83 protein-coding genes (1 of these 83 running past the window's edge) are annotated in these 91,276 nt (G+C 45.3%); 37 read left to right on the top strand and 46 right to left on the bottom strand.

Annotated features, from left to right (window positions below):
- Positions 1–295 (top strand): integrase core domain-containing protein (locus H595_RS0105710; protein ID WP_027670348.1); only part of this gene is annotated, 295 nt, incomplete at its 5' end.
- A 391-nt stretch (positions 296–686) separates the two neighbouring features.
- Here the strand turns inward: H595_RS0105710 and nqrM are convergent.
- The 11 genes from nqrM to H595_RS0105655 form a co-directional block, all read right to left on the bottom strand.
- Positions 687–899 (bottom strand): (Na+)-NQR maturation NqrM, encoded by a 213-nt coding sequence (nqrM, locus tag H595_RS0105705; protein ID WP_027670347.1) that lies wholly within the window; start codon positions 897–899, stop codon positions 687–689.
- 10 nt (positions 900–909) lie between these two features.
- Positions 910–1,935, bottom strand: coding sequence for an FAD:protein FMN transferase (locus H595_RS0105700; protein ID WP_027670346.1), 1,026 nt, complete (start codon positions 1,933–1,935; stop codon positions 910–912).
- Positions 1,936–1,997: 62 nt separating this feature from the next.
- A complete protein-coding gene (gene nqrF, locus H595_RS0105695; RefSeq protein WP_027670345.1) occupies positions 1,998–3,230 on the bottom strand; it encodes an NADH:ubiquinone reductase (Na(+)-transporting) subunit F in 1,233 nt (410 codons plus the stop codon).
- Positions 3,231–3,248: 18 nt separating this feature from the next.
- Positions 3,249–3,857 (bottom strand): NADH:ubiquinone reductase (Na(+)-transporting) subunit E, encoded by a 609-nt coding sequence (gene nqrE, locus H595_RS0105690; protein ID WP_027670344.1) that lies wholly within the window; start codon positions 3,855–3,857, stop codon positions 3,249–3,251.
- Between the two features lie 10 nt (positions 3,858–3,867).
- A complete protein-coding gene (locus H595_RS0105685) occupies positions 3,868–4,497 on the bottom strand; it encodes an NADH:ubiquinone reductase (Na(+)-transporting) subunit D (protein WP_027670343.1) in 630 nt (209 codons plus the stop codon).
- The gene (locus tag H595_RS0105680; protein WP_027670342.1) at positions 4,490–5,275 is read right to left on the bottom strand and encodes a Na(+)-translocating NADH-quinone reductase subunit C; all 786 of its coding nucleotides are present in this window, start codon (positions 5,273–5,275) and stop codon (positions 4,490–4,492) included. Before H595_RS0105680 ends, H595_RS0105685 begins: the two co-directional genes overlap by 8 nt.
- The gene (locus tag H595_RS0105675; protein ID WP_027670341.1) at positions 5,268–6,473 is read right to left on the bottom strand and encodes an NADH:ubiquinone reductase (Na(+)-transporting) subunit B; all 1,206 of its coding nucleotides are present in this window, start codon (positions 6,471–6,473) and stop codon (positions 5,268–5,270) included. Before H595_RS0105675 ends, H595_RS0105680 begins: the two co-directional genes overlap by 8 nt.
- A gap of 2 nt (positions 6,474–6,475) precedes the next feature.
- A complete protein-coding gene (locus tag H595_RS0105670) occupies positions 6,476–7,813 on the bottom strand; it encodes a Na(+)-translocating NADH-quinone reductase subunit A (RefSeq protein WP_027670340.1) in 1,338 nt (445 codons plus the stop codon).
- Positions 7,814–8,133: 320 nt separating this feature from the next.
- Entirely contained in the window at positions 8,134–9,327 is a 1,194-nt protein-coding gene (gene fabV / locus H595_RS0105665) for an enoyl-ACP reductase FabV (RefSeq protein WP_027670339.1), read from the bottom strand.
- Positions 9,328–9,445: 118 nt separating this feature from the next.
- Entirely contained in the window at positions 9,446–9,787 is a 342-nt protein-coding gene (locus H595_RS0105660) for a BolA family protein (protein ID WP_027670338.1), read from the bottom strand.
- 127 nt (positions 9,788–9,914) lie between these two features.
- Entirely contained in the window at positions 9,915–10,547 is a 633-nt protein-coding gene (locus H595_RS0105655; RefSeq protein ID WP_205623172.1) for an alpha-ketoglutarate-dependent dioxygenase AlkB family protein, read from the bottom strand.
- A gap of 23 nt (positions 10,548–10,570) precedes the next feature.
- Between H595_RS0105655 and H595_RS0105650 the strand changes: the two genes are divergently transcribed.
- The 4 genes from H595_RS0105650 (at position 10,571) to H595_RS0105630 (ending at position 14,654) form a co-directional block, all read left to right on the top strand.
- Positions 10,571–11,734 carry a methyltransferase gene (locus H595_RS0105650; RefSeq protein ID WP_027670336.1) on the top strand — a complete coding sequence of 388 codons (1,164 nt, stop codon included), beginning with the start codon at positions 10,571–10,573 and terminating at the stop codon, positions 11,732–11,734.
- Positions 11,735–11,736: 2 nt separating this feature from the next.
- A complete protein-coding gene (locus H595_RS0105645) occupies positions 11,737–12,288 on the top strand; it encodes a YajG family lipoprotein (protein WP_027670335.1) in 552 nt (183 codons plus the stop codon).
- 1 nt (position 12,289) lies between these two features.
- Entirely contained in the window at positions 12,290–12,880 is a 591-nt protein-coding gene (locus tag H595_RS0105640; RefSeq protein WP_027670334.1) for a peptidylprolyl isomerase, read from the top strand.
- Positions 12,881–13,319: 439 nt separating this feature from the next.
- Positions 13,320–14,654: an AmpG family muropeptide MFS transporter gene (locus tag H595_RS0105630; RefSeq protein ID WP_027670332.1), complete on the top strand. Its 1,335-nt coding sequence runs from the start codon at positions 13,320–13,322 to the stop codon at positions 14,652–14,654.
- 15 nt (positions 14,655–14,669) lie between these two features.
- Here the strand turns inward: H595_RS0105630 and H595_RS0105625 are convergent, their stop codons facing one another.
- Both H595_RS0105625 and erpA read right to left on the bottom strand, forming a co-directional pair.
- Complete coding sequence (locus H595_RS0105625) at positions 14,670–14,912, bottom strand: helix-turn-helix domain-containing protein (RefSeq protein ID WP_027670331.1); 243 nt, start codon at positions 14,910–14,912, stop codon at positions 14,670–14,672.
- 460 nt (positions 14,913–15,372) lie between these two features.
- Entirely contained in the window at positions 15,373–15,714 is a 342-nt protein-coding gene (erpA, locus tag H595_RS0105610) for an iron-sulfur cluster insertion protein ErpA (protein WP_027670329.1), read from the bottom strand.
- A gap of 165 nt (positions 15,715–15,879) precedes the next feature.
- On the opposite strand from erpA, the gene H595_RS0105605 reads away from it, so the two are divergent.
- The 4 genes from H595_RS0105605 to hemL all read left to right on the top strand — a co-directional run bounded on the left by H595_RS0105605 (position 15,880) and on the right by hemL (position 20,452).
- A complete protein-coding gene (locus tag H595_RS0105605) occupies positions 15,880–17,586 on the top strand; it encodes a chloride channel protein (RefSeq protein WP_084153480.1) in 1,707 nt (568 codons plus the stop codon).
- Positions 17,583–18,014, top strand: coding sequence for a CopD family protein (locus H595_RS0105600; protein ID WP_027670327.1), 432 nt, complete (start codon positions 17,583–17,585; stop codon positions 18,012–18,014). The genes H595_RS0105605 and H595_RS0105600 overlap by 4 nt, the downstream gene beginning before the upstream one ends.
- A 96-nt stretch (positions 18,015–18,110) precedes the next feature.
- On the top strand, positions 18,111–19,124 hold the full coding sequence (locus H595_RS0105595; protein WP_027670326.1) for an aspartate carbamoyltransferase: 1,014 nt from the start codon (positions 18,111–18,113) through the stop codon (positions 19,122–19,124).
- A 47-nt stretch (positions 19,125–19,171) separates the two neighbouring features.
- The gene (hemL, locus tag H595_RS0105590; protein ID WP_027670325.1) at positions 19,172–20,452 is read left to right on the top strand and encodes a glutamate-1-semialdehyde 2,1-aminomutase; all 1,281 of its coding nucleotides are present in this window, start codon (positions 19,172–19,174) and stop codon (positions 20,450–20,452) included.
- On the opposite strand, the gene H595_RS0105585 is transcribed toward hemL, so the two are convergent.
- From H595_RS0105585 to pepB, 6 genes are all read right to left on the bottom strand, one after another.
- Positions 20,449–22,536 (bottom strand): winged helix-turn-helix domain-containing protein, encoded by a 2,088-nt coding sequence (locus H595_RS0105585; protein ID WP_027670324.1) that lies wholly within the window; start codon positions 22,534–22,536, stop codon positions 20,449–20,451. The genes hemL and H595_RS0105585 overlap by 4 nt on opposite strands.
- A gap of 86 nt (positions 22,537–22,622) precedes the next feature.
- Positions 22,623–22,847 carry a hypothetical protein gene (locus tag H595_RS0105580; RefSeq protein ID WP_027670323.1) on the bottom strand — a complete coding sequence of 75 codons (225 nt, stop codon included), beginning with the start codon at positions 22,845–22,847 and terminating at the stop codon, positions 22,623–22,625.
- 92 nt (positions 22,848–22,939) lie between these two features.
- The gene (locus tag H595_RS0105575; RefSeq protein WP_084153478.1) at positions 22,940–25,096 is read right to left on the bottom strand and encodes a winged helix-turn-helix domain-containing protein; all 2,157 of its coding nucleotides are present in this window, start codon (positions 25,094–25,096) and stop codon (positions 22,940–22,942) included.
- Positions 25,097–25,114: 18 nt separating this feature from the next.
- Positions 25,115–27,394 carry a penicillin-binding protein 1B gene (gene mrcB, locus H595_RS0105570; protein ID WP_027670321.1) on the bottom strand — a complete coding sequence of 760 codons (2,280 nt, stop codon included), beginning with the start codon at positions 27,392–27,394 and terminating at the stop codon, positions 25,115–25,117.
- Complete coding sequence (gene hrpB, locus H595_RS0105565; RefSeq protein ID WP_027670320.1) at positions 27,391–29,835, bottom strand: ATP-dependent helicase HrpB; 2,445 nt, start codon at positions 29,833–29,835, stop codon at positions 27,391–27,393. The genes mrcB and hrpB overlap by 4 nt, the downstream gene beginning before the upstream one ends.
- A gap of 106 nt (positions 29,836–29,941) precedes the next feature.
- Entirely contained in the window at positions 29,942–31,234 is a 1,293-nt protein-coding gene (gene pepB, locus H595_RS0105560) for an aminopeptidase PepB (RefSeq protein ID WP_027670319.1), read from the bottom strand.
- 256 nt (positions 31,235–31,490) lie between these two features.
- Between pepB and dksA the strand changes: the two genes are divergently transcribed.
- The 6 genes from dksA to panC all read left to right on the top strand — a co-directional run bounded on the left by dksA (position 31,491) and on the right by panC (position 36,612).
- The gene (dksA, locus tag H595_RS0105555; RefSeq protein WP_027670318.1) at positions 31,491–31,940 is read left to right on the top strand and encodes an RNA polymerase-binding protein DksA; all 450 of its coding nucleotides are present in this window, start codon (positions 31,491–31,493) and stop codon (positions 31,938–31,940) included.
- A gap of 1 nt (position 31,941) precedes the next feature.
- Complete coding sequence (gluQRS, locus tag H595_RS0105550) at positions 31,942–32,835, top strand: tRNA glutamyl-Q(34) synthetase GluQRS (protein WP_027670317.1); 894 nt, start codon at positions 31,942–31,944, stop codon at positions 32,833–32,835.
- 108 nt (positions 32,836–32,943) lie between these two features.
- The gene (gene pcnB, locus H595_RS0105545; RefSeq protein ID WP_084153483.1) at positions 32,944–34,419 is read left to right on the top strand and encodes a polynucleotide adenylyltransferase PcnB; all 1,476 of its coding nucleotides are present in this window, start codon (positions 32,944–32,946) and stop codon (positions 34,417–34,419) included.
- Positions 34,419–34,919, top strand: a complete 501-nt coding sequence (gene folK / locus H595_RS0105540) for a 2-amino-4-hydroxy-6-hydroxymethyldihydropteridine diphosphokinase (protein ID WP_037053748.1) — start codon at positions 34,419–34,421, stop codon at positions 34,917–34,919. The genes pcnB and folK overlap by 1 nt, the downstream gene beginning before the upstream one ends.
- A 53-nt stretch (positions 34,920–34,972) precedes the next feature.
- Positions 34,973–35,764, top strand: a complete 792-nt coding sequence (gene panB, locus H595_RS0105535) for a 3-methyl-2-oxobutanoate hydroxymethyltransferase (protein WP_027670314.1) — start codon at positions 34,973–34,975, stop codon at positions 35,762–35,764.
- A 5-nt stretch (positions 35,765–35,769) separates the two neighbouring features.
- A complete protein-coding gene (panC, locus tag H595_RS0105530; protein ID WP_027670313.1) occupies positions 35,770–36,612 on the top strand; it encodes a pantoate--beta-alanine ligase in 843 nt (280 codons plus the stop codon).
- A 27-nt stretch (positions 36,613–36,639) separates the two neighbouring features.
- Here panC and H595_RS0105525 read toward each other — a convergent pair whose 3' ends face one another.
- From H595_RS0105525 to mpl, 9 genes are all read right to left on the bottom strand, one after another.
- Positions 36,640–38,997 carry an SLC13 family permease gene (locus H595_RS0105525; RefSeq protein WP_027670312.1) on the bottom strand — a complete coding sequence of 786 codons (2,358 nt, stop codon included), beginning with the start codon at positions 38,995–38,997 and terminating at the stop codon, positions 36,640–36,642.
- Positions 38,994–40,874, bottom strand: a complete 1,881-nt coding sequence (locus H595_RS0105520; protein WP_027670311.1) for an SLC13 family permease — start codon at positions 40,872–40,874, stop codon at positions 38,994–38,996. The genes H595_RS0105525 and H595_RS0105520 overlap by 4 nt, the downstream gene beginning before the upstream one ends.
- Positions 40,875–41,314: 440 nt before the next feature.
- Positions 41,315–41,533, bottom strand: a complete 219-nt coding sequence (locus H595_RS0105515) for a hypothetical protein (RefSeq protein ID WP_027670310.1) — start codon at positions 41,531–41,533, stop codon at positions 41,315–41,317.
- 52 nt (positions 41,534–41,585) lie between these two features.
- Positions 41,586–42,224, bottom strand: a complete 639-nt coding sequence (locus tag H595_RS0105510) for a DUF2959 domain-containing protein (protein ID WP_027670309.1) — start codon at positions 42,222–42,224, stop codon at positions 41,586–41,588.
- A 72-nt stretch (positions 42,225–42,296) separates the two neighbouring features.
- A complete protein-coding gene (panP, locus tag H595_RS0105505; protein ID WP_027670308.1) occupies positions 42,297–43,943 on the bottom strand; it encodes a pyridoxal-dependent aspartate 1-decarboxylase PanP in 1,647 nt (548 codons plus the stop codon).
- 139 nt (positions 43,944–44,082) lie between these two features.
- A complete protein-coding gene (locus tag H595_RS0105500) occupies positions 44,083–44,856 on the bottom strand; it encodes an ABC transporter permease (RefSeq protein WP_027670307.1) in 774 nt (257 codons plus the stop codon).
- On the bottom strand, positions 44,853–45,779 hold the full coding sequence (locus H595_RS0105495; protein WP_027670306.1) for an ABC transporter ATP-binding protein: 927 nt from the start codon (positions 45,777–45,779) through the stop codon (positions 44,853–44,855). The genes H595_RS0105500 and H595_RS0105495 overlap by 4 nt, the downstream gene beginning before the upstream one ends.
- Entirely contained in the window at positions 45,776–46,417 is a 642-nt protein-coding gene (locus H595_RS0105490) for a flavin prenyltransferase UbiX (protein ID WP_027670305.1), read from the bottom strand. Before H595_RS0105490 ends, H595_RS0105495 begins: the two co-directional genes overlap by 4 nt.
- Complete coding sequence (mpl, locus tag H595_RS0105485; protein ID WP_027670304.1) at positions 46,417–47,775, bottom strand: UDP-N-acetylmuramate:L-alanyl-gamma-D-glutamyl-meso-diaminopimelate ligase; 1,359 nt, start codon at positions 47,773–47,775, stop codon at positions 46,417–46,419. Before mpl ends, H595_RS0105490 begins: the two co-directional genes overlap by 1 nt.
- A 142-nt stretch (positions 47,776–47,917) precedes the next feature.
- Between mpl and H595_RS0105480 the strand changes: the two genes are divergently transcribed.
- From H595_RS0105480 to H595_RS0105470, 3 genes are all read left to right on the top strand, one after another.
- A complete protein-coding gene (locus H595_RS0105480; RefSeq protein ID WP_027670303.1) occupies positions 47,918–48,886 on the top strand; it encodes a class 1 fructose-bisphosphatase in 969 nt (322 codons plus the stop codon).
- Positions 48,887–48,973: 87 nt separating this feature from the next.
- Entirely contained in the window at positions 48,974–49,501 is a 528-nt protein-coding gene (ppa, locus tag H595_RS0105475) for an inorganic diphosphatase (protein ID WP_027670302.1), read from the top strand.
- A 153-nt stretch (positions 49,502–49,654) separates the two neighbouring features.
- Positions 49,655–51,274: a methyl-accepting chemotaxis protein gene (locus H595_RS0105470; protein WP_027670301.1), complete on the top strand. Its 1,620-nt coding sequence runs from the start codon at positions 49,655–49,657 to the stop codon at positions 51,272–51,274.
- Positions 51,275–51,335: 61 nt separating this feature from the next.
- Here the strand turns inward: H595_RS0105470 and H595_RS0105465 are convergent, their stop codons facing one another.
- Together H595_RS0105465 and rpmE are read right to left on the bottom strand one after the other, a co-directional pair.
- Positions 51,336–52,574, bottom strand: coding sequence for a malic enzyme-like NAD(P)-binding protein (locus tag H595_RS0105465; protein ID WP_027670300.1), 1,239 nt, complete (start codon positions 52,572–52,574; stop codon positions 51,336–51,338).
- 533 nt (positions 52,575–53,107) lie between these two features.
- Positions 53,108–53,320 carry a 50S ribosomal protein L31 gene (rpmE, locus tag H595_RS0105460; protein WP_027670299.1) on the bottom strand — a complete coding sequence of 71 codons (213 nt, stop codon included), beginning with the start codon at positions 53,318–53,320 and terminating at the stop codon, positions 53,108–53,110.
- 205 nt (positions 53,321–53,525) lie between these two features.
- On the opposite strand from rpmE, the gene priA reads away from it, so the two are divergent.
- From priA to H595_RS0105435, 5 genes are all read left to right on the top strand, one after another.
- Positions 53,526–55,700, top strand: a complete 2,175-nt coding sequence (gene priA, locus H595_RS0105455; protein ID WP_027670298.1) for a primosomal protein N' — start codon at positions 53,526–53,528, stop codon at positions 55,698–55,700.
- A gap of 88 nt (positions 55,701–55,788) precedes the next feature.
- Positions 55,789–56,355 (top strand): SPOR domain-containing protein, encoded by a 567-nt coding sequence (locus H595_RS0105450; RefSeq protein ID WP_027670297.1) that lies wholly within the window; start codon positions 55,789–55,791, stop codon positions 56,353–56,355.
- A 60-nt stretch (positions 56,356–56,415) separates the two neighbouring features.
- Complete coding sequence (hslV, locus tag H595_RS0105445) at positions 56,416–56,934, top strand: ATP-dependent protease subunit HslV (protein WP_027670296.1); 519 nt, start codon at positions 56,416–56,418, stop codon at positions 56,932–56,934.
- Between the two features lie 11 nt (positions 56,935–56,945).
- Positions 56,946–58,280 (top strand): HslU--HslV peptidase ATPase subunit, encoded by a 1,335-nt coding sequence (gene hslU / locus H595_RS0105440; RefSeq protein ID WP_027670295.1) that lies wholly within the window; start codon positions 56,946–56,948, stop codon positions 58,278–58,280.
- Positions 58,281–58,315: 35 nt separating this feature from the next.
- Positions 58,316–58,684: a gamma-butyrobetaine hydroxylase family protein gene (locus tag H595_RS0105435; protein WP_027670294.1), complete on the top strand. Its 369-nt coding sequence runs from the start codon at positions 58,316–58,318 to the stop codon at positions 58,682–58,684.
- A gap of 18 nt (positions 58,685–58,702) precedes the next feature.
- Here H595_RS0105435 and H595_RS0105430 read toward each other — a convergent pair whose 3' ends face one another.
- The 3 genes from H595_RS0105430 to H595_RS0105420 all read right to left on the bottom strand — a co-directional run bounded on the left by H595_RS0105430 (position 58,703) and on the right by H595_RS0105420 (position 63,224).
- On the bottom strand, positions 58,703–60,562 hold the full coding sequence (locus tag H595_RS0105430) for a methyl-accepting chemotaxis protein (RefSeq protein ID WP_027670293.1): 1,860 nt from the start codon (positions 60,560–60,562) through the stop codon (positions 58,703–58,705).
- An 81-nt stretch (positions 60,563–60,643) separates the two neighbouring features.
- On the bottom strand, positions 60,644–61,168 hold the full coding sequence (locus H595_RS0105425) for a phosphatase PAP2 family protein (protein WP_027670292.1): 525 nt from the start codon (positions 61,166–61,168) through the stop codon (positions 60,644–60,646).
- A gap of 55 nt (positions 61,169–61,223) precedes the next feature.
- Entirely contained in the window at positions 61,224–63,224 is a 2,001-nt protein-coding gene (locus H595_RS0105420; protein ID WP_027670291.1) for a putative bifunctional diguanylate cyclase/phosphodiesterase, read from the bottom strand.
- Between the two features lie 172 nt (positions 63,225–63,396).
- Here H595_RS0105420 and rraA point away from each other — a divergent pair, with 172 nt between their 5' ends.
- Together rraA and H595_RS0105410 are read left to right on the top strand one after the other, a co-directional pair.
- Entirely contained in the window at positions 63,397–63,882 is a 486-nt protein-coding gene (gene rraA, locus H595_RS0105415; protein WP_027670290.1) for a ribonuclease E activity regulator RraA, read from the top strand.
- Between the two features lie 14 nt (positions 63,883–63,896).
- Positions 63,897–64,955 (top strand): formimidoylglutamase, encoded by a 1,059-nt coding sequence (locus tag H595_RS0105410; protein ID WP_027670289.1) that lies wholly within the window; start codon positions 63,897–63,899, stop codon positions 64,953–64,955.
- Here the strand turns inward: H595_RS0105410 and H595_RS0105405 are convergent.
- Together H595_RS0105405 and hutI are read right to left on the bottom strand one after the other, a co-directional pair.
- Positions 64,942–66,471, bottom strand: coding sequence for a putative bifunctional diguanylate cyclase/phosphodiesterase (locus tag H595_RS0105405; protein ID WP_027670288.1), 1,530 nt, complete (start codon positions 66,469–66,471; stop codon positions 64,942–64,944). The genes H595_RS0105410 and H595_RS0105405 overlap by 14 nt on opposite strands.
- A 62-nt stretch (positions 66,472–66,533) precedes the next feature.
- Positions 66,534–67,760 (bottom strand): imidazolonepropionase, encoded by a 1,227-nt coding sequence (gene hutI / locus H595_RS0105400; RefSeq protein ID WP_027670287.1) that lies wholly within the window; start codon positions 67,758–67,760, stop codon positions 66,534–66,536.
- Positions 67,761–67,858: 98 nt separating this feature from the next.
- Between hutI and hutC the strand changes: the two genes are divergently transcribed.
- Both hutC and H595_RS0105390 read left to right on the top strand, forming a co-directional pair.
- The gene (gene hutC / locus H595_RS0105395) at positions 67,859–68,575 is read left to right on the top strand and encodes a histidine utilization repressor (protein ID WP_027670286.1); all 717 of its coding nucleotides are present in this window, start codon (positions 67,859–67,861) and stop codon (positions 68,573–68,575) included.
- Between the two features lie 206 nt (positions 68,576–68,781).
- Complete coding sequence (locus tag H595_RS0105390; protein ID WP_037053744.1) at positions 68,782–70,812, top strand: methyl-accepting chemotaxis protein; 2,031 nt, start codon at positions 68,782–68,784, stop codon at positions 70,810–70,812.
- 172 nt (positions 70,813–70,984) lie between these two features.
- Here H595_RS0105390 and H595_RS0105385 read toward each other — a convergent pair whose 3' ends face one another.
- From H595_RS0105385 to typA, 6 genes are all read right to left on the bottom strand, one after another.
- Entirely contained in the window at positions 70,985–71,602 is a 618-nt protein-coding gene (locus tag H595_RS0105385) for a restriction endonuclease (RefSeq protein ID WP_027670284.1), read from the bottom strand.
- Between the two features lie 116 nt (positions 71,603–71,718).
- Entirely contained in the window at positions 71,719–72,525 is an 807-nt protein-coding gene (locus H595_RS21655) for an NAD-dependent epimerase/dehydratase family protein (protein ID WP_051219742.1), read from the bottom strand.
- On the bottom strand, positions 72,522–73,436 hold the full coding sequence (locus H595_RS0105375; protein WP_027670283.1) for a bifunctional GNAT family N-acetyltransferase/hotdog fold thioesterase: 915 nt from the start codon (positions 73,434–73,436) through the stop codon (positions 72,522–72,524). Before H595_RS0105375 ends, H595_RS21655 begins: the two co-directional genes overlap by 4 nt.
- A gap of 15 nt (positions 73,437–73,451) precedes the next feature.
- Positions 73,452–73,889 carry a D-aminoacyl-tRNA deacylase gene (gene dtd / locus H595_RS0105370; RefSeq protein WP_027670282.1) on the bottom strand — a complete coding sequence of 146 codons (438 nt, stop codon included), beginning with the start codon at positions 73,887–73,889 and terminating at the stop codon, positions 73,452–73,454.
- A 39-nt stretch (positions 73,890–73,928) separates the two neighbouring features.
- Positions 73,929–74,801, bottom strand: coding sequence for a virulence factor BrkB family protein (locus H595_RS21650; protein WP_051219746.1), 873 nt, complete (start codon positions 74,799–74,801; stop codon positions 73,929–73,931).
- Between the two features lie 133 nt (positions 74,802–74,934).
- Positions 74,935–76,767, bottom strand: a complete 1,833-nt coding sequence (typA, locus tag H595_RS0105360) for a translational GTPase TypA (RefSeq protein WP_027670281.1) — start codon at positions 76,765–76,767, stop codon at positions 74,935–74,937.
- Between the two features lie 346 nt (positions 76,768–77,113).
- Here typA and glnA point away from each other — a divergent pair, with 346 nt between their 5' ends.
- The 4 genes from glnA to glnG all read left to right on the top strand — a co-directional run bounded on the left by glnA (position 77,114) and on the right by glnG (position 81,733).
- Positions 77,114–78,523 carry a glutamate--ammonia ligase gene (gene glnA / locus H595_RS0105355; RefSeq protein WP_027670280.1) on the top strand — a complete coding sequence of 470 codons (1,410 nt, stop codon included), beginning with the start codon at positions 77,114–77,116 and terminating at the stop codon, positions 78,521–78,523.
- Between the two features lie 122 nt (positions 78,524–78,645).
- Complete coding sequence (locus tag H595_RS0105350) at positions 78,646–79,164, top strand: DUF4124 domain-containing protein (RefSeq protein WP_027670279.1); 519 nt, start codon at positions 78,646–78,648, stop codon at positions 79,162–79,164.
- A gap of 78 nt (positions 79,165–79,242) precedes the next feature.
- Positions 79,243–80,319 carry a nitrogen regulation protein NR(II) gene (gene glnL / locus H595_RS0105345; RefSeq protein ID WP_156885923.1) on the top strand — a complete coding sequence of 359 codons (1,077 nt, stop codon included), beginning with the start codon at positions 79,243–79,245 and terminating at the stop codon, positions 80,317–80,319.
- A 4-nt stretch (positions 80,320–80,323) separates the two neighbouring features.
- A complete protein-coding gene (gene glnG / locus H595_RS0105340; protein ID WP_027670277.1) occupies positions 80,324–81,733 on the top strand; it encodes a nitrogen regulation protein NR(I) in 1,410 nt (469 codons plus the stop codon).
- 24 nt (positions 81,734–81,757) lie between these two features.
- Here glnG and H595_RS21645 read toward each other — a convergent pair whose 3' ends face one another.
- Entirely contained in the window at positions 81,758–82,210 is a 453-nt protein-coding gene (locus H595_RS21645) for a Spy/CpxP family protein refolding chaperone (protein ID WP_051219741.1), read from the bottom strand.
- Between the two features lie 136 nt (positions 82,211–82,346).
- Here H595_RS21645 and H595_RS0105330 point away from each other — a divergent pair, with 136 nt between their 5' ends.
- The 5 genes from H595_RS0105330 to H595_RS0105310 all read left to right on the top strand — a co-directional run bounded on the left by H595_RS0105330 (position 82,347) and on the right by H595_RS0105310 (position 87,890).
- Complete coding sequence (locus H595_RS0105330; RefSeq protein WP_027670276.1) at positions 82,347–83,042, top strand: response regulator transcription factor; 696 nt, start codon at positions 82,347–82,349, stop codon at positions 83,040–83,042.
- Positions 83,039–84,403, top strand: coding sequence for an ATP-binding protein (locus H595_RS0105325; RefSeq protein ID WP_027670275.1), 1,365 nt, complete (start codon positions 83,039–83,041; stop codon positions 84,401–84,403). Before H595_RS0105330 ends, H595_RS0105325 begins: the two co-directional genes overlap by 4 nt.
- Before the next feature lie 34 nt (positions 84,404–84,437).
- Positions 84,438–85,442 (top strand): alpha/beta fold hydrolase, encoded by a 1,005-nt coding sequence (locus H595_RS0105320; protein ID WP_051219740.1) that lies wholly within the window; start codon positions 84,438–84,440, stop codon positions 85,440–85,442.
- 45 nt (positions 85,443–85,487) lie between these two features.
- Positions 85,488–85,955 carry a tRNA (uridine(34)/cytosine(34)/5-carboxymethylaminomethyluridine(34)-2'-O)-methyltransferase TrmL gene (trmL, locus tag H595_RS0105315; RefSeq protein ID WP_027670273.1) on the top strand — a complete coding sequence of 156 codons (468 nt, stop codon included), beginning with the start codon at positions 85,488–85,490 and terminating at the stop codon, positions 85,953–85,955.
- Between the two features lie 84 nt (positions 85,956–86,039).
- Positions 86,040–87,890 carry a putative bifunctional diguanylate cyclase/phosphodiesterase gene (locus H595_RS0105310; protein WP_051219739.1) on the top strand — a complete coding sequence of 617 codons (1,851 nt, stop codon included), beginning with the start codon at positions 86,040–86,042 and terminating at the stop codon, positions 87,888–87,890.
- Between the two features lies 1 nt (position 87,891).
- Here H595_RS0105310 and gpsA read toward each other — a convergent pair whose 3' ends face one another.
- From gpsA to H595_RS0105290, 4 genes are read right to left on the bottom strand one after another with little or no spacing between them, the layout of a single operon-like run.
- A complete protein-coding gene (gpsA, locus tag H595_RS0105305; protein ID WP_027670271.1) occupies positions 87,892–88,899 on the bottom strand; it encodes an NAD(P)H-dependent glycerol-3-phosphate dehydrogenase in 1,008 nt (335 codons plus the stop codon).
- Positions 88,900–88,902: 3 nt separating this feature from the next.
- Positions 88,903–89,391: a protein-export chaperone SecB gene (gene secB / locus H595_RS0105300; protein ID WP_027670270.1), complete on the bottom strand. Its 489-nt coding sequence runs from the start codon at positions 89,389–89,391 to the stop codon at positions 88,903–88,905.
- A 17-nt stretch (positions 89,392–89,408) separates the two neighbouring features.
- A complete protein-coding gene (gene grxC / locus H595_RS0105295) occupies positions 89,409–89,666 on the bottom strand; it encodes a glutaredoxin 3 (RefSeq protein WP_027670269.1) in 258 nt (85 codons plus the stop codon).
- 2 nt (positions 89,667–89,668) lie between these two features.
- Positions 89,669–90,103, bottom strand: a complete 435-nt coding sequence (locus tag H595_RS0105290; RefSeq protein WP_027670268.1) for a rhodanese-like domain-containing protein — start codon at positions 90,101–90,103, stop codon at positions 89,669–89,671.
- A gap of 166 nt (positions 90,104–90,269) precedes the next feature.
- Here H595_RS0105290 and gpmM point away from each other — a divergent pair, with 166 nt between their 5' ends.
- Positions 90,270–91,276: the 5' portion of a 2,3-bisphosphoglycerate-independent phosphoglycerate mutase gene (gene gpmM / locus H595_RS0105285; protein ID WP_027670267.1), read on the top strand. It continues 538 nt past the right edge of the window; only the first 1,007 of its 1,545 coding nucleotides appear in the window; it begins with the start codon at positions 90,270–90,272; the stop codon falls past the right edge of the window.

Raw genomic sequence — 91,276 nt, 5'->3', positions numbered from 1 at the left:
CCCGGAATATATCAGTGCGTTATTGGCTGAGTGGGCTGAAAAACATGATGTTGAACTGAAGTTTATCCAGCCGGGCAACCCACAGCAGAATGCTTATGTGGAGCGGTACAACCGAACTGTTCGCTACGAATGGCTGAACCAATATTTATTCAGCAGTATTGCCGAAGTGCAAGATCATGCGACAGAATGGCTATGGTTTTACAATAATGAACGACCAAACACGGCAATTGGTGGCATACCACCGAAATACAAACAGGCTTTAATAACGCAACCTTCTACTTTTAGCGTCAATTAAAAATGGGTGTATTACCGCTATAATCGAATAGTTCATGGTTATTTATCCCAAAATAATGTTGCTTCGCATTATCAATGCCAATACCGAAATGTTAAGTGCAGTAAATATCACACCGCATGCAATTAGGTATATAACAGCATTGCTAACACAGCCAATGTCATTACATCAAAAATCGGAATGTCCAATGATAGTAACATGCTAACAACGCTAGCTAGCGTAATCTGGATCACTTCCGCCTATATCAGTTGCCGTTAGATTGGAGAGTGAACATCATAATATTCTAATAGTTAGTGTTGATGAGTCAGCCACAGCGTGTTGTAAAAACGACTATCGCTTAAATAGAAAAAGCTGGCAAAATGCCAGCTTTATGCACAACCAAGCAATACATCTATTAAATAATCTTATTTTGCTGCCAGAATTTTTCTTTTTCTAAGCGCTTTTGCCGCTTTTCGCAGGGTTTATCACAGTCACAGGCCTTTTCTATACCAATTTCACCCAAACCACCACAGCTACCGGCGATGGTTTTTCGCTGCACCAGATAGCCTAATGCCATTGCCACGACAACCAGAAGAAACAAAGCAAAAGTGAGTAAAAATATCGTCATAGCTACTCCGCTATTCGGTTAAAAAAGGTTTAAAAGCGTCGGACACCAGCTCTTTAAAACCGTCATCCGTTTTAACTACCAGCAACGCTGCAATATTATACTGGTTTGCAAAGGCAATAGCTTCCTCAGATGACATAACATTTAGTGCAGTAGCATAACCATCCGCCGTCATACAGGATGGATGAAGTACCGTCGCAGACACGGTCCGATGCTGTATCGGCTTACCACTGCGGGGATCTATTAAATGCGAGTAGCGAATACCATCTTCTTCAAAATAGTTGCGATAATCGCCTGAGGTGGCAACGCCCATATCTCCGGTTTGTAAAATACGCTGTACATTACGCTCTGCACTAACCGGCTTTTCGATGGCTATTTTCCAAGGCTGCGCCTCAGGCTTGCTGCCCTTGATGCGCATTTCACCGCCAATTTCGACAAGGTAATTATTGATACCATTTTGCTGAAGAATTTCGGCGACACGGTCAACGCCATAGCCTTTTGCTATGGTAGACAAATCGACAGCCAAACCGACAACAGACTTAATCAAACCGTTATTGGTTAAAGTCAACTTATCAAACCCGACAACGGTCCTAGCCTGCTCAATGTCACTTGGTACTGGGGCATGTTCTATTCTACCGTGGGCACCAAAGCCCCATAACTCAACCAAGGGCCCTACCGTAACGTCTAGTACACCGCCTGTTTGCTTGGCCAATCTTATCGCCTCAGACATAACAGTATACGTTTGAGTTGATAGCGTAAATTCTGTATTGGCTTCGTGACGGTTAAACCTCATTAATTCGGATTCAGGTCGATATGTCGACATTAAATCATTCACTAACTCCAATTCGATATCTATCTGTTGCTGCAAATCAACGGCATCAACTTTTGTCTCGGGGTAAAACTTAACAACATAATAAGTCCCCATAGTACTGCCGTTAAGCTGAACTTGCTCGTTGGTAGATGTAGTAGGACTGCAAGCGGCAGTAATGGCCAAAACCATTAATACCATACTCAATTTTATCAAAGAAAACGCGCGCATATAGTTTCCAGAAAGCAGAAGGGGCAGCCTTGCGGACGCCCCTTTCGGTGTTACATTAACTGTTAGCCACCAAAATCATCTAACAATATGTTTTCATCTTCAACGCCTAGATCTTTAAGCATGTTGATCACAGCTTTGTTCATCATCGGCGGACCACACATATAAAACTCGCAGTCTTCCGGTGCTTTGTGATTTTTCAGGTAATTTTCATAAATAACATTATGAATAAAACCGGTATAACCACTCCAGTTATCTTCTGGTTGAGGGTCTGATAGCGCAACGTGCCATTCAAAATTCTCATTCTCAGCTGCTAGCATATCAAAATCTTCGACGTAGAACATTTCACGTTTAGAACGTGCACCGTACCAGAATGAAATTTTACGCGTAGACTTCAACCGGCGTAACTGATCAAAAATATGTGAACGCATCGGGGCCATACCCGCACCGCCACCGATAAATACCATTTCCGCTTCAGTTTCTTTAGCGAAGAACTCACCAAATGGACCTGAAATCGTTACTTTATCACCCTGCTTTAAGCTCCAGATAAATGACGACATCTTACCGCATGGCAGTGTCAGATTATTAGGTGGCGGCGTAGCAATACGCACGTTCAACATAATAATGCCTTCTTCTTCCGGATAGTTCGCCATTGAATAAGCACGAATTGTCTCTTCGTCTACTTTTGACTCCAGAGTGAAAAACTTAAAGCGTTCCCAATCACCACGGAATTGCTCTGGGACGTCAAAGTCCTTGTATTTCACATGGTGCGCTGGTGCTTCAATTTGAATATATCCACCGGCACGGAACGGCACAGACTCGCCGTCAGGAATTTGTAACTTAAGCTCCTTGATAAAAGTCGCTTTGTTATCGTTAGAAATAACGTCACATTCCCATTTCTTGATGCCGAAGATTTCATCTTCAACTTCAATGTCCATGTCAGTTTTTACATTTACCTGACAAGACAAACGACAACCTTCGCGAGCCTCACCTTTGGTGATGTGTCCTAGCTCTGTTGGCAGAATTTCACCGCCACCCGCTTTGACATGCACACGGCACTGGCCACAAGAACCACCACCACCACAGGCTGACGACAAGAAAATACCTTTGTCTGCCAATGCACCCAAAAGCTTGCCACCCGCTTTGGTTTTAATTGCTTTAGTTGGATCACCATTGATACTGATCGTGATGTCACCTGAGGCTACTAACTTAGATTTAGCTGCCAAAATTATAACAACTAACGCCAGAACCATTAAGGTAAACATGCCAACGCCAAGAAATATGTCTACATTTTCCATCTTCTGTGCCTTTACCCCTTACAGTGAAACACCAGAGAAAGACATAAAGCCTAACCCCATTAAGCCAACCATTAAGAACGTTATACCCAGACCACGTAAACCGTGTGGAATATCTGCATATTTTAACTTCTCACGAATACCTGCCAGCAATGTGATGGCCAACATCCAGCCAATGCCACTGCCTATGCCAAACACAACACTCTCACCAAAGTTGTAATCACGCTCAACCATAAAGGCTACCGCACCAAAAATGGCACAGTTAACGGTAATTAACGGCAAGAATATACCCAAGGCGTTGTATAACGCAGGGAAAAACTTGTCTAAAATCATTTCCAGGATCTGAACCAGTGCAGCAATAACACCGATATACGTCAAGAACCCCAGGAAACTCAAATCTGCCTCTGGAAAGCCTGCCCAACCCAAAGCGCCTGGCGCTAATAAGTTTTGATAGACAAGATTATTTACCGGTACAGAAATACCCAATACAACAGTAACGGCAATACCTAAACCGAACGCTGTGGTGATTTTTTTCGATACGGCAATAAAAGTACACATACCAAGAAAAAAAGCCAATGCCAGGTTTTCAATAAAGACGGCTCTTACGAATAAACTAATATAATGTTCCATCTCTATCTCCTTAGGCCTTCTCAACCTGCTCGGTACGGAAGGTGCGCAGTACCCAGATAAAACCGGCAATGATGATAAACGCACTAGGCGGCATCAACAATAAACCCATCGGTTGGTACCAACCGCCATCTTTAACCAGCGGCATAATTTCGACACCAAATAAGGTACCAGACCCACCAAGCTCACGAATAAACGCTACGGTCATTAGTACAAAGCTATAACCTAAGCCATTACCAATACCGTCGAGGAAGCTAATACCTGGCGCACTTTTCATTGCAAAGGCTTCAGCACGTCCCATTACAATACAGTTGGTAATAATCAGACCAACGAATACCGACAACTCTTTAGCAACATCGTAAGCAAAAGCTTTTAGCAGCTGATCAACGACAATTACCAGAGAGGCGATAATAGTCATTTGCACAATAATCCGCACACTAGATGGGATATGGTTACGTATTAAAGAGATAAAGAAGTTAGAGAAAGCCGTTACTAAGGTTAGTGCAATACACATAACCAAGGCTTTATCCATTTTTGTGGTTACCGCTAAAGCAGAACAAATACCTAATACTTGAAGTGCTATAGGGTTGTTAGCCAGCAATGGCCCAAATAAGACCGATTTAATTTCTTTTGCATTAGCCATTGTTTAATGCTCCCTCACGAACTTTAGTCAGGAAAGGGGCAAAACCCTTAGCACCTGCCCAGAAATCAAAAGTGTGCTGTACGCCGTTACTGGTTAATGTCGCGCCAGATAAACCATCCACTTCGAATGCAGAATCAGCGCTTGCATTACCAGGTTTAACCACTTTAATTGCTGGCTCACCAGATTTATCCAGTAACTTTTTACCTTCAAACTGCGCCACCCATTTCGGATTTTGCACTTCGCCACCTAATCCTGCTGTCTCGCCCTGCTCATAATAATTCAGACCTTTTATCGTCGAACCATCAGCACCCAAAGCTAAGAAAGCATGCATAGTAGACCATAAGCCATAACCATGAATGGGTAGAACGATGGCAGACAGCTCACCTGACTCCACACCGTTTTCATAAGCAAAGTACACCGGAGCAATATTTGCACGGCTTTTAATCGAAGCAATGTCTTCTTCGCCAGCAAGTCGCGTGCTGGTTGCAGGATCTTTCATTGCTTTGCGGTAGTCGTAATCTTTTGGTTTATCAACTAAATCACCCGTCTCTAAATCAACAAAGCGTTCTGCAATGTGCTTGCTGTACAACTCGTTGATATTTGAGCCCGATAATAAGCCGGTAACAGCCAACACGTTTTTCTGAGAATCCAGCAATTTGTTTGCTGTTTGCTGCGGGCGCAATTGTACCGCCGCAGTCGATACAATGACTGCACACACCAGACATAAAGAGATGACTACTATCAGCGTTTTGCTAATGCTATCGTTATTACTAGACATTACGTGCCAGCCTCCGCTTGATATTGGCCTGAGCCACGAAGAAATCGAACAATGGCGAGAACAAGTTTGCGAACAGTATTGCCAACATCATACCTTCAGGGTACGCCGGGTTAACCACACGAATCATCACCACCATAAAACCAATCAAAATACCGTAAGCCCATTTACCTTTGTCGGTAAAGGAAGCTGATACTGGGTCAGTTGCCATAAAGAACATACCAATAGCAAAACCACCCAACACCAGATGCCAATGCCATGGCATGGCAAACATAGCGTTTGATTCAGAGCCAACTGCGTTAAACAAGTACGCCGATAAAATCATGCCTACCATAACGCCAACAACAATACGCCATGACGCAATACGGAAATAAATCAGCGCTAAACCACCTATTAATAGGGCTAATACTGACGTTTCACCGACTGAACCAGGAATAAAGCCGTAGAAAGCATCCCACCAAAGTTGCGTGTTAGACGCGTAATCTAAATCACCCGAAGCAGCTTTGCTTAACCAGGTCGCACCGGAGTAACCATCAGCGACAGTCCAAACTGAGTCACCTGAGATGTTGCTAGGATAGGCAAAGAATAAAAACGCGCGGCCAGCCAGTGCCGGGTTTAAGAAATTACGGCCTGTCCCACCGAATACTTCCTTCGCAATAACCACACCGAAGGTAATACCCAATGCTACCTGCCACAACGGTATAGTTGCAGGCAAAATTAGCGCGAATAATATCGAGCTTACAAAGAAGCCTTCGTTTACTTCGTGCTTACGCACCGACGCAAACAGCACTTCCCAGAAACCACCAACAATAAATGTTACTGCGTAGATGGGTAGAAACCATACGGCGCCATAGAGCATTTTACTGCCCCAGCCTGACGCAGCAGAGAGATCGCCCCCTAGAGCAGAGAATATTGCAACCTGCCAGGTCTCTGGCATACCAAAACCGGCTTGCAGCGCAATAACTGCCTGGTGGCCAATGTTGTACATACCGAAGAATAATGCTGGAAACAACGCCAACCAAACAAAAATCATGATCCGTTTTAAATCAATGCTATCACGTACGTGAGTACCATTTTTAGTTACTAGACCAGGTGTGTATAACACAGTGGCAACGGCTTCATACAACGCATACCACTTTTCGTATTTGCCACCTTTTTCAAATGATGGCTCAATGCGCTCTAAAAAATGCTTTAAACTCATGATTAGCCTTCCTTCTGAATGGTCGTCAGGCAATTACGCAAAATGGTGCCGTAGTCGTATTTACCCGGACACACAAAGGTGCACAGTGCCAGATCTTCTTCATCTAACTCCAGACAACCCAACGTCTGAGCGCCATCAGTATCACCGGAGATCATGTCACGCAGTAACAAAGTAGGCAGAATATCCAACGGTACAACACGCTCGTAATTACCAATTGGCACCATGGCACGGGCAGAGCCGTTTGTCGTGGTGGTCATGTTAAATAACCGCTTTGGACTCAGGTGTGACAGGTAAGCACGGGTTACTGAGAACTTACTTGCTCCCGGCGCAATCCAGCCTAAAAATTCTTTATCAAAACCTTCAGCCAGTACTGATACCTGAGTGTGGAAACGACCAACATAGCCGTGAACACCATGTGCAGTAGCGCCAGATAACACTGAGCCAGAAATGATACGGTTTTGACCTTCAGCCAGTTCACCTTCAGTTAACTCAGCAACAGAAGCGCCAAGTACTGCTTTAATTAAACGTGGTTGCTTAACCGCTGGCCCAGCCAGCGCATAAACACGCTCGCTATGTAACTCTCCAGTAGTAAATAGTTTACCAATGGCAATAACATCCTGATAGCCAATGTGCCAAACCACTTTTTTTGCACTTACCGGATCTAACTGATGAATGTGTGTACCGACCAAACCAGCTGGATGAGGACCATCAAACTCAGCCACTTCAGTTTTACTGGTTGACGGTATTACGGCGCCAGCTTTTTTTGTCAAGTACAGCTTGCCATCAGTCAGCGCGGACAATACCGTTAAGCCATAAGTAAAAGCTTCAGTTTCCGTAGCAATAATGACAGCCGGATCAGCTGCCAATGGATTGGTATCCATAGCGTTGACAAAAATCGCCTTTGGCGTGCTGTCAATAGCAGGTGTTTTACTAAACGGCCGGGTGCGCAGTGCTACCCAAAGCCCTGAATCAACCAAATTCTGTGTCACCTGTTCGCGGCTTAAGCCAGCAAGCTGGTCCGCTGAATAGGTAGCGAATTTAATCGCGTCATTGCCTGCAGCTTCAATAACTACAGATTGCAAAACACGTTTCGCACCACGGTTAACAGCAGTAACCTTACCCGCCAACGGTGCAGTAAATTTCACGCCAGGTGTTTTCTTATCTTCGAAAAGCACCTGACCTTTTTTTACTGTATCACCAACTTCAACCGACATGGTTGGACGCATACCAATATACTCTTCGCCTAATACAGCGACAGTTTTAATGGAATTGCCCGTACTGATCTCTTGTTTAGGACTGCCCGCGAGGGGAATGTCCAAGCCTTTTTTGAGTTTTATCATACGTACTTGCACTACTATTTTGGGAAGAAACAGGGCCTAGTTTTTCAGCTGCTCAGAGCGCAGCGCATCCGGAGTTAATTAGTCAGGGTGTCCCACTGCTTATTTTTACACCAGATACACGTATTAAAGTCGCGAATTCTATCATTATTAACACTGCCTATCTATGCTATTAAGCAAATTTTCCAGCGAACTCACGGAACTTTATCACCATTAGGCTAGCGGCATGGCGTCGCGACATTAGTGTTTAATCACAACAAATTCTAGTCAACTTTAGTCCAATTTTTAGCAAACAAAAGCCGCCAATAGGCGGCTTTTGTTATTTACTTAATAATATTCTGCAACGGCACAAAGGACGCCACGTCAGCATCATAGTCAACATGGCTATACCCAAAGCCAAATAACCTAAGAAATTCATTATGATAGCCTTTATAATCAGTTAAGGTGTCAATAGTATCGGTCGTGACCTGGCCCCATAAATCTTTAACGGCTTGCTGAATATGATCACTCAGCTCTTTACCATCCTGACGCAGACGTCCTGCCTCATCCATAACTGGGTCGCTGTGGTATAACCCTTGACGGAACAGGCCGTTAATCTGCTCAATACACCCCTCATGCGTTCCCTCTTCTTTCATTACACGGTACAGCAGTGAAATATACAGCGGCATAATGGGAATGGCTGAACTTGCCTGTGTTACCAATGCTTTTAAAGAAGCAACGTAGGCTTTTCCTTTCTTATCGGTAAGCTTTGCAGTAATAGCAGCAGCGGCACGGTCTAAATCTTCTTTTGCTTTACCTATCGTTGCTTTACCATAAATGGGCCAGGTAAGCTCTTTACCTATGTAGGTATAGGCTACAGTTTGGCAATTATCGGCCAAGACACCGGCTGCATTTAACTGATCAAGCCAGCGCTCCCAGTCTTCACCACCCATTACTTTTACTGTTTGATAAATTTCATCATCATTGGCGGGATCAACGGAAACGTCTTCTATTTCACGCTTAGTCGTATTTAACGTTCTGGCAGTATACGATTGGCCTATAGGTTTAAGTACAGAACTAAATACCTCACCCGTTACAGGATCTTTGCGCCGTGGTGCAGCCAGACTGTATACAACCAAATCAATTTTACCCATTTCGCTGCGGATAATATCTATTGCTTGCGCTTTTAACTCGTCAGTAAATGCATCACCGTTAATGTGTTTATTCCACACACCTGCTGCATTTGCAGCCTGCTCAAACGCAGCAGTGTTATACCAGCCAGCCGATCCAGTTTTACTTTCTGTTGGTTCTTTCTCGAAAAATACCCCTAGGGTTTTCGCATTAGAACCAAAGGTTGCTGTAATGCGTGATGCAAGACCGTAACCCGTTGATGCGCCAACAACCAACACATTCTTAGGACCATTGGCAACTGGACCGAGTGTTTTTACATATTCAATTTGTTCTTTAACATGTTCGGCACAGCCGACAGGATGGGCGTTAGTACAGATAAAACCACGAATTTTCGGTTGAATAACCATGACAGCTCCTGCTGTTGTCTCGACAAAATTGACGCTAGTGTAAAACTTTACCGCAGAAAACAGGTCTGATCAGCCATTTTATTAACGAGTAGGTGAAAAAACGAGTAGAAAAAAAGCGTCACACGGACGCTTTTTCGTTTTTGTTGGTTTGACTGCCGCCATAGCACCGCGGTGATACTGGCGGTTTCTCTGCATAATACTCATACCACTCGGAAGGGGTGTAAGTATGCAGCGCCAAAGCATGAATTTTTTCTGCCAGCTCTTCAGCAACAACGGCATTGACAGCACGATGACGCTGCAATAAACGCATGCCATCGAAAGCGGGCGTTACAATAACAACTTTGAAATGAGACTCTGATCCTCTTGGTACATTATGTAGGTGACTTTCATTCACCACTTCAAGGAACACAGGATCAAATGCACTAAATAGTTTCTGTTCAATTGCGGTATGAATCAACATAGCCCTAATCCTTTTTAAGTCCTTTTCACTAACTCTAGATGCCTGCGGTAAACTTGCCAGCAACTTTTGCTGTCAAGCTAATTTATAACGAGTAACGGGCTGGTGGCGTTACTAAAAATAAATTTGTCTAAGGCTTCGCTTCAATATAACGAAAGGTCAAATTAAGCCGACCTTGGTTTATTTTACTTTGCTTAGGTAAGCGATGAAGCCAATGCTGTTGGCACCCTGCCGACATGGTTAACAAACTGCCAGACATTAGTTCCATTGCTAGCTGCCATGGTGCAGACCTATGCTTGAATTCAAAGCGACGTGCTGCGCCAACACTTATGGATGCTATAAATGGATCATGCCCCAGTTCAGGCTCATTGTCAGCATGCCAACCCATGTGCTGCTGTCCATTTGCATATAAGTTCAGCAATACACAGTTAAATGGCCGCTGCAAAAAGTCGCTAACGTCTATGGCAAGCTGCTGAACTATTGGATGCCAAGGCTGCGGCAAAAAGGTAACGCCGGAGTAGCGATATTGACAATGAGGCTCTCCCATCCAAACTTGCTGGCGAGGTATTTTCACCGACCTACCAAACATCATTATACTGTCTTGAGCCCACTGGAGTTCATGCTCAAGTTGCAATTGTAAAGCCAAAGCGCGTTGCGGTTCCAACCACTGAGGCCAAAGGTGCAAACTGGCGTCTGGCAAGTTAAATTGCTGCACCACAGATTGCCGGTTGTCGGTATGCACTTGCCGTGTCAAAATGCTCATCTTATTTCACCACTAGTGCCACTATGAATAACACCTTTACTTATGCTGGCGGCAGCCTGCAATTATGTCGCTGGCCTCTTAATCAACCTAATTCAAGTTTACAGGCTTGGGACGCAGCTGACGAGTTACTCATCCAACATACGCTAGAAGCGGCAGCGCAGTTTACAACGAGTCACAACCGTCAGCCGAAAATATTAATTATTAATGACAGTTTTGGTGCCTTATCATGCGCACTGGCAAACCTCGAACAAGTTCAGGTAAATGACTCATTGTTAGCTGAACAAGGCACTCGCTACAACCGCGAACAGAACAAACTTCCGCTGGGCCAATTGCATCAACAAAGTAGTTTACAAGCTTACCCTAACCACCCTGACATCGTGCTGCTAAAGCTGCCCAATAATCACAGTTACCTGCAATTTATTTTGCAGCAACTTGCTACAGTGGCACATAGCGACGGCATAATACTCGCCAGTGCTAAAGCTAAAGATATCACTCGCAATGTACTGACCATGTTTGACAATACACTGGGCCCAACCACGGCTTCACTTACAGTTAAAAAATGTCGTTTAATTCAGTGTCAATTTAATGCAAAGCTAAAGCCTTCGGCAGCAGTAGACTTTCCCTTGCGCTGGCCTTTAGATGACAGTAGTAATATCGTTGTAAATCATGCCAATGTTTTTTCACGTGAAAAACTGGACCAGGGCGCGCGTTTTTTTCTGCAGCATTTACCACTGATAACTGCAGGACAAACGGTTATTGATCTTGGCTGTGGTAATGGTGTATTAGGCTTAAAATTGCTGCAGCAATGCGACGACATTGCACTGATTTGTTGTGATGAGTCTTATATGGCAGTGGAGTCTGCAAAAATGACTATTGCCGAAAACTTGCCGGATAAATTGTCTCAATGCGATTTTATTACAGACGATTGTTTAAGCAAACAAGGTGATAAAACGGCGGACTACATATTATGTAATCCACCATTTCATCAACAACATGCGGTAACCAGCCATATTGCCAGTCAAATGTTTAATGACGCGAAACGTGTTTTAAAACAAGGGGGGCATCTGCGTATCGTGGCCAACCGCCATCTGGGCTATGCCGACATACTAAAACGATTATTTGGTAACTGCCGACAAATGGCTGCTGACGCCAAATTTGTTATATTAGATGCGACAAAAAGGAGTTAAACATGCCCTTTATAATCTTAGTAAGCTTATTGTTAGTCGGTTGTGCCAGTTCTGTACCAAATTTTATTCTGGCTCCTCAGGTATTTGCTGTAACCAGCAACTCGCTGCAACAAAGCCGCTTTGCTTTTTCTGTTAGCGATGTACGCGCAATTGCTTATAGTTTGCAATTACGTAAAGGCAACGATGTAGAAAAAATAGAAACAAGTAACGATGTAAGACTACAACTTGAACAAACCCTGCAACAGGCGTTCACAGCACAAGGTGCCAACTTAGATGTGAACAGCAGCACACAGATGACGTTAAAAATAGTACAACTTCAGGCCTTGGTAGATCAGCGTACACTTGAGCACGCCGTAAACAATCAGGTTGCTTTTACCTTATTTGTGCAAAACTCAACTGGCACCTTTAGTAAAAACTATTCGGGCAGCAGCAGTTTTACCGCACCATTTCAGATGGATATTGCTGCAGTTGAACGCGAACTACGCTTGCTCACTGAGCAGGTGTTAGGGCAAATACTTCAGGACACCAGTTGGCATCAGGCGGTAAGGAGTTAACATGCGTTATTGGTATTTAGTCATACTGTTTGCATTCACATCAGTAAATGCACTTGCCGAGAAAGGCCAATTTGTTCAGCCCAATAACCTGTATCCTAAAGTTAAGCTGATGACCACTCATGGCGATATTGTAGTCGAGTTAGACCGCAGCAAAGCACCGTTAACGGTGAATAATTTTCTAAGCTATGTAAAAGAAAACCGCTATAACAATACGATATTTCACCGACTAGAACCTGAATTTGTATTACAAGGCGGCGGCTACGATGCACAATACAAGGCTATAGAGGAATATAAGCCCATTTTTAATGAGTCAGGTAACGGTAGTAAAAACCAGCTTGGCACTATAGCCATGGCCAGACTTAACGACCCTCATAGCGCAACAAGCCAATTTTTCTTTAACCTTGCCGATAATGCCCATTTAGATCCAGGCCGCAGCTGGGGATATGCCGTGTTTGGTTATATTACCGAAGGCATGGACGTTATTGAGAAAATCAGGGCAATTCAGACAGATACTTCTGTAGAGCTCGGTTGGCCCAATGTACCCGTTGAAAAGGTTATACTAAAAACAGCAGTTGTACTGCCAGAGCAGTAAAACCGGCTATACTTGGCCTAACAGTAGTAACTATCGGGTGCTGTTAAGCTAAGTATGTCAAACCATTTCATTGAACAGAAATCGCAACAGCTGATTTTTTACATATCACGATACTTGCGTGGGCGCTTAGCGCACAGCGAGCTACATTTGTTTGTCTGGGATACCCTAGAAGAATGGGCGCAATTAAGTAAAGCATCACATCTACCCTATACGCACCACGAACGTGTGTTCTGGCATTTAATTCATCAGCTCGAGTTCTGGCCTGATGCCACTTTGCGAGAAAATAAAAAGTTGCGCAGAAATATTCAGGACTGCATATGCTATTTAAAAGGACGAGGCATGGCTCCTATTGACTGTATTGGTGTCAGACCATAAACACTTGACCGCTGAACACTGACAGGTAAGCTACAACAACTTAGTTTTATTAACGGGTGTCGTCTTGCCGTATTACCTTGCCTGGCTAAAAAGCCTCAGCATTTATTGCCAACGCCGGGTTCTTGCCATTTTTATTCTGGGATTCTCCAGTGGCTTACCCTTAATGCTGGTATTTGGCGTGTTATCTTTTTGGTTGCGCGAAGCCGGTGTTTCTCGCGCCGATATTGGTTACTTTAGCTTGGTAGCCCTGGCATATGCTATTAAGTGGCTTTGGTCACCACTGGCAGACCATTTACAGATCCCTTATTTACATAACATGTTAGGCAGACGTCGAAGTTGGCTGCTCATATCACAACTGGCTGTCATGATTGCTGTACTATTTATGTCCGGCATGGATCCAAAGCAAGAACTGGCGTTAATGGCGGCTTTTGCTGTACTGTTGGCTTTTGCCTCGGCTACTCAGGATATTAATGTTGATGCCTTTCGTATTGAGAGTGCTCCCGAGCAAATGCAAGCGGCTCTTGCTGCTGCTTATTTAACCGGTTACAGGCTGGCAATGATACTGGCTTCTGCCGGCACACTCTGGTTAGCTGCCTTGTTTTCAGACAATCAGGGCTATGATTTGGTGGGCTGGCAGCGCGCTTATCTGATAATGGCACTGTGTATGCTGCCTGGTATACTGACAACCCTTCTTAGCAAAGAACCCCTTAGCAACTTACAACAGCACAGCGCAATACAAGGTAACGTACTGCAACGCTTTGCGACCTGGTTACAGCAAGCGGTGGTGGCACCCTTTACCGATTTCTTTAGCCGATACAAGTGGCATGCACTGCTTATTCTGGCACTGATCGCCTGCTATCGTCTTTCCGACGTTGTAATGGGCGTGATGGCAAACGTTTTTTATGTAGACATGGGCTACAGCAAAGAAGAAGTGGCCAGTGTATCGAAAATCTATGGTGTTATCATGACGTTAGTAGGCGCGGCACTGGGCGGCGTTTTAATCAATCGCTTTGGAACATTACGGATCCTGTTTGTCGGTGCCTTGCTCAGCGCAGTGACAAATCTACTTTTTGCCGCGTTAAGCCAAATTGGTTATGACTTAGCATGGTTAACCCTCATTATCTCTGCTGACAACCTCAGTGCAGGTATCGCCACAAGTGCTTTTATTGCTTATTTATCGTCGTTGGTTAATCTGGCCTTTACAGCAACACAATATGCAATGTTCAGTTCACTGATGCTGCTATTACCCAAATTTGCCGGTGGCTTTTCCGGGCACTGGGTAGAGCAAATGGGGTATGGGCCGTTTTTTGTTATGACCGCGGTTATGGGGATCCCAGCATTGCTGTTGATTATCGCCTTGGCAAGGTATAACACCATAAAACAAAACGCCGCTGGTTAGCGGCGTTTTTTTAAATCAGGCGGTTAAAACCTGTTTTAATCCTTCCGTGGGATCAACATCGAGCGCTTGGCAGTAGCGGACATACTCAATCACATCCAGCCGACGCTCCTGATTTTCTACTTTACCAATAAAAGAATGCGGCGTTCCTAATATTTCAGACAAACTACGCATCGTATGGCCTTTTTCTTGACGTTGTCGTTTAAGCCAGACACACAGACGTTTATTTTCATCTGAAATAACGCTTTTAGTACCTTTCATGTTTTTTCTTCTCCCAGCGTGTTACGCTTTTATTATATAAAAATACTTCCTGCAAAAAATGCAAACCTTATTGCTAGCGCAATAAGCAATAAAAATCGGTTAATTAAACCACAGGATGCGATAAGCGTACAGCTACAAGCGTTAAAAACTGTAAAGATGCTTTACAGTTTGGTATGCGAAGGTGTTTCGCGGATAATGCTGTAAACAGCGTTAATAAAACTGAAGAGATAAGAAATGCTTAAGCTATTGTATTTATTGCCAATAATAATGTGTGCTATTTGGTATTGGTATCTAAAGCAGCATGGTTGGGGCATAAAGCAGGGATGGAAAGGATTTGGCTATATTCTTGGTTTTAACTTTGCAATTGCAATTAGTTTATGGACGATTATGCTGCTAACTCAGCGCTAAGCTCAATTAGCAGCAATAATGTATCTTTTTATTTACAAAATTATTCTTGCCATTAAACTGAAAATGATGAACCACAACCACAAGTAGTTGTTGCATTGGGATTCTGAACTATAAAACGACTACCTTGTAAGCCATCAGTATAGTCAACAACTCCCCCCATCAGATATTGCAAACTCATGGGGTCCACCACCATAGACACGCCCTGTTTCTCAACGACGAAATCACCATCATTCACTTTTTCATCGAAGGTAAAACCGTACTGAAAACCCGAACAACCGCCGCCCGTAATATAAACCCGGAGCTTCAACTCTGGATTTTCCTCTTCACTTACCAATAGCGCGACTTTACGCGCCGCAGCATCGGTAAACTCAATTGGTACAGCTGGTTCAGACATAACAACTCCACAGGTTTCGCTAGGAAGTAAATTATCTAATACCTGACTAATTTATTCAAGTATTAGCCACTGTTGTCGGTTAATCAGTATAAATCGTTACAATTAAGCTGATTAGTCAGCAGCTTATGTTAAACTCTTTGTTATCTAATACGGGTGTTTTGACATATGCAGCGCTGGCAAATCTGGCTTCCGGCCTTACAACGTCGTTTGGCACTACCACAAACATCACTACAGTTGTCCATCTTGGGTATGCTAGGTGGCCTGGCTGCAGCTATTTTAATCATCCTGTTCCGGTTAGCTATAATCGGCATACAGAGTTTTTTCTTAGCACGCAGTGACGACTTTTCCACCGTCTCTGCGGATATTCGCTGGATACTGCCTCTCGCAGGAGCAGTGTTAATCGGCGCAATAGCTGGGATAACAGGTTATAAGCATTACCGTCTGGGCATTCCATTTGTTATCCACCGTATCAAGTTAAAATACGGCATGATGCCTACCCGCAATACCCTGAATCAATTTTTTGGCGGGATACTAGCGCTCGCCAGTGGTTTTTCTGTTGGCCGTGAGGGCCCATCAGTTCACTTGGGAGCATACAGTGCAAGTACCTTGGGCAAATACCTAAAACTCCCTTACAACAGTATACGAATTTTAGCTGGATGCGGTATTGCCGCTGGTATTTCAGCCTCGTTTAACACACCTCTCGCAGCCGTTATATTTGTCATGGAAGTGGTACTACGGGAATATCGGGTACATGTATTTATTCCTATTATGCTGTCATCTGTTGTCGGCGCCTTGGTGACACAAAGTGTGTTTGGTAGTGGTAATGAACTGGCGCTGCTTAATATTGTTGCAATCAGTGGTTGGCACCTGCCTTATCTGGTGCTTTGCGGCATTGTGTTTGGAGCCATCGCTTTTGTATTTAACAAAAATATGATGCGGTTAATTAAGTTATTTAAAAAGTGGCCATTGATATTACGCTTGGCATTGGCCGGCGCGCTAACGGCTGCCATAGGATATTTAATTCCGCATGCCATGGGGGCTGAAACAGGGGCTATTTTTTACGCGGTTAATGCACCTAATGATGTGACTTTATTACTCACCATCTTTATTGGTAAAATGTTACTCACCCTTTTTGCCTTGGGCCTTGGCGTGCCCGGAGGGGTTATAGGCCCTATTTTTGGCATTGGCATTGTATTAGGAACACTACTGGCTATCATTCCCTCTGCCGTTATTGGCGACAATAGTATCGCTGGTACTTATGCCGTGCTAGGTATGGCAGGGTTAATGGCGGCGACAATGCATGCCCCTCTGGCGGCGCTGGTTGCTGTGATGGAGCTGGCGCACAGTCCGGGGATCATTATCCCAGCGATGTTAGTCATTACTACCGCTTATATTACCGGCGTGCAGTTTTTTAATAACAAATCTATTTTCTTGTTACAGCTGGATTTTCTGCAAATGCCTTACAAACTCTCACCGGCAGATGACGTATTACAAAAGGTTGGCGTACTAGCATTGTTGGATAATCAGTATCAAGTTCTCGACAACCCTGATGATCAGCAAGTACAGCATGCGCTGGACAAACTGGAGCCACCGCAACAATTACTGGTACAGCGACATCAGGACAGCGAGACTGAATATTTTCTTGCCAGTTACGACGTGCACCTGTCAATGACAGGTGCAAGTGCAATACAGTACATACCGCTGCATGGCTTAAACCATCAGGCTACAATGGCAGAAGTGTTTGCTATTTTAGAAGACCGGCGTGAAGGTGCTGTGTATATTTATCGTGAAGAGCAACCCCAGCAAGTAATTGGCATTATTCGTTGGGATCAGGTGCGTAGTTTGTTGGTTAAACAGAACAATTTATTATGACAACTATTTTAGTGTTCAAAGCACTGCATGTTTTTTTTATGGTAGCGTGGTTTGCTGGCATTTTCTATCTGCCCCGAATTTTCGTGTATCACGCTGCAACCCAAAGCCCTGACTGTGATGCCGAATTTAAAATTATGGCGCGGCGTTTATTGTATTTTGTTACGCCATTCGCATTGTTAACATTAGTGTTTGGCTTACTGCTTATTTACAGCTATGGTGCAGCGTGGTTTAAAGTAAGTCACTGGCTACATTACAAGTTAGCACTGGTCACTCTGCTTTATGGCTACCACATTTATTGTTTTAAACTTCTGGCAGACTTTAAACATAATCGCAACACGCGCAGTGCAAAATTTTACCGCATTTTTAATGAGGTTCCTGTGCTTATATTATTAGCGATTATCCTGTTAGCTTATTTAAAGCCAATGTAGGCGGATATTCGCTTTTGGTTGAATTTTTCGCGTATAATGACGCGGTCCAATGCCGGTTCCGGCCTCCGTTAATTCTCAGCGAAAAGAGCACTGACTATGAGCTTTAAAGGCGAACACATCCTCTCAGTAAGCCAGTTTGATCGCGACACCATTCAACATGTTTTTAATATTGCGCATCAAATGCAGCCTTATGCCAGCCGGCAAAAACGCACTAAAGTGCTTGAAGGCGCCATTTTAGGTAATCTGTTTTTTGAACCCAGTACGCGCACTCGGGTTAGTTTTGGCTGTGCCTTTAACCTATTGGGTGGTGAAGTCCGTGAAACTACCGGCATGGAGTCGTCTGCTTTATCAAAAGGTGAATCGTTATTTGACACCGCACGAGTGATTAGTAGTTACAGCGATGTAATTGCCATGCGTCATCCACAAGCAGGCTCTGTCGCAGAATTCGCCTTAGGCAGCAGAGTACCCGTACTCAATGGTGGCGACGGAGCCAATGAGCATCCAACACAAGCACTGTTGGATCTGTTCACGATTGAACGCGAACTGGCATCTAGCGGCCAAACTATTGATGGCATGCACATCGCCATGGTCGGTGATTTAAAATTTGGCCGAACCGTACATTCGCTGTCTAAGCTTTTAAAATTATACAAAAATTTACGCTTTACGCTGATATCGCCACAAGAGCTTGCAATGCCTTCAGACATTGTTGATGCCATACAAAGTGCTGGGCACCAGGTAACCGTTACTGATGCGTTGGAAGGTAATCTCAATGCAGATATTGTGTACCAAACACGCATTCAGGAAGAGCGCTTCCCATCGAAAGAAGAAGCTAATTTATATCGCGGCAAATTTCGCTTAAATCAAGAAATTTATACCCGCTACTGCAAGTCTAATACTGTGATAATGCATCCGTTACCGCGCGACTCCCGTATGGAAGCTAACGAGCTGGACAACGATTTAAACCTGAACCCCAATTTAGCTATTTTCCGCCAAGCCGACAACGGCATTCTGGTGCGTATGGCACTGTTCGCTCTGACGCTGGGTGTTGAACACCTTCTTACCAAATATGAATGCGCTGTACCATGGTACAGCAATAAGCACAGCGGTTAGCCTCGCTATACCTGTCCTTATTTATCTTAACTACTGGAACCTGTTTTATGTCTTTATCTGCAGAATTATTTCAACGTGCACAGCATACTATTCCCGGCGGCGTAAACTCGCCAGTTCGTGCCTTTAAAAGCGTAGGTGGCACACCAATATTTATTGACCGTGCCGATGGTGCATATTTATATGATGTTGATGGTAAACGTTATATAGACTATATCGGCTCATGGGGCCCCATGTTACTAGGCCACAACCATCCCGCAATTCGACAGGCCGTAATAGATGCCGCGGCCAAAGGGTTAAGTTTCGGCGCTCCCTGCCCGGCGGAAGTCACTATGGCGGAGCTAGTCAGCACCTTGGTGCCCAGTATGGAAATGGTACGCATGGTAAGCTCCGGTACGGAAGCTACCATGAGTGCAATACGTTTAGCTCGCGGCTATACCGGGCGCAACACCATTGTAAAATTCGAAGGCTGTTATCACGGTCACGCCGATTCATTATTGGTTAAAGCCGGTTCCGGCGCCTTAACACTGGGTGTGCCTAATTCTCCTGGCGTACCGGCAGATTTTGCTAAGTACACTTTAACAAGTGAATTTAACAACCTACCGCAGTTAGCACAATTGTTTGCTGAGCAGGGTAACGATATTGCATGTATTATCGTTGAACCTGTCGCCGGCAATATGAATTGTATTCCTCCCGCGCCTGGCTTTTTACAAGGTTTACGCCAGTTATGCGATCAGTACGGTGCGGTCTTAATATTTGATGAAGTAATGACAGGTTTTCGTGTAGCGCTGGGTGGTGCACAGGCGGTGTATAACGTAAAACCTGACTTAACGACACTGGGTAAAATTATCGGTGGCGGTATGCCTGTTGGCGCCTTTGGCGGCAGACGAGATATAATGCAGCATATTGCCCCGCTTGGTCCGGTATATCAGGCAGGTACACTCTCGGGCAATCCTATTGCCATGGCTGCTGGCCTGGCTGCGTTAACTGAAATCAGTAAACCTGGAGTTTATGATGCGCTCACGGCTAAAACTACCCAACTGATTAACGGTATTTCTGCCGCTGCAGCTCGAAATGGCGTTCCTATGACCACGAATCAGGTCGGTGGGATGTTTGGACTGTTTTTTAGCGCAGAAACCTCTGTTACCAATTTCAAGCAAGCCACAGAGTGTAACATTGAAGCATTTAAGCGCTTTTTCCATTTAATGCTGCAACAAGGTATTTACCTGGCCCCGTCTGCATATGAAGCCGGTTTCTTGTCTTTGGCCCATTCAGATGACGATCTGTCAGCCACTATTGCTGCAGCAGATTTGGCTTTTAAACAACTTTAACGGCGGTTTTGTAACCAAACAATATCTGTGTCGTATGGTCTAGACTGTACGACATAGCCAATTCCACGTCCGTTACTATAAATAGCCTCAGGCCATTGTTGGCTTAACCAAGGGCTGACATTAACTTCCTGCTTATTCCAAAGGTATGCCCCCAAGCCCGCACGGTTTGGTTCAAGCCAATAGATACCGGAGGTATCTACAAACCATTGCTCAGGTGACAGCTGGCGCCAATTAAGCTCAACAGGCAAATCTACGCGGCGCTCTTCTTGTAACAGCGCTAACTGATTTTGCCCGGGAAGCTGAATAACGACCCCTGTGCCAGGTGCACAGCGCACATCTACAACATCTTGTTGTACTAAATGATGTCCCTTATCCGTTTCAGTAAACAACTGCCAACCCGCGTTTGTCAGTGCAGTCCAGTACAAGCGGTTGTCACAACTACTAAAACGCCCCTGGCTGCTAATATCTCCCGGATACAGCGTTAACTCACTACTTTGCAGTTTTAATTGAAACAACTGGTTGTTGATCACCAATAGCAGCTCCCCCTTATGCCAAAGCAGTTGCTGCACTTGCTGTTGCTCGGTCAACCAGGTTAATTGTGTGCTATTTTTGCCCTGTGCTAACCAAACCTGACCATGGCCGGTTCGATCAGAAACAAAAGCAGTGCCGTATTCCGAAACGGCTAACAAACGTTCACTTCGATTGCTCACATGCCAGGGAGTAAGGTGCAATGAGACTTGTTGCTGTTGTTCCTCAGCAGCAAAATGATAAATATCTGTGGTGTAATCCAGATATTGTGTTGCCAGCACCTTGCCAGGTGCCCTGCTTGCTTGAGCCAAACTAACCGTTAGCGGACCTAAACGTTGCATTGCCATACTGTTAAGATCAAGTATTTCCAGCTCTGAACCCACAGCCGACAGCAACAACTGATCTTTGCTCCACCAAGAAAATTCCTTAACCAAATAGGGAAAAGCAATTATACGTTCAGGCTGGCCATCGGGCAGCGATAAACGATACACGGCACTGCTGTTACCACCCAACTGCACCAATAAATACAAGGTATTATCAGATAACAACAAACCATTTAACTGTCGCCAATTATGGCTGATACGGTTTACTTGTTTTGCAGTCGCTTGCAACGGTGAAGCGAATAACAAGATATCTGCTGTTTCAGGTTCAATGTCTGCCCATAGCCACTGCTCGTGCCAACGCACCAGAGCTTGTGTTAGCACTTGATAGCATGGCCATTGTTGCAATAGCTGCGCAGGCCCTGCAGTTGGCAATAATTGCTGGCGATAAAATGCACAAGAATCTGATTGACTGCGTGCTCTGAAGAGCAATTCCTGTTCATCAAACCAAACAGGTTGCGACAAGGCAAGGTATTGCTGTGGCAGATGCTCAACTTTTAAATCTGCCAGTGACTGTATGCTCCAATTCAACCACGGCTGCTGTGGGCCTTTATACTGATAGACTACATGGCTAGCTGAGCTATTGACTAAAGGCCAGTATTCCTCGCCACTAAGGGCGCTTATAGGCGTAATAATATCCGGTAACCGCACCAGCGGCTCTGCAGTATATTTTGCTAACACATAGGCCAAACTGGCACAGCATAGCAAAACAGCACCGGCTGTAAGATTGATAGCTCGCCATGACCATGCCAATTTTTTATCGCCCAACAATGCCGGGGAACTGGTCGTTGAGACACTGGCAGTATCATCTGCCTCTAAGCAAGGCGCTAGCTGTTCAACCGGTTTAATTTCTGCAAGCCAGCAATAGCCTTTCTTAGACACGGTTGCAATATAGATTGGGGAACGAACATCATCACCGAGTACTTTGCGTAGCGCACCTACTGCACGCATTACAGCAGCGTCGGTGCCTTCTTCAGTAGGCCATACTTTATCAATTAGCGTGTCTTTGGCCAGTAACGTATTGGGATGACGTAAAAAGAAATTTAGCAGGCTATGCAAACGAGGTTCAAGTCGCAGTGGCGACTCTGGTTTAGCAATTGTAATGGGCCACAACTCACCATAAACGACCTGATAATACCAGTCGCCAATCTGTACCAGTGGGTCCAAATTTGACATTAAGGTCCGCCCAACATGTAAATGTTAGGGCGGATTATACCTTAAGCATAAGAAATGTTTAGCGTTTCTAATTGTAAGACAATGTATCAGGCAAGTTTGATGTCTTTAGTATCTTTGGTGTCTGTTTTCTTGTCTTCTGGCTGTGCTACAGGACTGTAGATATCTGGTTCACCACAATAAGGATGCCACATACAAGCAATTAAAGACTCATCAACTGAATCATTGATATTAACCTGACTACTATTATTCGACGTTAGTAAAGTCATGCAAGCGATGGCAGAAATTGTTGCTATTAAAAATTTAATTTTCATATAGAGCATCCTTTGATTGTTGGCCTAATAAACGTTAGACAACATCTCACCACGATGCTTAATGAAAAAAGTATAAAATTCTAATAAAAAACCTATGGTAACTGTAGTCTAGCTATATCAAGGTCTCCTCGCATAGACTCCAATATATAAATCCGCTTACCGTCAGCAGAAACACTAAAACGTGGGTGATAAAGTGTTGTTTCACCTAGCACATCCAGAATCTCTCTGGTTTCAAAGTCATAGTATTGCAGCTTAAAATAGATATCTTCTATTAACTTTACGAAATAAATTCCTTCAGTTCTCTGCTGGAATTTATACCAGAGCTGATTTTCCGGCAAAGTAATAGGCGTTTCCTCAACAATACCGCTGTCTAAATGTTTGAGATAAAATTTCTTATTGATAGCATCACGCCAAAAACTGTATTTTCCGTCATAACTTTCCAAATAAAGCTCTGCATCAAGTATAAAAGGCTTGTCATCAATTCTCTGCTCTAAAATATCATAGCGGGCAATTTGCCATCGACCATTTATTGACTCGGCATAATAGATATATTCACCTGAGCTGCCCCAAGAGGGTAAAGAGGTTATGACATTATTCTCGAGTGGCAATTTAGATAACGCTCCAGTTTCTGACAACAACCAGATGTCATTATCTAGTTGAGCAATTAAACTATTGCCATCTGGAGAGTACACTAAACTTCGAATTCTTTCGTTTTTCTCAAAGAAGGTAAGTTGTCGTTGATCACCATTTGAATCAAATAGCCAGACTTGTGGTAACCCTGACCGCCTTGAAACGACGGCTACCTGATCATCTCTTGTAGGGTGCGCTTCTGCATGGCTTTCATTTCTATTAGAACTAAACACCACCTTATTTAGAGATGATTTCTCTGAAAGATCATTCGCAACTTCTTTGATGTTGATATGAGAGTAATCCCCCACGGTTGCATAAAGCTTTCCGTTTTTTAACGTCTGAACTTCCCGAGTACTATTATCCATGTATGCGACAATAGATGACGTCCCAGTATTAAGGTTAAAGCTACTTAAAGCTGTCAACGTGGAAGAGTAAATAATATTTTCATCATCACTAGACCAGCCAACATTGCCTGGCATAGTGCCACTAACGTCGACTAAAAGCTTTATTTCCCTATTTACTAGGTTAAGTAACCATAGTTGAGCCGAGCTGCCAGAGCCCCTGAGGAAAGCCAGTTTGTCACCCTTAAATGAAAATCTTGCAGCATAATCACCGAAGCTACTTGGTGGTGGTTTTGTTAATTGCTCTGCCTCTCCGCCAAGTACAGGCTTCATCATTAAAGCCATTTGTCTGTTGTCACTCATTGAAGGGTAAATTACATACTTTGCATCCGGAGACCAAGTTAGTCGGGAGGATAATGAGTTTTCACCACAAGTAGATAGTTCTGTATCACTGATAATTTCTAAAGAAGCTTGGTTATAGTTAACTATTCGGATACTACAACGGCCATCCGGGTAACCTCTATGGTAAGCAATCTGCTTTCCATCTGGACTAAAAGCTGCACCAAAACTACTGTAAGAGTCTTCTGTAATTTGTATTCGCCGGTGTTCTTGTAAATCTTCCAGCATTAACACCGTAACATTTTCATTTTCTGGACTGGCATAACTATAAACTAAATAGCGCTCGTCTTCGGACACGTTATGATAAAACTCAAGCCCATCTAAAGAGGTTATAGGTGTGTAGCGCAGCAATGGTATTGCCTGTTCGGCTGAGTCTGGCATGGTATCTGGCCAGAACAACCAACTTACACCCGCCAAAGTTACGAGGAATGCCATAGCAAGCCATAGTAGCCGTTTTGAAGTAGAACTAGGTACGTTTTGCTGCGGCTGATCGCTATCGGTATCGGTTTCTTCCGGAGGAATTTCTTGCACTACAACCGCTGATACCGGCGCAATAAAGCGATAGCCTCTCTTTGGAATGGTTTCGATGTAACGCGGTTCTCGGGTATCGTCCCCTAACGCTACGCGAAGTACACGGATAACCCGTGTAACTCTGCCATCTGATACATCACGAATCCCCCAAACATCAGCAAGTAGCTCATCTTTGGTAATTAAACGTCCCGCGTTAGCGATAAAATAATTCGCTACCTTTTGTGACAAATTATCCAAATCAGCGGTAACAGCAATTTTGCCGTTCGCATCAAACTGAACCAGTTTGTCTTGCTCGGGTAGATATTGCCATTGCCCTACTTGTAATGGGTTATCAGGTTTCATCGCCATAATCTCATTCAAGTGCAGCTATTCTTCTAAACATTCAGTCATAGCAGGCATTTCAACTGAAATCGCAGGTAATAACAATATGTTAAAACAATTTTTCCCCTGTAAGTACCCCGTTTTAATTGAAAAAGACTGTAAAGATACCTGTTCAGGCATCACTCGTACCAATGAATTGGCGCCATGCAGGCGATAATAGTGTTTAAACACATTTAACGCGCCAGTCGACCCGGTTAAGGCAATCGCATTGTTATCATCACGCCCTAACCACACTGCTGTTAAGGTATCTTGATCGAACCCCGCGAACCAACTGTCCCGATAATCACTTGAAGTACCAGTTTTACCCGCAAAGACGGTGCTTGGAAACGCCGCTTTTAGCGATTTCGCTGTACCTCTGCTGGCGGCTTGCATTAGTGCATATTGCAATAGATACACTTCTTGTTGTTCATATCGGCGCGTAAGTGGATGTTCACGGACATATAATGGATGTCCATTACTGTCTGTCACCGCCTGTAATGTCGTTAGCTGCTGATGCAAACCATTATTGGCTATCGTCTGGTATAACTGGGTAACTTCAAGCGGGCTAAGCTCTATAGCTCCGAGCAGGGCAGCAGGATGTAGCTTTACCTTGCGTCTTAAGCCCAGTTTGCGTAAACCATCACTAAGTGCAGGCAAGCCCAATTGCAAGCCAAGCCTTACCGTTGGTACATTTAATGAGTTCGCCAGCGCATCGACTAACATGACCGGCCCACGGTACTGTTTATCAAAGTTCTGTGGCTGCCAGTCCTGGTCATTACTGCGCAGTCGTATCGGCTCGTCTTGTAATATCGACGCCAAAGAGTATCGGCCACGCTGCGCCAACGCCTCAAGATAAATCACCGGTTTAATGATACTGCCAATTTGCCTTTTAGCATCAATAGCCCGGTTAAAACCACCTTGCACGGCATCTTTACTGCCAACCATAGCAATGATCTTAGCGTATTGATAATTCGCAACCACAACAGCAGCTTGTAGCTCTGATGGCAGCTCAGCCAGTTGCGTCTTTGTGGCTCGCTCCGCCGAAAATTGAGCTTGAGTATCAAGGTAGGTGAATACTTTAATACCCTGATCTTTATCTACCGCATTAATACTAAGTTGGCGCAGCTCTTTTTTCACGGCATCTAAATATGCCGCAAAACCGGTATTAAGATACTGATTTCGAGGGATCACCACGACAGCTTGCTGCACGGCATGCTCATACTCTGTCCGGTCTAACAAGTGTTGTTCAAACATTAAACGAAGTATGAGATCACGCCGCTGCTGGGCTCGCTCGGGGTATCGGCGCGGATCAAAATAGGAAGGCCCCTTCAACAACCCGATGAGCAATGCATATTGTGCCGGCTGAAGTTCACCAAGTGGTTTGCCAAAATAGAACCGGCTGCCTAAGCCAACTCCGTGCACCGCATTTGCGTAGTTTTGTCCAACAAATACTTCATTTAAGTAAGCTTCAAGGATTTGATCTTTGTTAAAGCGATAATCTAATACAATAGCAATCAGCGCCTCATTCGCTTTGCGCCATAGTGTGCGGTCACTGCTCAAATACATATTTTTCGCTAGCTGCTGAGTCAACGTAGAACCGCCCTGAACCGTGCGTCCAGCTACCGCGTTTACCCACAATGCCCGCATAACCGACAGTGGTGAAACACCATGGTGATGATAAAAGTCGCGGTCTTCTACCAACAATAAGGTATCTTTAAAGCGTTCAGGCACCTGCTCTAATCGCACTAGCTCCCGGTCTTCTTGCTGCGCAGCCACTAAATGGTCAATCAGTTCCGGTTCAAGCCTGGCAAAATTTAAAGGGTCTTGTTGTTGGCGTTGCGTAATACGATTGATGCCACTGCGGTTAAATTCAACACTAAATAGCTGCTCAGCTTCATAGCCGTCGACGTAAGTAAATGCCCGGCGATACACCGTGACATGATTGCGAGAAACACTATATTGCCCGGGAGCGGTTAAGCTGGAATTGCGCTGATATTTTAAGTTGTCTAGCTTAGCAATAAGCTGTTCTTGTGTCATTAGTTTACCAGGTAACAGCTCTGTACTTTGGGCATAAATTTGCGCCGGCACTTGCCATTTTTGACCACTAAACTTTTTGCTTATTTTACTATCGAGGTACACCAGATAAAACAACAGTACCAGTAGCAACACAAACATCAGCTTTAATAGTGCTATGGCAGTACGTTTTAACCCGCTCCTCAAGGCTGAGGGTTTTATCGCTGATTTGTTGGCCGATTTTGGTTTGCGGCTTACATTAACTTTACTCATCGAAGCATCGCTTTTTTAGTTTTTGTTGTTGGCATTGCCTGTGCAGGATCTTCCGGCCAAAAATGTTTTGGATAGCGCCCTCGCATCTCTTTTCTCACTTCCTGCCACGCATTTTGCCAGAAACTGGCTAAATTTTGCGTAACCTGCAACGGCTGTCGTGAAGGTGATAATAACTCCACTGTAATATTAACTGCACCTTGCAACACGGTTGGCGATTGCATCTGGCCATACATCTCCTGAACCCGCACTGAAAGTCGTGGTCCGCCCTCGGCCAGATAATTAATACTCACCTTAGAGCCCGTTGGCGCCTGCCATTGCGTTGGCAACAATTGGCTTAATTGTTGCTGCTGCGGATAGGTTAAACGCTGTAACAAGGCGTCATACAATGGCAATTGTGCCAACGCTGCACTTTTACTGATTGTTGTCAGATAAGGGCCTAGCCAATTAGGCAGTTCATCCAGCAAGGCAGTATCTGAAAAATCAGGCCAGCCCGCATCTGGCTGCATCTGCTGCAGTAACCTAACACGTGCTTTCAGTTGCAGCGATGTTTCGTTCCATGGCAAACAAGCAATACCTTTGGCAAGGACATATTCCTGCCAGGCATGCTGCTTTTGTTCTGCTGTTAACTGTAATGCTGCAGGTTTAGCGCTGAGTAAACACTGACCAAAATTACGCTGCTGTTCGGTAAAAAAGCTGCCGGCTTTTTCATCCCAAAATGTATGCGTTTCCCACTGCAATTGACCGTGCCAGTCAGCCAATATTGTCTCTGGGGCAATACTTACCCCATGGTAAATGCGGTTTTCCCGACCAAATTGTTGCACATGTAATGCCACAAGCCACGGTTGCCCCGTTAAGCTATGATTGTCTTGTAACACAGCGCCAATACCATTTGATAGCTGATACCCCTTGCCACGGCGCTTGGCCAGCCTATCTGGATAGGCACGTAGCAACAGCAAAGGTGCCAATTCTATCGGCATTGTTGAATGTAACTGACAACCGATTAGGCGAGCAAAACTCTGCGCTTGCTGCCATTGTTGCGGCAAGGCTTGTTTGACTCGCCCCAGCAAACTATAGATATCATCTTGCAGCACCCGGCTATCTTCCAACAAGGCTGCCAATACACAGGCTAGCGCTTTTGCCCCCAGGTTACCTTGCTGCTCCAGTACATTCGCATGCAATAACATAGCAGCTAGCCTGGGTTCAGTACCTAATTTATGCGCTCGCCGCCCTTCTGGGGTAATAATACCTCTGTCATCGATAAAGCCCAGCTGCTGTAACAAGCCTTCCGCTACTTTTATATGAGCTTGTGGCGGTAGCGTTATCCAGAGTAAATCATTGATCTGACAGCCCCAGGCTGCCACATCTAAACGCAACGCGGTTAAGTCACTGCGCTCAATTTCTGCGGATTCAAACCGGGCGCGACGTTGCCATTTTTCCGCCGTATCTAATCTGTAGCAGTGCCCCTCTGACAACCGGCCTGCCCGGCCTGCTCTTTGCACAGCGGCTGCCTGACTAATAGCCACAGTATCCAACACACTAAGCCCCTGACGTGGATTAAATTGGCTTTGACGACATACTCCACTATCAATCACCACGGTAATGCCATCAATGGTTAGACTGGTTTCAGCCAGGTTTGTCGACAATACCACTTTGCGCTTCCCACTTGGCGGGGCAGCAATAGCCGCTTGTTGCTGTGCCAAGGTCAAACTACCCAACAAACGGTGAAGCTGTGTATTGTCTGGCAACCCGTGTTGTTCAAGACGTTGTGCGCATTGATTTATTTCGCTTTGCCCTGGTAAAAACACCAGAATATTTCCGGAATGCATTACTAATGCCTGCTGCACAATACGGCAAATTTGTTGGGCTAACGGCTGATTGTCAGGTAACACATAATCGACACTTACCGGGTAACTACGGCCTTCACTTTGCAAAACCGGCGCCTGTATAAGCTCGGCTAAGTTCGCCGTATCCAGCGTAGCAGACATAATAAGCAACTGCAGTTGTGGCCTAAGCTGCTGTACTTCCAAGCACAACGCTAAGGCTAAATCAGCATGCACTGACCGCTCATGAAACTCATCAAACAGCACCAGATCGACATCGGCCAGTTCAGGGTCTTGTTGCAGTTTGCGGGTAAGTACGCCTTCAGTAACGACTAACAGCCGCGTACTGCTACAGCATTTTTTTTCTTGCCGAATTTGATATCCCACCGTACTACCAACGGCTTCACCAAGTTGCGATGCAATATAGGCAGCGATATTTTTTGCCGCTAAACGACGAGGCTCCAACATCAGTATCGTTTTACCAGCAAACTGTTTATGTTGAAGCAGGTATAATGGCAGATAGGTAGACTTGCCAGCCCCCGGAGGGGCTGACAAAAGCACCTTATTGTGTTGCTGCAGCAATAACAGCAGTTGCGGTAAAATATCAGCAACAGGCAGCACTATTTACTCCGACTCAATACTAAAATTAGCGCGCCTATTCTGAGCAACTAAGTATGCTCAACTCAGTATGCTCAACCAAGCTTGCTAAGCTAAAAGGGAGGTGATATTACACTTCCGCCAATAGTGTTGTGCTTATTGTTCTTATGCCTTGGCCTGTGGCGCCTGCCGCCCAATAACCATTATTACTATTATTAAATGCGGCAGCTAAATCAAAGTGCAACCAGCCCTTCCCGTCATGCGGCACAAAGCGACTGAGAAAACCTGCAGCATTACTTGCGCCACCTGCGCCGCCACCTTTTACGGGTCGACTATTGGCCGTATCGGCATAGGCCGAAGGGCATTGTTGCTTATGCCAATGCTCTAGAGGCAGCTGCCAGGTAGGTTCGTCAGATTGCTCGGCATACGCTAAGGCTTTTAGCGCTAATTGTTTATCCAGAGCAAACAAGGCATTAAACTCAGCGCCAACTGCAGTAACTGCCGCTCCTGTTAAGGTTGCAGCATCGATGATAAGGTTTGCGCCACTTTCTGCTGCACACATCAGGCCATCGGCCAATACCAAACGCCCTTCTGCATCAGTATTAACAACTTCAACCGTAGTGCCGTTTTTATAGGTGATGATATCGCCAAGCTTGTACGCTGTGCTGCTAATGAGATTTTCCGCACAGCATAATATTAATTGAACCCGTTTATTAAGGCCTTGCAAAATGGCTAATGCCAAAGCAGCCGTCACCGTTGCAGCTCCACCCATATCGCATTTCATTGTGAGCATGCTTTCGGTCGCTTTGATAGAGTAACCGCCACTATCAAAGGTTATACCTTTACCTACCAACGCCGCACTTACAGGCGTATCAGCGTTTGCCGTTGGGTTGTAATCCAAAATTAGCATTGCAGGTTTGCGTGCGCTGCCGCGTCCAACCGCATGTAAACCATGCCAGCCAGCGGCAAGTAACTGCTCATCCAATAAAATCTGGCTTTGCACTGTGCCTTTGGCAGCCACTTGCTCAATAAAACGCGCCGCTAATATTGCCAGTTGCTCTGGATACAACTCGTCTGGGGTCTGGTTCGTTAGCTGCTTTGCCCAACTAAAACATTGCACCATGTGTTGCAACTGCCGCTGAGTGTCAGCGTCACCACAAAACAGCACACCATTGTGTTTTTTCGCCGTGCAAAACCCCTGATAAAACGCCCACTGCAATGCTATTGTCCAACCGTCACCAGCAAGCTGCACCTGCAGCAAGCCAAGACTCTCTAGACTACGTGCCGCTTTTTGCACACTGCGCGTGGCGTCATGGATATTAAAATGCAGCTGAAATCCATCTGCTATTGGCGAAAATAATGCCTTGCCCCATTTAGTGTCCGCAGAATGTTGTTGCAGCGTAATTTGCACTACGTCAGTCATTTGTCCCCCTTTACGCGTAACGCATCTTAGTTATTTGTCAGAGTGTATCACAAGGCTCTAACCGCAAAACACCACGACGCTATTCGGCTGTTACAATGGGCAAAATCCCCTTCGAATGGATAACCGCTGAAAAAAGATGACGGCCATGCTGGCAGTCTGTATACTTCCGCGTCTTTTAAATCTGATTGCGATGCTAGCAATATTCTGCTATCTATAGCCGCCATATTTTTTGCTTGGCATTATACAGGAGATGATCATGCCAGAGGGCAATACTACCAAAACGCTGGGCTTACTAGCTCTTGCAGGCGTAGCGCCATATCAGGAAGCTGTCGGGGAAGAGTATATGAACCCGAAGCAACTGGAACATTTCCGTCGCATACTTGACGCCTGGCGTCAGCAGTTGCGCGAAGAAGTTGACCGTACTAAGAATCATATGGCCGACGAAGCAGCAAACTTTCCGGACCCTGTGGACCGTGCTGCGCAGGAAGAAGAGTTTAGTTTAGAGCTTAGAGCACGTGACCGTGAACGTAAGCTACTGAAAAAAATTGAGAAAACCCTGCAAAAAATTGAAGATGAAGACTTTGGTTTTTGTGATACCTGCGGTATTGAAATTGGTATACGTCGCTTAGAAGCCCGTCCTACGGCTGATATGTGTATCGATTGCAAAACCTTAGCAGAAATCAAGGAAAAGCAAATGGGCGGCTAAGATGCCCATTGCTTCCTCTGCTTATATAGGCCGGTTTGCGCCATCGCCTTCCGGCCCGCTTCATTTTGGTTCTCTAATTGCTGCTGTTGGTAGCTATCTGCAAGCAAAAAGTCAGTTTGGGCAATGGCTAGTGCGGATGGAAGACATTGACACTCCTCGCATGGTGTCAGGTATGGACAGCGATATCCTGCGTACCTTAGAACAATATGGTTTGCACTGGGATGGCGTTGTACTTTATCAAAGCCAGCGGTTAGACCGTTATCAGCATGTTTTTGCCCAACTACAACAACAGCAATTGCTATATGGTTGTCAATGTACCCGCAAACACATTAGTGCCATGGGTGGCTTTTATACTAACCATTGTGCTGCACTAAACTTATGTCACGAGCCACTTGCCTGGCGCTTACGTAGTAGCAATGTACCAAGTTGTTATGCTGATTTGTTATTTGGCCAGCAACAAATCCCGGCAGAACTGGCGGCAGAAGATTACATCATTAAACGCCGTGATGGCCTGTTTGCTTATCAACTTGTGGTTGTTATTGATGATATTGATCAAGGCATTACCGAAGTTATACGCGGTGCAGATTTAATCCAGATGACACCACGCCAACAAGCCCTATGCCAATTGCTCGGCGCCAAAGCCCCACGCTACGGTCACCTGCCGTTAGCGGTATTGCAACCAGGACTTAAACTTAGCAAACAAAATCATGCCCCGGCAGTAAGCCAATGGTCACAACCTCAGGTTTTAACTGCAGTACTTGATTTTCTTGGTCATTTACCGCCCCGGGAATTGCAACAAGCACCAGTGGCTGAACAGTTAAACTGGGCATGTAATAACTGGCAATTGGCCAAGGTACCGGCAAAAATGGAAATAAACGCCATAGAATATCGTTAAGCAGCGCCTGTTTCGTTCTTTTTTTTGCGTAGCTGCGGTATTATTAGCCGTTTTTTTAACGTGCAGCAAAAGGTTGCACTGCTCAGGAGAATAATCATTATTTCACGCGTGTTAGATTTTTGCCGCCGCACCCTTAGTGGCAAGCCAAAGGCAGACAGTGGCAAGGCCAAGGCAAACAACGCCACGGAAGCTCGTAAAGAAAAAGCGATAGCTAAGCCTTCTCATGCCCCGCGTATTGCTGCGGGTGCCAGTTTATTGCCCCAAGTTCAGCGTTTAAGCCGCGACCAACATGCTATTTCGCGCAAGGATATCAGCCCTAATGCACTTAAAGTGCTGTACCGGTTAAAGGATGCCGGTTTTGATGCCTATCTGGTTGGTGGCTGTATTCGCGATTTATTGCTCGGTATTAAGCCAAAAGATTTCGATGTGGTTACCAATGCTAAACCGGAGCAGGTAAAACAGGTGTTTCGTAACTGCCGTCTAATCGGCCGCCGTTTTCGTTTAGCCCATGTCGTATTTGGTAGAGAGATCATCGAAGTAGCAACGTTCCGTGGCCATCACAGTGGTACTGAAGATGACGCCGAAACCGCACCTAAGTTAAAAACATCCAGCTTAAGCGACCATGGCCAAATACTGCGTGACAATGTGTACGGCTCAATTGAAGAAGACGCCGAACGGCGTGACTTTACTATTAATGCGCTGTACTACTCCGTAAATGACTTCTCGGTGTACGACTTTGCTAACGGTATGCAAGCTATCGCTGAGCGTAAAATTGAGCTCATTGGCGACCCGGAAACGCGCTATCGCGAAGATCCGGTACGCATTTTACGTGCCATTCGATTTGCTACCAAGCTGAATATGCAAATAGCGCCAGCCGCTGCAGAACCAATCCCACAGCTGGCTGTAATGTTAAAAAATATTCCGCCACCGCGGTTATTTGATGAGCTGGTTAAATTACTGCTGGCTGGAAAAGCCTTTGATAACTTTATGCTGATGCGTGACACCCGCGTACTCAAGCAGCTGTTACCCCAGTTAGACAAGCTATTAAAACAAGAACCTGAAGGCAAAGCGTTTCAATTAGCGACCAAAGCACTGCAAGACACCGATGCGCGCGTAGCCGTGGAAAAACCCGTAACACCGGCGTTTATTTTCGCCGCGTTAATGTGGTATCCGGTAGAGCTTCGCTGTCAAACACTGGTAACGGATGGACTTAGCGAACTTGACGCGATGAATATCGCCATGACAGAGGTGCTGGATGATGTGCAGCGTACTATTGCCATTCCGAAGCGTTTTACCCTGGCTATGCGCGATATTTGGGCGTTACAAAGCCGCCTGACAAAACGTGCCGGTCGTCGCGCATTTAAATTACTCGAGCAACCAAAATTTCGCGGTGCCTTTGACTTTTTGCAATTACGGGCGCAGGCAGAAGACGGTAACCTGACAGAACTTGCCTTGTGGTGGGAGCGTTTTCAGTTTGCTGACGACACCGACCGTTTGCAGCTTATTAATCAGTTAGGCAAGGAAGGCGTTGACAAGGGCCCACGTCGTCGGCGCAACTATAAACGTAAACGCACAGCAGAATAATGGCTTTAATTCGGTGTTTCATCGGCTTAGGTGCCAACTTAGACCAACCTGGTTTGCAACTACAACACGCGGTAGACGAATTACAACGGCTACCGCAAAGTATATTGCAGCAGGTATCAAGTTTTTATGCGTCGAAACCTATGGGGCCGCAAGACCAACCAGACTATGTTAACGCTGTCGTCGCTATCGATACTTCGCTCTCACCTGAGCAGTTATTAGACGCGTTGCAACAGATAGAACAGCAACATGGGCGAAAGCGCAAAGCTGAGCGCTGGGGTCCACGCACGTTAGATTTGGACATACTGTTGTATGGTAATGAGACTATTTCAACAGCACGCCTCACCGTGCCGCATTACGGTATGAAAGTACGTGAATTTGTACTATATCCTCTGCATGAAATTGCCCCAGAACTTCGCCTGCCGGATGGTACTGTATTATCCTCTTTACTAAAGCAAGTGCCGATAAATGGCCTGCAGAAACTTCATAGCAGTTGCAGCTGATCGCACTTTGTGCGATCTTGCGCCACCTGCATTAATGGTCTGATGAGAAGATTATGGCTAAAATTACCACTGCCGTATTACAGAAAATGAAACAGCAAAGTGACAAGATCACCATGCTGACGGCCTATGATGCCAGCTTTGCTAAATTATTTGCCGAACAAGGCGTCGACGTGCTGTTAATTGGCGACTCACTTGGCATGGTACTGCAGGGGCGCAGCGATACGCTACCAGTAACCATTAGTGACATTGCTTACCATACCCGCGCTGTGCGCGCCGGAGCACCCGATGCATTCGTAATAGCTGATATGCCGTTTATGAGCTATGGCACGTTAGAGCAAACATTACAAAGTGTGGTGCCGCTAATGCATGCCGGAGCTAATATGGTAAAACTGGAAGGGGGTGATTTTTTACTCCCTACCGTAAAAGCGCTAACTGAACGTGGCGTGCCAGTGTGCGGCCATTTAGGCTTAACACCGCAGTCGGTGCATATTTTTGGTGGTTATAAAGTGCAGGGTAAAACCGAAGCAGCCGCCGATGCTATGCTGGCGCAGGCAAAAGCTTTGCAAGATGCGGGTGCCCAATTGCTGGTGCTGGAATGCATTCCTACTGCATTAGCTAAACGCATTACTGATGCTTTAAGCATACCAGTTATCGGTATTGGTGCCGGTAATGTTACCGATGGTCAGGTACTGGTAATGCATGACTTACTCGGTATCAGCAGTGGTTATATTCCAAAATTCTCTAAAAACTATCTGGCACAAACTGGTGAGATTAGAAGCGCAATTGCCGCTTATGTCAGTGAAGTAAAAAGCCAAACCTTTCCTACTAACGACCACAGTTTCTAAGCCCGATGAAGATCATTAACTCTGTTCAAGCCCTGCGGGCGCAAATCAGTGCTTGGCGTCAAAACGGCGAGCGCATTGCCTTCGTACCCACCATGGGCAACTTGCATAATGGCCACTTAACGCTGGTTGATGTGGCAAAAAGCCGCGCTGATCGGGTGATTGTCAGTATCTTTGTTAACCCAATGCAGTTTGGCAAAAATGAAGATCTTGATAATTATCCGCGTACACTGGATGCAGACTGCGCCGGGTTAAGCGCCCACGGCGCGGATGCGGTATTTACGCCAACGCCGCAACTGATGTATCCGCGGGGGTTGGATGTACAAACTTATGTTGACGTGCCACTGCTAGGTGACTTGCACTGCGGTGCCAGCCGTGCCGGCCATTTCCGTGGGGTATCTACCATAGTGTGTAAGCTGTTTAATTTGGTACAGCCCGATATTGCCTGTTTTGGCCAAAAGGATTATCAGCAACTGGCAATTATCCGCCAGATGGTAATCGACTTATCCCTGCCAGTTGAGATTATTGGCGTAGCAACAGAGCGTGCCGAAGATGGCCTGGCATTAAGTTCGCGCAATGGTTACCTTAGTGCAGAACAACGCGCTATCGCGCCGTCGCTGCATACGTTGTTACAACAGTTGCGTAGTCGCATTCTCAATGGTAACCATGATTACCGCAGCTTAGAGCAGCACACTAAACAGCAATTGAATACCGCTGGTTTTACTACAGATTATATTAATATCGCTGACCAAACCGATCTAACCCTGGCCACTTCGGCAGAGCAAGCTAAAGTGATTTTGGCTGCGGCCTGGCTGGGTACCACGCGGCTAATTGATAATATCGAAATCTGAGAGCTAGTTGCTACACCCGGCGCTCAGTCACGCCGGGGTTAGCGGCCAAAACAGTGGCAACAACAGCATTGTAATAATAAATAACAGTAAACTTAGCGGACCACCCACCTTTAAGTAATCAATAAAGCGATAACCGCCCGGCCCCATCACCAGCGTATTGGCTGCATGCGATACCGGGCTAGCCAGGCTGGTAGCCGCTACGGCCACCACCATCATCGCGCTTTGAGCATTTATCCCAAGCGAGCTGCTCAGCATTATGCCAATCGGAGCCATAATCAACACCAGCGCAACGGTTGGAATAACCAGGGTGCCAAGGGTTGTAACCAGATACAACCCTGCCATCACAGCCAGGGGACCAAATTGCCCCAGGCCTGCCAGTACTCCGTTTGCCAACCAGGCTGCTGCACCGGAGTGCTGCATCGCCAACCCCAGTGGCAACATGCCGGCAATCAGAAAAATAGAACGCCAGTCAATGGCGGCATACGCCTGTTCCATGGTTAAACAACGGCTAGCCACCATTAAAGTGGCTGTAAAAATAGCCGCCAGATACACCGGTAATACGCCGGTTACCGTTAGCGCAATCATAAGTAGTATCAGCCCTGCAGCCAGAGGTGCTTTAGCCGCATCGACTGGTTTCAACTGTATTGGATTCATCACTATCAGATGTTCGCTGTCTGTAAGCCTTGCCAACCGCGAGCGCGGGCCAACAATTAATAACGCATCACCGGCTTGCAGCAACATACTGCCCAGCGCAGAGCGATAAGCGCGGCCCTCGCGCCAAATGGCAGACACTTCGACTTTATAACGTTTATCAAGCTGCAGCGCGTTGACACTTTTGCCAAGGTATTTACTGCGCGGGTGTAATGTTGCTTCGACCAGCTCCAGCTTACCTTTAGCGAGTAAATCCAGATACGGCGACATGTCGTCCAGCCGTTCCAGTTCTTTAAAACCGCGCAGAATATCCAGGTCCTCTTCGCCGCCTTGGATCAGCAGTAAGTCCCCTGCTTCCAGCTTATCGTCAGAGTGAAACTGCTGAATAATTTCGCCCTGGCGAAACAAGCCCAGCAAGCGAAAATCAAAGGCATCGCCAAGCCGGTTATCCGCAAAGGTGCAGCCGACCAGCGGGCTGTCAGCCGGTAAGCCCAACACAAACAGCCGCTCGTCCGAATTGTAATGCTGTTTTACTTCGTCAGAACTCAGCACACGCACAGCACTGAAAGCGGTATGCTTATTGATGCCATCTAACGCACCCTGACTGCCCTGCACTAAGATTTTATCGCCAGCAGCCAACAATGTATCAGCCAGCCGGGTGCGCAGTATCTGACCTGCACGCTTTACCGCCAACACATTCAGTTGATAAAGCTCACGAAACCGGTAATGCTGCAACGCTTCCCCCACCAAGCCACTGTCGGCAGCAAGCTCCAGCTCAGCAATTGTACTGGCCGCCAACAACTTTTTATGTAATAACGGGGCTTCGCGCTCAATGGTTAAGGAGTTCCAGCTACGTAGCCGTTCAAAACGGCTGAATTTGCCTTGGGCCAGCAAAATATCACCGGCTTTAAGCACCGTTTGCCCCGATGGCAGGGTAAACGTTTCATTGCCACGCGTTAGGGCGATAACCATTAGCCCGACGGTATTAATCAAGCCGGACTCTTCCAGTGTGTGTCCGGCTAGCAATGACGGTGTAGGCAAACGCAAAGCAAAGATCCGCTCTTGCAGGCTGTATTGATCACTAAGGTTTTTACTGCCCGCCAGGCTGGCACGGTCAGGATCGGTATCAGGCAGCAGGTGACGGCCAATAAAGGCAACAAACAAAGTGCCCGCCAGTAAAACCGGTAAGCCAATCAGCGCAAAATCAAATAAGTGAAAACCATTCTGGCCGGTTTTTTCCAGCGCTATGCTTACCAGTAAGTTAGGCGGTGTGCCAATTAAAGTAATTAGCCCGCCTAGCATGGCGCCAAACGCCATTGGCATTAAGACCTTGGCCGGCGCAATACCACAACGCCTCGCCGCGTCTACAGTTACCGGCAGCAATAAGGCAACCACGCCGATATTACTCATAAAAGCTGATAACACGCCAGCAACCAGCATAATCACTATGATCATCTGTACTTCACTGTTGCCGGACAAGCGGATAACCCTGCGGCCGATGCCATCGGCAATACCGGCGCGGGTTAACCCCTCACTCATAATAAACATGGCCCAAACCGTGATCACAGCCGGATTACTAAAACCACTGACAGCCTCAGCAGGTGATACCAACCCCAACAAGGCCAGCACGCACAACACCAGCAAAGCGACGACATCCATCCGCAGCCAGCCGGTTACAAACAATACAAGAGCTGCAAGCAGCAGAAGTAATACCAGAGCAATGTCAGCTGTCATAATGGCCAGAACAGCAAAAGTAACGGCGTAGCTACAACAACAACCAACAACTCCAAAGGCAAGCCCAAACGCCAGTAATCACCAAATTTAAAGCCGCCTGGGCCCAGTATTAGCGTATTGTTCTGATGGCCTATCGGCGTTAAAAATGCGCAAGATGCCCCTATTGCCACCGCCATCAGGAACGAGTCAGCATTAACGTTCAGCGCCAAAGCAGCACTAATAGCAATAGGGCACATTACAGCTGCTGTAGCCGCGTTATTCATTAAATCAGATAGAAACATAGTAATAATTAATACCATGGCCAGTGCCACTACAGCATTGCCCCGGGCGACATATTCCATCAACAAACTGGCAATTAGCGCTGCGGCACCGGTGGCTTCCATGGCACCTGCTACAGGAATAAGTGCTGCCAGCAGCACTATTACCGGCCAGTCTATCGCGGCATACACTGAGCGCGCAGGCACCGTTTTAAACACCATTGACGCCAGCACGCCCAAAGCAAATGAAATGGCTGCCGGTAGCAAGCCAAAAGCAGCGCCGGCCACTGCAAAAAACATAATTATTCCAGCAAGCACAGCCTGACGTTTATCCGGAATGTTTAACTCTCTTTTTGCCAGGGGCACGCAGCCATAGTCATTGGCGAATTCAAGCACGCTTTCTCTGGTTCCTTGCATCAATAGCAAATCACCCGCTTGCATTCTGAAGTTTCGTAAACGTGACTTTGAACGACCGCCATCACGGGACACTGCCAGCAAATTCAAACTGTAGCGCGAGCGCAACATAATACTGGTAGCTGAACGGCCTTGTAAGCTTGACTCGGGCCGCACGACCAGTTCAATTAACACGATATCTTCACTACTAGACGACTTATTGTCCTGTGCTTTTTGAGCTGTTGAATTTTTACCTGCGGGTTCAGCCTCGTTATTTTTTGCTTGTCCCGCCGACAATTGCTCAACGTCTTGCTGCTCGCTTTTGACCGGCTTATCTACCGTTACTGATTCTTCCAACTCCAGGCCCAAAGCAGATAATACCGCGCCTAATGAGTCAACCTCAGCTTCCAGCACTAAAATATCACCGGCTCGAATCACCCGCCCGCCGCTGGGTGCATTTATTTTCACATCATTGCGGATAAGGCCGACAATTTGCGCACCACTATCATCGAATTCATGTTCTATGTCGACTAAGCGCTTATCAGCAATTTTACTGTTTTCTGTTACTCGCGCTTCGGTCAAATAAGCGCCGGTTTCAAACCCCTCCGTGCCGGCTTGCTTTCGCGCCGGCACCAAACGCCAGGCCAATACCACAAACACGCAGCCTGTCAATGCAACTGCAAGTCCTACCGGGGTAAAATCAAACATCGCAAAACCATTACTGCTTTGCTGTGCACGAAAGCCGGACACTATTAAATTCGGCGGTGTGCCAATCATAGTTGTCATTCCGCCCAAAATAGTACCAAACGCCAGCGGCATCAGGATCCGCCCGGGAGGCACTTCCAGGCGGTTGGCAAGCTGCAGCGCTACCGGCATCAGCAATGCCAGCGCACCGACGTTATTCATGAAACCGGACAGGAGTGCGCCCATACCAACCAGCACCCCCATACTCAGCATAAGTCCGGCATGTTTCGGCATCGCATGCCTGGCAAGCACATCCACCGCGCCAGAGCTTTGCAGGCCTGCACTTAACACCAAAACACATGCCACAGTAATAACGGCAGGATGGCCAAACCCATTAAACGCAATGGCCGGGTCGATAACACCGCAAAGCACACAAGCAAGTAACGCAGCCAGCGCTACCATATCATGGCGCCAGCGGCCCCATAAAAACATGCCGATAGTGAGCAGTAAAATCAGAATAGTCATGCATTGTGCCGCCGTCATAATGCATTCCCTAGGTTGATTAAACTCTGTGCAGCTGCGTTTTACCGGCCACAATGACTCATTAGTAATGTACTACATCAAGGCAGAAAAAATGTCACAGTTCAAATTATAACCATGCTGATGGCTATGCTCTGTAGCCAGGATGTTTAGAGGAAACCTGTTTTATGAAAAAACTTTACGCTAGCCCAAAGTATCCAGATGAACTGCACTGCTTGGCGCGGTTCAGTATCCAGGGCGTTTGATTTGCAGTATTTTCACCTGGATTAATAGTGGCACCAAATTAATACAGGCACTGGGGTTATTTAGGCCGGTGCAGAACAACAATGCGGCTTGCCGCAATACATTAAGCGGCTGTCGCTACTGCAAAGCCGCTATGTCTGGGTGTGAAAATAACATAAACCTAAGGGGTAGCCGTTACCGGCTAAAACTATGGCCTTGAACTATGGCTTGAACTTAGCGGCGTCAATAATGGCCCAGATATGCACTATTACAGCAATAATACCGGGTATCACCAAAAACCAGGTGGCATAACCGGCCACACAGACTAAAAAGAAAATAATCGCCGCTAGAATACGGCCTTGCACCAGCTGACCTAACCCCGGAATAAACACATTACATAAGGCTGCAATCACATTGCCGCCAGACCCCTGACCTGCCATAACTCACTCCTTTTTAATAACGTTAAGCTGCCTACATACCGGCAGACAAGCTTTACTGTTTTAACGTTGCCACAAATTGCTCTGATTGGGCAATGGCTTTATTCATATCATCTATTAACCGGTTAATGTCTTTTTGCACCGAATTAAATTCGCCCTGCAAGGCGCCTATCGCCTTTGCATTTAAGTTATGCTTTAAATACAGGGTATTATCTTTAAGCGATGCCAATACCGGTTGCATACTCTTTTCTGCACGCCGCATGGTTTTCAACAAGCTGTTATATTGCCGTTTGGTATTAGCCAGTTTTCTTGCACTGTCTTGTTTTAGCGAGGTATTGGTGTACTGCTCCAGTTCATCCTGCCACTCGTCAAACAGCGCATCCGCTACAGATTCAATACTATTAATTCGCGCCGATACGTCTTCAGCTGCTGCACTACAAGCCTGAAACTCGCTGTCGGTTGCCTCATAAACCCGCTGTAAGTCGCCACCATCAAATTTAATCAGGCTACTAAATTGCTCCAGTGCTGATTTAAACTGCTGTTGTGCTTCTTGCTGTGACTCCTGTGCCTCTTCTACCCTATCGGCCAGAATATCGCGTTTATGCACGCCCACTTTTTCCATAGCGGAATAATACGCAGTTTGACACGCACTAAGGCTTAGTAATAAAGGCAGTAAAACCAAAAGATAACGCATAAAATCAGTCCGTTGCTATATCATTTTCGACAGATAATAGCCTGTAACGCGGCTAAGGACAAACGGCGTAGATTACGCCGCCAGTTCTTTTGCTAACTGCAGCAGCTTAGGGTAATAGTCTTTATCCAGTTGCGCCAACTGATCTTGCTCTACCAGTACATCATGCAGTATTTGTTCTGTGGTTAACGGATTAGCCAGCACCACACGAAACACAATGGTCTCCTGGCGGTTATAGCGGGCTGGCGTCAGGCGGGTACGAGAGACAAACGACTTACCTTCTTCACGTTGGCGTTTTTGAATAAATTTGGTCAGGCCATTTAGCAATTCATTAAAGCGTTGTAACTGCTCAGCACTGGCTTTAGCCATCGCTTGTTGTACCAGGGCAGGCACGTAGCGGTAGGTTAGCAAGCAAAGTTCTGGCTCGGTAATAAGTTCAAAATCAATATTGTGTTGAATAAGCGTGGCAAAATAGCGGGCTTTTTCCAGACTGCGGTTTATCAAGATTTCATAGCCGTCACGGCCAATCACCTGCAAACAGGCGTGCACCAACATCGCCATACCCGGGCGTGACCCTTCCAGTGTCTGGCTACCGAGATCTTTTGAACCTTTACGCAGAATATACTCAGCATGATGCTCAATGGCATGCGCCGCAGAAGGATGTTTAAACACCACCATGCCGGCTCCCATTGGTACATACATTTGCTTGTGCGCATCAATAGTCACCGAATCTGCACGCTCGATACCTGCAAGCAAATGACGGTATTTGTCGGACAGCAAGGTTGCACCGCCCCATGCCGCATCAACATGAAAGTGACATTGATACTGCTCAGCAATATCAGCCAGTTGATGTAGTGGATCGACATTTCCGGTTTCAGTAGTACCCGCTACACCTACAATAGCCAATACCCTGATATTGGCTGCCTTCAACTCAGCCATTTTATCGGCCAATGCCACAGTATCAATTTTATTATTGGCGTCAGCTTTAACCGCAATCAGCGACTCTCGGCCTATGCCTAACACATCTGCCGCTTTGCCCAAAGAATAATGCCCGCGTTCGGACACCAAAATTGCCAGGCCTTCATAGCCATAGTGTTTCATGGCTTTAAACAAGCCTTCTCGCGCTATACCTTTAAAGTTACCGTCTGCTTTAAGCAACCGGTTTCGTGCTATCCACAACGCGGTGATATTAGCAATGGTACCGCCAGAACAGAATGCACCCAGAGAATGATTCGCGCTGTGCATCCACTTTTTGTAAAAGCCGTCACCTTCGCCATACACCAAATGATGCATCATGCCCAACACTTGACGCTCCATTGGTGTAAAGGCTTTGGAGGTTTCAATTTTCACCAGATTTTGGTTTAACCCCACCATCATTTTTGACAGCGACAACACAAAATAAGGCAGTGCAGACGTCATATGACCAATAAAACTAGGCGCGGCGGTGTGCACCGAATGCGCAACCAGTTTTTGCATCAAGCTTTCGGCGTAGTCAGAAACGAAATTAGGCATTTGTGGAATATGATGAGCCTGAAAGTCACGCTCAATCTGCCATAAAGGTTTTTCTACCGCGACGATACTTTCACGTAAAAAACCGGCCAGGTTCTGTGAAAGATTCTGCTCTATGATGCTCAGTGTAGAGTCAGGCGCTTCCGGCACCGTGAAGATGCGCCAAAGCGCCTCTTCTGACGCAGTTGCCTGTCGTTTGCTCGGTTCGGTCATGCTATTGCTACTCTACATACTGGTTTAGCAGTTACTAAAACGGCCTGGAAAAGGCGGTCACTTTACTGCAAGCGTTGAAAAATGTCTGCAAAAAAATGTCACACTGGCCAGACCGGTTAAGGCGCGATTCAGGCGTAGGCTAACTACGTAAGCCAATGCCGCGATTAATCAAGTACATGGCATAGCTAAACAGCACCACAATAAAGCCCACTACCACTGCTAGCGCTAACCATAAACTGACATCAGTTACACCCAGAAAACCATAGCGAAAAGCATTAACCATGTAGACAACCGGGTTCAGTGCGGCCACATGTTGCCAAAAGCCAGGTAACAAGGTTAACGAGTAAAACACACCGCCAAGGTAGGTTAATGGCGTAAGCACAAATGTTGGTATGATACTGATATCATCGAAGGTCTTGGCATATATCGCATTTATTAGGCCACCAAGTGAAAACAACATAGAGGTTAACGTTACGGTAATAATGATCACGGCTAAATTATGAATTTGGATGGTGACAAAAAATAACGATAAAATGGTTACAATTAACCCCACCAACATGCCCCTGGCCATACCACCGCCAATAAAGCCAAGCACAATAATATAATTGGGTACAGGCGCAACCAATAGTTCTTCCACATTGCGCTGAAACTTAGCACTAAAAAAAGATGACGCAACATTAGAATAGGAATTGGTAATCACCGACATCATTATCAGGCCGGGCACGATAAATTCCATGTAACTGAAACCGCCCATATCACCAATACGCGACCCTATCAGGCTGCCAAAAATGACAAAATACAACGTCATCGTAATGGCCGGTGGCACCAAGGTTTGGATCCAAATGCGTAAAAAACGATTCGTTTCTTTATTTAAAATGCTTTTTACCGCAACGATATAATTGGCCTGGCTCATTGTGCACCTCCACGGCCATGTTCAACCAGGGAGACAAATAACTCCTCCAGCCGGTTTGCTTTGTTGCGCATTGATAACACCTTAATGTCCTGTGCTGTCAGCTGAGCGAAAATAGCATTGAGCCCTTGGGCTTTGTCCACATCAACTTCAATGCTTTGCCCTTCCAACGCGCGCCAGCCAAAGCCATCAAGCTTGATGCCAGAAGGCTCAGCGGCAAGATCCAGTACAAAGGTTTCTTTCGTTAACTTGGCAAGCAAAGATTTCATTGTGGTATTTTCAACAATTTGGCCTTTGTCGATAATGGCAATATTCCGGCACAGCATTTCCGCTTCTTCCAGATAATGCGTGGTTAAAATGATTGTGACCCCCTGCTGATTAATTTTGCGTAAAAACTCCCACATAGAACGCCGCAGTTCAATATCAACACCTGCAGTGGGCTCGTCTAAAATGAGCAGTTTAGGCTCATGCATTAATGCACGGGCAATCATTAAACGTCGCTTCATGCCGCCAGATAGCTCCCGAGCACTGGCCAGGCGTTTTTCCCACAGCCCTAACTGCCCCAGGTATTTTTCCGCCCGCTCTAACGCCAGCGGCTTTGACACACCGTAATAACCAGCCTGATTGACAACAATCTGCAGCACAGTTTCAAACTGATTAAAGTTAAACTCCTGAGGCACTAACCCCAATTGACTTTTCGCAGCTTCCAGTTCGGTATCAATGTCATAACCAAATACTTTCACGCTGCCCTGGGTTTTGTTTACTAGCGCGCTAATTACACCAATAGCTGTACTTTTACCCGCGCCATTAGGGCCTAACATCGCAAAAAAATCGCCCTGCTGTACCTGTAAATTGATACCCCTTAGCGCCACAGTGCCGCTTTTATACACCTTATGCAGGTTTGTTATGTCTAAAGCTAAACTCAATGTTGTTCTCCTGTCTGCGTTGTATTACCGCTATATCCCCAACGACTTAATAACTGATGTGGCACCTTTAAATGGTCTAAAATACGCGCCACCATAAAATCGACTAAATCACTGATTTGCTTAGGTTGATGATAGAAACCAGGCGCTGCAGGCATGATGGTGACCCCCAGTTTGGCCAGTTTCAGTAAGTTTTCAAGATGGATAGCACTAAGCGGGCTTTCACGCGGTACTAAAATAAGCTGGCCGCCTTCTTTAATCACCACATCCGCCGCACGTTCAATTAAGTTATCGCTAGCGCCAACGGCAATACTGGAAACAGTGCCGGTAGAACATGGGCAAATAACCATCTGTTTGGGCGCCGCAGAACCAGATGCTACCGGCGAGAACCAATCATCTTTGCCGTACACTTTTAACAACCCGACATCACAACCAAAATGCGCCAGCAGCATTTGGGTGCATTTCTCCGGTGCAGCAGGAAGTTTAATGTCGTGTTCGGTAGCAAAAACAACTCTGGCGGCACTAGAAACTAACAAATGTACTTTAATGCCTTGCGCCAGCAATAGCTCAAGTAAGCGCCAACCGTAAGGTGCACCGGAAGCCCCGCTAAAAGCCAGCGTAATCTCGTGTGACGTTGTCATTAATGCTCCCATTTGCGTTTTAATGCCGCAATTAGCTTATCGTGAATGCCGCCAAAACCACCATTACTCATTACAACAATGCTGTCACCATGCTGTGCTTGTTCACACAACACACTGACTAACGCATCGATATCCTGTGACAGAGTGGCTTTTGGTGCCAAGGCGCGGCAAAGCGAGTCTAACGACCAATTGGCATTGGCAGGCTCATACAGAAACACCAAATCTGCTAATGCCAAAGACAATGGCAACGCGGCCTGATGCACGCCCATACGCATCGTATTTGAGCGCGGTTCTAGTACGGCAAGTACCCGGTTTTGGCCTACTTTATTTCTAATACCCTGCAAGGTGGTGCTAATCGCTGTTGGATGGTGAGCAAAATCATCATAAACCTTGATATCTGCTACATCAGCTTTTAGCTCCATACGCCGCTTTGGCGCCACAAAACGACCTAACGCTTCCAGTGCAATAGCAACCGGCACGCCGGCGTGGCGCGCTGCAGCAATAGCCATGACGGCGTTATCAACATTATGCTGGCCGCTAAGTTGCCAGTTAAGTTCGCCCAGCATGTTGTCGCAATAATGCAATGAGAAGTGGCTTCCATCACATTGTATTAACTTGGCATGCCAATCTTTACCATAGCTCTGTCGTTCACTCCAACAGCCCATATCCAGCGTTTGCTTAACCGCCACAGTATCTTCCGGTGCCAAAACCAAGCCGTTAGACGGAACCATGCGCAATAAATGATGAAACTGACGCTGAATAGCCGCTAAATCAGGGAAAATATCCGCATGATCATATTCGAGATTATTAATGACCAATGTTCGCGGCCGGTAATGCACAAACTTAGAGCGCTTATCAAAAAATGCGGTGTCATATTCATCTGCTTCAATGACAAAAAACGGTGACTCGCCCAGTCGTGCTGAACAATCGAAGTTTTGCGGTATGCCGCCGATTAAAAACCCGGGCTTTAAACCGGCATAATCTAAAATCCATGCCAGCATGGTGCTGGTAGTGGTCTTGCCGTGGGTGCCCGACACAGCCAGCACCCAACGGTCGTGCAACACCTGTTCTGCCAGCCATTGTGGGCCTGAAGTGTAAGGTAAATTGGTATTTAATACATACTCAACCGCAACATTGCCGCGCGACAAGGCATTACCAATAATAACCAGATCCGGTGTAGGCTCAAACTGCGCGGGGTCCCAGCCTTGGGTTAACTCAATCCCAAGCTGCGCTAACTGAGTACTCATTGGTGGATATACATTAGCGTCAGAGCCGGTAACCTTATGCCCCAGTGCTTTTGCAATAGCCGCAATACCGCCCATAAAGGTGCCGCAAATGCCGAGAATATGAATATGCATATTAATTCCTGAAAATTAGCTGTCGCCATTGTAGCAAATATGAACTTGTTGGCAGTAACAACTGCAATTTGCTGATAAATTCTTTAAAATAGCCAAGCCTTTACTGTCCAAATAATATAATTACCCATAAGGAACCTACTACATGCGCCGCATATCGCCAGTACTGCAACAGGACGGAGTCGATAGTGACCTGATTTCACTGATTAAAACCATATTGGCCGCCTGTCGTGAGATATCATTTAGGGTTAGTCAGGGTGAACTCGCTGGGGTATTAGGTTCTACCCTTGGACAAAATATTCAAGGGGAAACGCAGAAAAAGCTCGATATTATTGCCAACGAATTGCTAAAAGAAGTTATTTTAGATACCGGCGTTGTTAAAGCTATTAGTTCAGAAGAAGAAGACGACACGGTCGCGGGTAACCCTGATGGAAAATATTTGGTGACCTTTGATCCATTAGATGGCTCGTCAAATACCGACATTAACAGCTTAATTGGCACTATTTTCTCAATTCTACCTGCGCAAGCAGATAAAGCTGCCGAAGACGCCAGTCAGTTTTTACAGCCAGGCAGCGCACAGCTTGCCGCAGGCTATGTTCTTTTCGGCCCCTCGACCATGTTGGCCTTAACCACTGGCAAAGGCACACGGTTATATACCTTGGATAAAACCTATGGCGGTTTCTTACTCACCGAAGAGCAAGCTGCTATTCCCAAATACACCGCTGAGTTTGCCATTAATATGTCTAACCAGCGTTACTGGCAACCTGCCATGCAGGCCTATATTGATGATCTGCTTAAAGGCAAAGAAGGCCCGCGCGGTAAAAACTACAATATGCGCTGGATAGCGGCGATGGTGGGTGATGTGCACCGTGTATTATGCCGAGGGGGTATTTTTGCTTACCCACGTGATACTAAAGATGCCAACAAACCTGACAAACTGCGACTAATGTATGAAGCCAATCCAATGAGCTTTCTGGTAGAACAGGCTGGTGGTGTCAGCTCTACCGGTTACGAACGCATTATGGATATTGTACCAACCGACATACACCAGCGCGTTGCGGTCATATTAGGCTCCAAACACGAAGTAGAAAGCTGCGTTGCCTATCACAAGTAATAGCCATTTTTATCGCTGGCGCTATAATAAGCGCCAATTTTAACGAAGCATATTTATAATCTTGTATTAAAACCTAAGGATCAGGCCATGAGCTTAAGCGATGTTGCAGCAGGTAAAAACCTGCCAGAAGAAATTAACGTAATTATTGAAATTCCGGCCAACGCCGACCCAATTAAATACGAAGTTGATAAAGATACTGGCACCGTGTGGGTAGATCGCTTTATGGCCACACCTATGTTTTATCCATGTAACTATGGGTTTGTTAATCATACTTTATCGCTTGATGGTGACCCGGTTGATGTATTGGTGCCAACACCATACCCACTGGTTCCTGGTGCAGTGATCACATGCCGCCCTGTTGGTGTGTTGTTTATGTCAGACGAATCAGGCGAAGATGCAAAAGTTATCGCCGTACCAGTAAGCAAACTCACCAAACTTTACGACCATATTCAAGACATCGGTGATGTAGATGAGCTGCTGAAAAAGCAAATCCAGCACTTTTTTGAGCGATACAAAGAACTTGAAGCCGGTAAATGGGTGAAAGTAAATGGCTGGGGCGATGCTGCAGCCGCTAAAGCTGAAATCATGACGTCCTTTGAACGGGCAAAAAAATAATCGACTCTAATTTGACCAAAGCCCGGAATATTACGGGCTTTGTTTTTTCTACCTATCAATTCTAACAACAACAAGCATTTGCGAAATTAAAGCACTATACTAACTTTAAACAAATTCTAATAATGTTCCATCAATATCACAGAGGCCTGCAGTATGGATGTGTTACGACGTCTGTCTATCGCGAAGAAAATCTACTTAATACCATTAATTGGTACACTAAGTTTTGTTATCTACCTTATTTTGGCAAGCAATACCGCCCTAAATAACGTAAAAACGCTGGAACAAACCCGAGATGTACAATTTCCGGTTTTGCAGGCATCGCAAAGCTCGCTAGTGTTGCTTGAACGAATAAAAGATTCATTGGCAAGTGCTGTCACCACTGGTGATGAGGAAGCACTGACTGGTGCAGCAAACTTCGGCAAGCAGTTCGCGGAAGGTCTTAACACCATAGCCAAGCTTAATAACGATTACGGAACCCCCGTTAGTAAAATTAGCCAAAGCTACGACGCTTACTACCAGGTAGCGTATAAAGTCTCACAAGAGATGATCAACAATACGGCAGATTACAGTACGCTGCCGCAGCGCTCAGAGAAAATGAATGCTGACTACGACACAACCGAGAAACTGTTGACACAATTCCGTGACCAAAGGCTGCAACAGTTTACGACCAGCATTGATGACGCTAGTGAGCAAGCGGGTAGATTAATCTGGGTAGGCGTTATTATGGGTGCCATCACCTTTATCGCACTGTTTGGTACCGCTTTTCCAGTAGCTAGGGGCATTCAGAGTAGCTTAGGTAGTATGATTAGCTCACTGCAGAGTTTAGCCAAAGAAGACGGTGATTTAACCGCGCGAATTCACAGCGACAATAAGGACGAGTTAGGTGACTTAGCTCACTGGTTCAACACCTTTATGCAAAAGCTTCAGCACGTTGTTAAAGACATCATTAATACGGCAGTGCCGCTGTCTGCTTTAGCAAAGGATTTACGCGAGCTCACTGACGACACCAATAAAACTATAGCCCAGCAACGTAATGCGGCAAATCAGGCTAAACATGCCGTTGACGACATGAGTGCCAGCGTGGTGGCAGAAGTTAACAGTGCAAACGAAGCTGCCGCTGCAGCCACTCAATCAAGCGAAGCGGCAGGCCAAGGCCAGCAAACTGTAATCTCTACAGTACAAAATATTCAGCAGTTAGCCGGTAATGTGCAAGACGCATCCGACGTTATTATGCAGCTTGAAAAAGATGCGAATCAGGTTGGCACAGTACTTAGCGTAATTAAAGGTATTGCTGAACAAACAAATCTGCTGGCACTGAATGCCGCGATTGAAGCAGCCAGAGCCGGTGAACAAGGACGAGGATTTGCTGTTGTAGCGGACGAAGTTCGTACTTTGGCATCTCGCACACAAAAATCAACTGAGGAAATTCAGCGTACAATTGAACAACTGCAAACTGCCGCGCGTCTCGCGGTGCAGAAAATGCAGCAAAGTACCGCTCAAGCCGATAATAGTGTGCAGTCAGCAAATCAGGCTGGTGATGCGTTGCAAATGATCACCAAAAGCATTACTCAAATTCGCTTAATGAATCAGCAGATTGCAGATGCTACAGATGATCAGCAAAAAATGGCGAGTAATATTGTCCATCACGTAGACGAAATATATACCAACACCGAGCACAGCTCCGAAAGTGCTAACAATATTGCTAAAGCCAGTAGCGAGCTCGCGTCACTGGCACAAAATTTAGAAAATATTACCCGCCTATTCCGCGTTTAATAATAGTGCAGTGAAAAAAGCCGGTTTTAAACCGGCTTTTTTATCCATAATGAGCAAAAAATTAGTAATAATTATCCGGCAACGCTATGCGTGCAACACCCGAGGCAACAGCGGCCTCGGCTACCGCTTTAGCAACCCGCGGTAATAGCCTGGGATCCATAGGTTTGGGGATAATATAGGTTTTACCAAAACTCAGCTCACTGACTTTAGCTGCCGTTAGCACTTCCTGTGGTACCGGCTCTTTAGCAATACTACGAATGGCGTTTACCGCCGCTAACTTCATTTCATCGTTAATCACACTGGCACGTACATCCAGCGCACCACGGAAAATAAACGGGAAACACAAAACATTATTAACCTGGTTCGGGTAATCTGAACGGCCCGTCGCCATAATAATATCATTGCGTACGGCATGGGCCAGCTCTGGCTTAATTTCAGGATCTGGATTCGAACAGGCAAAAATTACCGGCTTTTCAGCCATCAGTTTTAGCGCTTGCGGAGGTAATACATCTGGCCCAGATACACCGACAAAAACATCCGCGCCTGACAACGCGTCCTCTAGTGTGCGTTTATCGGTATTATTGGCAAACAACAACTTGTACTGATTTAAATCGTTGCGGCGGGTATGGATAACGCCCTTAGTATCTAGCATATAAATGTGCTCACGCTGGGCGCCACATTTAATTAAGAGCTCCATACAGGCTATCGCCGCTGCTCCTGCTCCCATACATACAATAATGGCACTTTTAATGTCTTTACCCTGGATTTCAAGTGCGTTAAGCATGCCTGCTGCAGTAACAATAGCAGTACCATGTTGATCATCATGAAACACTGGGATTTTACAACGCTTAATCAGTTCTTTTTCTATCTCAAAGCACTCAGGTGCTTTGATATCTTCCAGATTAATACCGCCAAAAGTGTCGGCAATATTAGCAACCGTATTGATAAACTCCTCTGTCGTGCGGTGAGAAACTTCAATATCAATAGAGTCTAGATTAGCAAATCGCTTAAATAATAACGCCTTACCTTCCATAACGGGTTTAGATGCCATAGGCCCTAAATTCCCCAAACCCAGTATTGCCGTACCATTAGTAATTACTGCAACTAAATTTCCTTTAGCGGTGTACTTATAAACATTATCAACATCAGCCGCAATTTCCCGTACTGGCTCAGCAACACCAGGGCTATATGCCAATGCTAAATCAGTTACAGTTTCAGCAGGCTTGCTAATTTCAATACTGATTTTACCTGGCTTAGGGTAAGCGTGGTAATGCAATGCTTGTTCTTTGAAATCTGACATCTGTTCTATCCTGCCGTTTGTTGTAGGTCGCGCAACGTTATAGTTATGATATTACGCTTGAGGGTGGCTTATTCTAAAGATCCGTTTGCTTGAAGAGAACCGGAATCGGTCTGATCGTACCAGCGTAAAAAACGCTACTCTGCAATACCACCTTAGTCGTAATCAAGGTGTTTATAGCAAGTTACGTGGTGATCGCCAACCCCTTGAACTGGCCGTTTGTATAAATTTTAGAAACATAACTATTCGCTTTGCATATTCATGGTAAAACGGTGCCAAATCATGCAGATAGAAACGCGATATAATTGCGTAATTATAAATTTTTACCGGTACCCGCTTTGAACTAACTACTTGAAAAATAGGCGTATAGCCGTCTATTTAGTGATAAAGTTAGTTGCATAACAGCTAAATACACGATTTTTAATATATTTTTTTGCGTAATATTGATTATTTGTTCAAAAAACACCCAACTTGATAGACAGGTATAAAAAAAGCACCTTGCGGTGCTTTTTTTCGTTTGGCTATGCTGGAACCAATTAACGATTGCCCAGTACAGAGAAACGTTTTTTGAAACGGTCTACACGGCCGCCTACGTCTAACACTTTCTGCTTACCAGTATAAAACGGGTGACATGCAGAGCACACATCCAAGTGGATGTCTTTGCACAGTGCAGATTTAGTTTTGAATGCGTTACCGCAAGTACAGGTTGCAGTAATTTCTTTATATTCTGGGTGAATACCTGGTTTCATGGCTTACCTCGTTAGGCCGTATCGCTATCTGGTCAAATTAGTTGCCAGACACCATACGTAATTACAGTTAAATTAGGGCGCGTAGCTTAATTGATAGCCGCTTAAGTTGCAATACTTGAAGCCGTTGCAGGATAAATTTTGTTTTACTTGGCATTTAACCGGGCTGTCCTTACACTTGATAGCTGCTTTTTAATGGGAACCTGCTGTGACGGTAGTACGCGTGGCCCTGCCGGTGCCGCTAAGAAAACATTTTGATTACATTATCAGTACAGAGCTGTCGCCTCATGTGGGCTGTCGCGTACTGGTCCCTTTTGGTAATCGCAAACTAGTTGGTATTATCTGGCAAATAGCACCGGAAGATGGCTTTGACGAAACAAAACTTAAAACCGTAATTAAACTTCTGGATATTGACGCCGCATTGCCGCCATTGTTGTGTCAGCTATTAAGCTTCGCTGCTGATTACTACCACCATCCGCTTGGAGAGGTACTGATAAGTGCCCTGCCTGCGTTATTACGTGAAGGCCGGGATCTAAGCGACTATCAACCTAAAGCTTATCAACTCACCCGCAGCGGTAAACAGCTTGATGCCAGTGCGTTAAAACGTTCGGTCAAACAGCAAGCGCTTTGGCAAGCTTTACAGCAACATCAGCTTACCGAATCGGTAGTGTTACAGCAACACAGCCGCAGCACATTAAAACAATTGCTAGATAAACAAATAGCAGAAGAAATCATCGTACCGCCAATACCCTTCATTGCACCTTTAAAAGCACCTAGTGGACTTAAATTAACTGCAGCTCAAGCATTGGCAGTGACAGCGGTGCATCAGGCATACGGTCGGTTTGAACGCCTCTTACTCGAAGGGGTTACCGGGTCAGGTAAAACTGAAGTGTATTTACAATGTATTGCCAGCTTATTGCTTAAACAACAACAAGTACTGGTTATAGTTCCGGAGATTGGGCTAACCCCACAAACCCTGGCAAGGTTTCAGGCCCGCTTTGATGTACCTGTGCTCTGCTGGCACTCTGCCCTTACTGATAGCGAGCGATTACATTGCTGGTTGCAAGCCAAAACAGGCGCTGCAGCGATAATTATAGGCACCCGTTCAGCGTTATTTTTACCCTTTTGGCAACTGGGTTTAATTATCATCGATGAAGAACATGATCAATCACTAAAACAGCAAGACGGTTTTCGCTACCATGCCCGAGATTTAGCGATAAAACGTGCCGCGCTGCAGCACTGCCCTATATTACTTGGCACTGCGACACCAAGCTTAGAAAGTTTACACAATGCGTTGAGCAAACGCTTCATTCACCTACCCTTGCCAGACCGTGCAGCAGGCCAGGCCCTGCCAAAATTTGAACTCGTAGACTTAAAACAGCAAGTACTGCAATTTGGCTTGGCTAGCCAGACTCTGAATCAAATAAAACAACAACTTAATCTTGGCCTACAGGTGATGTTGTTTCTTAATCGACGAGGCTTCGCGCCAGCGCTTAGCTGTCAGGAATGCGGCTGGTTAACGGAATGCCATCGCTGTAGCGCTTTTACAACCTATCATAAACAGAGCCGGCAATTGGTTTGTCACCATTGTGGAGCCAGTAAAGCCATTCCGCGCCAGTGTGGAGGCTGTGGTAGCACACAACTTAAGCCGTTAGGCCAGGGCACAGAGCAATTAGAAGAAAACCTGCAACAGTTATTTCCAGATACAGCTATTACCCGACTTGACCGAGACAGCACAAGACGTAAAGGCGCGCTAAATCAAGCCTTGGAAGATATTCATCAGCCTGGAGCCAGATTGATTGTCGGCACCCAAATGTTAGCAAAAGGGCATCATTTTCCGAATGTAACCTTGGTGGTGATTGTCGATGTAGATGGCGCTCTCTATAGCAGTGACTTTCGCGCACCTGAGCAGCTGGCACAGTTACTTACGCAGGTTGCCGGAAGGGCGGGCCGAGGTAATACTGGTGGCACAGTGCTACTACAAACACACTACCCAGAGCATGCACTACTGCAAGATATCATTCAAAATGGCTATGCTTCTTTCGCTCGTAGTGCCCTTGTTGAGCGTGAGCAAACCCGACTCCCGCCGTTTCAGCATTTGGCATTATTCAGTGTCGAAGCACATCAGGCCGATCATTGTCAACAGTGGCTGCAACAGTTAGCCGAATGCGCAAAACAATTTCCTGAATTGCAATTACTTGGACCTATACCAGCACCATTAGAGCGTCGGGCGGGTAAATACCGTTGGCAGCTACAACTGTACAGTGCAGCCCGCGGGCGCATGCATCTGGCACTGGACAATTTGTTGAGTAACCTTGCACGCTGGCCGCTTAGCCGAAAAGTAAAGTGGCAGCTCGACGTAGATCCCACAGACCTAACTTGATCCAAGCTGTGCGAGCGCGTTTTGTTTCTTTTTTCATTTAACCTTGTAGAATAACGCGCAATGTTGAAGTAAGAGTACCAGCCGTTTTATGTCGCAAAAAGACTATGTAAAAGCCAGCCGGCCTAAGGCCAAACCGGCTAACAAGCGCCCCGCTCGCAGAAATACTAAAGCCACTGCACAAAAGCCACGCTTACCCTGGTTTATTTTAGCTATCACCATGGTGCTAATTTGTGGCTTCATTTATTTTTTATGGTTTTTAAATCAACAGCCTGCATCAACAACGATAGTAGAAAAACCCGCGCCGAAAATTACTAAACCTCAGGATGAATTACCAGCCAAACCAACGGAAGAGCCTTATCAATATATTAAAGAACTCGAGAACAAAGAGATAAAGGTTGAAGTTACCGAGCAAGTATCAGGCGGACCTTACCAGATGCAATGTGGCTCTTTCAGAGAGCAACAGCAGGCTGAAAGAATGAAAGCACAGATCGCTTTTGCCGGCTTTGCATCACAAATCCGTCGCACAGACGGCAGCAATGGTGTTTGGTTTCGCGTGGTACTGGGACCTTATGAATCAAAACGTCAAGCCACTGCAGATCGTAACCGGCTGCGCCAGCAAAGCATTAATACGTGCCAAATCTGGAACTGGTCTTGAAATATCAATAAAGCAGCCACACTTATGCCCTAAGTTGATCACGCCATGGGGCTTATTTTCATGACTACTATTGTTTCTGTTCGCCGCGATGGCCATGTCGCTATCGGTGGTGATGGCCAGGTTTCACTCGGTAACACGGTAATGAAGGGCAACGCACGTAAAGTACGTCGCCTCTATAACAACAAGGTTATCGCAGGTTTTGCCGGTGGCACTGCCGATGCTTTTACCCTCTTTGAACGTTTTGAAGCCAAACTTGAAATGCATCAGGGCCATTTAATGCGCGCTGCAGTTGAATTAGCGAAAGACTGGCGCACCGATCGCATGCTACGCAAACTGGAAGCCCTACTCGCTGTTGCCGATGCACACACCTCATTAATCATTACGGGGAATGGCGATGTAGTGCAACCAGAGCAAGATTTAATCGCCATCGGTAGTGGTGGCCCATATGCTCAAGCTGCCGCCACTGCGTTGCTAAACAACACTGAGCTTAGTGCACGCGATATTGTCGAAAAAAGTCTGACCATTGCCGGTGATATCTGTGTTTACACCAATCACCATCAGACCATCGAAGAACTATAAGTAGGAATCCTATGTCTGACATGACCCCAAGAGAAATTGTGCACGAACTCGACCGACATATTATTGGCCAGAATAAAGCAAAACGTGCAGTCGCCATTGCCCTGCGTAATCGCTGGCGCAGGATGCAGCTGGATGCAGCGCTGCGCCAGGAAGTCACACCGAAAAACATTCTGATGATAGGGCCTACCGGCGTTGGTAAAACTGAAATTGCCCGCCGCCTCGCCAAACTCGCCAATGCACCATTTATTAAAGTAGAAGCGACTAAGTTCACAGAAGTGGGTTATGTCGGTAAAGAAGTGGAAAGCATTATTCGGGATCTGGCAGACAGTGCAGTAAAAATGTTTCGCGAGCAGGCCATAGAGAAAAATCGCTTTCGCGCTGAAGAAGCCGCAGAAGAGCGTATCTTAGATGTATTGCTGCCTCCGGCCAAAGAAGTCTGGGGCGAAACGGATAATAAACCAGCAACAGACAGTAACACGCGCCAAGTGTTTCGCAAAAAACTACGAGAAGGCCAGTTAGATGAAAAGGAAATTGAGCTCGACTTAGCTCAACCAAACATCGGCGTAGAAATTATGGCCCCCCCAGGCATGGAAGAAATGACATCGCAGCTTCAAAGCATGTTTCAAAGCTTGGGTAGCGAAAAAAAGAAAAAGCGTAAGCTAAAAATTAAAGACGCGCTAAAACAGTTAATAGAAGAAGAGGCCGCCAAGTTAGTAAACCCTGAAGAGCTTAAAACTCAAGCACTTGAGGCCGTAGAGCAAAATGGTATTGTGTTTCTGGATGAAATTGACAAAATTTGTAAGCGCGGCGAAACCAGTGGCCCCGATGTATCTCGTGAGGGTGTACAGCGAGATTTACTGCCACTCATTGAAGGCTGCACAGTAAACACTAAACATGGTATGGTTAAAACAGATCATATTCTGTTTATTGCCTCTGGCGCCTTCCAAATGTGTAAGCCATCTGACTTGGTGCCCGAGCTACAAGGCCGTCTACCAATAAGGGTTGAACTAGAAGCCTTAAGTGCGGCAGATTTTGAGCGTATTTTAACTGAGCCAAGAGCTTCATTAACGGAGCAATCAATTGCTATGCTGGCGACAGAAGGTGTGAAACTAAGCTTTAGCGATGATGGCATCAAAAGCCTTGCCGCTGCAGCCTGGCAAGTCAATGAGACAACAGAAAATATTGGTGCACGCCGCCTATACACCGTGATGGAGCGCTTGCTGGAAGAAATTTCATATGATGCAGCCGACCACGCGGGTGAGCACATTGAAGTCAATGCAGCCTATGTTGAAGAGCATTTGGGCGCATTGGTTAAAGATGACGACCTAAGTCGGTTTATTCTATAACGATGAAAAACAACAGCACGCAACAAGATAACTCAGTGATAGTTACTAAGCTGCACTATCACCAAAAACGCCGTGAACTTGACGTTATTTTTAGTGACGGCGTTATGGCATGCTTTAGTGCAGAGTTATTGCGTGTGCTCTCGCCATCTGCTGAAGTACGTAGCCATGGTAGTGCCAAACTAGTGAGCAATAAAAAACAGGTAGCGATCAGCAAAATACTACCTGTTGGCCACTATGCAATAAAATTGGTGTTCGATGATGGCCACGATAGTGGAATATACAGTTGGCTTTATCTGCATCAACTGTCCCAACATAAAGAGGCACTTTGGCAGCAATATCTGGATAAATTAGCCGCCGCAAATGCAAACCGCGATAGTCTTATCGCGGTTCGGGTAAAACCTTAAAGTACGGTGTTAAAATATCTAGGCTTGAAACCGATCAACAGACTGATGCAGTAATGCGGCTTGCTGCGCCACTTCTTCACTAATCGAGGCATTGTGCTTAGCATGTCCGTAGGACTCATCTGACAAATCACGAATTTTCACCACGTTTCTATTCACCTCGGCCGCAACATGACTTTGCTCTTCAATTGCCGCGGCTATTTGTGTGGTCATATCCATAATATTACTGACATCCTGAGTAATTTCAGTTAGCAACTGCATTGCCACATTCGCCTGAGTTGCGCTGTCTTTCCCATCCTGACGACATCCTTGTATAACCTGCACAATATTACTGGTTCGTCCTTGTAAGCCGTTAACTATCGCTTCTATTTGCCGTGTTGACTCCTGGGTGCGCATCGCTAAGTTTCGCACTTCATCGGCAACGACGGCAAAACCTCGCCCTTGCTCTCCAGCGCGCGCAGCTTCAATAGCCGCATTCAATGCCAGTAAATTGGTTTGCTCTGCAATGCCACGTATAACATCAAGCACTGAGCCAATAGTTTTACTGTCTTGCTCCAATTCTGTTACTACATTGGTCGCATCCTGCAAGGGTTCTGATAACGCATTAATGCGTTGCACCGTTTGTTGAACCTCGCCTCGGCCAGATTGCGCATTTTGGTTGGTTGAATCTGCTTTTGCTGCCGTCATCTCTGTGTTGCCGGCAATCTCATTAATTGTCGCGCCCATCTCGGTCACGGCAGTAGCAACCATGTCGGTCTCATTCTGTTGCTCTTGCATCCCTCTGCTGGTGTCGGCTGTAGAACGCGCTAACTCATTCGTTGCCACATCCAACATTTCAAGAGCCTGGTTCACCGTTTTAATCAGATCCTGAAAATCTGTTAGCATCGCATTGAAATCTGTTGCCAAAGCTGTCATTTCATCATTGCCTGCAACTGCAACGCGCAGGCGAAAATCATTATTATTGCGAATAAGACCAATAGCGCGACATACATCCGTCAACGGGGCTAAAATACTACGGCTGGTTAGCGCTACCAATAGCAATACACTAAATAACACTACGGAAAAAATAATTAAAGCAAGCCGTTGTGTTGCACTAACAGAAGCGCTAATCGCCTCGCCGGTTTTTTGCTGCAACACTTTAAGACTGCTCTCCGTACTTTGAATTGCCACACGCATCTCACCCGTTGCAGCTTCAGATTCACTCAGACCAATCTGTTGCATTGCTTTTACCAAATTCCGGAAACTCTGCTCGTAGCTTTCAGCCAAGTTTTTACTCGTACTATCCGTACCAATTTGCTGAGTAAATTGCGCATAAATACTGCCGAACCGTTCAACATAGACCATATCTTTACGTAGCAAAAAGTCTTTCTCTGCCCGTCTTAGCTGCAATAATAATATCGTTAGGCTGTCTTGCTGCAGCGCTTCCAACCTATCTTCCAATTGTTGAGCAGCGCTGCGAAGCGTGCCAAGCACACCAGACTGAGGGTCAAGTCCAATAGTCTGCTGTAACGTTACCAGTTGGTTAAACCGTTGCTGATAACTCGAGGTAAGTTCAGAAAAGGTATTAAGGGGCTGTTGGTCGATCGCATGACGTTGGAGTAAATCATTTAACTCAGAAACATGCTGTTGCATGGTGTCAAAATGATCATTAAGGCGCTGCTGATACTTAAGTTCGGTGCGCGCCATAAAATCTTTCTCGTGTCGTCGAAACATCAACACATCGGTACTAATTTGCTCTACAAGTTGTTGTGTTCGGGCTAAACTGGTCAACTGCGCGCTTTGATAGAACAAGATCCAAAGCATGATACCCATGGCAACCACAAGGGCACCACCATTAACAAATAAACGCTGCTTAATCGAGAATTGCCTCAATACACTCATCAATACCACCACTTTTATGAACAACTACTCAAATGATAGACCAGCTGAATAATAAAGCATACGAAAGTTATGCACTTAGGATCATCCTTGTAAAAAATAGGCCGTAATGCAACTTACTGCACCCAAAATGGCTCCAGCAACAATATCAAGCGGAAAATGCACACCGAGAAAAATACGAGACAAACCAATACACAATGCCCAACCAAGAACTAAAGGCAGTAGTGCCGGAAAATACAATACGACAGCTGTTGCAAATACAAAAGCACCAGCGGTGTGCCCCGAGGGCAGGCTAAATTGATCTGATGGCACAATGTAGGCATCAACGGTTGTGGTTAAAACATCAGCTGGCCGCGCCCGTTTTATACCGTTTTTCAGTAAAATATAAAGTGGAAGTTCTATAGCAAAACCGCAGAGCAACAACTGAACAAACTGATGGCAGCCTGTCACTTCAAGATAGACTAAGGTCACTGCAAGTAGCAAATACAGTGGCCCGTCGGCAGTTTTTGACAGCCAATAGCTAGCGTTCAAAACCGCTTGGGAAGAACTGCGATTAAACAGTCGGCAAAAATATGCATGATCCCATTGTTCAATTCGTTTTAGCAACACAAGTCAGCCTCGCAAGCTGCATTCTCTGGATAGAGGCTAGCTTGGCTTTATGAAACTATGATGACAACTGCCGCTTGCAATATATGATAGCATCTGACTCAGTTAGTGGTTTTGAGAAATGATAACCTTGCACAGCATCGCATGACATTGATTTCAACAGATCTAATTGAATACTCGTTTCGACACCCTCTGCCAGTATGCGCTTGCCCAAACCATGCGCTAGTTTGATCATGGTTTTTACGATCATCATGTCGGAATCATTTCCTGCCATGTCCATAACAAAACTGCGATCAATTTTGATTTTGTCTATCGGCATGCGGCGTAAATAAGCTAGAGAAGAATAACCGGTACCAAAATCATCTATCGACACCCGGATCCCCATCTGCTGAAGCTCCATTACATGGTTGGAGCCTTTTTCCATATCATGCATGGCGGTATTTTCAGTAATTTCCAGCTCTAACAACTCTGGCGACACTTTATACTGCATCAAAAGTTCTTGTATTTTCTGCTTTAAGCCATCTTGTTGAAAATGTAGCGGCGACATATTCACCGCAAGGGGCACGTGCAATCCAAGCTGCCGCCATTCGCTGATAGTTTGTATTGCCCGCTGCAAGATCCAAAAGTCCAGTTGACGACTAAATCCCAGTTGCTCAACAAAAGACAAGAACTGCCCCGGCATCAGAAATCCTTTTTGTGGATGCTGCCACCTTACCAATACTTCAAACGCATCCAGCTGATTTGATCGCAAATTAATCTGTGGCTGAAAATACAACACAAACTCATTTTTTTGCATAGCGGCTAACAGTTCACTTTCCCAACTGATTAAACGCGCAGTTTCATCTTCCATACCGGCACGATATGCCAGGTTTTGACTTTGCAGACGTTTTGCCTGATGAAAGGCGATATTGGCTTTTTGTAATAAGCTTTCCGCACTGACAGCGTCCTCAGGCGCACTGGATATGCCAATAGTGCAGCTTAGCTGGAGTTGCTCACCTGCTAATTCAAAACTTTTCTGTACCAGTTGTTGTAAATGACGTAAGGCAAACTGAAGCTGTGTTTCACTGTTTATATCGTTCAATGCCAGTGCAAAAATATCCCCCCCTGTTCGAGCGATAAGTGCGGGCTTTAAAATACTGCCTTCAAATCTTTTGTTGAGCTGCCGTAGCAAGATATCCCCCTGCTTTAACCCGACAGACTCATTGATAGTTTTAAACTTGTCCAAACCAAGCATAAGTACATGCAATGGTTTTTCTGATGCAATTTGCAAACGTTCTTGCAGCTGCACTAAAAACGCATCACGATTCAACGCGCCGGTTAACTGATCATATCGATTTAAATAACGTGTTTTTTCAGTTAGCTGTAAGTTTGCAGTCCGCTCATGCTCATGTAGCCAAATTAGCAGTGCAAGTCCTACGCTGCAGAGCAATACTAGCTCGACACTTTTATAAACCAAGGCGACTTGGATATCTTGCATCTGCTGAGCATTAACCAACTGTAGAATCGCGTAACCAACGTATAATAAACCCCAAAGCGATATAGCTACTGCAGCAAGTCGTTGTCCAAGACTTTTATCCAAACGCTGCAATAAACTTACAGCAGCGGTTAGTAAGAGTATGCCCATTAACAGGAGCCGGAACTGCCATTGGAAGTATTGCTGCCAGCTTTCCAAAGCCGCAACTATGCTAAAGGGTAAAACGCTCAAGGCCGCTACGCCGCAGATAAACCACAACAACTTGCGAGCTGTCCAATCGGTCAGTATATGCGCTTCACCACTACGGGTTTGCAACATGCCGCGAACTAAAAAACTGGCAAAACTGTAACTGCTTACGATGATGAAGAATTGAAATATATCCCGAAGCGCGGGTTGAAAACTAAACACCAATTGCATCAAAATCATGCTTTGATAAAAAACAAAAGCAACAAATGCTAAAAACCATGAGCGAATAAAATCTTGTTGATAAATTCGACTTAAATTCCAAAGCAGGTAGCTAACCAGTATGGCAACACCCAATTCGGTGAGAAAAATTGTCAATCGGGCAAAGATTTCAGCTGCCACGCAGATCACCGGCTAGTAATAGTTATCGCCACACCTTAACAAATAAATCAGTACACAGACAATACGCCGACAGCCTGAATTGGTCTAAAAGCCAATAATAATAATAGTTTGAGCTTAATTCAGTCAGCGCTATACTATAGGCCAATTAAGCACGTCTTTATCGGAGCAAATGATGGAATACAACACTTCTGAATTATGTGATCTTTACGCCGATTTAGTTGATGTGGTCGAGCCTATATTCGCTAATTACGGCGGAAGACGTTCGTTTGGCGGTCAAATACACACTGTAAAATGCTTTGAAGACAATGGTCTGGTGCGTCAGATGTTGAGTGATCCCGGTGTAGGCAAAGTATTGCTTATTGATGCCGGTGGTTCCGCCCGACGCGCTATTCTTGATGCTGAACTCGTATCCATCGCTGCCAATAACGGCTGGGAAGGTATCGTCTGTTATGGCAGCGTTCGTGATCTTGATCTGTTAGAAGATTTTGATATTGGCATTCAGGCAGTTAATGCCATCCCAGTGGGTGCGGATGATAAAGGTTTTGGTGAAACTGAAGTGCCGGTAAATTTTGCTGGTGTCACGTTTTTACCGGGTGATCATCTATATGCAGATAGCACTGGTATTATAATGTCACCAGATGCGCTGGATATTGAATAGTCGTTAGATTTAGTATGTTAATCCCCTTTACTCAGGCTGATATTGCACACTACTGTACATCGCGTAATGGCGAAACGCGTATTGGTCAATCCATCAGTCTGGTAAACCCCAACCAGCAACTCAGTGAACAGTTAAACACAGCAGTAGCTGATGGGTGTCGCTACGTATTACTTGGCATTCCTGAAGATATTGGCCCACGTGCAAACCTGGGACTTGGTGGCGCGGATTTAGGCTGGTCAGCCTTTTTGTTAAAGTTTCTCAATTTACAAAGTAATATCTTTATCAATGCAGAGCATATTTTACTATTGGGTAGCATTGCCTGTGATGATCTACAGCAACAAGCTCTAGGTTTGTCAGCTCAGGATGAGTCACAGCTGCAAAAATTACGTCACTTAGTATCCATAATAGACTCACGCGTTTATGCAGTGGCAGAGCAAATTTTTGCTGCAGGCATGTACCCTATTATTATTGGTGGCGGCCACAATAACAGTTACCCGCTGCTGAAAGCACTTAGTCACAACTCAGCACAAGCTGTAAATGCTGCAAATTTAGACCCTCATGCCGATTTCAGACCATGCGAGGGCCGACATAGCGGCAATGGTTTTAGTTATTCACATGCTGACGGCTATTTACAACACTATTTTGTACTGGCGCTGCATGAACTTAAAAACTCTGCAGCCACATTGCAGCAACTGCAAGCCGCAAATGCAGATCATTGTAGTTATCAGCGTATATTTGTCAGGCAGGAATTATCTTATCAGCAAGCATTAGACCGATGCATTGATTACGTGGTTCAGGGCACTGGTGATATTGGTATTGAACTTGATACTGACAGTATTAACCTTATGCCGGTAAGTGCCTTTACCAATTGCGGTGTCAGCGTTCAGGCTGCTGAGCAATTTGTATTTCAACTTGCAAAGCTGCCACGCAGCCGCTATTTGCATCTTGCAGAAGCCGCTCCAGCCCAGCACCCAGCTGGGTTAGTTGCGGGTAAAAATGAAGCTGGACAGATACTCTCGGCACTGGTATTTGCCTTTATACAAGGAAAACAGCATAAAGCTAGTGCCCTTTAGTATGACGTTCCTGCCATTGCTTTAACCACACTGCAAAACCACTGAGTTCAAAGGGGCGAGAATATAAGAAACCTTGTGCGCGGTTACACCCCATACGCAGCAACTTTTGTTCGACTTCAAGTTCTTCCACCCCTTCGGCAATCACGCCTAACTCCAGATTACGAGCGACATCAATAATGGCATTGGTAATTGCAGTATGGGTATCTGACTTATGCAAATCACCAATAAAAGAACAATCAACTTTAACGTGTTGCACTGGCAACTGACGTAAATGCGCCAATGACGATAAACCGGTACCAAAGTCGTCCAGCGCCAACACGACACCAAGCCGATGTAAACGTCGCATCATACTGATTGACTTATCGGGATCTGCCGCAAAAGCGCCTTCCTTAATTTCAAGCATCAATTGCTGAGGTTTAACATTGTATTTCTCCAATAACAATTCCAAACTGTCTATAAGCTCATCTTGTAATAAATCTTTACTGGAAATATTCACCGCAATTTTGCTGACCAGTTTAGCTTTGTCTAAAGTAGCAATCATGGCAATGGCTTCATTAAGAACCCATTGAGTTAAAGGGTATATAACACCACTTTCTTCCGCCAGTGCCAAAAAACTGCTCGGTGTCATTAACCCTCGGCTAGGATGACGCCAGCGCACATACACTTCTCCAGCCAACACTTCCTTAGTACGCATATCAACTTGTGGCTGAACATACAGCGCTAGCTGACCTTCAGTAATAGCGCGACGTAACTCAGACATCATAATCAGTTTATCGCTGCTGTAACTAAGCATACCGGCATTAAATACCTGACTATGCCCTTGCAGCGTACTATGATGTTGCAAGGCTAAATAGGCTCGCTCCAATAACTCATTTAATTGTGTACCATGTACCGGGTAATGCGTAATACCGCAGTGCAGCTGATAATCGACCGCACAACCATGCAATATCATAGGTTCAGGCACACATTTCTCTAAACTGTCTGCGAGGTATTCCGCTAAATGAGGCTGATCACCACTGTCTAACCAAACCGCAAAACTCACCCCGCCTAAATGACACAAACGCACCGGCAACTGCTGACGAAATTCAAACGTTAATGCCTTGTCGGTCGTTTTAAGCTGTTCATTGATGCGATAGGCTATTTGTGCCAACACTAAATTACTGTTGCTGTGGCCTAATAATTCATTAATCTCATCAAACTGACTTATTTTTAACAGCAGTAAAGAGAAATGTTGCTGTGGTGCACGTTTTAATAATTCGTCCAGTTGTTGTTGTAAAAAAAATTTATTAGGGAAACCACTGATATCATCATGCAATGAGTAAAACCCTAGTAATGATTTCGGTTTAGCCCGGTTGGCTTTACGCAATTTATTAACGGTAGCACGCAACTTCACAACATAGCTAAGAACAACTAATAGCAATACTACAAGTACGCTAATAACCGGCAACGACTCAACACCAGCATCTGCCGCTAATGGACCGCAAAAGAGCGCAAGACTAAACCATCGACATGCCACAACCCTACTCCTGCATTTTCAATCTGATTAGATTAATCTAATTAGCGTCGTTGTAAAGCATATTAAAAATCACCTTTAATATCTTTACCATTAATAATCAACTGCTTGAGTGAGTTAACACCAAACTGATAACACAATTCTGCAGGTTGCATAACATCATAACAAGCAAAATCCGCTTTTTGTCCCGTTGCTAACGTACCTCGGTCGGTTAATCCTAACGCTTTAGCTGCATGCCGTGTTACACCCAGCAAGGCTTCCTCTGGCGTAAGCCTGAACAAGGTACAGGCCATATTTAGCATCAAGGGTAATGAGCATAATGGCGACGTACCCGGGTTCAAATCTGTGGCAACTGCCATAGGCACCTTGTATTTGCGCAATAAATCAATCGGCGGCAGCTGGCTTTCACGCAGAAAATAGAACGCACCGGGCAATAATACTGCGACAGTACCGGCTGCGGCCATCGTGACCACACCGGCCTCATCGAGAAACTCAATGTGATCTGCAGATAAACCACTAAACTCAGCCACCAATGCACTACCGCCTAAATTAGACAGTTGCTCCGCATGAGCTTTTACTGGCAAACCTAGTACCTGAGCTTGCTGAAACACTTTACGGCATTGGTGGGTAGAAAAACCAATACCCTCACAAAACACATCGACTGCATCAACTAAACCCGCCTGCTTTAACAACGGCAACATTTCACAGACAGTATCGATATATCCTTCAGCATCACTAGCAAATTCGACAGGCAGTGCATGCGCGCCTAAAAAAGTTTTTTGTATTGAAACCGGATGGTATTGATCCAGTTGTGCAGCGACTTGCAAGATTTTTTTTTCTGATGCGAAATCCAGACCATAACCAGATTTAATTTCTACGGTTGTAACGCCCTGCGACATCAGGGTATTCAATCGTTTCTTTGCTGCAACAAACAGTTGCTCATCACTGGCATGACGGGTTGCAGTAACCGTGGATTTTATGCCACCACCGGCGGCGGCAATATCCTGATAGCTGGCACCATTTAAACGCATTTCGAATTCGTTCGCCCTGTTGCCACCGAAGATAAGATGGGTATGACAATCAATAAATCCTGGCAACAACCATTGCCCTGCAACATCGTATAACGGAGTGCCCAAGGCATCGAAATCTGGGAGTTCAGCCCTGCTACCAATATATGCAATTACACCGTCTTTAATCGCAAGTACGCCATTTTCAATAGCTCCATACGGCTTACCATTTTCTGTCATCGTTGCAATATTGGCGTTAACCCAAATGGCGTCAAACTGCTGCATATTTAGCTCCTGCAAAGCATTTTTAATTAATGTTACACCAACAACTTGTATATACAACAAAACTGGTTTAATTTTTATACCCTAAAGTGGGAGGAAACATGGCCGTTGCTAAATTTGCTGAAATAAAAGAGTACATGTTAAGCCAGATAGAAATTACTGCCTGGCCTGAGCATAGTCGTGTGCCGTCAGAAAATGAACTGGCAGAACAGTTTAGTGTTAGCCGAATGACTGCACGTCGCGCGCTGCAAGAACTTACAGAACAAGGTATTTTGTACCGTACTCAAGGGGTTGGCAGTTTTGTGGCCGCGTTAAAGTCACAATCATCCTTATTGGAGATTCGTAATATTGCTGATGAGATCCAAAGTCGCGGCCATGCTTACAGCGCATCTTTATTGCAATTGACGGAGTTACCCTGCCCGACAATTATAGCCACCGCACTGGGATTAAAACGCAATGAGCCAGTATTTTTTTCTCTGATTGTTCATTTAGAAAACAATCAACCACTGCAGCTGGAAGCGCGTTATGTTAGCCCACTGTTAGTCGCTGAGTATCTGCGGCAAGACTTTAATCAGCAAACACCGCACCAGTACCTCAGCCACATCGCGCCATTGACCGAGGCAGAACACACCGTGGAAGCCATTTGGCCTGACGACTTTACCTGTAAACACTTAGCACTAAAAAAAGCTGAACCCTGCCTTCGTCTTACCCGACGAACATTCAGTCGTGAAGGTGCCGTAAGCTTGGCCTATTTAACCTCACCCGGTAGCCGTTATCGTTTGGGTGGCCATCTAAATTTTTCATTCTCGAGCAACTGAGACGCTATCGGAATTCAGCCCCGTTCAAACCCACGCCGTTGAGCAGGTAGGATCGAAATAGCACCATTTTGGTGCTGCTGCCTCATATTTGCTCATTTTCCTTTTTCTGGCTAGACCAGTTAATGTTTCTTTGCTAACGTCAAGTTGTTTAACATGTCTCTATTGTCTATGTTTAATACACTTCAACCGTGCGGAGTTTTGCATCAGTGAGAACATTAAAAGTCGCCCACAAAGTTATCATTGGCTTTGGCTTTATCGCTATCTTACTCTTACTTTCTAGCGGCTCGGCGCTTTATAGTTTCTCTGCCGTGTCGAGTTCAAGTGAATTAGTAAACCAACAAGCGGTTCCGGTTCAGCAGCAAAGTAATGCAGCTCAGATCCAATTGCTTAAATTGGCGAAACTATCTGCACTAGGCTACACCGCTGAAATAGATTCAGACATAGAGAAATCTCAACAACATTTTAATGCAGGTAGCCAACAATTGCGGAAGCAAATTGCTGCGCTTACTCAGCTTACCGCTGCAGAATCATCCTTCACCCAAATCTTGACCAGTATTGACAACCGTTACCAACAGTATGCTGAAGCTGTCAGCAACATGTTTGAAGCTCGTACTCTGAGCATCGCCACTCAACGACAAGTTGACGCTGAATATGCTCAACTCGAACAACTTATTGATAATATTGGTGCAAATTTACTTGATATTTCCTACCTGGAACTACCTGGTGGGGAAGCTCAAATGGAGCTTATTGCGGGCAGTGCCAATAGGATTGATGGGCAATTACTTGGCTTACTCAATACCTTAAAGGAAGTGGTAAGTTACAATGAAATAGCGGCGGCTGAATCTGCACAAGAAAACATCAGCTTCACGCTAAGTGATATGCAAGTCAATATCGACTACATGGCGAATCAGGTGTCTAACCAAAACACTGATGGACTATGGCAAGGTGTAACTGAACAACTAGTATTGTTAACCAACAGACTTGAAGCAACAGACAGTCTTGCGCAATTAAAGTTACAGCAGGTCAAGTCGCAACTAACAGCTCGAACACAGTTAAATCTATCGGAACAAAGAATCGAGCAAGTGATAACTGAGCTAGATAATTTGTTGGCTGCAGCCGATACGCAATTTAATCAACTGCAACGCAATGTATCCGAAACTGTCAGTTTCGGCAGTACCCGTACACTTAGCCTAATGTTAGTTCTTATCTTATTAGCTATCGTGGCAGCATACCTAACAATTAATGCCATGTTGCGTCCACTTAGCGGTATCAACAAAGTATTAGGTGACATCGCAAAAGGCGATTTTACCCGCAAACTCGACATCACAAATAAGGATGAATTCGGCGCTTTGTCAGGAAAGGTCAATAGTCTGATAAGCTCACTCAGTGCACTAATCACTAACATTCAGCAAAACGCCAGCGAACTCAATAGTAATGCAAGCCAGTCAGCCTATGAAGTAGGTGAAATAAACGACTCGTTGCAACATCAGCAACAGCAAATTGCTGCAGTAAACCAAATAACACGCCAGTTAGCAGATAGCACTCGTGATATAGCAGAACAATCTGCAGACACTACGCACGCCATGCAACAAGCTTTGGAGCAAGGTAAACATATTGACTTAATTGCTGAACAAAATAACGTGTTGATTAATCGGTTAGCGCAGCAACTAACGTCAACCAGCTTAGTCATGAGTAAAGTTAACGATGAAGCCAACAATATTGGTGGTATTCTGGCAACCATACGCAGTATCGCGGAGCAAACGAACTTACTGGCACTGAATGCAGCCATTGAGGCGGCACGTGCCGGTGAGCAAGGAAGAGGCTTCGCCGTAGTTGCCGATGAAGTTCGCTCTTTGGCTGGCAGAACTCAACAAGCGACTGATGAAATTCGGCAAATGATTGAAACACTTCAAACACAGAGCAAACAGGCCGTTACCGCAGTAACAAGCGGCAAATCTGACGCTGATAGCTGTGTCGCCCAAACCTTAGAGCTTGTTTCTGCGCTATCCTTGGTTACAACTGCAATAGCTAAAACACAGGATATTAGTAACCGGGTCACTGCCGCGACTGAAATTCAGTTAAGTCTTGGTAATACTATTGACGATAAGATGCAGCAAATGGTTGAAGCTGCTCATGTAAGCAGTGAAAAGGCGGAGCGAACGTTGCAGCACAGTGATGGCATATCTAGTTTGGCGGTTGCTTTACAACAAGCGGCAAAAGCGTTCAAAATCTCGTAATAGTGCTCCCATCCATGGCAACACCTTTTGCCAGTTTTAACTAAATAAAAGGGCTGGACAATGTCCAGCCAGGCAGGAAGTATTTTTACACCTTGTTGTTTTAATTGATTCCATTCAGGTTTGATAGTGCCAAAAACTCAATAAAAAACCCGATGGAAAAATGATATCAACACTAAACTAATGCAAATTGTTGTGTTCGATGTTGTTTTTGCTGCTTTTTCAACCCTTTTGCATCTAACAGTTCAATATTAGCTTCTTTGGCAAAAATCCAAGCTTGGCTAGTAAACCCGGCATAACTCACAACAACTCCACTTTTGAAATCAGCTGACAACATTTGTTGAAACAAGGCTCTTATCTGGGTTATGTCAACTGATTTATCGTTGCGATGCAAATAAACAAGCTTTTCATCCTGACTGCTTTGTAAGCATTTAAACTCTGAACTAACACGAGATGAATGAAATAGCTTACCCTGTTGCTGCAAAAAATGTTCAGCATTTTTAATAAACTCCTGTTGCCGGTCTTTTGGTGTCAACATCTCGGATAAGGGTGCGCGTAAGCCAAAAAACTTTCTCTGATCATCCAACTCAAAAAATGCCATGACGTTGAATATTAGTGCAACAATGAACATTAAAACAAAAGTCCAAAGTACAAACGCTGACCAGAAGGCTGAAAGCACCCAGCTGTTATTACTTAACAGTAACGAGTGTTCTGCAAACAGTAAATAGACAGAACCAGCGATAATTCCCAGAGCGGTGCTCACAGATGAAATCAATAACCATTTATTTTTCATAACATCCTCAATACGCAATGCCGTTTGCTTGAGAATGATTATTCAGGATTAACGATTTTTTTCTTAATAAGAAGCTGATAAATGCGTTATAAAAGCCAGGGTAGTATTTTTTTTGTTCAGCTACAGTGTACTAAAGCGTCAATTGCAGATTTAAATTTGAAATCGAAATTATATTGGTTAATAAATCGATCGGCCAATACCCGGCGACGAATACCGCTATCTGCTATAAACGATACCTGAGTATTGAGCAATGACGTTGCTTGCTGGTAAAAACGTTGCCGGGTTACCATTAGCGGGCTGCAAAGATTAAACACCCCAGATGCCATTTTGTCTGAGCCTAAAATGTGCTCCAACGCCAATATAACATCATTTGCGTGTACCATATTTACCGCAGCATTTGGCTCCGAGAGTGTTTTACCAGCAACAAACCGCCCAGGATGACGGTCCAACCCCATTAAACCAGAGAGCCTAAGCGTTATACAAACCGGCTGTTTAAAAAGCGCTCGCTCACCCTCAGCCAACAGACGTACTCGGGGCAGAGCCAAATTCACCTCGCAGGTTTCATCCACTTCACCGGCCAAACCTTGATAAATGCCAGTTGAACTTAAGTGCACGACACCAATACTCCTGGCGTTAACCATTAACAATGCCAGATTCTGCAGTGCGCTGACGTATTGATTATCTTTATGTTGACGCCCCGGAGGGACAGCGCATATCACCAGAGCATCCGCGAAAACATCCGCAAGGTGACCGTTTAAGGAAAGTGGTTGATTTAAATCAAGAACCACCCCAGTTAACTGCTCAGGTAAGTGAGTTAATGCATCATGTGCCCGACGAGTGACATAAAGTTGATGTCCATTCGCTGCTAGTTTTGCGGCAATCTGCTGACCAAGCCAGCCATAACCAACAATAACAACTTTCACGCTGTCAGTTCCTTGTGCGGCAACACCGCATAGCGACCACTAAACTCTGCAGCCAATGTACCTGCTGAGTAAATCTGAACCCTGATTTGTTGTATCACTTTTCGCCCGTCGCCCAAGGCTTCTAAACTGCCCAAACAATTCTGCAGCACACAACAGGCTTCAGGTTCTGCCGTTACCGGTTTAAAATACTTGATGCTGCCATCTGCCAGCACTTGATTGCCCTGCAATCCCAACGCCCGCAGCTGTAAATACAACATTCCCCAACCCGTTAGGGTGGCTAAGGTATAAATACTACCCGCAAACATGGTTTGGTGAAGATTGATATTTGGCGCAAGCGGTGCCTGACAGCGCAATGCATTACCATCAAACTCTTTTATATTCAGCTGCATAAATACACTGAGTGGAATAGTTTCTTGCCAGGTTTTACTCAGTTCTTCACACCATTGTTGGTGCTGCTTTGCGCTCGTGCTTAGCCTAATTTTTTTCGCCATTTGCACATGCGGAATGCCAAACAAGCTAGCCGCATCCGCAACGCTGTGATAGCCATAGCGCAAATAAAAAGCGATGGCTGTATCTCGCGCATTTAGAGAAACATTAGCACAGCCCCATGCAACGGCTTGTGCTTCCAGAGCAGCGAGTATTCGGCTTCCTGCTCCTTTGCCCTGATACTCATGCGCTACAGCCATATAACGTACCTGTGCGGTCGTTTTATCTAGCTGATGTAAACGTCCTGCAGCCGCAATATCGCCTGCAGGATTAACAAGCATTAAATGGTAAGCAAACGAGTCCAATTCATCGCGTTCCGAGCCTTCAGGCTGATTCCAGGGCGCCCGCAGTATTTGCCAGCGTAGTTGATAATAGCGATGCCATTCTTGCTCACTTACTGGTGAGCGCACGTGCCAGTGGCGCATATTTTACTCCGACACTTAACTTTGCAATAAAAAGGTAACAGGGCCGTCGTTAATCAGGCTTACCTGCATGTCAGCGCCGAATTGTCCTGTGGCAACCTCTACACCAACAGCGCGGCAGCGCTCAACAAATTGCTGATAATATTGCTGTGCAACATCAGGTTGTGCCGCCGGCGTAAAGCTGGGCCGCAGTCCCGATTGCGTATCGGCTGCTAAAGTAAATTGTGATACAACTAGCAAACTCCCACCTGCCTGTTGCACGTTTAAGTTCATTTTGCCGTCAGCGTCAGAGAAAACCCGGTAATGGCAGACTTTATGTACTAATTTGCTAATATCAGCCTCATTGTCTTTTGCCTCAACGCCAAGCAGTACTAATAATCCTGGGCCAATTTCGCCAACTGTGCAGCCAGCAACATTGACCGATGCCTGCTTTACTCGTTGTATTAATGCTTTCATATTATTGTGTTTTCACTTTGTTAAAAGCGCCGCTTCGAATTACAAATCATTACTATCCTGCTCATCAGGCATGCGCTCCCCCCCCGTCGCGGCTAATTGTTGCAGCAGCGCCGTGAGCTCTGCACCCAACAGCACCACTATCCAGGATAAATATATCCACACGAACAAAATCGGCACCAGCGCCAGTGCGCCGTATATAGTGTCATAAGAGGGGAAATGAGTCACATAAAGTGCAAACCCCCGTTTTGACAGCTCAAACAACACCGTAGCCAAAAACGCGCCCGCCAGTGCATGCTTAGTTTGAACTTTGATATTCGGCACCACCAAATACAAGATATAAAATGCCAGCAACGACATGAGATAAGGTACTACGCCAAGCAACACGGTAGACAAGCCTGGGGTGTAGTCATCAGCAAAACGGGTTAGCCCAATCAGATACGAACTTAACGCGATGGAAGAGCCAAATAAAATAGGACCAAGCGTTAAAATCATCCAATAAATGGAGAATGAAATTATTGGACGCGGTCTTTTAGTGACACGCCAGATTTTATTCAGCGTTTTATCAATATTATGAATAAGCAGCAAGGCAACAAATACTAACGCCAAAATGCCTACTGTGGTCATCCCACCGGTATTGCCGATAAACTGGCTAATATAAGCTTGGATCTCATCACCTCGTGACGGGATAACATTAGCGTACACAAAAGATTCAATACTTTGACGATACTCATTAAATATCGGGAAAGCGCGTAACATCGAAAACATTACCGCAATGAATGGCACCAGAGACAACAACGAGATATAGGCTAAATAACCTGCGATCATGCTAACTTGATCCTGTTGGCACCGCTGAACATAGCACTGAAAAAAACGTTTAAGGTTTGCGAGGATTGCTTGCCACTCAGGGCGCATAACATTTCCTTTATATACAATAACAACTTGAGGATACAAGAAAAGCTGTAGCGCAACCAGCATATGCCGCTGCCAATAAATCGTTTCAATAAAAAAACCGGCAATTTGCCGGCTTTTTTATGCTTATACGATATTAAACGCCGCGGCTGGCACGCTTACGATCATTTTCAGTTAAATGACGCTTACGAATACGGATAGATTTAGGTGTAACTTCTACCAATTCGTCGTCATCAATAAACTCTAGTGCCTGCTCCAGCGCGTAGCGGATTGGTGGAACTAAGTTTATTGCTTCGTCAGTACCTGAGGCACGAACGTTAGTTAATTGCTTACCTTTTAGACAGTTAACCGTAAGGTCGTTACTGCGGCTATGAATACCAATAATCTGGCCTTCGTACACTTCTTCCGCATGACCGATGAACATGCGCCCCCGTTCTTGCAGTGAGAAAATGGCATAACCTGCCGCTTTACCCATAGCGTTTGAAATCATCACGCCGTTCATACGCTGGCCAATTGTACCGCCCTTGTGCGGGCCGTAATGATCGAAGCTATGATACATCAAGCCTGTACCTGAGGTGATAGTCATAAACTCGGTACGGAAACCAATTAAACCACGGCTAGGCATTAAGAAATCCATCCGGATCCGGCCTTTACCGTCTGGCTGCATGTTAGTCATTTCAGCCTTACGCTCGCCCATGCGCTCCATGATAGAACCCTGGTTTTGCTCTTCACAGTCAATGGTAACGTTTTCCATTGGTTCCATTTTCGCGCCATCAACCACTTTCATGATTACTTCAGGACGCGATACCGCTAATTCGAAGCCTTCACGACGCATGTTTTCAATTAATACGCCCAAGTGTAGTTCACCACGACCAGATACTTTAAATTTATCGCCGTCATCAGTTTCCTCAACGCGTAAAGCAACGTTGTGTTTTAATTCGTTGTTCAAACGCTCTAAAATCTGGCGTGACGTAACAAACTTACCCTCTTTACCTGCAAATGGAGAAGTATTAACCTGGAACGTCATTGTTACTGTTGGCTCATCAACCTGTAATGCAGGCAATGCTTCAACTTTGGTTGTAGCACAAATGGTGTCAGATATTTTCAGCTCACCTAAACCAGTGAACGCGACAATGTCACCCGCGCTGGCTTCATCAGTTTCAACACGCTCTAAACCAAGGTAGCCAAAAACCTGACCAACTTTACCGTTACGCTTAGAACCATCAGCACCAACAATAGTAACCTGCTGGTTTGGCTTTAGCGCGCCACGTTTGATTCGGCCGATACCGATAATACCCAGGTAGCTAGAGTAATCCAGCTGAGATACTTGCAACTGCGTTTCACCGTTAAGCTCAACTGCAGGTGGCGCAACGTGATCAACAATCGCCTGAAATAACTCAGTGATGTCTGTTTTTGGCTCGTTGTAATCTAACGTTGCCCAGCCATTTAACGCTGAAGCGTAAACAATTGGGAAATCTAACTGCTCGTCAGTGGCACCTAAGTTGTCGAAAAGATCAAATACTTGATCGATAACCCAATCCGGGCGAGCACCAGGACGGTCAATTTTGTTAACAACAACGATTGGCTTTAAACCGTGCGCGAACGCTTTTTGCGTTACAAAACGCGTTTGTGGCATTGGGCCGTCAACAGCGTCAACCAGCAATAATACCGAGTCAGCCATTGATAATACACGCTCAACTTCACCGCCGAAATCGGCGTGGCCTGGTGTATCCAAAATATTAATGTGGTAACCGTTCCAGCGCACCGAAGTATTCTTCGCCAGGATAGTTATACCGCGCTCAGATTCCTGTGCGTTCGAGTCCATCACACGCTCTTGTAACTTCGCGCGGGCGTCGAAGGTGCCAGACTGCTGCAGCAGTTTGTCAACCAAAGTGGTTTTACCATGGTCAACGTGCGCAATAATGGCAACGTTGCGCAGCTTGTCTAAATTTGTCGCAGTAACGCTCATGTAAACTATCCTCTGTGGCACTAGATGACCGTAATGACCACCAGGCAAAACTAACTCAAACTTAAGGGCGCATATTCTACTCTGTTTTTACATGGAAAGAAAAACAGCAACTGCACTTTCGGCAATTTTTTTTATCTAAAGGGAAAACAACATCTACACTTACACCTGCCAGCGGTGCACCACAAAGCGGCAACAGCGCACCACTTTGGTGCTTTAGGATGTTTTAATAAGTAAGCAACTTTAAATATGTCGTTAAATATCAATAATTTAAATGTTTGGCATGTATCTGGCATTTATTAGGGCAATACCGCTATATAAGTTCAAAACAGATTAATTGGAGGAATGCATGTCTGCATCATCTGTACTGAGTTTAATGAAAGAAAATGAAGTTAAATTTGTAGATTTACGCTTTACCGACACAAAAGGTAAAGAGCAGCACGTTACTGTTCCTGCGAATCAAATAAATGAAGACTTCTTTGAAGACGGCAAAATGTTTGATGGCTCTTCTATTACTGGTTGGAAAGGTATTAACGATTCAGACATGATCCTGATGCCAGATGCATCAACCGCTATTTTGGATCCGTTCTTTGAAGAAACTACTTTAAACATTACCTGTGACGTTATTGAACCCAGCACAATGCAAGGCTACGACCGTGACCCACGATCTATTGCAAAGCGTGCAGAAGAATATTTGAAATCTACTGGTATCGCCGACACTGTGCTATTTGGCCCAGAACCAGAGTTTTTTATGTTTGACGACATTCGCTTTGAAACAACAATGTCAGGTTCATTCTTCAAAATTAACTCTACTGAAGCGGCCTGGAACTCAGGTACTAGTTATGAAGATGGCAATAAAGGCCATCGTCCAAGCGTGAAAGGCGGATACTTTCCGCTGCCTCCGGTAGACTCAGGCCACGACATCCGCAGCGCGATGTGTATGGTACTGGAGGAGATGGGCCAAACTGTTGAAGCGCATCACCATGAAGTAGCAACAGCAGGTCAGAATGAAATTGCAACTAAGTTTAATAGCTTAACTAAAAAAGCAGATGAAGTTCAGCAGCTTAAATACGTTATTCACAACGTGGCACACTTGTACGGTAAGACAGTTACGTTTATGCCAAAACCACTTGTAGGTGATAACGGTTCAGGTATGCACTGTCACCAATCATTGGCAAAAGATGGCGTCAACCTGTTTGCCGGTGATAAGTATGCAGGTTTGTCAGAAATAGCGCTTTACTATATTGGCGGTATTATTAAGCATGCAAAAGCCATTAACGCTTTCACTAACCCCTCAACGAATTCATACAAACGTTTAGTGCCTCATTTTGAAGCACCGGTAATGTTGGCTTATTCAGCACGTAACCGTTCTGCATCTATCCGTATTCCTTTAGTGCCAAGTGCTAAAGCGCGTCGTATTGAATGCCGCTTCCCTGATCCTGCAGCTAACCCTTACCTGGCGTTTACTGCCCAGTTGATGGCCGGTTTGGACGGGATCCAAAACAAGATCCATCCAGGCGACGCCATGGATAAAGATTTGTACGACTTACCAGCGGAAGAAGCTGCAAACATTCCTCAAGTATCTACTTCGTTGGATGAAGCACTTAATGAGCTGGATAAACACCGTGCAATATTTACTAAAGGTGGCGTAATGTCTGATGCGATGATTGATGCATATATTGACATTAAACGCGCTGAAGCACGTCGAGTGGCAGTAGCTGTTCATCCATTAGAATTCGAATTGTACTACAGCGTATAAGCATTAATTATTGATAAAAGCTCACTAAGGTGAGCTTTTTTTTTGTAGAAAATTAACGCAAACCAAGCTAGAGTATAATTATGGAATAACAATAATAAAATAACGCGTAAACGGATAAGTGCATGAATAAAGTATTGTTTATTTTAATATTTTTACTAGCTATACCTTGTGCTCAGGCGCAAGAAGCAAAAAAAGTATTTGTTACCAGGGATGCTAACGGTGTTATGGTTTTTTCTGATAGCCCACAGGCTGGCGCTGAAGAAGTCTCTTTATCAAGTCGTGCAAACGTCATGGCTTCTACCGATGCAACACTACCTGGAAAAAAACAACCAGTAAAAGAGCCATTCACTGTTGAAATTGCTCAACCAGAAGAACAAGCAACCGTGCGAGATAATACGGGTTCAGTTTACGTAACGGGTAAAATTAGCCCAATGTTTGAACGTGGTTTGCGTGTACGCTTGCTTGTTGATGGTGTCGCCCAGGCTGAGCCACAAAGCAATGCTGTTTTTATTCTGCGAGATGTGGAGCGTGGCGAGCATAAACTACAAATGGAGCTTTTTGATCAAAACGGCAAGCTTATTGCAACAAGTCCTGTAACGACCTTCTATTTGCATAGAACCTCGGTAATCTCACCAAATTAGTGCGTATGCCATGCAATTCAGCCTAAACTGAATTACACTGCTCACCATGCGCACCAACTTGGTGCAAAAGGTGAGACAGTGACGCAACCTCCAATTGAAACAGCGCAATTATATGCGCATATTACAGAACAACTAACCACAGCAATTATGCTGTTGGATACTCAACTACGTATTCGTTATTTTAATACGGCTTGTTGCGCCGTGTTGAGTTTGGGTGAAAAACGGCTTTCAGAGCAATACTTCCCCGAGCTGTTTCAGCATATCGATATAACGGCGGCACATTTTCACAGCGCACTAAACAGTAAACAGGGTTTTGGTGTCAGCGACGTACAAGCTGTGCTTGCCGATGGTCGGCATTTATTACTCGATATTTCAGTTACCATTAGTGAAAATCCTTCTGAGCACCTGTTACTTGAAATACGCCATGTCGACCAGCAGCGTAAAATTAGTTTAGAAAGCCTGCAACAACATCAGCATCTGGCTGCGCGCGAACTCATTCGAGGGCTGGCTCATGAAATAAAAAATCCACTCGGTGGCTTGCGCGGTGCTGCACAATTATTGGAAGAGTCTTTACCTGACGATTTAAAGGAATACACCCAGCTAATCATTGCTCAGGCAGATCGATTGAGAAATTTAGTCGACCGTTTACTTGGCCCCTATAAACCTGCACAACGTGTCAGTAGTAATTTACATCAAATGATTGAGCAGGTACGCCAACTTGCATTAATGGATAATCACGGTTTAGTGCAGTTTAACCGTGACTACGACCCCAGTATTCCTGACTTTCCGTTTGATCCCGAGTTGCTCCAGCAAGCGTTGCTTAACATCGTGCGTAACGCACAATATGCTTTAGAGCAGACAGAACACGCAGTCATTAGCTTGCAAAGCCGCGTTTTACATCAGCACACCTTGCATGGCAAACGCTATAAGTTGGTGGCTTTAGTCCGTGTTATCGACAATGGCCCTGGCATTCCAAATGAGATTAAAGATACCTTATTTTACCCCATGGTGAGTGGCAAAGCCGGTGGTACCGGCCTTGGATTATCGATTGCTCAAACCCTTATTCATCAACATGGTGGCTGGATAGACTGTGACAGTTGGCCAGGCCACACCGAATTTACCTTATATCTGCCAATCGCAGACACGGAGGATTGAACTAATGAGTCATACCGTTTGGATTATCGATGACGACAATTCTATCCGCTGGGTTTTGGAAAAAGCACTGGCACGAGCGGATATTTTATGTGAGAGCTATGCGTCAGCGGATTTAATGTTACAGCGACTGGAATATGATCAACCGGCAGTAGTAGTTTCAGACATTCGTATGCCCGGCACTGATGGCATGGCATTACTCACCAAGTTACAGCAACTGGCGCCTGAACTTCCTGTCATTATAATGACAGCACATTCGGATCTGGATAGTGCGGTTAACGCGTTCAAACGCGGAGCTTTCGAGTACCTGCCTAAACCCTTTGATGTCAACGATGCGGTAGCTATTATCAGTCGCGCGTTGGAACATGCACAAGCCCGCCAGCCAAAACAAAAAGCCATTGCGCCTACACTGTCGCCAGAAATTATTGGCGAAGCTCCTGCAATGCAAGAAGTGTTTCGGGCTATTGGCCGCTTAGCTCGCTCAAGTATCAGCGTGTTAATCAATGGTCAGTCAGGTACAGGTAAAGAACTGGTTGCCGGCGCCCTGCACAAACATAGCCCGCGTGCAGAGCTTCCTTTTATTGCTCTAAACATGGCTGCAATACCTAAAGATTTAATTGAGTCGGAGTTATTCGGTCATGAAAAGGGTGCCTTTACTGGTGCAAATAACTTGCGCAAAGGTCGTTTTGAGCAAGCTGATGGCGGCACTTTGTTTTTGGATGAAATTGGCGACATGCCATTAGATGTGCAAACACGTTTGTTACGCGTGTTAGCAGACGGACAATTTTATCGCGTAGGTGGACATCAGGCGATTGGCGTTGATGTTCGTATTATCGCCGCTACGCACCAAAATTTAGAACAACTGGTCAGTGAAGGTAAGTTTCGCGAGGACTTATTTCACCGTCTCAATGTGATTAGGGTGCATTTACCACAGTTAAAAGAGCGCAAGCAAGATATTGCTAAACTCGCACAACATTTTCTGCTTCAGGCCGCCAAAGAGCTAAATGTTGAAGCCAAAACCTTAACAAAAGAAGCAGAGCAGTTTTTAAGCCAACTTGATTGGCCCGGAAATGTTAGGCAGTTGGAAAATACCTGTCGCTGGCTTACGGTTATGGCAAGCGGGAAACACATTCTGGTTACAGACCTTCCTCCTGAGCTTACTGCACCACCGAAATCCACGCCCATGCCTGCTAACGGCCGCGCTGGGAGCTGGCAAGATTTGCTGGCGTTATGGGTCAGCCATAAGCTCAATACCGGCGAAGAAAACATCTTAGCTGAGGCAGGCCCAGAGTTTGAACGCACCGTGCTGGAACAAGCGCTGAAGTTTACACATGGCCACAAGCAAGAAGCGGCTAAACGGCTAGGCTGGGGCCGAAATACACTCACTCGTAAACTTAAAGAGCTGGATATAGAATAGCGGGCTAGGCCCGCTATTTGGCGACTAAGAAGTTTCGTGTTGCCGCTGAGTTTTATTCTGCCTGCGTATTTGCTTTTGTTTTAGTTGCTCTTGCTGTTCTTCGGTTAACAACTGCACTATTTGATGTTGCAGTTTAAATGTCGCCAGACGCTTTTCAACTTGCTGTTGCTGAAGTTGCTGCAACAATTCCCGTGCAGCTAGCTCATCATATTGCTCTTCAAGTAATAAACGTTGAAGTGCCTGATGAGCTGCGAGTTCTTGCTGCTGTGGCTTAACCTCCTGACGATGCTGTTGCAGCAATTGTTTAATTTGTTCACGCTGGCTATCTGTCAGTTCTACCCCTGACAACATATGCTTTAACGAAACGTGCGGTTGGGCATCATGCCGCCCGCCTTTATGCTCGTGCGCCAAAGCCGCACCCGACAACGTCGTGGCAACAATCAAACTTACTGCACAAATTAACTTAGATACTTTCATAAGATACTCCCTCTGTTTAGACAACTTAAGGATAAAAGATCAATTGCAAAGCAGCGCAAAGGCCAGGTAAAGATTCCGTAAAGGTGTATTGCTGCGCACAGACATTGGGTAAACTTAGCGTAAATAAGGAGTGGTTATGCCTGCAATTCTGATGATAGATGACGACACTGGCCTATGCGACTTGGTGGCACAATATCTCGCACTCGATGGGTACCAGTTTACTGCCGCCCATGATGGGAAACATGGTCTGGAGCTAGCTCAAAACGGAGCGTTCGAACTTATCCTGCTCGATATCATGTTACCGGGTATGGACGGCTTGAGTGTGCTTAAAACATTGCGTGTAAACAATTACTGCCCAGTATTGATGTTGACAGCCCGGGGGGATGAAGTTGACCGAATAGTCGGGCTTGAACTGGGTGCAGATGATTATCTCGCAAAGCCGTTTAACCCCAGAGAATTAGTTGCACGTATTAAAGCGATACTGCGCCGAGTGGAGCTTACCCGAGAGCAACCGGCGGACCTAAATAGCGTACTGCATTTAAATGAGCTAGTACTCAACCCACATAATCGCCAACTATGCTGTAACGATGAAGTGATCAACCTGACTGCTACCGAATTTCAATTATTGGAAATGTTAATGCGTCGGGCCGGCGACGTTGTTAGCAAAGATGAATTAAGCCGGGCTGTGCTGGGGAAAAGGCTGCAAATGTACGACCGAAGTCTGGATATGCATATCAGCAATATTCGCAAGAAAATTGCCCCCTACAGCAGCCATGAGAAAATTCAAACCTTGCGTGGTACGGGTTATCTATTTATTCAAGGGGATGCATGAACTGGTTATTACGGCTAAATCCATTTCACTATCTGGCTGGCAGAATATTTCTCTGGTTTTGGCTGGTACTACTTATTGCGGTATTTGGCACTCTGGCATTGTCTCGTACCTTGGTAGAGCAAACAGAAATACGCCGTCTGCCACATAGTATTATTGAACAACTGCAGCATCAAATTCAGCCATTTTCCAGAAGCAAAAGCACTGGTGAATTGCTCGCCAAACTACAACAAGCTCAACCGGAACGTTGGTTGTTAGTCAATGCCGATAACAATACGGTGTTGACACCTGAACTGCTACCAGCAGATTTTGATCAACACTGGCTCACCGAGTTGTCGCTGCTTTCCAGGCCTCGCTGGCTGAAACACCATAATACATCGCTTGCCGGTCCATTTATGCTTAAAGTGGGAACTGATAACGTAGCCTTGTATCAAAAACGCCAACGCCCGCCTCAGCCCTGGTGGCGATTAAACCAAATACCCCAGCATGTTCTGTTGCTTATTACGCTTGTTATTTCTGCCGTTGCAAGTTTTGTTCTTGCGGTATCAATTTCGCGGCCTCTGCGAGAGCTATTGCAAAGCACGCTACAGCTAGCCGACGGTAAACTTGACAGCCGAGTAACCCATCTAAGCAAGCGTAAAGACGAGCTGGGACAACTTGGCATTAGCTTCAACACTATGGCGGAGCGCATCAGTACGCTACTGACTAACCAGCAGCGTTTGCTGCGCGATATTTCACATGAGCTAAGATCTCCGCTTGCACGTGCCCAACTTGCGTTGGGATTAACCGAAAGACAACAAACCCTGACGCAAATGCCCAGACTAAAGCAAGAGTTAGATCGGCTAGATTCGATGCTCGATGAGCTATTAACCTTTAGTAAGCTGGATGCAGGACAATATCAATTAGATAAACAACGGTTTGATTTAACTGAGTTACTCGCTGAAATAATTGATGTTAATCAGGTGGAAGCCGATGCGAAACAGCAAAGTATTGTGTTGAAGACAACAACACCTATAACGATTAGTGCTGACAGTCGCTTACTGGCAAGAGCAATAGAGAATGTGTTGCGAAATGCAATTAAATATAGTCCAGTACAAAGTATTATCAGTTGTCTGCTACAACAGCACGGGCAAGTGTTAGATATCACAATTTGCGATCAAGGGGCAGGAATTGCGCAAGAGCAACTGCACGCTATTTTTGAACCCTTCTATCGGGTATCTGATAGCCGTACTCCCGAAGCAGGCGGAACAGGGCTTGGGCTTGCCATTGTGGCGCAAATTATTCGCCAGCATGGAGGAAAGGTGAATGCAAGCAATCTTGACAAAGGTGGGCTTTGTATCAGTTTACAGTTACCAGTAAACTAGCCCGAACAATTAGCCCGCTCAGGTTTAAGCTTTTATGAAAAGTTCTGCTGTATTTCAGCCAATTAGTGCACGATTAGGCGATAGCGATATCGCCGGTCATTGGCAAACCGATCTAAAACTATTTTGGCAGAGCATGCAAAGCGGTGTGCTTATAAGTGCTGACAGGCTAACTTTGCAATACTATTTTTATCGGGTACCCAATGCACGTAACGCCATAGTCATTAGCAGTGGTCGTATGGAAATGGCACAAAAATATGCAGAGCTCAGTGCCGAGCTAGTTCACGCAGGTTACAGCGTGTTTATTATGGATCATCGTGGTCAAGGCTTGTCACAACGTGAACTGGCAAACCCTGATAAAGGCTATGTCAGCGACTTTAGCGTGTATCAACAGGATTTTGCCCAGTTTATCCATCAGGTCGTGTTGCCAAGTGAGCACCAAAACCACATTGCTTTGGGCCATTCTATGGGCTGCGCCATACTGGCAGGGTACCTGCAAACGCACCCTCACCCTTTTTGTGCCGCCATATTGGCCTCACCAATGTTCGGTATTTATACCGGTCTTGTGCCAGCAAGCCTTGCAGAAAGCCTAGCGCTCGCATTTGGTGCAATAAACAGAAATATAAGTCAGCAATCATGGTACTTTCCGGGGCAAGCTGATTACACGGAAAAAGCGTTTGCCAACAACCCGCTGACCAACTGTGAAGCACGCTATCACTGGACACAGCAACTGTATCGGGAACAGCCAAAATCACGTCTTGGTGGTGTTACTTCAACCTGGGTCTATGCTGCTGTTCACGCCATGCGGCAACTACAACGTGAGGCAGGAAATTGGCACCTGCCGGTACTCATTTTGCAAGCGGGAGCTGATAAAGTAGTGAGTAATTACGCACAAAATAAATGGTTTGAACAACTACATCCAGAAGTTTTGCACCATAAAGTTACCCTTCAGGATGCCAAGCACGAAATATTTATGGAACAAGACAACATTCGTCATGACGCAATAAACGCTATCAATAGCTTTCTGGCACAGCTGTCTTAGGCTAAGTGATTTGTTACAATGCACCTTCATCACTTTGGAGTTTTTATGCTGCATGTTGTCTTGTTTGAACCTGAAATACCGCCCAACACCGGAAATATTATCCGTTTATGCGCCAATACTGGCTACATGCTACATTTAATCGAGCCGCTAGGGTTTGCATGGGACGACAAACGCATTAAACGTGCCGGACTAGACTATCATGAATTTGCTCAGGTACAACGACATAAGAGTTTTGACGACTTTGTTACCAACGTGGCACCAAGCAGAATGTTTGCCTGTACAACTAAAGGCCACACTAAACATAGTGATGTACTCTACACTGCAGGAGACGCACTGATTTTTGGCCCTGAAAGCCGTGGTTTACCTTTAGAAGTGCTGCAACAATTACCACAGCCTCATTGGCTAAGGATCCCTATGACAGCAAATAGCCGTTCAATGAATTTATCCAATGCTGTTGCTGTTTTTGTATACGAATCATGGCGTCAGCTGGATTATGCTGGCGCGAGAGCTTGAAACGCTAATATCTTATTTGCATAAAAGCATTCAGTACAACTATATTTAAAGGCGTTGAACTAGATAACATGGATGTCGTTCACTATGCCACTGTCACGTTGGTTGCTTATTGCTGCTTCTTTTTTTTCTGTACCTTCTTTTGCCGATGCCGTTGATTTCGATGTGTATACAAGCTTACCATTTGCTGTACTCATCATTCTGGTGTTGTCGTTAACGTTATACAACCGAAAATTACAGCATCGTAATCAGCTAGTTATAGAACAACAGCAAACTCTACAAGGCTTCTTGCAACATTCAGATGATGCAATTGCTATCTTAGATCAAAATTTGTTGCCTATTTATATTAACCCACGGCTTGCCACATATTGCGGTACTGCAGTTACGCCAGCTAAAAGATTACCGTTATATTTAGATAAAGACGGCTCGCAATTACTGTTACCAAAACTTAATTTAACCGCAAACTGGCACGGAGAAGCCTGGTTGAAGACAGCAAATAGTGAAGCGAGCTCAATGCTATCAGTCGCGATAACACGACTTCAGCAAACGCCACCCAGTTATCTGCTTATAGGACGGGAACTTTGTTCATTGACCCAAACAGCCGGAGATACACAAAGCGGCAGCCTTCGTGATAATCAGACTGGCTTAATTAACCGAAATACCTTAAGTGAGTATCTGCACACCTGTGCTAGTTTTAGTAACAATCAAAATCCAACATTTGCTTTGCTATTACTGAAGTTCAATCAACTTTTGAACGCCGATGGCGTAAAACCTGTACTTTTTTTGTCAGATATCATTGCGGAACTTAGTCGTCAGCTGCAAAAAATCATCCCTGATGGTCATATACTTGCGCGATATAGCAACGACACTTTTGCTATCGTCATACCACCGCATCTATGCCATGTCCAATTGGAAGTCCAACTAAACAGGTTAACGCAAAAAATGCTTTTATTGCCGGCTAAGGTAACAGAAACCAGAAATAATATTTCATTACAACCGCTGATAGGGATTAGTATTTATCCGCTGGACGGCAAGGAACCTGCTGAACTTCTTTTAGCTGCAAGTACAGCGTTATCTAATATCGCAAGGTTAGGACACAGCGGCTTGCAATTTGCCAATAGCAAATTTCAGCAGCGGGCTCCTGAGTTCAGACTGCTAGAATTAGAGCTGAAGAAAGCCATGTTGCAAGGTGAATTTGACGTCTATTACCAACCACGAATGAGTATTGGTAGCAACAGGGTTATCGGCTACGAAGCGTTGTTACGCTGGCATAATCCCAAACGCGGTGTGTTGCTACCTCAGTACTTTATGGCGTTGGCGGACGAAACGGGAATGATCGCCGATTTAGATAAGTTAGTGTTTAAAAAGTGCTGTCAACAACTACAATATTGGCAAAAAACTGGGCTGGATAGAGGCAGAATTGCGCTAAATATTTCTAATTTCAGTTTCAGTCAACCTGACTTTGTATCAACACTCACTCAACAACTCAGCGTGACCGATCTAAAAGCTGAGCAATTTGAGCTTGAGCTGCACGAAGACATTTTACTGCAATCAGATGCAAATACCCTTAGTACACTGCAAAACCTAGCTAAAATCGGATTTCATCTAACATTGGATAATTTTGGTGCTGGCATTTCATCGTTGTCGGTATTACGTAATTACCCTTTACACAGCTTAAAGATTTCACCTGAATATATTCAGAACATGGAACACAATGAACAACAACGCAACCTCACAGCGACGTTAATTCGCCTTGCATCCTACTTACAGTTGGATGTCATTTCCACCGGCATAGAAAACGAAATGCAAGCGTACTTATTACATGTTATGGGATGTGACATTTTACAAGGGCACTTGTTTAGTAAAGCTCTGCCAGCAAGTGAGATCCCTGCTTTGCTGGCAAAAGAGAATAAACTGCTACGAAAGGCGATAAACTAAATTAATTAACTTCATCACGCTTTTCTCTACCAAGTAAATCTAATGCAGCTAATTTGACATCTTTACCTTGGTATAGCACCTGGTATATTTGTTCAGTTATTGGCATTTCAACGCCAACACGTTGCGCTAAATTAAACACTTCCTTGGCATTACGATAACCTTCCACAACCTGTCCAATACTCTGCATGGCAACATCGACGGCTTTCCCTTGCCCAAGCAGTAAACCAAAGCGACGATTGCGCGACTGATTATCAGTGCACGTGAGTACAAGGTCACCAAGTCCAGCCATTCCCATAAAAGTGTCTTTCTTAGCGCCCAATGCACAACCAAGCCGGCACATTTCGGTTAACCCCCGAGTAATTAATGCAGTACGAGCATTGGCACCAAAACCTATACCGTCTGCCATACCGGCACCAATAGCAATGACGTTTTTAACAGCACCACCAAGTTGCACACCTATAAAATCGGGGTTGGTATACACCCGGAAACTTTTGGCACAATGCAACAAGTCAGACAATTGCGTAATAAACTCAGCGTCAGTGGATGATAAAGAAATCGCAGTCGGCATCCCCATCGCCATTTCTTTAGCAAACGTAGGACCGGAAAATACCGCAAGCGATACCTCTTCACCCAGAATATCGCGTGCCACGTCCTGCAGCAAACGACCTGTCTCAGGCTCAAGTCCTTTTGTAGCCCAGGCTACACGGGCATTTTTAGATAAGTAAGGTTTAATTTGAACTAAGGTTTCAGCAAATGCATGGCTGGGTACTACCAACAAAATATCACGACTGCTACCGACGGTTTCTGCAAGGTCAGCACTAACCTGTAGCGAATCAGGTAATACAATATCTGGTAAGTATTTTTGATTAAGACGCTGCTGCGCCATCTGTACCATATCTTGCTCGTTGCGGCCCCACAAGCTTATCGTATTTCCGTTTCTGGCGAGGCAAATAGCAAGGGCAGTTCCATAGGAGCCTGCCCCTATTACAGCGATAGCTGAAGGCAGCATCGCTTACGCGTCTGCCTTAACGCCTTGTGCATCAGCCTGACGCTGCTGAACGTACTGCGCAAATAATGCATCAAAGTTAACTGGTGACAAATTCAATTGTGGGAAGGTACCGCGATTAACTAAATTAGACACCGCTTCACGTGCATATGGAAACAGGGTGTTTGGACAAAATGACGCCAGCACATGAGCCAATTGCGCGTCTTCCAAAGCTCCGATTGAGAATATGCCAGCTTGCTGCACTTCACACAAGAACGCTGTCTCGCCTTCAACTGTTGTGGTAACTGTCAATGACAGTATCACCTGATACACATTTTCTTCAAGCTTTTCACTGCGTGTATCTAAATCCAGCTTAACTTCCGGTTTCCATTCTTTGCGAAATATTGCCGGAGCATTAGGCGCTTCAAAGGAAATATCTTTAACAAAAATGCGTTGTATTGCGAATTGTAAACCTTGCTGCTCCGTTGCAACGCCGTTTGCTTGTTGTTCGGCCATGATAATACCTACTGTAATTATAAATTTAATAAAGGATCGAGTTGTCCATTGGCATCTAGAGATAACATATCGTCACAACCACCAATATGGCGTGAACCGACAAATATTTGCGGTACGGTACTTTTTCCACCGGCTAGCGCTATCATTTCTGGGCGTAGCTCAGGCTGCTCGTCAATACGAATTTCATGATAGCCAACACCTTTAGAATCCAATACGTGCTTTGCGCGCACACAATAAGGACAATAGGCTTTAGTGTAAATAGTCACTTTCGACATCATTACCTCTTTGATTTTACAACTGGCAAGCTGGCACCGGTCCAACTACTCATCCCGCCCTGAAGAACGGATACCGTGCTAAAACCTTGCTTTAGCAAACTGTTTGCCGCTTTTTGAGCAGACATGCCAGCCTGGCATACAATGATAATGGGTTCAGCTTTACACTTTTCAAGGCCAGCCAGTTGCTGTTTTTCAATATCCGCTATTGGTATATGCCGAGCCGCGGTAATGTGGCCCTTGTTGAAGTCTGCTTCTGCTCTAATATCAACCACTACAGCGTTAAGCCGATTAACCTGTAAAGTTAACTCCGTTGGACTGACTTGTTTAATAGCAGAAAACTGTGATTTCAGCCAACTGCCTATTAACATGACGAATAACACCACCCAGACCGCGCTTAAGATCGGATGATTCGTTAAGAACTCTATATACTGCTGCATATTCTCTCTGCTTCTGGCTCATAAATTACCAGCGCTGAGTATACTCAGTTTCATTACATAAAGCAGCCCTGAATGGGCTTACGTATTCTAACAGGGCTGGAGAATTGTGCAGATTTCGGTAAGATAGCAACTCAATTTTGCCTACTCATATATCAATGGAGTTTACATGACCAGTCGCAAAAAACCTTTGGTGTTATTAATTCTGGATGGCTGGGGCTATCGGGAAGATGTCAGCAATAATGCGATTGCACAAGCCAATACGCCGGTGATGGATAAGCTGTGGCAAACCTGCCCACATAGTTTAATTTCAGGTTCTGGACTTGATGTAGGCTTACCTGATGGGCAAATGGGCAATTCTGAAGTCGGTCATGTTAATTTGGGCTCTGGTAGGGTGGTATATCAGGACTTTACCCGCATTACCAAAGCGATAGATGATGGAGACTTTTTTAGCAATCCAGTGCTACTTGACGCCGTATCAAAAACCAAAAAACAACATACAGCTTTACACATTATGGGTCTGTTGTCCGCTGGCGGTGTACACAGTCATGAAGACCATTTATTAGCGATGATAAAGTTGGCGGAACAACAAGGTGCGGAAAAAATATACTTGCATGCGTTTTTAGATGGCCGTGACACACCGCCTCGCAGCGCCAAAGCCTCTTTGGAGAAAATTCAAGCGCATTTTAATCAAACCGGCAGTGGACAAATTGCATCCGTTATTGGCCGGTATTTTGCTATGGATCGTGACAAACGTTGGGATCGAGTGCAACAAGCGTATGACCTGCTAACGCAAGGCACTTCACAGTTTCAGGCTGCTGATGCGATCCAGGCTGTTGAAATGGCGTATCAGCGTGATGAAAACGACGAATTTGTTAAAGCCACAGCCATCGTTGCTGCCGACGGTTCTCCTGTTCAGATGCATGATGGCGACGCACTCATTTTCATGAATTTCCGTGCCGATCGCGCCCGTCAGTTAACTCGTACATTTGTTAACGATGCTTTTGATGGTTTTAGTCGTAAGCGCCGTCCGGCCCTAAGTAGCTTTGTAATGTTGACAGAATATGCCGCGGATATAAAAGCGCCCTGTGCTTTTCCTGCTCACAGTCTAGACAATGTGCTAGGGGAATGGCTGGCTAAACATAAAAAAACTCAACTTCGCATTTCTGAAACCGA

The sequence above is a fragment of the Rheinheimera baltica DSM 14885 genome, assembly GCF_000425345.1.
Lineage (GTDB): Bacteria > Pseudomonadota > Gammaproteobacteria > Enterobacterales > Alteromonadaceae > Alishewanella > Alishewanella baltica.
This window is presented reverse-complemented; position numbering and strand designations above follow the sequence as displayed.

Coding starts and splice junctions, on each gene's coding strand:
- nqrE (WP_027670344.1), bottom strand. CDS start 3,857: ATGGAACATTATATTAGTTTATTCGTAAGAGCCGTCTTTATTGAAAAC.
- ppa (WP_027670302.1), top strand. CDS start 48,974: ATGAGCTTAAGCGATGTTGCAGCAGGTAAAAACCTGCCAGAAGAAATT.
- H595_RS0105700 (WP_027670346.1), bottom strand. CDS start 1,935: ATGCGCGCGTTTTCTTTGATAAAATTGAGTATGGTATTAATGGTTTTG.
- H595_RS0105640 (WP_027670334.1), top strand. CDS start 12,290: ATGCGTTATTGGTATTTAGTCATACTGTTTGCATTCACATCAGTAAAT.
- rraA (WP_027670290.1), top strand. CDS start 63,397: ATGGAATACAACACTTCTGAATTATGTGATCTTTACGCCGATTTAGTT.
- panP (WP_027670308.1), bottom strand. CDS start 43,943: ATGACCGAACCGAGCAAACGACAGGCAACTGCGTCAGAAGAGGCGCTT.
- erpA (WP_027670329.1), bottom strand. CDS start 15,714: ATGTCTGAACCAGCTGTACCAATTGAGTTTACCGATGCTGCGGCGCGT.
- dtd (WP_027670282.1), bottom strand. CDS start 73,889: ATGAAAGCATTAATACAACGAGTAAAGCAGGCATCGGTCAATGTTGCT.
- H595_RS0105680 (WP_027670342.1), bottom strand. CDS start 5,275: ATGTCTAGTAATAACGATAGCATTAGCAAAACGCTGATAGTAGTCATC.
- H595_RS0105480 (WP_027670303.1), top strand. CDS start 47,918: ATGCGCCGCATATCGCCAGTACTGCAACAGGACGGAGTCGATAGTGAC.
- H595_RS0105580 (WP_027670323.1), bottom strand. CDS start 22,847: ATGAAAATTAAATTTTTAATAGCAACAATTTCTGCCATCGCTTGCATG.
- mpl (WP_027670304.1), bottom strand. CDS start 47,775: ATGCATATTCATATTCTCGGCATTTGCGGCACCTTTATGGGCGGTATT.
- hutI (WP_027670287.1), bottom strand. CDS start 67,760: ATGCAGCAGTTTGACGCCATTTGGGTTAACGCCAATATTGCAACGATG.
- secB (WP_027670270.1), bottom strand. CDS start 89,391: ATGGCCGAACAACAAGCAAACGGCGTTGCAACGGAGCAGCAAGGTTTA.
- H595_RS0105490 (WP_027670305.1), bottom strand. CDS start 46,417: ATGACAACGTCACACGAGATTACGCTGGCTTTTAGCGGGGCTTCCGGT.
- nqrF (WP_027670345.1), bottom strand. CDS start 3,230: ATGGAAAATGTAGACATATTTCTTGGCGTTGGCATGTTTACCTTAATG.
- hslV (WP_027670296.1), top strand. CDS start 56,416: ATGACTACTATTGTTTCTGTTCGCCGCGATGGCCATGTCGCTATCGGT.
- H595_RS0105510 (WP_027670309.1), bottom strand. CDS start 42,224: ATGCGTTATCTTTTGGTTTTACTGCCTTTATTACTAAGCCTTAGTGCG.
- H595_RS0105290 (WP_027670268.1), bottom strand. CDS start 90,103: ATGCAGCAGTATATAGAGTTCTTAACGAATCATCCGATCTTAAGCGCG.
- H595_RS0105465 (WP_027670300.1), bottom strand. CDS start 52,574: ATGTCAGATTTCAAAGAACAAGCATTGCATTACCACGCTTACCCTAAG.
- mrcB (WP_027670321.1), bottom strand. CDS start 27,394: ATGAGTAAAGTTAATGTAAGCCGCAAACCAAAATCGGCCAACAAATCA.
- glnG (WP_027670277.1), top strand. CDS start 80,324: ATGAGTCATACCGTTTGGATTATCGATGACGACAATTCTATCCGCTGG.
- H595_RS0105515 (WP_027670310.1), bottom strand. CDS start 41,533: ATGGCAGGTCAGGGGTCTGGCGGCAATGTGATTGCAGCCTTATGTAAT.
- gluQRS (WP_027670317.1), top strand. CDS start 31,942: ATGCCCATTGCTTCCTCTGCTTATATAGGCCGGTTTGCGCCATCGCCT.
- H595_RS0105685 (WP_027670343.1), bottom strand. CDS start 4,497: ATGGCTAATGCAAAAGAAATTAAATCGGTCTTATTTGGGCCATTGCTG.
- H595_RS0105645 (WP_027670335.1), top strand. CDS start 11,737: ATGCCCTTTATAATCTTAGTAAGCTTATTGTTAGTCGGTTGTGCCAGT.
- H595_RS0105525 (WP_027670312.1), bottom strand. CDS start 38,997: ATGACAGCTGACATTGCTCTGGTATTACTTCTGCTGCTTGCAGCTCTT.
- nqrM (WP_027670347.1), bottom strand. CDS start 899: ATGACGATATTTTTACTCACTTTTGCTTTGTTTCTTCTGGTTGTCGTG.
- H595_RS0105595 (WP_027670326.1), top strand. CDS start 18,111: ATGAGCTTTAAAGGCGAACACATCCTCTCAGTAAGCCAGTTTGATCGC.
- typA (WP_027670281.1), bottom strand. CDS start 76,767: ATGAGCGTTACTGCGACAAATTTAGACAAGCTGCGCAACGTTGCCATT.
- H595_RS0105430 (WP_027670293.1), bottom strand. CDS start 60,562: ATGAGTGTATTGAGGCAATTCTCGATTAAGCAGCGTTTATTTGTTAAT.
- H595_RS0105650 (WP_027670336.1), top strand. CDS start 10,571: ATGAATAACACCTTTACTTATGCTGGCGGCAGCCTGCAATTATGTCGC.
- hslU (WP_027670295.1), top strand. CDS start 56,946: ATGTCTGACATGACCCCAAGAGAAATTGTGCACGAACTCGACCGACAT.
- H595_RS0105375 (WP_027670283.1), bottom strand. CDS start 73,436: ATGCGCCACTGGCACGTGCGCTCACCAGTAAGTGAGCAAGAATGGCAT.
- panC (WP_027670313.1), top strand. CDS start 35,770: ATGAAGATCATTAACTCTGTTCAAGCCCTGCGGGCGCAAATCAGTGCT.
- H595_RS0105310 (WP_051219739.1), top strand. CDS start 86,040: ATGCCACTGTCACGTTGGTTGCTTATTGCTGCTTCTTTTTTTTCTGTA.
- H595_RS0105605 (WP_084153480.1), top strand. CDS start 15,880: ATGCAGCGCTGGCAAATCTGGCTTCCGGCCTTACAACGTCGTTTGGCA.
- H595_RS0105500 (WP_027670307.1), bottom strand. CDS start 44,856: ATGAGCCAGGCCAATTATATCGTTGCGGTAAAAAGCATTTTAAATAAA.
- folK (WP_037053748.1), top strand. CDS start 34,419: ATGGCTTTAATTCGGTGTTTCATCGGCTTAGGTGCCAACTTAGACCAA.
- H595_RS0105520 (WP_027670311.1), bottom strand. CDS start 40,874: ATGACGGCGGCACAATGCATGACTATTCTGATTTTACTGCTCACTATC.
- grxC (WP_027670269.1), bottom strand. CDS start 89,666: ATGTCGAAAGTGACTATTTACACTAAAGCCTATTGTCCTTATTGTGTG.
- H595_RS0105670 (WP_027670340.1), bottom strand. CDS start 7,813: ATGATAAAACTCAAAAAAGGCTTGGACATTCCCCTCGCGGGCAGTCCT.
- gpsA (WP_027670271.1), bottom strand. CDS start 88,899: ATGCTGCCTTCAGCTATCGCTGTAATAGGGGCAGGCTCCTATGGAACT.
- H595_RS0105450 (WP_027670297.1), top strand. CDS start 55,789: ATGTCGCAAAAAGACTATGTAAAAGCCAGCCGGCCTAAGGCCAAACCG.
- H595_RS0105575 (WP_084153478.1), bottom strand. CDS start 25,096: ATGGCGATGAAACCTGATAACCCATTACAAGTAGGGCAATGGCAATAT.
- trmL (WP_027670273.1), top strand. CDS start 85,488: ATGCTGCATGTTGTCTTGTTTGAACCTGAAATACCGCCCAACACCGGA.
- H595_RS0105470 (WP_027670301.1), top strand. CDS start 49,655: ATGGATGTGTTACGACGTCTGTCTATCGCGAAGAAAATCTACTTAATA.
- glnA (WP_027670280.1), top strand. CDS start 77,114: ATGTCTGCATCATCTGTACTGAGTTTAATGAAAGAAAATGAAGTTAAA.
- H595_RS0105585 (WP_027670324.1), bottom strand. CDS start 22,536: ATGTCAAATTTGGACCCACTGGTACAGATTGGCGACTGGTATTATCAG.
- dksA (WP_027670318.1), top strand. CDS start 31,491: ATGCCAGAGGGCAATACTACCAAAACGCTGGGCTTACTAGCTCTTGCA.
- panB (WP_027670314.1), top strand. CDS start 34,973: ATGGCTAAAATTACCACTGCCGTATTACAGAAAATGAAACAGCAAAGT.
- H595_RS0105600 (WP_027670327.1), top strand. CDS start 17,583: ATGACAACTATTTTAGTGTTCAAAGCACTGCATGTTTTTTTTATGGTA.
- H595_RS0105655 (WP_205623172.1), bottom strand. CDS start 10,547: ATGAGCATTTTGACACGGCAAGTGCATACCGACAACCGGCAATCTGTG.
- rpmE (WP_027670299.1), bottom strand. CDS start 53,320: ATGAAACCAGGTATTCACCCAGAATATAAAGAAATTACTGCAACCTGT.
- H595_RS21650 (WP_051219746.1), bottom strand. CDS start 74,801: ATGCGCCCTGAGTGGCAAGCAATCCTCGCAAACCTTAAACGTTTTTTT.
- H595_RS0105385 (WP_027670284.1), bottom strand. CDS start 71,602: ATGAAAAATAAATGGTTATTGATTTCATCTGTGAGCACCGCTCTGGGA.
- H595_RS0105675 (WP_027670341.1), bottom strand. CDS start 6,473: ATGAGTTTAAAGCATTTTTTAGAGCGCATTGAGCCATCATTTGAAAAA.
- H595_RS0105330 (WP_027670276.1), top strand. CDS start 82,347: ATGCCTGCAATTCTGATGATAGATGACGACACTGGCCTATGCGACTTG.
- H595_RS21645 (WP_051219741.1), bottom strand. CDS start 82,210: ATGAAAGTATCTAAGTTAATTTGTGCAGTAAGTTTGATTGTTGCCACG.
- hemL (WP_027670325.1), top strand. CDS start 19,172: ATGTCTTTATCTGCAGAATTATTTCAACGTGCACAGCATACTATTCCC.
- H595_RS0105410 (WP_027670289.1), top strand. CDS start 63,897: ATGTTAATCCCCTTTACTCAGGCTGATATTGCACACTACTGTACATCG.
- pepB (WP_027670319.1), bottom strand. CDS start 31,234: ATGACTGACGTAGTGCAAATTACGCTGCAACAACATTCTGCGGACACT.
- H595_RS0105660 (WP_027670338.1), bottom strand. CDS start 9,787: ATGTTGATTCATACCGCAATTGAACAGAAACTATTTAGTGCATTTGAT.
- hutC (WP_027670286.1), top strand. CDS start 67,859: ATGGCCGTTGCTAAATTTGCTGAAATAAAAGAGTACATGTTAAGCCAG.
- H595_RS0105325 (WP_027670275.1), top strand. CDS start 83,039: ATGAACTGGTTATTACGGCTAAATCCATTTCACTATCTGGCTGGCAGA.
- H595_RS0105625 (WP_027670331.1), bottom strand. CDS start 14,912: ATGAAAGGTACTAAAAGCGTTATTTCAGATGAAAATAAACGTCTGTGT.
- H595_RS0105350 (WP_027670279.1), top strand. CDS start 78,646: ATGAATAAAGTATTGTTTATTTTAATATTTTTACTAGCTATACCTTGT.
- fabV (WP_027670339.1), bottom strand. CDS start 9,327: ATGGTTATTCAACCGAAAATTCGTGGTTTTATCTGTACTAACGCCCAT.
- H595_RS0105320 (WP_051219740.1), top strand. CDS start 84,438: ATGAAAAGTTCTGCTGTATTTCAGCCAATTAGTGCACGATTAGGCGAT.